This window comes from Pseudomonas sp. 9.2(2024) (assembly GCF_039695385.1).
GTDB classification, from domain to species: Bacteria; Pseudomonadota; Gammaproteobacteria; order Pseudomonadales; family Pseudomonadaceae; genus Aquipseudomonas; species Aquipseudomonas paraglycinae.
In genome coordinates this window covers 4883469-4997034 of sequence record NZ_CP155585.1, presented here as the reverse complement: position 1 = coordinate 4997034, position 113566 = coordinate 4883469, and the positions used below count along the sequence as shown (strand labels likewise).

The 113566-nt window shown below is 59.3% G+C and carries 101 protein-coding genes, 5 tRNA genes and 1 riboswitch (2 of these 107 only partly in view); of the genes, 67 read left to right on the top strand and 39 right to left on the bottom strand.

Annotated features, from left to right (window positions below; translation table 11 throughout):
• On the bottom strand, positions 1-219 hold the start of the coding sequence (locus ABFB52_RS22490; protein WP_102687280.1) for a LacI family DNA-binding transcriptional regulator. 813 nt of this gene lie to the left of the window's left edge; 219 of the gene's 1032 nt are visible here — the first part of the coding sequence; its start codon is at positions 217-219; its stop codon lies beyond the left edge, outside the window.
• Positions 220-435: 216 nt separating this feature from the next.
• On the opposite strand from ABFB52_RS22490, the gene ABFB52_RS22485 reads away from it, so the two are divergent.
• Together ABFB52_RS22485 and ABFB52_RS22480 are read left to right on the top strand one after the other, a co-directional pair.
• Positions 436-969: a gluconokinase gene (locus ABFB52_RS22485; protein WP_064598881.1), complete on the top strand. Its 534-nt coding sequence runs from the start codon at positions 436-438 to the stop codon at positions 967-969.
• Positions 970-1052: 83 nt separating this feature from the next.
• Complete coding sequence (locus ABFB52_RS22480) at positions 1053-2405, top strand: GntP family permease (RefSeq protein WP_064598879.1); 1353 nt, start codon at positions 1053-1055, stop codon at positions 2403-2405.
• A gap of 185 nt (positions 2406-2590) precedes the next feature.
• Here ABFB52_RS22480 and alaC read toward each other — a convergent pair whose 3' ends face one another.
• Positions 2591-3799 (bottom strand): alanine transaminase, encoded by a 1209-nt coding sequence (gene alaC, locus ABFB52_RS22475; RefSeq protein ID WP_085697117.1) that lies wholly within the window; start codon positions 3797-3799, stop codon positions 2591-2593.
• A gap of 139 nt (positions 3800-3938) precedes the next feature.
• Between alaC and ABFB52_RS22470 the strand changes: the two genes are divergently transcribed.
• The 3 genes from ABFB52_RS22470 to ABFB52_RS22460 all read left to right on the top strand — a co-directional run bounded on the left by ABFB52_RS22470 (position 3939) and on the right by ABFB52_RS22460 (position 5970).
• The gene (locus tag ABFB52_RS22470) at positions 3939-4601 is read left to right on the top strand and encodes a LysE family transporter (RefSeq protein WP_102687282.1); all 663 of its coding nucleotides are present in this window, start codon (positions 3939-3941) and stop codon (positions 4599-4601) included.
• Between the two features lie 68 nt (positions 4602-4669).
• Positions 4670-5164 carry a GyrI-like domain-containing protein gene (locus ABFB52_RS22465; protein ID WP_129974177.1) on the top strand — a complete coding sequence of 165 codons (495 nt, stop codon included), beginning with the start codon at positions 4670-4672 and terminating at the stop codon, positions 5162-5164.
• Between the two features lie 317 nt (positions 5165-5481).
• Positions 5482-5970: a GNAT family N-acetyltransferase gene (locus ABFB52_RS22460; RefSeq protein WP_007951113.1), complete on the top strand. Its 489-nt coding sequence runs from the start codon at positions 5482-5484 to the stop codon at positions 5968-5970.
• A gap of 162 nt (positions 5971-6132) precedes the next feature.
• Here the strand turns inward: ABFB52_RS22460 and ABFB52_RS22455 are convergent, their stop codons facing one another.
• Entirely contained in the window at positions 6133-6738 is a 606-nt protein-coding gene (locus tag ABFB52_RS22455) for a pyridoxamine 5'-phosphate oxidase family protein (RefSeq protein ID WP_129974176.1), read from the bottom strand.
• Between the two features lie 17 nt (positions 6739-6755).
• Complete coding sequence (locus ABFB52_RS22450; protein WP_129974175.1) at positions 6756-7241, bottom strand: GNAT family N-acetyltransferase; 486 nt, start codon at positions 7239-7241, stop codon at positions 6756-6758.
• A 142-nt stretch (positions 7242-7383) separates the two neighbouring features.
• Between ABFB52_RS22450 and ABFB52_RS22445 the strand changes: the two genes are divergently transcribed.
• The 3 genes from ABFB52_RS22445 to ABFB52_RS22435 are packed head-to-tail and all read left to right on the top strand — an operon-like array spanning position 7384 to position 9431.
• Complete coding sequence (locus ABFB52_RS22445) at positions 7384-7809, top strand: SgcJ/EcaC family oxidoreductase (protein ID WP_129974174.1); 426 nt, start codon at positions 7384-7386, stop codon at positions 7807-7809.
• 40 nt (positions 7810-7849) lie between these two features.
• Positions 7850-8194, top strand: a complete 345-nt coding sequence (locus ABFB52_RS22440) for a YciI family protein (RefSeq protein ID WP_007951101.1) — start codon at positions 7850-7852, stop codon at positions 8192-8194.
• Positions 8187-9431: an RNA polymerase sigma factor gene (locus tag ABFB52_RS22435; RefSeq protein ID WP_129974173.1), complete on the top strand. Its 1245-nt coding sequence runs from the start codon at positions 8187-8189 to the stop codon at positions 9429-9431. The genes ABFB52_RS22440 and ABFB52_RS22435 overlap by 8 nt, the downstream gene beginning before the upstream one ends.
• Before the next feature lie 195 nt (positions 9432-9626).
• Here ABFB52_RS22435 and ABFB52_RS22430 read toward each other — a convergent pair whose 3' ends face one another.
• On the bottom strand, positions 9627-10352 hold the full coding sequence (locus tag ABFB52_RS22430; protein ID WP_011335572.1) for an SDR family oxidoreductase: 726 nt from the start codon (positions 10350-10352) through the stop codon (positions 9627-9629).
• Positions 10353-10463: 111 nt separating this feature from the next.
• On the opposite strand from ABFB52_RS22430, the gene ABFB52_RS22425 reads away from it, so the two are divergent.
• Positions 10464-11300: a LysR family transcriptional regulator gene (locus ABFB52_RS22425; protein ID WP_129974172.1), complete on the top strand. Its 837-nt coding sequence runs from the start codon at positions 10464-10466 to the stop codon at positions 11298-11300.
• A 1-nt stretch (position 11301) separates the two neighbouring features.
• Here the strand turns inward: ABFB52_RS22425 and ABFB52_RS22420 are convergent, their stop codons facing one another.
• Positions 11302-12156, bottom strand: coding sequence for a LysR family transcriptional regulator (locus ABFB52_RS22420; protein WP_129974171.1), 855 nt, complete (start codon positions 12154-12156; stop codon positions 11302-11304).
• A gap of 88 nt (positions 12157-12244) precedes the next feature.
• Between ABFB52_RS22420 and ABFB52_RS22415 the strand changes: the two genes are divergently transcribed.
• Positions 12245-12682 carry a multidrug/biocide efflux PACE transporter gene (locus ABFB52_RS22415; protein WP_085745155.1) on the top strand — a complete coding sequence of 146 codons (438 nt, stop codon included), beginning with the start codon at positions 12245-12247 and terminating at the stop codon, positions 12680-12682.
• A 57-nt stretch (positions 12683-12739) separates the two neighbouring features.
• Here ABFB52_RS22415 and ABFB52_RS22410 read toward each other — a convergent pair whose 3' ends face one another.
• A complete protein-coding gene (locus tag ABFB52_RS22410; protein WP_102687288.1) occupies positions 12740-13495 on the bottom strand; it encodes an SDR family oxidoreductase in 756 nt (251 codons plus the stop codon).
• 120 nt (positions 13496-13615) lie between these two features.
• Here ABFB52_RS22410 and ABFB52_RS22405 point away from each other — a divergent pair, with 120 nt between their 5' ends.
• Positions 13616-14512 (top strand): LysR family transcriptional regulator, encoded by an 897-nt coding sequence (locus tag ABFB52_RS22405; RefSeq protein ID WP_007951094.1) that lies wholly within the window; start codon positions 13616-13618, stop codon positions 14510-14512.
• 53 nt (positions 14513-14565) lie between these two features.
• Here ABFB52_RS22405 and ABFB52_RS22400 read toward each other — a convergent pair whose 3' ends face one another.
• Complete coding sequence (locus tag ABFB52_RS22400) at positions 14566-16179, bottom strand: inorganic phosphate transporter (protein ID WP_102687290.1); 1614 nt, start codon at positions 16177-16179, stop codon at positions 14566-14568.
• Between the two features lie 239 nt (positions 16180-16418).
• Positions 16419-17441 carry a transporter gene (locus tag ABFB52_RS22395; RefSeq protein WP_085606510.1) on the bottom strand — a complete coding sequence of 341 codons (1023 nt, stop codon included), beginning with the start codon at positions 17439-17441 and terminating at the stop codon, positions 16419-16421.
• 270 nt (positions 17442-17711) lie between these two features.
• On the opposite strand from ABFB52_RS22395, the gene ABFB52_RS22390 reads away from it, so the two are divergent.
• Both ABFB52_RS22390 and ABFB52_RS22385 read left to right on the top strand, forming a co-directional pair.
• Positions 17712-19337 (top strand): methyl-accepting chemotaxis protein, encoded by a 1626-nt coding sequence (locus ABFB52_RS22390; protein WP_178082642.1) that lies wholly within the window; start codon positions 17712-17714, stop codon positions 19335-19337.
• A gap of 112 nt (positions 19338-19449) precedes the next feature.
• Positions 19450-19893, top strand: coding sequence for a hypothetical protein (locus ABFB52_RS22385; RefSeq protein ID WP_129974169.1), 444 nt, complete (start codon positions 19450-19452; stop codon positions 19891-19893).
• Positions 19894-20173: 280 nt separating this feature from the next.
• Here the strand turns inward: ABFB52_RS22385 and ABFB52_RS22380 are convergent, their stop codons facing one another.
• Positions 20174-20479 carry a PepSY domain-containing protein gene (locus tag ABFB52_RS22380; RefSeq protein ID WP_102687293.1) on the bottom strand — a complete coding sequence of 102 codons (306 nt, stop codon included), beginning with the start codon at positions 20477-20479 and terminating at the stop codon, positions 20174-20176.
• A gap of 138 nt (positions 20480-20617) precedes the next feature.
• On the bottom strand, positions 20618-21742 hold the full coding sequence (locus tag ABFB52_RS22375) for a glycerophosphodiester phosphodiesterase (RefSeq protein ID WP_129974257.1): 1125 nt from the start codon (positions 21740-21742) through the stop codon (positions 20618-20620).
• Positions 21743-21957: 215 nt separating this feature from the next.
• Between ABFB52_RS22375 and ABFB52_RS22370 the strand changes: the two genes are divergently transcribed.
• Complete coding sequence (locus ABFB52_RS22370; RefSeq protein ID WP_085745148.1) at positions 21958-22284, top strand: DUF2025 family protein; 327 nt, start codon at positions 21958-21960, stop codon at positions 22282-22284.
• 85 nt (positions 22285-22369) lie between these two features.
• On the opposite strand, the gene ABFB52_RS22365 is transcribed toward ABFB52_RS22370, so the two are convergent.
• Complete coding sequence (locus tag ABFB52_RS22365) at positions 22370-22684, bottom strand: antibiotic biosynthesis monooxygenase (protein WP_129974256.1); 315 nt, start codon at positions 22682-22684, stop codon at positions 22370-22372.
• Positions 22681-23388: a CTP synthase gene (locus ABFB52_RS22360; protein WP_129974255.1), complete on the bottom strand. Its 708-nt coding sequence runs from the start codon at positions 23386-23388 to the stop codon at positions 22681-22683. Before ABFB52_RS22360 ends, ABFB52_RS22365 begins: the two co-directional genes overlap by 4 nt.
• 42 nt (positions 23389-23430) lie before the next feature.
• On the opposite strand from ABFB52_RS22360, the gene ABFB52_RS22355 reads away from it, so the two are divergent.
• A complete protein-coding gene (locus ABFB52_RS22355; RefSeq protein WP_178082643.1) occupies positions 23431-24345 on the top strand; it encodes a LysR family transcriptional regulator in 915 nt (304 codons plus the stop codon).
• Positions 24346-24351: 6 nt separating this feature from the next.
• On the opposite strand, the gene ABFB52_RS22350 is transcribed toward ABFB52_RS22355, so the two are convergent.
• The 3 genes from ABFB52_RS22350 to ABFB52_RS22340 form a co-directional block, all read right to left on the bottom strand.
• Positions 24352-25671 carry a PAS domain-containing methyl-accepting chemotaxis protein gene (locus ABFB52_RS22350; RefSeq protein WP_085745424.1) on the bottom strand — a complete coding sequence of 440 codons (1320 nt, stop codon included), beginning with the start codon at positions 25669-25671 and terminating at the stop codon, positions 24352-24354.
• 174 nt (positions 25672-25845) lie between these two features.
• The gene (locus ABFB52_RS22345; RefSeq protein ID WP_129974258.1) at positions 25846-26898 is read right to left on the bottom strand and encodes a diguanylate cyclase; all 1053 of its coding nucleotides are present in this window, start codon (positions 26896-26898) and stop codon (positions 25846-25848) included.
• A 146-nt stretch (positions 26899-27044) separates the two neighbouring features.
• On the bottom strand, positions 27045-27653 hold the full coding sequence (locus tag ABFB52_RS22340; protein ID WP_085745144.1) for a TetR/AcrR family transcriptional regulator: 609 nt from the start codon (positions 27651-27653) through the stop codon (positions 27045-27047).
• Positions 27654-27866: 213 nt separating this feature from the next.
• Between ABFB52_RS22340 and ABFB52_RS22335 the strand changes: the two genes are divergently transcribed.
• On the top strand, positions 27867-28919 hold the full coding sequence (locus ABFB52_RS22335; protein ID WP_129974253.1) for an MBL fold metallo-hydrolase: 1053 nt from the start codon (positions 27867-27869) through the stop codon (positions 28917-28919).
• Between the two features lie 38 nt (positions 28920-28957).
• Here ABFB52_RS22335 and ABFB52_RS22330 read toward each other — a convergent pair whose 3' ends face one another.
• The gene (locus ABFB52_RS22330; protein WP_085745142.1) at positions 28958-29269 is read right to left on the bottom strand and encodes a hypothetical protein; all 312 of its coding nucleotides are present in this window, start codon (positions 29267-29269) and stop codon (positions 28958-28960) included.
• Between the two features lie 93 nt (positions 29270-29362).
• Entirely contained in the window at positions 29363-30130 is a 768-nt protein-coding gene (locus tag ABFB52_RS22325) for a helix-turn-helix transcriptional regulator (protein ID WP_129974252.1), read from the bottom strand.
• A 112-nt stretch (positions 30131-30242) separates the two neighbouring features.
• Between ABFB52_RS22325 and ABFB52_RS22320 the strand changes: the two genes are divergently transcribed.
• The 3 genes from ABFB52_RS22320 to ABFB52_RS22310 all read left to right on the top strand — a co-directional run bounded on the left by ABFB52_RS22320 (position 30243) and on the right by ABFB52_RS22310 (position 33110).
• A complete protein-coding gene (locus ABFB52_RS22320; RefSeq protein WP_129974251.1) occupies positions 30243-31058 on the top strand; it encodes a sulfite exporter TauE/SafE family protein in 816 nt (271 codons plus the stop codon).
• A 55-nt stretch (positions 31059-31113) separates the two neighbouring features.
• Positions 31114-31833 carry a hypothetical protein gene (locus ABFB52_RS22315; RefSeq protein WP_129974250.1) on the top strand — a complete coding sequence of 240 codons (720 nt, stop codon included), beginning with the start codon at positions 31114-31116 and terminating at the stop codon, positions 31831-31833.
• Between the two features lie 86 nt (positions 31834-31919).
• On the top strand, positions 31920-33110 hold the full coding sequence (locus ABFB52_RS22310; protein WP_129974249.1) for a hypothetical protein: 1191 nt from the start codon (positions 31920-31922) through the stop codon (positions 33108-33110).
• Between the two features lie 3 nt (positions 33111-33113).
• Here the strand turns inward: ABFB52_RS22310 and ABFB52_RS22305 are convergent, their stop codons facing one another.
• Both ABFB52_RS22305 and ABFB52_RS22300 read right to left on the bottom strand, forming a co-directional pair.
• Entirely contained in the window at positions 33114-34100 is a 987-nt protein-coding gene (locus ABFB52_RS22305; RefSeq protein ID WP_129974248.1) for a hypothetical protein, read from the bottom strand.
• A 171-nt stretch (positions 34101-34271) separates the two neighbouring features.
• Entirely contained in the window at positions 34272-34781 is a 510-nt protein-coding gene (locus ABFB52_RS22300; protein ID WP_129974041.1) for a Bro-N domain-containing protein, read from the bottom strand.
• 549 nt (positions 34782-35330) lie between these two features.
• Here ABFB52_RS22300 and ABFB52_RS22295 point away from each other — a divergent pair.
• The 3 genes from ABFB52_RS22295 to ABFB52_RS22285 are packed head-to-tail and all read left to right on the top strand — an operon-like array spanning position 35331 to position 38321.
• Complete coding sequence (locus tag ABFB52_RS22295; protein WP_129974040.1) at positions 35331-36797, top strand: DNA cytosine methyltransferase; 1467 nt, start codon at positions 35331-35333, stop codon at positions 36795-36797.
• Positions 36794-37894, top strand: coding sequence for a DUF3883 domain-containing protein (locus ABFB52_RS22290; RefSeq protein WP_129974039.1), 1101 nt, complete (start codon positions 36794-36796; stop codon positions 37892-37894). Before ABFB52_RS22295 ends, ABFB52_RS22290 begins: the two co-directional genes overlap by 4 nt.
• A gap of 10 nt (positions 37895-37904) precedes the next feature.
• On the top strand, positions 37905-38321 hold the full coding sequence (locus ABFB52_RS22285) for a very short patch repair endonuclease (RefSeq protein ID WP_129974038.1): 417 nt from the start codon (positions 37905-37907) through the stop codon (positions 38319-38321).
• A gap of 203 nt (positions 38322-38524) precedes the next feature.
• Here ABFB52_RS22285 and ABFB52_RS22280 read toward each other — a convergent pair whose 3' ends face one another.
• From ABFB52_RS22280 to ABFB52_RS22270, 3 genes are all read right to left on the bottom strand, one after another.
• Positions 38525-39988, bottom strand: a complete 1464-nt coding sequence (locus ABFB52_RS22280; RefSeq protein ID WP_129974037.1) for a DNA sulfur modification protein DndB — start codon at positions 39986-39988, stop codon at positions 38525-38527.
• A gap of 219 nt (positions 39989-40207) precedes the next feature.
• On the bottom strand, positions 40208-41458 hold the full coding sequence (locus ABFB52_RS22275; protein ID WP_007951068.1) for a ribonucleotide-diphosphate reductase subunit beta: 1251 nt from the start codon (positions 41456-41458) through the stop codon (positions 40208-40210).
• A gap of 555 nt (positions 41459-42013) precedes the next feature.
• On the bottom strand, positions 42014-42274 hold the full coding sequence (locus tag ABFB52_RS22270; protein ID WP_007912695.1) for a DUF2790 domain-containing protein: 261 nt from the start codon (positions 42272-42274) through the stop codon (positions 42014-42016).
• Positions 42275-42725: 451 nt separating this feature from the next.
• Between ABFB52_RS22270 and acs the strand changes: the two genes are divergently transcribed.
• The 7 genes from acs to argR all read left to right on the top strand — a co-directional run bounded on the left by acs (position 42726) and on the right by argR (position 50483).
• Positions 42726-44681 (top strand): acetate--CoA ligase, encoded by a 1956-nt coding sequence (gene acs / locus ABFB52_RS22265; RefSeq protein WP_007951065.1) that lies wholly within the window; start codon positions 42726-42728, stop codon positions 44679-44681.
• A gap of 558 nt (positions 44682-45239) precedes the next feature.
• A complete protein-coding gene (locus tag ABFB52_RS22260) occupies positions 45240-46013 on the top strand; it encodes an ABC transporter substrate-binding protein (RefSeq protein WP_064383630.1) in 774 nt (257 codons plus the stop codon).
• A 91-nt stretch (positions 46014-46104) separates the two neighbouring features.
• Positions 46105-46794 (top strand): ABC transporter permease, encoded by a 690-nt coding sequence (locus ABFB52_RS22255; protein ID WP_129974036.1) that lies wholly within the window; start codon positions 46105-46107, stop codon positions 46792-46794.
• Positions 46791-47489, top strand: a complete 699-nt coding sequence (locus ABFB52_RS22250) for an ABC transporter permease (protein WP_011335540.1) — start codon at positions 46791-46793, stop codon at positions 47487-47489. The genes ABFB52_RS22255 and ABFB52_RS22250 overlap by 4 nt, the downstream gene beginning before the upstream one ends.
• A 1-nt stretch (position 47490) precedes the next feature.
• The gene (locus ABFB52_RS22245) at positions 47491-48603 is read left to right on the top strand and encodes a succinylglutamate desuccinylase/aspartoacylase family protein (RefSeq protein ID WP_102688620.1); all 1113 of its coding nucleotides are present in this window, start codon (positions 47491-47493) and stop codon (positions 48601-48603) included.
• Between the two features lie 23 nt (positions 48604-48626).
• Positions 48627-49391 (top strand): ATP-binding cassette domain-containing protein, encoded by a 765-nt coding sequence (locus ABFB52_RS22240; protein WP_129974035.1) that lies wholly within the window; start codon positions 48627-48629, stop codon positions 49389-49391.
• A gap of 111 nt (positions 49392-49502) precedes the next feature.
• Complete coding sequence (argR, locus tag ABFB52_RS22235; protein WP_011335538.1) at positions 49503-50483, top strand: transcriptional regulator ArgR; 981 nt, start codon at positions 49503-49505, stop codon at positions 50481-50483.
• A gap of 48 nt (positions 50484-50531) precedes the next feature.
• Here argR and ABFB52_RS22230 read toward each other — a convergent pair whose 3' ends face one another.
• Complete coding sequence (locus tag ABFB52_RS22230) at positions 50532-58271, bottom strand: DUF6543 domain-containing protein (RefSeq protein WP_129974034.1); 7740 nt, start codon at positions 58269-58271, stop codon at positions 50532-50534.
• Positions 58272-58577: 306 nt separating this feature from the next.
• On the opposite strand from ABFB52_RS22230, the gene ABFB52_RS22225 reads away from it, so the two are divergent.
• The 7 genes from ABFB52_RS22225 (at position 58578) to astE (ending at position 66308) form a co-directional block, all read left to right on the top strand.
• On the top strand, positions 58578-59798 hold the full coding sequence (locus ABFB52_RS22225; protein WP_064598809.1) for an aspartate aminotransferase family protein: 1221 nt from the start codon (positions 58578-58580) through the stop codon (positions 59796-59798).
• Between the two features lie 131 nt (positions 59799-59929).
• On the top strand, positions 59930-60949 hold the full coding sequence (gene aruF / locus ABFB52_RS22220) for an arginine/ornithine succinyltransferase subunit alpha (protein WP_011335535.1): 1020 nt from the start codon (positions 59930-59932) through the stop codon (positions 60947-60949).
• A gap of 51 nt (positions 60950-61000) precedes the next feature.
• The gene (gene astA, locus ABFB52_RS22215; protein ID WP_064598805.1) at positions 61001-62026 is read left to right on the top strand and encodes an arginine N-succinyltransferase; all 1026 of its coding nucleotides are present in this window, start codon (positions 61001-61003) and stop codon (positions 62024-62026) included.
• Positions 62023-63492, top strand: a complete 1470-nt coding sequence (gene astD, locus ABFB52_RS22210; RefSeq protein WP_165369570.1) for a succinylglutamate-semialdehyde dehydrogenase — start codon at positions 62023-62025, stop codon at positions 63490-63492. The genes astA and astD overlap by 4 nt, the downstream gene beginning before the upstream one ends.
• Positions 63493-63585: 93 nt before the next feature.
• Positions 63586-64932 carry an N-succinylarginine dihydrolase gene (gene astB / locus ABFB52_RS22205; RefSeq protein WP_129974032.1) on the top strand — a complete coding sequence of 449 codons (1347 nt, stop codon included), beginning with the start codon at positions 63586-63588 and terminating at the stop codon, positions 64930-64932.
• Between the two features lie 62 nt (positions 64933-64994).
• Positions 64995-65285, top strand: a complete 291-nt coding sequence (locus ABFB52_RS22200; RefSeq protein ID WP_064598799.1) for a hypothetical protein — start codon at positions 64995-64997, stop codon at positions 65283-65285.
• Between the two features lie 12 nt (positions 65286-65297).
• Positions 65298-66308, top strand: coding sequence for a succinylglutamate desuccinylase (astE, locus tag ABFB52_RS22195; RefSeq protein WP_007951052.1), 1011 nt, complete (start codon positions 65298-65300; stop codon positions 66306-66308).
• Positions 66309-66353: 45 nt separating this feature from the next.
• On the opposite strand, the gene ABFB52_RS22190 is transcribed toward astE, so the two are convergent.
• A complete protein-coding gene (locus ABFB52_RS22190) occupies positions 66354-66863 on the bottom strand; it encodes a 6,7-dimethyl-8-ribityllumazine synthase (protein ID WP_011335530.1) in 510 nt (169 codons plus the stop codon).
• 102 nt (positions 66864-66965) lie between these two features.
• Positions 66966-67137: riboswitch (FMN riboswitch) on the bottom strand.
• Between the two features lie 198 nt (positions 67138-67335).
• Between ABFB52_RS22190 and ltaE the strand changes: the two genes are divergently transcribed.
• The 8 genes from ltaE to ABFB52_RS22150 all read left to right on the top strand — a co-directional run bounded on the left by ltaE (position 67336) and on the right by ABFB52_RS22150 (position 73453).
• Complete coding sequence (gene ltaE / locus ABFB52_RS22185; RefSeq protein ID WP_085745127.1) at positions 67336-68340, top strand: low-specificity L-threonine aldolase; 1005 nt, start codon at positions 67336-67338, stop codon at positions 68338-68340.
• A 146-nt stretch (positions 68341-68486) separates the two neighbouring features.
• The gene (gene alaS / locus ABFB52_RS22180) at positions 68487-71111 is read left to right on the top strand and encodes an alanine--tRNA ligase (RefSeq protein WP_129974031.1); all 2625 of its coding nucleotides are present in this window, start codon (positions 68487-68489) and stop codon (positions 71109-71111) included.
• Between the two features lie 90 nt (positions 71112-71201).
• Positions 71202-72443, top strand: coding sequence for an aspartate kinase (locus ABFB52_RS22175; protein ID WP_007951048.1), 1242 nt, complete (start codon positions 71202-71204; stop codon positions 72441-72443).
• A gap of 186 nt (positions 72444-72629) precedes the next feature.
• Positions 72630-72818: a carbon storage regulator CsrA gene (gene csrA, locus ABFB52_RS22170; RefSeq protein ID WP_002554426.1), complete on the top strand. Its 189-nt coding sequence runs from the start codon at positions 72630-72632 to the stop codon at positions 72816-72818.
• Positions 72819-72880: 62 nt separating this feature from the next.
• Positions 72881-72971: transfer RNA gene (locus ABFB52_RS22165), tRNA-Ser, on the top strand.
• Positions 72972-73078: 107 nt separating this feature from the next.
• Positions 73079-73155: transfer RNA gene (locus ABFB52_RS22160), tRNA-Arg, on the top strand.
• A gap of 72 nt (positions 73156-73227) precedes the next feature.
• Positions 73228-73304 (top strand) — tRNA-Arg (locus tag ABFB52_RS22155).
• Between the two features lie 72 nt (positions 73305-73376).
• Positions 73377-73453: transfer RNA gene (locus ABFB52_RS22150), tRNA-Arg, on the top strand.
• Between the two features lie 19 nt (positions 73454-73472).
• Here the strand turns inward: ABFB52_RS22150 and ABFB52_RS22145 are convergent.
• A complete protein-coding gene (locus tag ABFB52_RS22145) occupies positions 73473-73991 on the bottom strand; it encodes a cell envelope protein SmpA (RefSeq protein ID WP_085745125.1) in 519 nt (172 codons plus the stop codon).
• Between the two features lie 320 nt (positions 73992-74311).
• Between ABFB52_RS22145 and mgtE the strand changes: the two genes are divergently transcribed.
• On the top strand, positions 74312-75754 hold the full coding sequence (mgtE, locus tag ABFB52_RS22140; protein ID WP_007960287.1) for a magnesium transporter: 1443 nt from the start codon (positions 74312-74314) through the stop codon (positions 75752-75754).
• A 115-nt stretch (positions 75755-75869) separates the two neighbouring features.
• On the opposite strand, the gene ABFB52_RS22135 is transcribed toward mgtE, so the two are convergent.
• Positions 75870-76196, bottom strand: coding sequence for an Arc family DNA-binding protein (locus ABFB52_RS22135; protein ID WP_003178899.1), 327 nt, complete (start codon positions 76194-76196; stop codon positions 75870-75872).
• A gap of 389 nt (positions 76197-76585) precedes the next feature.
• On the opposite strand from ABFB52_RS22135, the gene phnN reads away from it, so the two are divergent.
• Positions 76586-77155: a phosphonate metabolism protein/1,5-bisphosphokinase (PRPP-forming) PhnN gene (phnN, locus tag ABFB52_RS22130; protein ID WP_129974105.1), complete on the top strand. Its 570-nt coding sequence runs from the start codon at positions 76586-76588 to the stop codon at positions 77153-77155.
• Here the strand turns inward: phnN and ABFB52_RS22125 are convergent.
• Both ABFB52_RS22125 and ABFB52_RS22120 read right to left on the bottom strand, forming a co-directional pair.
• Positions 77130-77309 (bottom strand): PA3371 family protein, encoded by a 180-nt coding sequence (locus ABFB52_RS22125; protein WP_085745123.1) that lies wholly within the window; start codon positions 77307-77309, stop codon positions 77130-77132. The two genes, phnN and ABFB52_RS22125, sit on opposite strands and share 26 nt — an antisense overlap.
• Positions 77310-77329: 20 nt before the next feature.
• A complete protein-coding gene (locus ABFB52_RS22120) occupies positions 77330-77557 on the bottom strand; it encodes a hypothetical protein (protein ID WP_129974104.1) in 228 nt (75 codons plus the stop codon).
• A 284-nt stretch (positions 77558-77841) separates the two neighbouring features.
• Between ABFB52_RS22120 and ABFB52_RS22115 the strand changes: the two genes are divergently transcribed.
• Positions 77842-77918: transfer RNA gene (locus ABFB52_RS22115), tRNA-Arg, on the top strand.
• Positions 77919-77974: 56 nt separating this feature from the next.
• Here the strand turns inward: ABFB52_RS22115 and ABFB52_RS22110 are convergent.
• The gene (locus ABFB52_RS22110) at positions 77975-79615 is read right to left on the bottom strand and encodes a methyl-accepting chemotaxis protein (protein WP_039772090.1); all 1641 of its coding nucleotides are present in this window, start codon (positions 79613-79615) and stop codon (positions 77975-77977) included.
• 367 nt (positions 79616-79982) lie between these two features.
• On the opposite strand from ABFB52_RS22110, the gene ABFB52_RS22105 reads away from it, so the two are divergent.
• The 3 genes from ABFB52_RS22105 to ABFB52_RS22095 are packed head-to-tail and all read left to right on the top strand — an operon-like array spanning position 79983 to position 83572.
• Positions 79983-81383, top strand: a complete 1401-nt coding sequence (locus ABFB52_RS22105) for a cytochrome c (protein ID WP_085745120.1) — start codon at positions 79983-79985, stop codon at positions 81381-81383.
• A 3-nt stretch (positions 81384-81386) separates the two neighbouring features.
• Positions 81387-81941 carry a sugar dehydrogenase complex small subunit gene (locus ABFB52_RS22100; protein ID WP_129974103.1) on the top strand — a complete coding sequence of 185 codons (555 nt, stop codon included), beginning with the start codon at positions 81387-81389 and terminating at the stop codon, positions 81939-81941.
• Positions 81938-83572, top strand: coding sequence for a GMC family oxidoreductase (locus tag ABFB52_RS22095; RefSeq protein WP_102688149.1), 1635 nt, complete (start codon positions 81938-81940; stop codon positions 83570-83572). Before ABFB52_RS22100 ends, ABFB52_RS22095 begins: the two co-directional genes overlap by 4 nt.
• 76 nt (positions 83573-83648) lie before the next feature.
• Here ABFB52_RS22095 and ABFB52_RS22090 read toward each other — a convergent pair whose 3' ends face one another.
• The gene (locus ABFB52_RS22090; RefSeq protein WP_129974102.1) at positions 83649-85019 is read right to left on the bottom strand and encodes a lysozyme inhibitor LprI family protein; all 1371 of its coding nucleotides are present in this window, start codon (positions 85017-85019) and stop codon (positions 83649-83651) included.
• Positions 85020-85234: 215 nt separating this feature from the next.
• On the opposite strand from ABFB52_RS22090, the gene ABFB52_RS22085 reads away from it, so the two are divergent.
• From ABFB52_RS22085 to ABFB52_RS22070, 4 genes are all read left to right on the top strand, one after another.
• The gene (locus ABFB52_RS22085; protein WP_129974101.1) at positions 85235-86839 is read left to right on the top strand and encodes a tetratricopeptide repeat-containing response regulator; all 1605 of its coding nucleotides are present in this window, start codon (positions 85235-85237) and stop codon (positions 86837-86839) included.
• The gene (locus tag ABFB52_RS22080) at positions 86836-87528 is read left to right on the top strand and encodes a HAMP domain-containing sensor histidine kinase (protein ID WP_085745115.1); all 693 of its coding nucleotides are present in this window, start codon (positions 86836-86838) and stop codon (positions 87526-87528) included. Before ABFB52_RS22085 ends, ABFB52_RS22080 begins: the two co-directional genes overlap by 4 nt.
• A 219-nt stretch (positions 87529-87747) precedes the next feature.
• A complete protein-coding gene (locus ABFB52_RS22075; RefSeq protein WP_172829545.1) occupies positions 87748-88989 on the top strand; it encodes a glutamine synthetase family protein in 1242 nt (413 codons plus the stop codon).
• Between the two features lie 68 nt (positions 88990-89057).
• Complete coding sequence (locus ABFB52_RS22070) at positions 89058-90434, top strand: MFS transporter (RefSeq protein WP_102717800.1); 1377 nt, start codon at positions 89058-89060, stop codon at positions 90432-90434.
• 59 nt (positions 90435-90493) lie between these two features.
• Here ABFB52_RS22070 and ABFB52_RS22065 read toward each other — a convergent pair whose 3' ends face one another.
• The 4 genes from ABFB52_RS22065 to flgA form a co-directional block, all read right to left on the bottom strand.
• Positions 90494-91228, bottom strand: coding sequence for a flagellar brake protein (locus tag ABFB52_RS22065; RefSeq protein WP_007960322.1), 735 nt, complete (start codon positions 91226-91228; stop codon positions 90494-90496).
• Positions 91229-91323: 95 nt separating this feature from the next.
• Positions 91324-91791, bottom strand: coding sequence for a flagellar protein FlgN (locus ABFB52_RS22060; RefSeq protein WP_007960323.1), 468 nt, complete (start codon positions 91789-91791; stop codon positions 91324-91326).
• A gap of 48 nt (positions 91792-91839) precedes the next feature.
• Entirely contained in the window at positions 91840-92166 is a 327-nt protein-coding gene (gene flgM / locus ABFB52_RS22055; RefSeq protein WP_007960324.1) for a flagellar biosynthesis anti-sigma factor FlgM, read from the bottom strand.
• A 218-nt stretch (positions 92167-92384) separates the two neighbouring features.
• The gene (gene flgA, locus ABFB52_RS22050) at positions 92385-93146 is read right to left on the bottom strand and encodes a flagellar basal body P-ring formation chaperone FlgA (protein WP_129974100.1); all 762 of its coding nucleotides are present in this window, start codon (positions 93144-93146) and stop codon (positions 92385-92387) included.
• 82 nt (positions 93147-93228) lie between these two features.
• On the opposite strand from flgA, the gene ABFB52_RS22045 reads away from it, so the two are divergent.
• From ABFB52_RS22045 to flgE, 6 genes are all read left to right on the top strand, one after another.
• Positions 93229-94161, top strand: a complete 933-nt coding sequence (locus tag ABFB52_RS22045; protein ID WP_007960326.1) for a chemotaxis protein CheV — start codon at positions 93229-93231, stop codon at positions 94159-94161.
• Positions 94162-94208: 47 nt separating this feature from the next.
• Complete coding sequence (cheR, locus tag ABFB52_RS22040; protein ID WP_007960327.1) at positions 94209-95036, top strand: protein-glutamate O-methyltransferase CheR; 828 nt, start codon at positions 94209-94211, stop codon at positions 95034-95036.
• Between the two features lie 241 nt (positions 95037-95277).
• Positions 95278-95685: a flagellar basal body rod protein FlgB gene (flgB, locus tag ABFB52_RS22035; RefSeq protein ID WP_007960328.1), complete on the top strand. Its 408-nt coding sequence runs from the start codon at positions 95278-95280 to the stop codon at positions 95683-95685.
• Between the two features lie 3 nt (positions 95686-95688).
• Positions 95689-96132 carry a flagellar basal body rod protein FlgC gene (gene flgC / locus ABFB52_RS22030; RefSeq protein ID WP_007960329.1) on the top strand — a complete coding sequence of 148 codons (444 nt, stop codon included), beginning with the start codon at positions 95689-95691 and terminating at the stop codon, positions 96130-96132.
• Between the two features lie 15 nt (positions 96133-96147).
• Complete coding sequence (flgD, locus tag ABFB52_RS22025) at positions 96148-96876, top strand: flagellar hook assembly protein FlgD (RefSeq protein ID WP_129974099.1); 729 nt, start codon at positions 96148-96150, stop codon at positions 96874-96876.
• A gap of 30 nt (positions 96877-96906) precedes the next feature.
• Entirely contained in the window at positions 96907-98220 is a 1314-nt protein-coding gene (flgE, locus tag ABFB52_RS22020) for a flagellar hook protein FlgE (RefSeq protein ID WP_085607420.1), read from the top strand.
• 728 nt (positions 98221-98948) lie between these two features.
• Here flgE and ABFB52_RS22015 read toward each other — a convergent pair.
• The gene (locus ABFB52_RS22015; protein ID WP_085745109.1) at positions 98949-101843 is read right to left on the bottom strand and encodes a ribonucleoside-diphosphate reductase subunit alpha; all 2895 of its coding nucleotides are present in this window, start codon (positions 101841-101843) and stop codon (positions 98949-98951) included.
• A 736-nt stretch (positions 101844-102579) separates the two neighbouring features.
• On the opposite strand from ABFB52_RS22015, the gene ABFB52_RS22010 reads away from it, so the two are divergent.
• Both ABFB52_RS22010 and ABFB52_RS22005 read left to right on the top strand, forming a co-directional pair.
• Positions 102580-103302: a response regulator gene (locus ABFB52_RS22010; protein WP_085745108.1), complete on the top strand. Its 723-nt coding sequence runs from the start codon at positions 102580-102582 to the stop codon at positions 103300-103302.
• On the top strand, positions 103299-104909 hold the full coding sequence (locus ABFB52_RS22005) for an ATP-binding protein (RefSeq protein WP_007957745.1): 1611 nt from the start codon (positions 103299-103301) through the stop codon (positions 104907-104909). Before ABFB52_RS22010 ends, ABFB52_RS22005 begins: the two co-directional genes overlap by 4 nt.
• A gap of 6 nt (positions 104910-104915) precedes the next feature.
• On the opposite strand, the gene ABFB52_RS22000 is transcribed toward ABFB52_RS22005, so the two are convergent.
• Positions 104916-105641 (bottom strand): 4'-phosphopantetheinyl transferase, encoded by a 726-nt coding sequence (locus tag ABFB52_RS22000; RefSeq protein ID WP_129974098.1) that lies wholly within the window; start codon positions 105639-105641, stop codon positions 104916-104918.
• Between the two features lie 182 nt (positions 105642-105823).
• The gene (locus tag ABFB52_RS21995) at positions 105824-106615 is read right to left on the bottom strand and encodes a dienelactone hydrolase family protein (RefSeq protein WP_102688145.1); all 792 of its coding nucleotides are present in this window, start codon (positions 106613-106615) and stop codon (positions 105824-105826) included.
• Positions 106616-106757: 142 nt separating this feature from the next.
• Between ABFB52_RS21995 and ABFB52_RS21990 the strand changes: the two genes are divergently transcribed.
• The 3 genes from ABFB52_RS21990 to ABFB52_RS21980 all read left to right on the top strand — a co-directional run bounded on the left by ABFB52_RS21990 (position 106758) and on the right by ABFB52_RS21980 (position 109485).
• Positions 106758-107360 (top strand): hypothetical protein, encoded by a 603-nt coding sequence (locus ABFB52_RS21990; RefSeq protein WP_129973962.1) that lies wholly within the window; start codon positions 106758-106760, stop codon positions 107358-107360.
• Between the two features lie 104 nt (positions 107361-107464).
• Positions 107465-108142 (top strand): response regulator transcription factor, encoded by a 678-nt coding sequence (locus ABFB52_RS21985; protein WP_085745105.1) that lies wholly within the window; start codon positions 107465-107467, stop codon positions 108140-108142.
• A complete protein-coding gene (locus ABFB52_RS21980; RefSeq protein ID WP_129973963.1) occupies positions 108139-109485 on the top strand; it encodes an ATP-binding protein in 1347 nt (448 codons plus the stop codon). Before ABFB52_RS21985 ends, ABFB52_RS21980 begins: the two co-directional genes overlap by 4 nt.
• A gap of 220 nt (positions 109486-109705) precedes the next feature.
• Here ABFB52_RS21980 and ABFB52_RS21975 read toward each other — a convergent pair whose 3' ends face one another.
• Complete coding sequence (locus ABFB52_RS21975; RefSeq protein ID WP_102688144.1) at positions 109706-110704, bottom strand: AraC family transcriptional regulator; 999 nt, start codon at positions 110702-110704, stop codon at positions 109706-109708.
• Between the two features lie 352 nt (positions 110705-111056).
• Here ABFB52_RS21975 and ABFB52_RS21970 point away from each other — a divergent pair, with 352 nt between their 5' ends.
• Entirely contained in the window at positions 111057-112391 is a 1335-nt protein-coding gene (locus tag ABFB52_RS21970) for a dicarboxylate/amino acid:cation symporter (RefSeq protein ID WP_064383574.1), read from the top strand.
• 145 nt (positions 112392-112536) lie between these two features.
• Positions 112537-113566: the 5' portion of a CaiB/BaiF CoA-transferase family protein gene (locus ABFB52_RS21965; protein ID WP_129973964.1), read on the top strand. 152 nt of this gene lie beyond the right edge of the window; only the first 1030 of its 1182 coding nucleotides appear in the window; the start codon lies at positions 112537-112539; the stop codon falls past the right edge of the window.

Sequence of the window (113566 nt, the reverse complement as noted above, 5' to 3'; positions counted from 1 at the left end):
GCTTTGCGCCGAGGCCAGGGCGCGGGCAGCGGGGTTGACCACGTAGTTGAGTTCCAGCGCGGCTTTCTGGACTTTTTCCACCAGTTCGGTGGCAACCGTGCTGACCCCACGCAGGGCGCGGGAGGCGGTAATCGGGCTGACGCCGGCCAGACGGGCGACTTCATTGAGGGTGGGACGGCCGGTGGTGCGGGTGTTTTTATCGTTTTTAGGGGTGGTCATCGGGCGGCTTGCCAAACAAAAATCAAGGCACTAAGGTAGCGCTGTCCTTATGCAGCTGCAAATGCGTAAGCGAGGTCCTGCCTGATCCTCGCTTTTTGGCGTACCGACAAAACCTGCTGCAACCCAAAAAAACGACAAGAAGGCGTCGGCAACTTCTGCCTGTGCACTAGAGTCATAGCTAGCAAAGGTAGCGCTGTCTGCGCGCTGAGGTGTTACATGAATCATCCCATCACCGCCCTGGTCATCATGGGCGTTGCCGGTTGCGGCAAGACGTGCGTCAGCGAGGCCCTGTGCCAATTGAGCGGCGCCACTGCCATTGAAGGCGATACTTTCCATCCGGCCGCGAACATCGAAAAGATGAGCGCGGGGATCCCCCTGAATGACGAAGACCGTGCCGGCTGGCTCGACAGCCTGTGCGATGAACTGCGTCGCGTCGATGCCCTGGGCGAACGCCCGGTGCTGACTTGCTCGGCCCTCAAACACAGTTATCGCGAAGTGCTGCGCAGCGCCTTGCCGGGCCTGGGTTTCGTGTTCCTCGAATTGACGCCTGAAGTCGCCGCCGAACGTGTGTCCCACCGTCCGGGCCACTTCATGCCGGCCACCTTGATCGAAAGCCAGTTCGCCACCCTCGAATCGCCCAAGGGCGAGCCGTTGACCCTGGCCCTGAATGCTTCGATCCACAGCGTTGAAGAGCTCGCATCGCAAGCCCACGTCTGGTGGCAGGCCCATGGCCTGAAACAGGCGGTATGAGTGTGATTGCGAAGATAGCGCTGTCCATGCGACTTCTGATTAACCCGCTTTAATAACAACAACAAACCAGGAGACACCCCCTCATGTTTGGCATGTCCCATGACGCCTACCTGCTGCTCGATGCAGTGGTTACGGTGATCGGACTCATCGTCCTGATCACCAAATTCAAGATTCACCCCTTCATTGCCCTGACCATCGCCGCCGCGTTCCTCGGCCTGACCTCCGGCATGCCGATCGGCACCATCATCAAGGCGTTCCAGGACGGCTTCGGTGGCGTGCTCGGTTTCGTCGGCATCATCCTCGCGCTGGGTACGATGCTCGGCAAGATGATGGCCGAATCCGGCGGTGCCGATCAGATCGCCCAGACCCTGATCCGCGCCTTCGGCAAGGACAAGGTCCAGTGGGCGATGATGTTCGCCGCCTTCCTGGTGGGCATTCCGCTGTTCTTCGAAATCGGCTTCGTGTTGCTGATTCCGCTGGTGTTCATCGTGGCTCGCCGCACCGGTGTGTCGATCATCAAGATCGGCATCCCGCTGCTCGCCGGCCTGTCCGCCGTGCACGGTCTGGTGCCGCCGCACCCGGGCCCGCTGCTGGCCATCGGCGTGTTCGGTGCCGACATCGGCAAGACCATTCTGTACGGTCTGATCGTCGCACTGCCGACTGCAATCATCGCCGGTCCGATCTTCGGTACGTTCATCGCCAAGCACATTCCGGGTCATCCGAACCAGGAACTGGTTGATCAACTGGCCCGTGAAAACGATTCGGCCAATCTGCCGAGCTTCAGCATCACCCTGGTCACCGTGCTGCTGCCGGTGTTCCTGATGCTGCTGAAAACCTTCGCCGACGTGGCGCTGCCGGACGGTCATTTCTTCCGCACCTGGATGGACATGATCGGTCACCCGATCTCGGCACTGTTGCTGGCATTGCTGCTGTCGCTGTACACCTTCGGCTACAAGCAGGGCATCGGTTCTCAGCAGATGCTCAAATGGCTCGACGCGAGCCTGGCGCCAACTGCCGCGATCATCCTGATCATCGGTGCCGGCGGCGGCTTCAAGCAGATGCTGGTGACCAGCGGTGTGGGCGACGTGATCGGCCACATGGCGGTCAGCGCGCAGATCTCGCCGATCCTGCTGGCGTGGCTGGTGGCAGCGGTGATCCGCATCGCGACCGGTTCGGCCACCGTGGCGACCATCACGGGAGCGGGCATTGTGGTGCCGGTGGTGGGGATGATTCCGGGCGTGAACCGTGAGTTGCTGGTGCTGGCCACCGGTGCTGGCTCGCTGATCCTGTCCCACGTCAACGATGCCGGTTTCTGGCTGGTGAAGCAGTACTTCAACATGACCGTGGCCGAAACCTTCAAGACCTGGACGGCGATGGAAACCATCCTGTCGGTGGTGGGGCTGGGCTTTATTCTGTTGTTGTCGCTGTTCGTTTAACCTCGAACGCCAGACACAAAAAAGCCGCAGCGATGCGGTTTTTTTGTGCCTGGATCGTTCCCACGCTCCGCGTGGGAATGCAGCCCGGGACGCTCTGCGTCCCAAAGCGGACGCAGAGCGTCCATTGAGGCATTCCCACGCAGAGCGTGGGAACGATCAGGTCAGGTCAGGAGGAGAGGAGGCAGTTACTTGGTGCCCAGACCATCCGCCCGGAACATCCCGCGAATCCCGCGTACTGCCTGGCGAATCCGGTCCTGGTTTTCGATCAGCGCAAAGCGCACGTGATCGTCGCCGTACTCACCAAAGCCGACACCCGGCGAGACGCAGACCTTGGCCTCGGCCAGCAGCTTCTTGGCGAATTCCAGCGAGCCGAGGTGCGCGTAGGCTTCGGGAATCTTCGCCCAGACGTACATCGAAGCTTTCGGGTTCTCGACCATCCAGCCCAGTTCATGCAGGCCTTTGACCAGTACGTTGCGGCGCTGGCGATATTGCTCGGCGATGTCGCGTACGCACTGCTGATCACCTTCCAGCGCAGCAATCGCGGCCACCTGCAGCGGGGTGAACGTGCCGTAGTCGTGGTAGCTCTTGATCCGCGCCAAAGCGCTGACCAGTTCCGGGTTGCCGACCATGAAGCCGATGCGCCAGCCCGCCATGTTGTAGCTCTTGGACAGGGTGAAGAACTCCACCGCGATGTCCTTGGCACCCGGCACCTGCATGATCGACGGGGCTTTCCAGCCGTCGTAGACGATGTCGGCGTAAGCCAGGTCGTGCACCACCAGCACGTCGTACTGTTTGGCGAGAGCAATCACCCGCTCGAAGAAATCGAGTTCCACGCACTGCGCGGTCGGGTTGGACGGGAAGCCGAGGATCATCATCTTCGGTTTCGGGATCGAGCCGCGAATCGCCCGTTCCAGCTCGGCGAAGAAGTCCACGCCCGGCACCAGCGGCACCGACCGCACCTGGGCGCCGGCAATCACGGCACCGTAGATGTGAATCGGGTAGCTCGGGTTAGGCACCAGTACCGTGTCGCCCTGATCCAGGGTCGCCAGCATCAAGTGCGCCAGGCCTTCCTTGGAACCGATGGTGACGATGGCTTCGCTTTCCGGGTCGATCTCGACCTCGTAGCGTTCCTTGTACCAGTTGGAAATCGCCCGACGCAGGCGCGGAATGCCCTTGGACGTGGAGTAACCGTGGGTGTCTTCGCGTTGTGCAACCTGCACCAGTTTTTCAACGATGTGCGGTGGCGTGGCGCCGTCGGGGTTGCCCATGCTCAAGTCGATGATGTCTTCGCCACGACGTCGGGCGGCCATCTTCAGCTCGGCGGTGATGTTGAAAACGTAAGGGGGGAGTCGATCTATGCGCGCAAAGCGGCGCGGCGAACCTTGTTCAGCCATTGTTGCCTCGGATAACGTAAGCGCCCGGAACCGTCCGAGCGACGCTGGTCACTGCGGTGACCTGTGGCGGACGATAAGGGCAGCGATGGCAGACTGTCCAGCGTGCACGACAACAATTTTTTCCCAAGGAAAACGGTTAATGGAATTCACCAGCGGCTTTTTGTTGAGCCTTTCGCTGTGCCTGGATATCGGCGTGGCCAACATCGCGATGATCACCCTGGCGATGCAGCGCGGCTATTTTCAGGGCTTCGCACTGGGTCTCGGCACCTGCGTCGGCGACCTGATCTACGCGGTGCTGGCGCTGGCCGGGATGACCGTTCTGCTGCAATACGAAACCGTGCGCTGGGTGCTGTGGATCGGCGGTTCAGCGCTGTTGATCTACTTCGCGGCGAAGATGATCTATTCGGCGATCCACCACGAGGCGCAACTGGCGGCGATCGCCGAGGTCGGCCAGAACTCCCATCGCAAGGAATTCTTCCGTGGGATTTTTCTCGCCATGTCGTCGCCGAGCGCGATCCTTTGGTTCGCGGCAGTGGGCGGCACGTTGATCGCCCGTTCCGGCGGCGGCGGTCCTTTGAGCTCGGCGCTGTTCCTCGGCGGCTTCCTGTGCGCCGGGCTGTTGTGGTCGGCAGGCCTGTGCTTCGCCGCGAGCCATGGCGGCAAGTTGCTCGGCGACAAACTGTTGCGCTATTCCTACATGGCATCTGCAGCGATCTTCTGCTATTTCGCGGTCTACGTGATCGTATCCGGTTATAACGAGTTCGTCGGTTCCGGCGCCGCCGAGGCCCTGCATACGCTGTAAATGTGCGAATCGGGTTTGGCTTCTATACTCCCAGCCGAACCCACTTTTTTCGTTCAAGGAGTCGAGTCATGGATGAGCAAAAACGCGTCGAAGTGGCTGAACCTCGCTTCGAACATGGACACTTCCTGCTGATTGCAGGATTTCGCGATCGCTTTACCAAAGAGACCGTTCAGGACATCCCTGCGCTGTGGGAAAAACTGATCCCGCACATCGGAAATATTCCGGGGCAGAAGGGCGAAGTGACCTACGGCGTCTGCAGCAATTTCGACGGCAACGGCGGTTTCGATTACATGGCCGGGGTCGAAATCCGCAAGCTGGATGACTTCCCGCAGGAAAAGTATCCGTGGATCGAAATCCTGCCACGTCAGTACGCGGTGTTCGAACACAAGGGTTCGCTGGATCAGCTGCCGCAGACCATTGATTACATCTACAACACTTGGCTGCCGGCGTCCGACTACAAGGGGCTCAACGCCCCGGAGTTGGAACGCTACAGCGCGGATTTCAACCCGAAGCTCAATACCGGCAAGCTGGAAATCTGCGTCCCGGTGGAAAAGAAAACCTGATCGGCAACCGGCAGCGCGAACCCGCTTCGCGCTGCCGGTCGAGTCTCACTTGCCCTTGATCCGTCGTGCCCGCAACAGGTCGATGCCCAGGGTAATGAAGCCGAAGAAGCTGATGCCCAACACCATCAACAAACCGATTTCCACGCTGCTCATAAACGGTTCCCTCCTCGGGTGATCAGAGACAGGCGTCAGAAATAGACCGTCCCGAATCCGAAGAAAAGCGCTTATACGCAGGCTTTACGCCCCCTGCGCGGATCGATATGAACACCTTATTCCTTTATCCTTGGCGGCCTTGTTTCCACTGATTTCGAGCCGCCATGAACACCGTCATCCGCCACGTCACCGCCGCCGACCTGGACCGCTGCTACGCCATCGAAACCCTCGCCTACGAGGGCGACGAAGCCGCGACCCGCGAGAAGATCGCCACGCGCATCGCCACCTGGCCGGACGGTTTCATCGTCGCCGAGGTGGACGGGCAGGTGGCCGGGTTCATCAACTCCGGTGCAGCGTTTGATGTGCAGATGTCGGACGAGGCATTCAAGGAACTGATCGGCCACGACCCGGCGGGGCCGAACGTGGTGATCATGTCGGTGGTGGTGCACCCGGACTATCAGGGCCTGGGTCTGGCCAAGCGTCTGCTGGGCGAGTTCATCGAACGCATGCGCGAGCAGGGCAAAGCGACGATTCACCTGATGTGCAAGGAACGGCACATCCCGCTGTACGCCGGATTCGGTTTTGCCTACATCAAACCGTCCGAATCCGACCACGGCGGGATGGCGTGGCACGAGATGATCCTGACGCTCTGAAGAAGAACCCCTGACCTGATCGTTCCCACGCTCTGCGTGGGAATGCAGCCTTCGACGCTCTGCGTCATGACGGTGCCAGGCGTTGCATCAGCGGTGCGGCAGGAACGCGGAGCGTCCCGGTATGCGTTCCCACGCAGAGCGTGGGAACGAGGGTGGGCGGTGTCAGTAGAGGGTGTCCCGCACCCGCGTCGGGGCCTCGCGATCATAAGCCTCGGCATCAAACTGCCCATCATTCAGCCGCTTGTGAAACGCGCCCGCCGTCGGCAGCGCCGAGCGCGGCAAGTGGGTTTCTGGATTCCACGCATCCGAACGCACGAACGCTTTCGAGCAATGAAAGAACGCTGCCTCAACCGTCACCAGCAACACCGTGCGCGCCGGTTTGCCGTTCACCGCGAAGCTTTCCAGCAACTCGGGATCAGCGCTGATGGTCGCCGTACCGTTGACCCGCAACGTCTCGCCGATCCCCGGAATGATGAACAGCAGCGACACCCGCGGATCGTGCAGCACGTTGCGCAAGGTATCGATGCGGTTGTTGCCGGGGCGATCCGGCAGGGCCAGGGTGCGCTCGTCGATGATCCGCACAAACCCCGGCGCGTCGCCGCGCGGAGAACCGTCGATGCCGTCGGCACCCACCGAGCTGACAATCACCAGCGGCGAGACCCGGACCATCGCCTGATAGTCCTCGTTGAGAAAGCCGATCTGCTTGCGCACCGCTCGTTCGTGGGGCAAACCGTAGATGGCTTCCAGCGCTTCGGTTGAATCGATCATCGTTGCTCCCTCGACGATTAGAAGAACAGCCCCATGCGCCGCTCGTAACCGATGCGGCCCTTGTACGCTTCGCCGCTGTCGACAAAGCCGTACTTGGCGTACAGCGCAATCGCGGCGTCATTGTCGGCGTCCACCGACAGTTCCAGCCCTTTGATCTCCGGCCAGGCCTGGCGCGCAACTTCCGGCAACGCCAGCAGGCAGGCCTTGCCATAACCCTTGCCCTGGGCGCGGTGATCGACCTGCAACGCATGCAGGGTGGCGCTGTGTTCATCGGCCCAGTCCGGCAGAACCGGCGGGCGCTTGAGCAGCAGGAACGCCACTGGCTCATCTTCTGCCAGCAGGGCAAAACCCTTCACGCCAGGACCGGGTTTCGACAGCAGCGTATGCAGGGCGCCGTGGATATCGCCGGAGAACTTGATCTGCTCGGCGTGGATTTCAATCGCTTCGACTTGCTGACGCTGCAAGGCGTTAAGGCTCTCGTACGGTACGAGTTTGGCTGACACGGGAATTTCCTTTTTCCTACAAAGATGAGCCTCGGATTCTAGCGATTTTGTCTTCTCCGGAATTTTTTTGTTTCAACTGTCGATCCGGCAAATCGCCGAACGACTAAGGGTGTCTTCACAACAAAAACCAGGGAGAAACCCCATGAGTACGCAAGCGCAGATTCAAAGCCTGATCGACACCTACCGCGAGGCGGTGATGACCAAGGACGCGGAAAAAGTCATGGCCCTGTACGCCGACGACATCGTCTCCTTCGATGCGATCAAGGCCCTGCAATTCAAGGGCAAACCGGCCTACCGCGCGCACTGGGTGGATTGCATGGAAATGTGCCCCGGCCCGCACATTTTCGAATTCCACGAAATCGCCATCGAGACCGCCGACAACATCGCTTTCGCCCACTGGGTCGCCAACTGCGGCGGGACCAATGAAAAGGGCGAAACCCAGAGTTGCTGGATGCGCGTCACCGCGTGCTACCGGCAGGTGGGCGGGGCGTGGAAGATCGCCCACGAACACTGGTCAGCACCGTTCGACCCGATGAGCGGCGCGACCCTGTTCGATGTGCAACCCTGATCTTCAGCCATAGTTGATCCGTCCGATTCAGGAGAACGCCATGAAGTATTTATGCCTGGTCTACAGCGATGAGCGCCTGCTGCATTCGTCGCCCGACAGCCCGGAAGATGCCGAGTGCTGGGCCTACGCCGAGTCGATCCAGGGCAGCGGCCGGATGGTCGCCGCCGAAGCGCTGGAGTCGGTGCAGACTGCCACCACGGTGCGCATGCGCAACGGCAAGCTGTCGATCACCGACGGCCCGTTCGCCGAGACCAAGGAGCAGTTGGCCGGTTTCTACCTGATCGACGCGCGGGATCTCAACGAAGCGATTCAGGTCGCCGGCAACATTCCGGCGGCCCGGGTCGGCAGCGTCGAAGTGCGTCCCGTGCGCCAGTTGAATGTCTGAGGTCCGGGCGCGGGTCGAGCAGGTCTATCGCGAAGACTCGCGACGGATCCTCGCGACCCTGATCCGCCTGCTCGGCGATTTCGACCTCGCCGAAGAAGCCCTGCACGAGGCGTTCTTCGTCGCGGTCGAGCGCTGGCAGCGCGACGGCGTGCCGGACAATCCGCGAACCTGGCTGGTGTCCACCGGGCGCTTCAAGGCGATCGACGTGCTGCGCCGCCGCGCACGGTTCAAGGCCTCGCAGCCGTTATTGCTGGCGCAACTGGAAGAACTGGAACAGTCCGAATGGGACGCCGAAGACGTGGAAGACGATCGCCTGCGCCTGATCTTCACCTGCTGCCACCCGGCGCTGGCGGCGGACGCGCAAGTACCGCTTACCCTGCGTGAAGTCTGCGACCTCACCACTGAAGAAATCGCCCGCGCATTTCTCTCGGCCCCGGCGGCGATTGCCCAGCGCATCGTGCGCGCTAAGGCGAAGATTCGTGACGCGAAAATTCCTTATCAAGTGCCGAGCCTGAGCGAATTGCCCGAGCGCCTCGACAGCGTGTTGCGGGTGATTTATCTGGTGTTCAACGAGGGTTATTCGGCGTCCGGCGGCGCTCAGGTGACCCGCGAAGACCTGACCCGCGAGGCGATCCGCCTCGGGCGGTTGTTGCTGGAGTTATTGCCGGATCCGGAAGTTATGGGCCTGCTGGCGTTGATGTTGTTGCATGAGTCGCGGAGGTCGGCGCGCTCTTCGCCGGATGGGGAATTGATTCTGCTGGATGATCAGGATCGCCGATTGTGGAATGCCGAGCTGATTGCCGAAGGCTGCGATCTGGTGGAAAAAGCGCTGACCACGGGGCGCTTCGGGCCGTACTGCCTGCAAGCGGCGATTGCGGCGGTGCACGCCGAGGCGCCCACGGCAGGGGAGACGGACTGGGCGCAGATCGTCGGGCTGTATGACGTGTTGCTGCGGGCGGTACCGTCGCCGGTGATCGAGTTGAACCGGGCGGTGGCGGTGGCCAAACGTGATGGGGCGCTGGCAGGGTTGACCCTGGTTGAAGGGATTCTGGACCGTGGAGAATTGCAGGATTACCACTTGGCGCATTCGGCGCGGGCGGAGTTTTGTCGGCAGCTTTGGCGGGTTGAGGAGGCTAGGGCGGCTTACCGGCGAGCCTTGGAATTGACTCGGCAAGAGCCGGAGCGGCGGTTTATCGAGGGGCGGCTTTCGGCTTTGGATCGCTTGCCCTCACCCTAGCCCTCTCCCGGAGGGGGAGGGGACCGATCCGGGGATATTGGAGATATGCGCCGACGTGAGAGATTTGCTGTGAATCCATAATCGACTCGATATTTCAAGTCGATGTATGACGTAAGACACCTCGGTCAGTCCCCTCTCCCTCCGGGAGAGGGTTAGGGTGAGGGCGCTTTTGATTTTGCCTTTCGCCTTTAGCTTTTAGGCCTGCTGCCGAGTCGCAGCCATCACAATCTCGCGAATACAAACCCCCTGCGGCTGCCCATACGCATAGGCAATCGCCGTCGCCACATCCTCGGCACTCAACACCGTGCCACCCATGTCCTGCTTCCACGCCTGATACCCGGTTTTGATCGCCTCATCCGTGGTGTGGCTCAGCAACTCGGTCTCGACCGCACCCGGCGCAATAGTGGTCACCCGCACGTTATGCGGCGACAACTCTTCACGCAGGTTTTCCGACAATCCATGCACCGCAAACTTGGTGCCGACATAGGCCACATGGTTCGGGAACGTCTTGCGTCCGGCCACCGAGCTGACGTTGATGATCGTGCCGTGCTTGCGCTCGATCATCCCGGCGACCACCGCGTGCACGCCATTGAGCAGGCCCTTCACGTTGACGTCGAGCATCTGGTCCCACTGCGCCGGGTCCTGCTTGCTCATCTCGCCCAGCAGCATCACCCCGGCGTTGTTGATCAGCGCATCGGCAGGGCCGAACTGCGCTTCCGCCTCGGCCACAGCGGCCAGCAACGCGGCGCGGTCGGTGATGTCGACGCGGCGGCTGAGGGTGTTCGGCAGGGCCAGTGCTTCGAGGCGTTCGATGCGCCGGGCCAGCAACAGCAGCGGATGGCCGGCAGCGCTCAAGCGGCGGGCGGTGGCTTCGCCGATGCCCGAGCTGGCGCCGGTGATGATGATCAATGGCTTGCTCATGGTTGAACTCCTGAGATAAGAAAAACAAATAACCAGATTCGTGACGCAGTATATTTAGTCCGCTGGAGGCTGAAAAATGCCTTATTCCTCTGTCTGCTATCGGAATCTCCTATGGATATCCGCCATCTCAAAGCCTTCCTCGCGGTGTTCGAGGAACGCAACATCACCGCTGCCGCGCAACGGCTGTTCATCAGTCAGCCCACGTTGTCGGTGACCATCAAACAGCTGGAAGAAGAACTCGGCGCGACGCTGTTCGTGCGTCAGCCCCGTGGTGTGGAAGTCAGCGATGAAGCACGCCTTCTCTATCCGCAGGCCCGCCGGATGGTGGCTGAATCCGAGGCGCTGAGCCGGATGTTTCGCGGCCGCGAAAACCGTGCGCCGCTGACCCTTGGCATCGAGGGCGATATCGCCGCCAGCCACATTGAAGCCTTCGTGCGGATGGCCCATCAGGCGTTGCCCAATCTGCTGCTGACACTGGAGGAGGGCTGTCATGGCGATGGTCGATTGGCGGTCGAGGAAATGTGCTGCGAGGACGAACTGTTCCTGCCGCTGTGGGAAGAGTCCTATGTGATGGCGCTGCCTCTCGATCATCCGATGGCAAACGCGCAAGCAGGGTGGGCGCCGATTGAGGACTGGATCACCTGCCCACAGCATCCTTCACATCAGCGGTTGATGGCGCTGTACGGACGCTCGCCGGAAGCGGTGGCGGGACATGCCGGTTCACTGCAACAGGCGTTGCACATGGTGGCGGCGGGTGTTGGTGTGGCGATGTTGCCGCAGTCGCTTGTCAGCAGGCATGAACGCATCGTCGTGCGGGCGCTGCACCTGCCGGCGCCGACCCGGCGGGTGGGATTGTGCTATGCAGCGCAAGCGCTGGAGTTGCCGACGATGCGCGGGTTGCACGAGTATTTTCAGGTGAACCGCCCGCTAGCCATCGAGGCGGCCTGAGCTATTCCAGCATCTTGCTCAGCAACCAGCTCCCCGCCGGCCCCGGCGGGTACAGCCGCGACCACAGCGCATCGACGAACACCGGTTTCGGCCAGCCGCGCACCTTCAGTTCCACCAGCAAATCATTGCCGAAACGCTCCACCAGCCAGCGTGGCAGCGGGGCCCAGCCAAAACCTTTCTCGGCCATTTCCAGCAGCATCAGGTAACTCGGTGCCGACCACACCCGGCCTTTGCCGCGACTGTCATAGGGATTGACGATGGTGGCCAGGCGCAGTTCGCGATGCTGCTCAAGGACCGTTTGATCGATGGATTCCTGAGTCGCCAACGGATGCCCACGACCCACAAACAAGGCGATTTCAGTGCGCTCGGCGACGGTCGCGGTTGCCAGGTCCGGCGGGTAGTTGTCCTGCATCTCGGCAAACGCCAGATGCGCCCGACCGCGCTGCACCAGTTCGACCAGGTCATCGCACTCGGCGATCAGGCATTCCAGTTCCAGATCCGGATAACGCTGCTCGAAACCCACCAATGCGGCTTCGAAACGGTCGGACTGATAAGTGTCGGAAATCGCCACCGTGAGTTTCGGCTCAACACCTTGGGCCAATTGCCGGGCAGTCATTTCCAGTCGGCTGGTGGCCGACAGAATCGCCTCGGCCCGTTGTAGCATCACGTGGCCGGCCGGGGTCAGCGTCGGCTTGCGGCTGCTGCGGTCGAACAGCACCAGGTCCAGATCGATCTCAAGACTGGCCACCGCCGCACTCACCGTCGACTGACTGCGCCCGAGTTTGCGCGCCGCCGCCGAAAACGAACCTTGAGTCGCCGCCTGGACAAACGCCAGCAACACTTCCTGAGATGCCATGAACTATCGCCTTGATCGATGGTTATTGGTTATGAAGTATCGGTTCGGTGCTGGATCATGGCAACCATCTTCACAGAGGACTTCGGCCATGACTGCCAACAAATCCATCACTGAGCGTATCTTCCAGGCCATCGGTTTCGAACTGCTGGCGATCCTGATCTGTACCCCGTTGCTGGCGTGGATCATGGGCAAACCGCTGGTCGAAATGGGCGCCGTCACCATCGCAATCGCGTTGCTGGCCCTGGGCTGGAACGTGGTGTTCAACGGCTTCTTCGACCGGATGCTCAAGCGCTGGAACATCGCTCACAATGCCTGGGTGCGAGTGGCGCACGCGCTGCTGTTCGAGGGCGGGTTGATCGTGATGGGCGTGCCGCTGATTGCCTGGTGGCTGTCGGTCAGTCTGTGGCAGGCGTTCCTGCTCGACATCGGCGTGCTGCTGTTCTTCCTGCCGTACACCTACATCTACCACTGGGGTTATGACGTGGTGCGCGAGCGGCTGGTGATGCGCAGCGTCTGCCAGAACTGAAAAAAAAATCGCAGCCTGTGAGGGCTGCGATTTTTTTGTCCTGGGTTTTTGCAGGGTTTAGAGAAACATCCCGCCCGACGCTTCAATCCGCTGACCGTTGATCCACTGCGCCCCCGGCGACAGCAACAGCGCCAGCGCACCGCCAATGTCATCCGGCTGCCCGGCACGGCCCAGCGCGGTGTTGCTGGCGACCATCGCATTCAACGCCGAATTGTCGCGCACCGCGCCGCCGCCGAAGTCGGTTTCGATGGCGCCCGGTGCCAGGATATTCACGGCGATCTGCCGCGCCCCCAGCTCCTTGGCCTGATAACGGGTCAGCACTTCCATCGCGCCTTTCATCGCCGCGTAAGCCGCGTAACCCGGCAGGGTGAAGCGGGCCAGACCGCTGGAGATGTTGATGATCCGCCCGCCATCGTTGATCAGCGGCAGCAGTTGCTGAGTGAGGAAGAACGGCCCTTTCAACTGCACGTTCATCAGCAGGTCGAACTGCTCCGGCGTGGTGTCGGCGAAGGAGGCATGCACGCCAATCCCGGCGTTGTTGATCAGGAAATCGAAGCGCGGACGTTCAAGTTGTTGCAGCGCCTGCTCGACCCGCACGGCGAAATCGGCAAAACCTTCGCTGCGCCCGACATCCAGTTGCAGCATCACGGCTTGGGCGCCGAGGGTTTCCAGTTCCTGCACCAGCGCCTGGGCTTCATCGGCGCGGCTGTTGTAGGTGCCGATAATGTCCACGCCTTGCGCGGCGAGGTGCAGGGCGGCGTTCTTGCCGAGGCCACGGCTGGCACCGGTGATCAATGCGATTTTGCGGTTCATGGGTCTTCCTCGATGGCAGTGACGGTTGATGGGGCACAGTTTATTTATCCGCCATGGGGTGATAAACAGACTGAAGCCGGAATCACTGGTCGGAATATCCGAACAATCAATGGGTGACCCATGAACAAACTGGAACTGCTGCGCACCTTCGTCCGGGTCAGCGAATTGTCGAGTTTCACGATGGCGGGGGAGAGTCTCGGGCTGCCGCGTTCGACGGTGTCCGAACAGGTGCAGGCGCTGGAAAGCCTGCTCGGCACGCGTCTGCTGCAACGCACCACGCGCAAGGTCCAGGCGACTCAGGACGGCCTTGCGCTGTACGAGCGAAGCAAGGATCTGCTGTCGCACATGGACGAAATCGAGAACCTGTTCCGCCAGGACGAAGCGTCGCTGACCGGGCGGATCCGGGTCGATATGCCGAACATTCTGTCGCGACGGCTGATCATGCCGAAGCTGCCGGAATTCATGGCGCGTCATCCGAATCTGGAGCTGGAAATCAGCAGCACCGATCGCCGGGTCGACCTGCTCGCCGAAGGTTTCGATTGCGTGGTGCGCATCGGCGCGCAGCCCGATCAGTCGGTGGTGGCGCGGCACCTGGGTGATTTCAGCATGATCAACTGCGCCAGCCCCGCGTATCTCGAACGCTACGGCGTGCCGCAAACGCTTGAGGATCTGGCGCAGCATCGGCTGGTGCACTACGTCGGTGTGCTGGGTTCGCGTTCGGAAGGATTTGTTTACGAGCAGGACGGGCAAGTGCATCGCGTACCGATGGCCGGCAGCGTGACGGTCAACAGCACCGATGCGTACGAGTCGGCGTGCCTTGGGGGATTCGGTCTGATCCAGGTGCCGCGAACCGGCATGAATACTTATCTGGACACTGGTGAGGTGGTGACGGTGCTGCCGCAATACACCGCGCCGGCGATGGGCATTTCACTGCTGTACGCGAGGCAGCGGCATCTACCGTTGCGGGTGCGGGTGTTCATGGATTGGCTGGGGGATTTGATTCGTTCGACGCTCTGATTTCTGCCGCAAATCCCTGTGGGAGTAAAGGCTCTCACAGGGATTCGGCTGGATCAGAAGATCTGGGTGAACAGCCAATACAAACTGCCCGACAGCAGAATCGCCGCCGGCAACGTCAGCACCCACGCCATCAGCAGATTGCGGATGGTCTTCATCTGCAAACCGCCACCGTTGGCGACCATGGTCCCGGCCACGCCCGAGGACAGCACATGAGTGGTCGACACCGGCAGGCCGAACATGTCGGCGGCGCCGATGGTCAGCATCGCTACCGTTTCCGCCGACGCGCCCTGGGCGTAGGTCAGGTGGGTTTTGCCGATCTTCTCGCCGACCGTGACCACGATCCGCTTCCAGCCGACCATGGTGCCCAGCCCCAAAGCAATCGCCACTGCGATCTTCACCCACAGCGGAATAAACCGCGTGGCGTTGTCGATCTGTTGCTTGAACAGTTGCAGCTTGCCGCTGGTGTCGGCGTCGAAGGTGCCGACCTTGTTCTTGTCCATCAGGCGAATGGTTTCGCTGGCCAGGTACATGTCGTTACGCACGTTGCCCATGGCCTCGGCCGGGACTTTCGCCAGCGAGCCGTAGCCTTTGACTTCTTCACCGATGTGTCCGGTCAGGGAGGCGAGGGCGGGGATCAGTTGCGGCGTGGCTTCCTTGCTGCGCACGTAGTCGGAGAGCACAGCGCGCGGATCGGCCGGTGCCGGCAGTGGCGCACTTTTCACCAGCGCTTGCTGGGTCACTTGGGCGACAGCGGCGAATTGCAGCGACTGTTCTTCCGGCATGGTGCGGTTCAGCGCATAAGCCATCGGCAGGGTGCCGACCAGAATCAACATGATCAGGCCCATGCCTTTCTGGCCGTCGTTGGAACCGTGAGCGAAGGACACGCCGGTGCAGGTCAGGATCAGCAGACCGCGAATCCACCACGGTGGCGGGGTGTTGCCTTCCGGCGCCTTGTACAGCGAACGGTTCTTCACGAACGCACGCAGCGCCAGCAGCAACAGCGCCGCACAACCGAAGCCCACCAGCGGCGACAGCAACAGCGCGTAACCGATCTTGGTCGCCTGCGCCCAGTCCACACCGCTGGTGCCGTCGCGGCCGTGCATCAGCGCATTCGCTACACCGACGCCGATGATCGAGCCGATCAGCGTGTGCGACGACGAGGCCGGCAGGCCCAGCCACCAGGTGCCGAGGTTCCACAGGATCGCCGCGATCAGCAGGGCGAAAATCATCGCGAAACCGGCGGACGAACCGACTTGCAGAATCAGCTCCACCGGCAGCAACGCAATGATGCCGAACGCCACCGCGCCGCTCGACAGCAGCACCCCGAGGAAGTTAAAGAAACCCGACCACACCACGGCCACATTAGGCGGCAGCGAGTGGGTGTAGATCACCGTGGCCACGGCGTTGGCGGTGTCGTGGAAACCGTTGACGAACTCGAAGCCCAGCGCAATCAACAACGCCACGCCGAGCAGCAGGAACGGCGTCCAGGTGGTGACCACCGTGCCGAGTTCGTGCATGTCGTGCATCAGGCTGTAGGCGGTGAACAGCATCCCCATCGCCAGTACCGCGAAAAACACTACGTAGGTGAACGGGCCGGTTTTCTTGTCGAGGGCCGGCCTGCCACTGGCAGCGGGGGCCGGGCTGGCGGTCAGGGAGGGAGTAGCCATGGGCGGACAATCCTGAGCGGGGGAAGGAGTGTCGCCCATGATCGTTGCTAAATATTACAGAGAGGCTGCGACAGATCAGTGTTTGGGGTTTTAGCTTCACCGCTGATCTGAAGGCGGTGATCGTTCCCACGCTCCGCGTGGGAATGCATAAGGTGACGCTCTGCGTCACAGGGACGCGGAGCGTCCCGGGCGGCATTCCCACGCGGAGCGTGGGAACGAGCGGCAGGGGCAGTCGGCTCTTAGTAATCCCGCCGCTTGCGAAACGCCCAGCGCCCGGCGATCACGGTGAACGTCGCCACCAGCGCCACCAGAATCCAGAACCCTTCGGGATCAGTGGCCAGCGGCACACCGCCAACGTTCATGCCGAAGAAACCGGCAATGATGTTGATCGGCAGCGCCAGCACCGTGACCACGGTCAGGGTGAACAGCGTGCGGTTGCTCTGTTCGTTGAGGTTGGCGGCAATCTCTTCCTGCAACAGCTTGATCCGCTCACCGAGGGCGGTCAGGTCGTTGATGATCAGCGCGAACTCCTCGGTGGACTTGCGCAACTCCTTCACGTCTTCCTTCTGCAACCAGGGCGGCGGCCGGTTGAGCAGGCGCAGCAGCGAACCCGGTTCCAGCGCCAGCAGCCGTTGCAGGCGCACCAGCACCCGCCGGTTGGCGCCGAGTTCGGCGCGGTTGGTCGACAGTCGCGAGGACAGCAATTCGTCCTCGACCTGATCGACGCTCATGCTGGTCTTGCGCACGATCTGGGTCAGCACTTCGCCCTGATCGCGCAGCAGGTGCACCAGCAGTTCCAGCGGCGAACGAAAGCACTCGCCGGACTTCACCGAAGAACGCAGCTTGTCCACCGAGTGCAGCGGTTGCAGGCGCGCACTGACGATCAGTTTGCTGCGCACGCAGACCCACAGCGTCGACACGTCTGATGACACCATGCTGCTGAGGTTGAACACCACATCGTTGACCACCGCCAGCAACGCCGAATCCACATGCTCGATGCGGGTCGAGCGCGAACCTTCGTGCAGCGCTTCGAAAAACTCTTCGGGCAATTGCAGATGGCTTTTCATCCAGCGCTCGCACGCGGCGTGCGCCAGGTTCAGGTGCAGCCAGAGAAATTCATCGCCCTCGCTGTCGTCTTGCAGACAGCGCAGGGCGGTCGCCGAATCCACCTCGCGCCCGCGTTCGCCGGGGCGAAAGCGAAAGCCGTAAAGCAGGCCGAACAGGTCAGGATCACGATGACTGATATCGAGGCTGTGGTTCATGAAGGCTCGCTGCGAGGAGGCGTCTGTCGCGGGATTTGCAGATTCACCTGAGCCGCATCATCGCAATGTCACATGACGTTTGTGTGACAGCAAAATGACGTCAAATCAACGCGTTACCGAGGGTCGGATTTTTCTCAAGAAGGGCGCTGGAACGCCGATCACGCATGAGTTAGGTTGCGCGCCTTCGCCATGAGCCAAGGTCCGCCGACACGGATGTCCGGCAACAATTCACGTCTTACCGGGCGTGCCTCATCCCTGTCCTGAGTACCTGTGATGCTGCAAAAATCCCTGAGAGCGCAAATTCTCGCCCTGCTGAGCGGCAGCCTGCTGGCGATGCTGTTGATCGCGCTGGCCTGCTTTCATTTCCTGTCCAACGGCGTGCAGAACTACAGCCAATTGATCGCAGGTCCGTTGCACACCTCGCAACTGATCGATGAAGCCAACCTGCAATTCAAGGTGCAGGTCCAGGAGTGGAAAAACGTTCTGCTGCGCGGTAAGCAACCGGCGGATCTGGCCAAATACTGGGGCCAGTTCGAAGACCGTCAGCGCGATGTGCAGGGCATCCTCGGTGAGCTGGCCAACCAGAAAGGCCTCGAGCCTGCGCTGAAAACCCGCATTGATCGCCTGCGCGAAGAACACCGTCTGCTTGGTGCTGCGTACCAGAAGGGCCGTGATGCCTACGTCGCCGCCGGTGCCGATCCGACTGCGGGGGACGCCGCCGTCAAAGGCGTCGACCGTGCCGCCAGCGACCAGATGAGCGAGCTGGTCGCCGAGCTGCGCAAGCAGGGCACCGAGCAATCGGCGCAGATCAGCGCCAGTGCTGACCGCACTGTGTGGCTGGGGCTGTTGGTGATGCTCGCGTCAGGCTTGCTGATCGGTCTGCTCAGCCTGTGGCTGGTCAACCGCAACCTGGTCGAGCCGATCCGCAAACTCATCGACTACGTCACCCAGTTGAGCAAGGGGCGTCTGGTCGAGCGTGTGTCCAGCGACCGTCAGGACGAGCTGGGTAACCTGGCCGCAGCGGCCAACACGTTGCGCGATTTCCTCGCCGAAACCTTCAATCATCTGCAACGCAGCGCCAAGGATCTGGACAGCGCCAGCGGCGAGTTGAACGCCATCGCCACCGTGATGGCCGGCGGCACCAACGAGCAGTTCAACCGCACCGATCAGGTGGCCACGGCGATGAACGAAATGTCCGCCACCGCCCAGGAAGTCGCCCGTCACGCGGCCGACGCGGCGCGTGCGGCCGACGATGCCGACCAGTCCGCGCAGCAGGGCGAGAAGGTCATGCAGAGCACCATTCACAGCATCACCCAGATGCGCGGCGAAATCGCCAACACCGCCACCGTGATCCGTCGTCTGGAAGCTGACAGCGGTCGCATCGGCAAGGTGCTGGAAGTGATTCGCGGGATCGCCGAGCAGACCAACCTGCTGGCGCTCAACGCCGCCATCGAAGCGGCCCGTGCCGGTGAAGCGGGGCGTGGTTTTGCGGTGGTCGCCGATGAGGTGCGCAACCTCGCGCAGCGTACGGCGGAGTCGATCATTGAGATCAACCAGATCATCCACAGCGTGCAGACCGGTGCGGTGGACGCGGCCCAGGCCATCGACAGCGGCCAGACCCGCAGCGATGAAAGCGTCGAGCAAGTGACCCAGGCCGGCGCCATGCTCGAGCGCATCACCCACGCGGTGGAAGCGATTCGCGACATGAACCGCCAGATCGCCACCGCCGCCGAGGAACAGACCTCGGTCGCCGAAGACATCTCGCGCAACCTGACCGAGATCACCTCGATCGCCAGCACCAACCTCGACAACGTGCAGCGCACCGAAAGCGCCAGCCAGAACCTGCACGGCCTGTCCGGCCAACTGAACGACGTCACCGCTCGCCTGAGCGTCTGACCGGCCAGTGACTGTGTACCGGTTCGGTTACCGAGTCGGTACACAGTCGATCTCAATTCGTGCAGACCGCCGCCGATGCCCGGTTATCTATAACCGGCATTGGAGATTTCCCATGGTCAGCATCACGTCTGTTTCGATCAATCAGACCGTTACCACGTCCACCAGCAAAACCTCGATTGCCGATACGGGCGACGACACTTCGACCACCGCGGCGGCCAGCACCGGCGTGAAAGCCGACACCAGCAAAGTGGCCGCGGGCGGCGGTGCGGCGCCGGCGGGGGACAGCAGTTCCAGCAGCGATGAATCGGACACCGTGAAAGAACTGCGCAAGCAGATTGCCGAGCTGCAGAAGCAATTGCAGGAAGAACAACAGGCGCTGCAAGCGGCTCAGGCGAAGCAGGAAAGCCAGGATGCCAAGGCGGCGGATGTTGCGGCGGCGCAGTCGCAGATCGCGACGACATCGGCTTCGTTGCAGACGGCGACGGCGGCGTTGTTGGCGGCTTTGCAGGATTCGGATTCAAGTACGTCGGGTTCGCTGGTCAGTACCTCCGCGTGAAGCCTTTTCCCCTCACCCTAGCCCTCTCCCCGAGGGAGAGGGGACTGACGGAGTTGAATGTTCGAGTTACGCCGACCTGAAAATCTTGTGTCGAACTCAGGTTTAGAAACCCATGGAGATCGGTTCCCTTTCCCCCTCGCCCCCTTGGGGGCGGTCCGACGTTTCGGGAGGGCTGGGGTGAGGGGGTAGGGGCTGACTGACGAAACATGGTTTCAGCCAGACACCAGACACAAAAAAGCCGCACAACCCAAAAGTCATGCGGCTTTGTTTTATCAACCAATCAAGTGTCTTGCTTGTCGCTCAGCACCTTGCCAGTCGTTGCATCGAAGTCCACATCAAACTCCTTGCCATCAGCAGTACGCAACTCAACTTCATACTCATAACCATTGAAGTGGTTATCCAGATCCGTGTCGGTAATGGTCGCACCCGGATGCAGTTTCAGCGCTTCTGCGTTCATCGATTCCAGCGACTTGATCTTGCCGGACTTGACCAGTTCAGGGATCTGGTCAACGCGAACGTCAGCCTGGGCCAGGCCAGCGGTGAGGGTCAGGGCGGCAGCGGTAAACAGGGCAGTCAGGGTTTTCATCGGTTATTCCTTTGGGTGATTCGTTTAAGTGAGTTCAGGTTAATCGCCGCAACTTAACTCACCCTTAAAACGCAGCGAGCAGGCCGGACTCCCCGAGGGAGCGAGCCTGCTCGCGATACTGACGCCCTGATTTACAAATCAGAAACCGTTGTTCTTCAACACCTGATCCACACTGGCGGCCGGGCGTTTGTAGAACTTCAGCAGTTCGCTGGCGCGGTTGGTGAAGATGCCGTCGACACCAGAAGTCATGACTTTCTCGAAGTCCACCGGCTCATCCACGGTGTAGACGTGCACCAGCAGGCCCTTGTCGTGTGTGTACTTGTTCATCCATGGCTGCACCAGATCCGAATAGCTCTGATCGCCGCCGTGGGTCAGCTTCGCCGAAGGGCCGGTGCCGATCGCACCCTGGGCCTTGGCGTAGTCGATCCACTGCTTGAATTCGGCTTCGGATTTCGGCTCCTGCTTGCCGTAGAACGCGTTCTTGTCCTTCTCGCCGGATTCGGCAAAGGTCACTTTGGATTTCGGCTCGATGCTGCCTTCGCCGACCCACAGCAACAGGATCTTCGGCACCTGCGGCATTTCCTTTTGAAGCATTTCCAGGCTGCTCTTCTCGAAGGTTTGCAGGATCACCTTGCCGTTGCTTTCGCCGACGCTGGCGGCGTTTTTAGCCGGTTTGGCGCCGGCCGGAACCAGCCAGCCGCGGGCCTGGAGTTTTTCCTTCAGGTCATGCTCGATCCCCGGGAACAGCTTCGGCTCCTTGGTTTCGATGTACAGGCCGGGTTTGTGCTTTGGGTTGGCCTGGGCGATGTCGATGATTTCGTCGAGGGTCAGAATCTTCAGGCCGACGTAGGACGGGCGCGCGCGATCCGGGTACTTGGCGTTGTACCAACTGCCGGCGTCGAGGGTTTTCAGTTCGGCCATGGTGAAGGCATTGGCCGGGCTGTCCTTGCGTTCCGGGAACTTGGTGGCGACGTCGGTGGTGCGCTGCAGATTGTCGTCGTGCAGGGCGAACAGCACGCCGTCCTTGCTGCGCTGCAGGTCCATTTCCAGGTAATCGGCCCCCAGGTCGCGCGCCAGTTTGTAGGAGGCGGCGGTGGATTCCGGGGCATCGAAGGACGCGCCACGGTGGGCGATCACCGCCGGGTGCGGAATGCCCTCGGAGGCAGCGAGCGCAACCGGGTTTGGCTGGCTGGCGGCGTGGGCCTGGCCGAGGCCGAGTATCAGGCTCAGCAGCAGTGCGCTTTTGGTGAAGGTGGCGGGCATGTCGAGGTCCTTTCGCAGGTATTTTCGAAGATGTCCCTTTTAGCAACTCAAACGAAAACGTGCTATCGCAAGACCGACATAAACGTACTGAAAGCGAAAATTTGCGCACTTTTGTGCGTTCGTTTGCAGTACGCTTGGCCACGGCAACCGCCCCGGCAGAGGGCGCGCCTCAATGCCCTGCGTGTAAACCTTCGATCACTCTTGTGAGGTTTACCATGCGCATCACATCGCAACTCATCTGCCAGGCCGCCGACGACCTCAAGGGCTTCGTCGGCCTCAACCGCAAGACCGGACAGTACATCGTGCGCTTCAGTGAGGACTCGTTCGGCATGGACGTGGCCGATGACGGCATCATTCCGTGCAGCGAATTCGTCTGGGCACCGACCACCGAACAGACCATGACCCTCAAGCGCGAACTGATCCAGTTGCTGCTGGACCAGAATATTGATGACCGGATCAACATCACCGAGCCGTTGCGGGTTTACATGAGTAAACGCGAAGTGCCGGAGATTGAGGCGGTGCGTTGTCTGGTGAAGGGCTGAGGTTCTGCAGCGACTGTTCCGGCCTCTTCGTCGGAACGCCGCCCGGGGCAAGCCCGCGAAAGGGCCAGTGAGTACACCTCAATACTCACTGGCCGAACCGATACTCCCGCTCCACCCGACACACCCGCGTCTGAAACGCCGAATACCACTCAGCCCGCCCGCGCGCCTGAATCACCCGATGCTCCGGATGCTCGCGCCAGGCGAGAATCGCCGCCTCACTCTCCCAGTACGAAACCGTAATCCCCACTCCGTCCGCGCCCCGGATCGAATCGATGCCGCGAAAACCCGGTTGCTCCGCCACCAGTTGCATCATGCGCTCGGAGGCCTCGGCATAGCCGTTGTCGCCCTCGGTGCGGGTCGAAGTGAAGATCACGGCGAAACACTCAGTGTCCGGTTTCATCGACATTGCTCCGAGCAGGCTTCAACAAATGCCCGCACCAGTGGTGGCAATTGCCCCTTGAGCGCTGCGCGTTCCGGCTGGAACAGCGTGGCGACAAAGAACACATGGTTTTGCAGTTCGATGGCGCGCAGATCGCCTGCCGAATCGTGACCAACAGCGTGTAATTCATGGGTCAGCAACTCCCGTTCGAACTGCGGATTCACACCGTAGCGGCAGCGATAGCCTTCACGAATCTCCGACGTTTCGTACGCGCTGGCAATCAACGAACCGGGCACCAGATGAATGCTGTCCACCGCTTCCACCAGCGAGCAGGTCAGCGGTGTGAGCACTGCGCGGCTCGAGTCAGGCGAGGTTTCGCCATGTTCGGCGTCGGCCCAGCCCAGCACGTGGCGGGAAAACTCCAGCACCGCATGCTGAAAACCGCCGCAGGTGCCGAGGAAAGGGCGCTGCTGCTCGCGGGCAAAGCGGATGGCTCGCAGGGCACCGTCTTCGCTTTTGTAGGGGCTGGCCGGGACACACCAGAAGCCGTCGAATTGTTCCAGCGGCGTCTCGGGCAGGATTCGGTCGGTGGCCAACCATTCGAATTCGACCGGATGGCGAAGGTGTTCCGCCGCCAGTCCGAGGGCAACCGGGATGGCCTGGTGGGCGGTGACTTGCGGATCGAAATCACCGATCAGGGCGATGCGCAGGGCTCTGGATTCCATGAGTACTCGCTGTGCTTGTTGAGGAATGAACCTCACTATAGATTGGCGTTCACGCACTCTAAATTGGCGTTTGCCCAAGTGATCAATGCAGCCACGCAATATCAACTCGACTTCCCGGATCTGGCCCTGATCCTCGCTTTAGTACGCGGCGGCTCTCTGGCCCGGGCCGCGCAGCTGTTGAGGGTTGATGTGTCGACGGTGTTTCGCGCCGTGCGCCGACTGGAAGCGTCACTCGGTCAGCAACTGTTCGAAAAAAGCCGCGCCGGTTACCTGCCCACCAGCCTCGCGCAAACCCTGGCCGAGCAGGCCGAACGCGCCGAGCAGGCACTCGAAGCTGCGCGTATTGGTGTGGAGCAGGGCGGCGAAGTAGTCAGCGGCACGGTGCGCCTGACCTGTACCGACTCGGTGTTGCAAGGTCTGCTGCTGCCGGCGCTGGCGCAGTTCATGCCGAACTACCCGGCGCTGACCATCGAGCTGAGCACTTCCAACGATTTCGCCAACCTCAGCCGCCGCGATGCCGACATCGCCCTGCGCCTGACACGTACACCGCCGGAGCATCTGGTCGGACGGGAGCTGGCGAAGATTTCCTACCGGGTCTGTGCCAGCCAGCGTTATCTACAAAATGTTGAAGCGGCCGATCTGGCGGCGCTGACCTGGATCGCCCCGGACGACTTTCTGCCCGATCACCCGACCGTCGCCTGGCGCCGCCAGCAGTTGCCTGGCGTGACGCCGGGCTATCGCTGCAACAGCATGCTGTCGGTGACGGAGCTGGTGCGCGCCGGGCTTGGCGTGGCGGCGTTGCCGGACTTTCTGATAAACGAAGGGCTGCAGGCCCTGAGCGAACCCTTGCACGGTTACGACACCGCGCTGTGGCTGCTGACCCGCCCGGACTGCCGCGCGTTGCGCTCGGTGGTCTCGCTGTTCGACGAACTGGGGCGGGCGCTGCGATTGCCGTGATCGTGTTTAACCCGGCGCCCGGTCATTGGCGAACATGCTCACAGCTTCCACTGCTTCACTGGCGCCGTCGCGGATCTGCAAAATCACCGTGCCGGCCTGATCCGCCAACTCAACACCTTGCGCTGCTCGCCCTCGGGTGCCATCCATGCTTTTGATAGCTTGACGGGTTTCCGACTGGATCAGACCGATCATGTTGGAAATTTCCGCTGTCGACCCGCTGGTGCGCGCTGCCAGTTGCCGCACTTCATCGGCCACCACGGCGAAGCCGCGACCTTGCTCACCCGCTCGGGCGGCTTCGATGGCGGCGTTCAGGGCCAGCAGATTGGTCTGATCGGCAATCGCGCGGATGGTGTTGACGATGGCGGTGATTTGCTCGGAGCGTTCGCCGAGCTGCGCGATCAAGGTTGAAGACTCGGCGATGTCGTCGGCAATTTCGCGCATTTCACTGGCCGCTTGCTGAATCACTTGCGTACCTTGCTCGGCGACTTTTCGGGTGGCCACCGAGATGTGATAGGCGGCGCTGGCACTGCGCGCATCCTGCTCGTGCTGCTCGACCCGAGCGGTCACGTCCGACGCGAACTTCACCACTTTGCACAAGCGGCCGGCAGCGTCATAGACCGGGTTGTAGTTGGCTTCAAGCCACACGGTCTGCCCGCGTTTGTCGACGCGCTCGAATTGGCCCTGAAACAGTTCGCCCTGATTCAACCGGCGCCAGAAATCCTGGTAGGCGCTGCTGTTGACCAGTTGTGCGGGGCAGAACAAACGGTGATGTTTGCCTTTGAGTTCGGCGAGGGTGTAACCCATGCGCGTCAGAAAATTCTGATTGGCGGTGAGGATATTGCCGTCGAGATCGAATTCGATCACCGCCATGGCGCGGTCGATCGCCTGCAATTTCGCATTGGCTTCGCTTTCCTGCTGCACTTTGGCAGTGACATCCATGGCGTACTTGACCACTTTCACCACGCGGCCCGAGTCATCCTTGATCGGGTTATAGCTGGCCTCGAGCCAGATCGGACGGCCCTGGCTGTCGATGCGTTCAAAGGTGCCGGACTGGAACTCGCCGCTTTTCAAGCGCGACCACAACTCGGTGTACTGATTGCCACGGGCAAACTCTGGCGAGCAGAAGTGGCGATGGGCCTGGCCGATCACCTGTTCGCGGGTGTAACCCATGGTTTTCAGGAAGTTGTCGTTGGCGCGCAGAACCACACCGTCGACGTCGAATTCGATCACTGCCATGGAGCGGTTGATCGCCTCCAGCAGGCCGGCTTGTTGGTTGATGGTGTTTTGGAGATCGACGAGGGCAGTCTTGTGGCGGTTGAAAATCATGTTCATGGCACTCTGGAAATAGGACTGAAGGTGGGGTCCCTGTTTCCGCGTCAGCCAGCCAGATATATCAATGGCTGGAAGCAGTGTGCCAGCATCCCGGCTGGCGGATTAACTTATACAAAACTTTATAAACTTGTACAAGAAATCGATTTTTCTCAATTTTGTACAAGTTTTTCAGGCGGGTGTTCGGCTCAACGCTACGCTGATTGTGTTACGTCCCATGTGCTTGGCCGTGTACAACGCCTTGTCGGACTCTTCGAACCACTCAAGGGCATCGGCGTAAGAGGTTTGATAGCGAGCAAGCCCGATACTCAGGCTGACCCGCAGCTCGGAAACGTCGGGATGACGGTATCGATCCAGTGCCTGACGCAGTTGCTCCATCAGCGCTTCAGCCTTGCTCAGGGGCAGGTTGGGCAGGATCACGCAGAATTCATCGCCACCGTAACGCCCGGCCAGCTTGCTTTCGTCGAGTACGAATTTCAGCTCGTGACTCAATTGCCGCAGCACCGCATCGCCGACGATGTGTCCGTAACTGTCGTTGATCGACTTGAAATGATCGATGTCGATCAACGCCAGAATGGCTTGGGAATTGTGCTGCCGGCACTGCTGGAACTTGAGATGCAGCAAGTCTTTCCAGGCGCCGTGGTTGAGCAGGCCGGTCAGGCTGTCGGTGCGGCTCAGGGCGCTCAAGCTGCGTTTGTGCTCGGCGAGTTTGATCGCCAACCGGTAACAGACCATGCCCAGCGCCAGCGGATAAAGCGTCAGCATCGGCAGGCAGGCCCAGACCTGAGTCTGCGTGGCCGTCAGGGTGAAATGGACGCCGAACAATGACCAGCCCAGCAGCACGCCGATCACCTGGGCGAGGGCGCCGAGCCAGAACAGGCGCACGCCACCGGCGGCCACGTTGTTCATGGTCATCATCGACAGGATGGTGACGGTAGTCAGCGGATTGAATTGAAAACACGCGGTCCAGAAACCGCCGCACACCGAGTCATAGAGCAGGTTGCGGCGTTCGGCGCGATAGGGGAAAGCCGAGCGGGTCGAACATTGATAGGCCACGTGCGGCCAGAGAAAACCATTGAACAGCAACAGCGCCCAGAGCCAGCCCGGCATGTTCAACGGATACAGCGCGGCGCCGACACTGAAGAAACCGATGCCCAGTCCGATGGCCCTTGGCAAGTAAATGCGTCTGGCGAATGACAAGCCTTTGCCGCGTTGGTTTTCCATGGTGTTCTGCGCCAGATTCATTCTGAAACACTTTGCAGTGTAATTCTTCAGACTGACCGTTCATCGGCCAATGACAGACATTGTCATTTATTCCAGCGGGAAAATTCAGTGTCCTTGTGAGCCATTTACCGTGGCGCAGGCCCAATCTAGAGCTGATAGCAAGCCAGGAACATGTCCAGTGCAGAGTCGACCACGGCATTTTGCGCTGTGCTGTCGAGCGAGGGCTGGCCCATGGAGATCTGCGGCCAGAAGGCAAAAGTCTTCAGCAATCCCTGCACCTGATGCGCGGCGAACTCCGGATCGACCGGTTTCAATCGACCGTCCGCCTGGGCGGCGCGAATCCACACCGTCACGCTTTCCTCACGTTCGCCCATACGCGCCACCATGTTCTGCGCGCGCTCCGGCGAATGGATCGCGGCCGCGATGGCGACACGGGCCAGATTCATGAAATTGTCGTCCGCCATCATTTGCAGTTTGGCCAACAGCATTTGGCGCAACTGCTCACGCAAAGGCAGATCGGGCTGATATGACACGGCTTGCTCGGTGCTGATCCGTGCCCACAACTGGTTGAGAATTTCGGCGAACAGCTCTTCCTTGCTCGGAAAATGGTTATACACCGTGCGCTTCGACACCCCGGCAGTGGCCGCAATCTTGTCCATGCTGGTGACTTCGAAACCGTTGGCCCGGAACTCGGAAATGGCCGCGAGGATGATGGCTTCGCGTTTGCGGTCGGTGAGGCGCGTTGGAGCTGTCATAAATTCGATTCGGCAGAAAAAGGGTGAAATTACACTCGGCAGTTTACTTGTCATCCGGTTTGTTGCAACCTAGAAACTACACCGCTCAGTGTAATGCTGGGTTAATCGGTGCAACCTAAAAACAGATGTCCGGCTGATGCGTGCGTGCTTTGGCCATTATCGTCCCACCGTGGAAAGCCGTGAATTGCGCGGTGTTTCCGGAGTCATTCAGTCATGGCCAAATCCATTGCTTCTGCGGGCAGTCAATCACCTGAACCTTCGCGTCAGGCCGAAGGTGTATTCCGCAACCACGCGCCGGTGCAGCGTGAAGGCTTGCGCAAAATGCTGCGGATCATGTGGAACATGATCTTCCACAAACCGCGCAACACCCGGCCGGCGGCGGCCATTCCAGTGCAGCCACTGACCCGCGCCGACCTGATCGCGGCGCCGAACCACAGCGTCTATCGCCTCGGTCACTCGACCTTGCTGCTCAAACTGCAGGACAAGTTCTGGATCACCGACCCGGTGTTCGCCGAGCGTGCGTCGCCGGTGCAATGGGCCGGGCCGAAACGCTTCCATCAGCCGCCGATCAGCATCGACGAATTGCCGCCGATCGAAGCCGTGATCCTGTCGCACAACCACTACGACCACCTGGACTACGAAGCGGTGTTGAAACTGGCGGACAAGGTCAACGTGTTCCTGACTCCGCTGGGCGTCGGTGACACCCTGGTCAAATGGGGCATCGATGCTAGCAAGATCCGCCAGTTCGACTGGTGGCAGGGCACAGAAGTCGCCGGCATCCGCTTCATCGCCACACCGTCGCAGCACTTTTCCGGGCGCGGCCTGTTCGATGGCAACCAGACCCTGTGGGCTTCGTGGGTCATCATCGACGGCGACAAACGCATCTTCTTCAGCGGCGACAGCGGCTACTTCGATGGCTTCAAACGCATCGGCGAACAGTACGGCCCGTTCGACCTGACCCTGATGGAGACTGGCGCCTACAACGTCGAATGGCCCCACGTGCACATGCAACCTGAGGAAACCCTGCAGGCCCACATCGATCTCAAGGGGCGCTGGCTGTTCCCGATCCACAACGGCACGTTCGACCTGGCGATGCATGCGTGGCATGAACCGTTCGACCGCATTCTTGCGCTGGCTTGGGAACGCAGTGTTTCCATCACCACGCCGCAAATGGGCGAGGCATTCAACCTGGCACAGCCGCAACGGGGGAATGCGTGGTGGTTGGCGGTTGAAGGGGAGAGTGAGGCGGTGGTGCAAGGAGCCTGACTCACCGGTGCAGGTTCGCCTCGATGAGGCGAACCGAATCACTCCGCCATCGCATAATCCCCACGCACTGATTCAGCTGTCGAACCATTGCTTGTCGAACGCCCCGGCGCAAACCCCGGAAAGAACACCAACCCCTGCGCCTCAAACCGATAGGTCAACGCCAGCCGCGCCGAATCCGCCACTTCCTGCTGCGCTTCGAACCGCTGAATGTCCTCTACTGAAACCTTGGCCTCCCGCGACAACTGTTCAATGCTCCAGCCCAACATCCCTCGGGCCTGGGCGCAATGGGTCGGGGTGAACTGGAAAAGGGCGATACGTTCGAGGATGAGGTTCATCGCTGAAGAGGCCATGGTGTGCTCCGGGCTCGAGAGTGCTGATGGAAAATGTACTGTGTTTTTGTACAGTTGTTTTCGGCCGGGATCAAACGCATTTTTTGATTTCCCCTAGTTCGCCGCCTCTAACCAGACGGACGGTGCCTGACCGAGGATGCGACGGAACATCGTCGAGAACGCCGCCGGGCTGTCATAGCCGAAATCCAAGGCAATCCGCGTCACCGCTTCACCCGCCGCCAGGCGTGCCAGCGCCAATACCACGCAGGCGCGCTGGCGCCATTGACTGAAACTCAGGCCGGTCTGCTGACGAAACAGTCTGTTGAAGGTGCGTAAGCTTACGTGCAGCTGATCGGCCCATTGCTGGGGTGATTGGTGGGTATTCGGCTGATGCAGAAAGGTCTGACACAGTTCGAGCAGTCGTCCGTCAGACGGCAGAGGGATATGCAACGGAAGTGGTGCACTGCGCAGCAATTCATGCAACAACAAGTCGACCAGCACGCCATCACGCCCGGTCAGGTCATAGGTCAGCGGCAGCTCCACGGCTTCCATCAGCAAGTGCCGCATCAGCGGCGACACACTGATCACCTGACAACACTCGCCCAGATCCACCGCCCCCGGCTCGATATACAAGCTGCGCGTGCTGACCCCCAGCATCAACACCTCATGCGCCACCCCCGGCGGAATCCACACCGCCCGCTGCGGCGGCACCACCCAGTTGCCGTCGTGCGTGCTGACCTGCATCACCCCGGTCGCGCCGTACAACAATTGCGCCCGCCGATGCGTATGACGTGGCAACAGATAGCCGTGGGAATAATCCGTACCGATCGCCACCACCGGGCGCGGCGTGTCGTCCAGCAGATTGATCGAAACATTGCGCATTGAGCGGCACCCAGCAGTTGGCGTAAACGCAAACATTATTGGCCTGGTTGCTGAGGCAGGCCAAGCGCCGCCGCTCTATCGTCGACCGCTCCCAAACAACGGACGATGCGCCATGTTCTACCTCCTGCTGACACTTTTCGGCTGCCTGACCGGCGTCACCGCCGTGCTCTTCGGCTTCGGCGGCGGCTTCGTCGTCGTGCCGCTGCTGTATCGCATGCTCACCGCCAGTCACGGCGCTGACGACCCGATCAGCCAATCCGCCATGCACATCGCCGTCGCCACCTCGACCTGCGTCATGATCGTCAACGCCCTGGTCGCCACCGATAAACACCGCCGCGCTGGCAACCTCATCCGTGATTACCTGTGGCCCTTGGGCGGGTTCATCGGATTGGGTGCGGTCGTCGGTGCAATCGCAGCTGTGTGGGTCAGCGGAGAAGTCATTCGTTATGCCTTTATCGCTTACCTCGGCGTGACGATTGTCGATTGCCTGCTGCGACGCGGATTTCTTACGCAGTCCGAGGGAACCATCCCACGTCGCTTGGGAACACTGGAAACGTCCGGCGGTGGTGTAAGCATCGGCGCCATCGCGACCTTTCTCGGTGTAGGAGGAAGCGTCATGACCGTGCCGTTGTTACGGCGTTGCGGGTTGAGCATGTCGCAGGCGACTTCGATGGCCAATCCGTTGAGCGTGCCAGTGGCGCTGGCGGGAACGCTGACGTACATGCTGTTGGCGGGGTTCAGCGAGACAAAACTCGGGCCATGGTTTATCGGGTATGTGGATCTGCTGGCGTTTGCGGTGCTGACGCTGGGCTCGATGCTGGGGATTCGACTGGCCACACGATGGATCGGGCGGATACCGGATCGGGTGCATGCTTGGGTTTATATTGGATTGTTGGTTATTGTGATGTTGGGAATGTCGGTGAAGTAGTCGTGAGTCGACAGTCCCCTGTTTGATACTCCCGATTATTTATTAGAGATCAAGAATGCTGATCTTCAATTGCACCGAAGCCGCCAGCAAGTTCTTCAGTCGTGTCCACCAGGGCAAAAAGATCACCCCGGTGGATTTCGCCCCGCCGTCATCAACCATCGAAGATGATGAGATGGACAGTGCTGTCGAACAGTGGCTGGTGCATGCGATCACCGTGCAACGAAAGCATGTGCTGTTCGCCATGCACATCAAGACTCGCTATTGCATGGTTTTCGCCGACATGAAAAAGGCGGATCTGAATGCATTTGTGGGGCAATTCGCTGATCGCTGGTTCAACGGTGTCATGCTTCATGCAACCCATCACGGGCTCTCCGAGTGGATTGATATTGAACCGTTGATTGAGCGATTCCAGTGGATGTGTCGACCGCAGCAGTTCTATCGCCGCAGCCATCGCAGCGCACAGAAACACATCGATGAAATTGCCTGGGTCTTCCGGGACAAGGCCGCAGGGGCCGGTTGTTTACCGCCTGATGAAGTCGCAGCCATGGTGTTCGACGCGCAGATGAACGACACCCCGAGAAACAGCAAGGGCGCCAAGGGTTACTACTACCCGGATGAGGAGATGACCGTTCATTGGCTTCGTCGTTATTGCGCTCTGGATGAGGACGAAGTTCAAGCGGCAAAGACGCGCCGCATGCAAGTGTATCGGGAGATAGCAGCAGTCGAGCGCGAAGCCTGGCTGGAAGAGTACAACCGACAAAACTCGATTACTTAAGCCACCCCCGCCATAATCCGCCCCGCATTCACCAGCGCCGGCACTCACGTCCCGGCGCGACGTCCGACTCACTCAGGGATCGATCCATGCTCAAGGGACTGTTGCGCCTGGCGCCATATGCTGCCGCGTTGTTTTCACTGCTTTCCACCGCTCAGGCTGACGACGGCAGGCGTGTGTTCACCGGCACGCTGGGCAAGACGCCGATTGTGGTCGAGCTCAATACCCAGCAGCAGGACGAAGTGACCGGCCGTTACTTCTACGAGAAGTATCACCGTGATCTGCCCCTCAGTGGCTCGTTGCAGGACAGTACGCTGACGCTGGTCGAGGGCAACAATCGCTACGGCGACGACAAGCCGCTGCCAACTTTGAAACTTGAAGAAACTGCCACTGGCTGGCAGGGCGAGTGGCAAAGTCCGAAGGGCAAGAAACTTTCAGTGCGACTTTCCGAGGCCAGGCTTCCAGCGCCGACAACTTCTACGCTGCCCTTCATCGCCGCGCTGCCATACGGCGAGCCGTATGAGTATCTGCGACTACAAGGACTCAAGCTCAAACCGCTGAAGAAGCAAGACTTTATGGGCTACACCCTGCAATGGTGGACAGAGCCGGAGTCGAAGATTTCGCTGTTCAGCGTAGAGTCCGGTCTGCCAAAAGATGATCTGCAACGGGTTAACCAGCAGTTGCTTGGACGGTTGTGGAATGAGGTCATCCGCTATCACGGTTGCCAACTGCAGGGCGGGGAATACGTCGAGTTCATGCAGGACGCAGAACCCAAGATGATTTCGCCAGCCGTGGTCAGCCTGAACATCTCGACCAGTTATTACTGTGGTGGCGCGCATCCGGACTTCGGTGATTCACCGCTCAACATTGATGTAAGCACCGGCCATCCTCTGTCGCTCGAGGATGTGTTGTGGGTAGGTGAGGGCAAGCCACTATTGCATGCCGAACGAGACAGTCTGGGTGACAAACCCTTGAGCCAAGCCGAAAGTGACGCGCGTTATCAGTATGAAAACAAAGAGCTGGTGCCTTGGTTGATCAAACAATTCACCGCTCTATACCCCGCAGAAATGAAGAAACCGACGCAAGATGATGATTGCGATTTCACGGAAGAAAGCGTTTGGGGTTCTTCGCCGTGGTACTTCACCGCAAAAGGTTTGTACCTGGGCGCCTACTTCGCCCGCGTTCAACGCTCTTGCGATAGACCAGACTGGTCGGTGCTGCCGTACTCAATCGTCAAACAACACCCCGGCGCCGTCCAACTGCAACTACCCCAGAACTAACCATCACGCCAGACCCGGCGCTTCACGAATAATGAAGTGATCCAGGTTCTCGATATTGGCATTGAAGACCTCGAAAGGCTTTTCGGGGTTCTTCTTGCCCGGCACCTGCTTCAACTCCGGCGTCACACCATAGAAGAAGCAGAACAACTCCTTGTCGCTATCAATGGCGTGCTTGATCTCTTCCAGAAACGCCTTGCGCTTGCGGTAGTTGTCGATCAACTTCTTGTTGAGATAAACACTAACCGGATAAGGCTTCTTCTTGCTGTCATCCGGCTTCTTGAACCAGACCTTGTCCTCGAAATCGATCCGGAAGCTGGCGCTGTGAAAGTCCTCGATCTTCTTGATCCGACCCCAATAAATCAGCCCCTTGTTGTCCATCAAGTACTCGATCTTCTTGAAGAACGAACTGTACGGCGCCGTATGCTCGCCAATCTTCAACGGCATGCGCTTGAGCAAATCCTTGTCCGCGAAGTTCGACACAAAACACTCCACGGGGTGAGCGAAAACACTGGTCTTGTCCGGCGCCGTCTCACGACTCGGCGATTCTTTTGAGGGATTAGTCGCCACCCGCACCGGATCATCCCGCAACACATCCGCTCCCCCCGTAGGCGCGGCAGGCTTGCGCACATACTCACGGCGCGTCAGCAACAACTCCGACGGGAAATGCTCCTCACGCCCGTCATCCATTTCCCCATCCGCCGCCTCAACCCCCGACGCCGACGTCTTCAAACTCACATACGGACAACCCGCCACATGCTGCGTACCGGGCAGATTCTTGAAGTGCGGCGTACGCACGTAATTCACGTTCTTGGCGTTGAACGTGCCCAACTCGTTGGAAGCATCGAACGCCGAACGACAGGCGTCGTTGGGGCACTGGAAGTGTTCCTTCGCGGAATCGAACGCCACCGTCTCATCGAAATTGAGATCGCGAACGTCATAGATCGACAGTTTGTCGTCGAGGCTGAGGCAGTAGGCGAGGTCGAATTTCATGGTGGGGCTCGGGTCCTTGAGTGGGGGAGGGGTATTAATAGCGGGTGGTGGGGTGGGTTGCACTGATTGTTTTCAGAATGATGCAGAACCAGTCTGCTGACGATTGTCCTCCCAAGAACTCCGGGCCATAAAAAACCGCTGCTTGAAAACTCAAGCAGCGGTTTTTTGATGTCAGTAAGTACGCAGCATTCGTGAAGCTTTACGCCACCAGGATTTCTCACGATTGAACGGATCCTCCGCCAGCAAACACGGCATGTCCCGCAACCGAATCCACGGCTCATCCTGCCAGTGCAACGTGCTCAACGACATCTTGGGCCAGCTCAAAACACTCAGTATCGGACGCTCGACCGAGCGCGTCGGACGGGCATCTCGCAGCGCAGGCACAACCTGATGCGTCACCCATTCACGAAGCTGCCGATACTCGGGACAGTAGTGATAGATCAGCAGCGCATACACACCTGACTCGCTCACCATCAGATGTTCTCCGGGCTCGCCGTAGGTCTCCACGCACATCATCTGCCGCTGATCGGCATCGAGTTTGCGTAGCTGTCGCTCATCCAGATATTTGCCCATCAGACGCCCCAGTTCATGGACGCAGAACCAGGCTTGGTTCTCCACAAGAAGGGCATGCAGGTGGGTTTTGTTACGGACAAATCGAGTTGGAAGAAGAGGTTCAGACATGACGTGCCTCCCGAGTCGGGAGCACGGGAATCGAATGGCGGGTACAGCGATTCGCCTTCATCGTGAAGGCTGAGTAGTCAGGCATTTCCATTTACCTCTGGCTGCTTTCTTAGGGCATTCGTTAAGGGTGTCGGGAGCTAAGAAACCCACCAGAGACGGGCCGGACATATTCCCCTTTCGGGTCTTGTATTCGCCCACTCCCGACATAACGGGATTTTTCGCAGGCGTAGAGAAACCGCAGACGAAAAAAAGCCGCATGACTGTCGGGTGCGGAGGACCGCTCTGGTTGTGGCGTTTCTTAGGCGCCGAATCTAAAGACTATTTCGTTGAGGAAATGTGGTCAAGCTATGGCGTTTTGCCCTGAGATAATGAGGTGATGGGAGACATTTGGTAGGGGGGAGCGGTAGCTCATTGCCATTGAGCTGAGGACAAGGCGTTTGCGCATTAAACAAATCGCATTCTTCGGCTAATCGACCTCCATATGATGCTGCTACAGGAATCTACCTCCTATATACTCAAGCGTTTTGAATCAGGCTGTTCAAGATCGTTATGAGAGAGATCCATAGAGAAAAAATTGCACGTATACAAAATGGTGGCACTCCCAAGGTTCTGGACCTATTTGCGGGTTGCGGCGGGATATCTCTCGGTTTTGACCGCGCTGGTTTCAAGAACGCAGCCGCTATTGAATTTGATGCTCATGCAGCTCGTTCACATGCTATCAATTTTCACAAGGGGCTTTCTCCCGAACTTTTTGAGAAACATGCACAGGCACACGATATAACGCTCATCGAACCATCTAGTTTTATGCGTGACATGGGGTTTGAGGGAGATGCGGACAGAGCTATTGATGTCATCGTTGGTGGGCCCCCTTGCCAAGCTTTCGCGCGAGTCGGTCGTGCAAAGCTTAGGGAAGTAGCAGAACATCCGCAGGCCTTTAAACAGGACCCTCGCGGGAATCTATATTTGCGTTATTTGCATTTTGTACGAGAGTTGAAACCAGTTGCAATTTTAATGGAAAATGTGCCCGATGTGTTAAATTATGGGGGGCATAATATTGCAGAGGAAGTCTGCGAGACGCTGGATGATCTTGGATATGATTGCGGATATACGCTTTTGAATGCGGTGTATTTCGGTGTGCCCGAAATGCGCGAAAGAATGTTTTTGATAGCCTATTCTAAAGAGCTGAAGAAGCGTGTAAGTTTTCCTGCTCCGACTAACTGGATTAGTTTGCCAAAAGGATACGATAATAGTCGGAAAGTTGCTTTGAAGACTATAAGCTCTGATCTCCTTGGAGAGGAGAAATACTTCATTCATCCGCCTGTCGCAGTAAAATCAGATTGCGAGCCAGCGGTGACTGCAGAAGAGGCACTTAGGGATCTACCGAGAATTACTAAGCATCTGGAGCAAGAAGTAAAAAAAGGTGCGCGTAGTCCAAATGAAGAATCAAATTATCCAGATGATGTAAATATATCTAGATATGGGGAGCTGATGCGTGACTGGCCGAATTTTGAAAGTCATGGCGTAGTGTATGGCCATGTGACCCGCTCGCTACCTCGAGACTATCAGATTTTTGCGCGCATGAATCCAGGAGATCAATATCCTGAGGCATATGGTCATGCTGTGGAGTTATTTAAGGAAGAACTGGTAAAAAGAAAAACAATGGGCGAAGAGTTGATCGAAGGCTCGTCAGAGTACGATGCGCTTTTTAAAAGCATCGTTCCTCCATATGATCCAAATAAATTTCCAAATAAGTGGAGAAAAATGGAGGCGGTGCAGCCGGCAAGAACTTTGATGGCTCACTTGGGTAAAGATGGTTATTCACATATACACTATGATAGTACTCAAGCTAGAACAATTTCTGTTAGAGAGGCTGCGAGGCTTCAGTCATTTCCAGATGGGTTTAAGTTTTCTGGAAGTATGAACCCAGCTTTTAAACAAATTGGCAATGCCGTCCCTCCTCTGCTTTCTTATGCTTTGGCGAAAGAAATTATGAGAAACCTTAAGGAGAAGGTATGAGCAAGTTTGCGATAAAGCGTCTTTCTAGGTCTGATTTGACGTTTTTTACTTGGCATTTCAAAATGCTAAACGCAGGTAATCAGAAGTCAATAAACTTAAATGCTGCTGTGTTTGTTAGCGAGCTTTTTCCAGAATTACCTAACGTTGCAGCAAAAAAAGGAAAGGCTTCCTTCTTAGTGGATGTCAGTATTTACGGACCTGGAGCGGCTCCACGACATTCCTTAGCAAGAAAAATTGTGAAGGGCGAGGGGTATAAAAACTGGCGTCTCAATGGTGAGTTTGTTGAGAATCCTTTAGATATGCCTGATCGTTACAATGTTCTACGAGAAGGAGATTTCGCAATACTTATCTTTAATGACGGTATGGCGCCGGAGGAACTGAAATTAATCCTTGTTGGTGCTATGTCGTCGGAAGATGTGAAGTTGCATGCGAGTATTTCTGAATTTATGAACGGTCGTTCAATGTCTGCAGTCGCACCTGCAGATCTAGAGCGGATTGTTATTGAATCCGATGTTGATGATTTACATGCTGCTAAGTTAATGGATGTAGAGGGTGCATTTGAGGATGCCTCCCAAGGTGGGCTGTACGGAGTTCAGCAGCTACAAAAGTGGAGTGGTAAAAGAACAATTTCGAAGGAGGATTTAAGGCGTGCTAGAGAGAATGCCGATATTGTTGGGACCCTCGGTGAGGAATTTGTTGATGCCTTTCTTCAGGATCAAAAAAATAGAGGAGCTATCGATAGCTATCAATGGTCTTCTAGCGCGAATGCTATTGAGGCTTTTGATTTTGTAATTGGTGCGTGTGATTATTTGGATGTTAAATCTACTAGTGGTGGGTTTTCTCAGAAAATACACATTTCGATAAATGAGCTCCTGCATATGAGGGAGTTGCCAAGCTACAAGATTTATAGGGTTTACTCTATGGATAAGCAAAGTGCTAAATTAAGGATCTCAAATGATATGCATGATTTTGCTGTCGCTTTGCTTCAGCAGATCGAGCCATTAGCTTTTGGTGCGCGTGTGGACACTATTTCCGTTTCGCCAGATTCGCTAGTTTTTGGTGAGGAAATTAGTCTTGAGCTTAAGTTTCCAAGCTAGCGAGAGTTGAATGGATACTTTAACTCCTGCGCAGCGTTCTGATTGTATGAGGAAAATAAAAAGTCATAATACAAGGCCGGAATTGATAGTCCGTTCCATCTGTCATCAATTGGGATATCGATTTCGGTTGGGCAGAAAGGATCTACCAGGTACGCCTGATTTAGTTTTTCCTCGGCTAAAGTTATGCATTTTTGTTCATGGCTGCTTCTGGCACAGGCATAGCGGTTGTAGATATTCCTATACTCCAAAGACAAATGTTGATTTTTGGATTGAGAAATTTCTGAAGAATGTGCGTAGAGATAAACTAGCTTCGGATGCTCTAGAGTCTGCAGGTTGGAAAGTTGAAGTGGTTTGGGAGTGTGAGGTTAGAGATCTCGAATCTTTGAAGCCAAGATTGGCTGGCGTACTAAAGTCACAGGATCTTTGATCGCGTTTTTTCTAATATGAAACTAGTTGTTGTGGTTTGTTTTGATGTTGGTTGTTGAGCAGTGGGTTTTTAGATTTTTTATTAAAGGTGTAGCGCTCCTTCAATGGCTGAGGGAGCGTTACTAGCAATGAAGTGAGTACTATTTAAGGTTTTAACTTTTTGGTTTGTGGTTGTGCTGGTTTATATGATGGTGCAATTTCTCATTACCTCCGGCTCGGCAGTCCGGCAGCCCAGCGGATCATGTCTGCGAGAATCGGAAAAATGTCATTGTGCTTTGAGCCGAATCGCATAAAGCCGCCGCTTTGTATTGAGCCAATGTCTCTATTTACGCCTTGTGTCTCTTCTGGCAAGTATTCAGCTAGAGATGTCAGCCCACTGTGTGAGCGTTGTTCATCGTTTAGTGAGTAGAAACTCCACATTGGATTTTGATGTGAAAAATCAATGCTTGGTATTTTTTCAAGTAATTGCGCGAACTGTTCATCTGCATCATCCGGGCGCCGATTACTAAAATTCAAATCATAGGTGAGCTTAGCAAGGGCCTTCAGAACGACAGATTGGGCCGCTACCGTTTTCTCTTTGGCTCGGTTATTTCCGAATTCAGGGATTTCGACAATTCGACTCCATAGATGCAAGACAATATCCTCGCGCGGTTCAATAACTGCTGGCGTTGCTCCAGCCACATTGCCCTTGTTTAAAAAAGCAATTGCATTGACCGCTACGACGTCCTTCAGGACAAGGGCTCCAGTATCTTCGGTCCAATCTTTTGCTTCGATCTCTGTAACGGTTATTCCAAGCTCACCCGCTAATGTGTGCTTTATAAAGTGAGTGATAGGATTTGATCCGTCGAACTGGAATGCCAAGGAAGCATCTACTTTTTTACCCAGCCGGTTTAGGTCGTGGAACAGTTGCCGTTCCTGGTCTATATCAAGCCCTAAATGTACCTCGACTGTAAGTGTTGCGTAGGAGCGAGCGGCCTCATAGGCTTCATTCCAGACCAGCATTTCTTCCTCTGATACTTGCTTGCCTTTCTCAGCAAACAATACTGCACCTTTACCTGGATATTTACCTGTTTGTCGTACTTGTTCCAGAAATGTCATCACCAGATCGGCTGCGTGGCGGCGGTGCTGTCCATCAACTACCCACAGAATATGGCGTTCAGAAAGGAAAACTTTGAAAGCAGCCGTCTCTCCTGTATTGGTTTCGAGACGGAAACCACGAATGCCGCCAGCTCCATTACCACCGGGTGGTACGTTTCGGATATTGCATACTAAAGGTTGTAGCGAAAAGTAAGGCTGCTCCCCGAGCATGCGGAGAATTGTGTCGAAGGTTTCTGGCACAGGTTTGCCGGAGGCAATTCGGCGAATCTTAGCGGCTGATACCAACCCCTTAACCATATAAACCGACAGTTTTTTAGCATGATTTTCGTCAAGTGCTCGCTGTGCGACCGGGCCAGCTTCACGATTGTTTGCTACAGCTGAGATATCGGCGAATTTCCGGAAAGGGACGGACATAGTAAAGACGCGATGTCCCAGATTGTGCCCGATGAAGACGTTAAAAGGAGTTTCGTTTATATCTCCAGCGTCTGCCAAAATATCCAGACTGTCTAAGCTTTGAGGTGTGTTCTCGTTCACGATGGGAGTAGGTAGCTCGCCGACTTTTGGATACATTTCTCTATTCCTTAGTTGTTGGAAAGTTTTAAAAATATCCCTGGGGTGTTTTTATTATGCATGGGGAATATTTTTTTGCAACAAAAAAATCACCCTGGAGTATTTTTTTGCAAAAAAAAGCCCGGCAGTCATTTACTGCCGGGCTTTTATTCTGGGTATCTCACATCGTTGGAGCTTGGCCTCCCGCTACTCGGATCTGATCGAGAGCTTGATAACGTATCAATCCCAGCTCAACGCACCACCAGTCTGATATTCGATCACACGAGTCTCAAAGAAATTCTTCTCTTTCTTCAAGTCCATGATCTCGCTCATCCAAGGGAACGGGTTAGTGGTCCCTGGGTACTCTTCCTTCAAACCGATCTGCGACAGACGACGGTTAGCGATGAACTTCAGGTAGTCCTCCATCATCGCCGCGTTCATGCCCAGTACGCCGCGAGGCATGGTGTCGCGGGCGTATTCGATTTCCAGCTGGGTGCCTTGCAGGATCATTTGCGAGGCTTCTTCCTTCATTTCGGCATCCCACAGGTGTGGGTTTTCGATTTTGATCTGGTTGATCACGTCGATGCCGAAGTTCAGGTGCATGGATTCGTCGCGCAGGATGTACTGGAACTGCTCGGCGACGCCGGTCATTTTGTTGCGGCGGCCCATGGAGAGGATCTGGGTGAAGCCGCAGTAGAAGAAGATGCCTTCCAGAACGCAGTAGTAGGCGATCAGGTTGCGCAGCAGCTCTTTGTCGGTTTCGACGGTGCCGGTGTTGAATTCCGGGTCGGAGATGGCGCGGGTGTATTTCAGGCCCCAGGCGGCTTTTTTCGCGACCGACGGGATCTCGTGGTACATGTTGAAGATCTCGCCTTCATCCATGCCCAGCGATTCGATGCAGTACTGGTAGGCGTGGGTGTGGATCGCCTCTTCGAAGGCCTGGCGCAGGATGTACTGGCGGCATTCCGGGTTGGTGATCAGGCGGTACACGGCCAGGGCCAGGTTGTTGGCCACCAGGGAGTCAGCGGTGGAGAAGAAGCCGAGGTTGCGCATCACGATGCGGCGCTCGTCGTCGGTCAGGCCTTCCGGGTTTTTCCAGAGGGCGATGTCGGCGGTCATGTTGACTTCTTGCGGCATCCAGTGGTTTGCGCAGCCGTCCAGGTATTTCTGCCAGGCCCAGTCGTACTTGAATGGCACGAGCTGGTTGAGGTCGGCGCGGCAGTTGATCATGCGCTTTTCGTCAACGGCGACACGGGCGGCGGAGCCTTCGAGTTCGGCGAGGCCTTCGGCGACGTCGAGGGAATCCAGTGCAGCCTTGGCGCGGGCCACGGCGGCCGAGTCTTCGGCGGTCACGGCGCGGGCTTCGAGGGCGGCGGCACCGCCGGCGCTGTCGAGGCGGTCCATGTTGGCTTCGCTAGCGTGGCCGGCGTTGGCGCCTTTCACTGCTGCTACTTCACTGTCTTCTTTGTCGAATTCGTCCCAGCTCAGCATGACGTGTCGTCTCCTGCGTGAGGGCCTGTGCCCGTGTGAAAACTGATTGGTTGGTTTTTCACACGGCCGTACAGGCCGCGTTGGATGTCGTTTTTTGCAGCGGTGCTACGCAGGCAATAAACAGAAAATTTTTACGGGTTTCCGAGAGCCTCTGACGGGCGCAGGTCAGCGTTGTCGCTGCTGCGGGGCTTCAGAATGGCTTTGATCCCTGTAAGGGAATATTGCTGACCCGATTAGGGCGGCATTATAGGGAAAAAAACACGGGCGTGGGGGAGGGCGAAACAGCGCAGGGCGGTCGATCGCGCGGGTGATTTCGATTGGAGCGAGGGTTTACAGGGCTTTCGCCGGGATTGGCCCCGGAGAAAATTTTTTCATTAATTTTTTGGCGTGTGATTGATTGCTCAAAAAACGAGCAAAAAACAGCGTTTTTCACTATATCTTGTGTTTTGCAACCCTTTTGCGCCGCTTCAAACACAACTGAGCCCGACCGAAGCCGGGCTGGAATCGACTCTCGATGTTGCGCTGAGTGATCCGATTCGGTGCAGTCTCAACGCATCAATTGGTGCAGCCGTTACCCATGATGCTGTAACGCAGGATGTGACGCTGACCCTTGGAGTCGTCGTATTCCATTTTCGCCGGAACAACTTCGCAGACATTTGGAACTTCGCTCATCGATACAACTTTGGCGATGTCCAGGTGAGTGGAGTAAGTGTATTCCTCGATAACCGGTTGTTGCTGTGCGACATCAGTCGGAACCTCGTCTGCCATGGCGGTTGCGCACAGACTGCTGAGGGCCAGAACCAATAAAGCTTTCATTTGAATTTACCTTCTTGAGGTCGAGTGGGGTCACGCAACCTTTTTGGGGTTGCGTGTGGAACTTCATCGTTTTGCTTTGTTACTTCAGAACTGGATTAACGGCCTTCGTGGGGGCTGTAACCTTGTTAATCGCTTTGCCTTGTCGGCGAGGTGAATTTTAGGGAGGCGGGGCAGGGGTAAACAGACCCGGTTTTGATAAACACCTTTGGCAGATTTGGTAACAATCCTTGGAGATGGTGTTACCAGCGCTGCGGCTTTCCCGGGAAAACGAGGCTTCTGAATCGCTGGCAGGCCAGCTCCCAGAAGGGTTGCGGGGTTTGCTTCGGAGGTGGTTCGGGCATTTCTGGATGTTTTGTAGGGGCTTGTTACTACCATCGTCGAATGGTTCTATACGGGCGCCCCGGCTACAACAGGGTCATACAAAAACAACTATTACACCGAGGTAGGAAAGATGAGTGCGGCTTCCCTGTATCCCGTTCGTCCCGAGGTTCTGGCCAATACGCTGACCGACGAGGCGACCTACAAAGCCATGTACCAACAGTCGGTCGTCAACCCTGACGGCTTCTGGCGCGAACAAGCCAAGCGCCTCGACTGGATCAAGCCTTTCACCACGGTGAAACAGACTTCGTTCGACGATCACCATGTCGACATCAAGTGGTTTGCCGACGGCACCCTGAACGTTTCCTACAACTGCCTCGACCGTCATCTGGCCGAGCGCGGCGATCAGGTCGCCATCATCTGGGAAGGCGACGATCCTTCCGAAAGCCGCAACATCACCTACCGCGAACTGCACGAACAAGTGTGCAAACTCGCCAACGCCCTGCGTGGCCAGGACGTGCACCGCGGCGACGTGGTGACCATTTATATGCCGATGATCCCCGAAGCCGTGGTCGCCATGCTGGCCTGCACCCGGATCGGCGCGATTCACTCGGTGGTGTTCGGCGGTTTCTCGCCGGAAGCCCTGGCCGGTCGCATCATCGACTGCCGCTCGAAAGTGGTGATCACCGCTGACGAAGGCATCCGTGCCGGCAAGAAGATTTCCCTCAAGGCCAACGTCGATGACGCCCTGACCAACCCGGAAACCAGCAGCATCCAGAAAGTCATCGTGTGCAAGCGCACTGGCGGCGACATCAAGTGGAACCAGCATCGCGACATCTGGTACGAAGACCTGATGAAAGTGGCGGGCACCGTCTGCGCGCCGAAAGAGATGGGCGCCGAAGAAGCGCTGTTCATCCTTTATACCTCCGGCTCTACCGGCAAGCCGAAGGGCGTGCAGCACACCACAGGCGGCTATCTGTTGTACGCGGCGATGACTCACGAGCGCGTGTTCGACTACCGTCCGGGCGAAATCTACTGGTGCACCGCTGACGTGGGCTGGGTCACCGGTCACTCCTACATCGTCTACGGCCCGCTGGCCAACGGCGCGACCACGCTGCTGTTCGAAGGCGTGCCGAACTATCCGGACATCACCCGGGTGGCGAAGATCGTCGACAAGCACAAGGTCAATATTCTCTACACCGCGCCGACCGCGATCCGCGCGATGATGGCCTCGGGCACCGCCGCTGTTGAAGGCGCGGACGGCAGCAGCCTGCGTCTGCTCGGTTCGGTGGGTGAGCCGATCAACCCGGAAGCCTGGGACTGGTACTACAAGAATGTCGGCAAGTCCCGTTGCCCGATCGTCGACACCTGGTGGCAGACCGAAACCGGCGGCAACATGATGAGCCCGCTGCCGGGCGCCCATGCGCTCAAACCAGGTTCGGCCGCACGTCCGTTCTTCGGTGTGGTGCCGGCGCTGGTGGACAACCTCGGCAACATCATCGAGGGCGAGGCTGAAGGCAATCTGGTGATTCTCGATTCGTGGCCGGGTCAGGCGCGCACCTTGTACGGCGATCACGACCGTTTCGTCGACACCTACTTCAAGACCTTCCGTGGCATGTACTTCACCGGTGACGGCGCACGTCGCGATGCCGACGGTTACTACTGGATCACCGGTCGCGTGGACGACGTGCTCAACGTGTCCGGCCACCGCATGGGCACTGCCGAGATCGAAAGCGCGATGGTCGCTCACCCGAAAGTCGCCGAAGCGGCGGTGGTTGGTGTGCCGCACGACATCAAGGGGCAGGGCATTTATGTCTACGTCACCCTGAAAAATGGTGAAGAGCCGAGCGAGCAACTGCGCCTGGAACTGAAAAACTGGGTGCGCAAGGAGATCGGGCCGATCGCTTCGCCGGACGTGATCCAGTGGGCGCCGGGGCTGCCGAAGACCCGTTCGGGCAAGATCATGCGTCGCATCCTGCGCAAGATCGCGACAGCCGAATACGAAGGCCTGGGTGACATCTCTACCCTGGCGGATCCGGGTGTGGTGCAGCATCTGATCGATACGCACAAGACCATGAACGTCGCCTAAGCGGCGGGTCTGAAGGCTGAAAAGCCCCGTCCGGCATCTCGCCGGGCGGGGCTTTTTGTTTTCCAATAATTATCGGATTCATCCGTCAGGCATTTCCCACTGTTACCCGTTCACCTTCAAGTAACCGAATGTGTAACCGCCCGCTCCGCAACGGGGCATCCGGAAACGCATTGCCCTGTTTAAGGGCCTCAAGACACCCGGTGAAAAATAAGACATAACCCCGCGCTTGCCGGATTAGAAGGGTTTGCGAATAATAGGCCCGCAATTTGCAGCATAGATCGGTTCACTGTCTTTCGCTCTTGCATGAAATTGCAGGGCTGTCAATGTGCTCAAGCGGGTTTCTCGGTGCATCTGTAATTAGTTGTCGCATTGAAGAAATATCGGCTTCGGGCCTGTCGTTAGAATGCCGATCACTCGCTCGTCGTGGCTTGCGTTGAAGCCTTCGCGGTTTTGACTGGAAATGTCCCACGCACGCAGCAACCGATTTCGTTACACCCATTCGCATATTGGGCTGTCGCTCACTCTGCCGTTTTTGCCCTTTACCGATGGAGTCCCAAGATGAAGAAACTTGTGCTGCTTGGCGCCCTGGCACTGTCCGTGCTGTCCCTGCCGACATTCGCCGATGAAAAGCCTCTGAAAATCGGTATCGAAGCGGCTTACCCTCCATTCGCCTCCAAAGCGCCGGACGGCAGCATCGTCGGTTTCGACTACGACATCGGCAACGCGCTGTGCGAAGAAATGAAGGTCAAGTGCCAGTGGGTCGAGCAAGAGTTCGACGGTCTGATCCCGGCACTGAAAGTGCGCAAGATCGACGCGATCCTGTCGTCCATGTCGATCACTGAAGACCGCAAGAAGTCCGTGGACTTCACCAACAAGTACTACAACACCCCGGCCCGCCTCGTGATGAAGGAAGGCACTCAGGTCAGCGAAGGTCTGGCTGAGCTGAAGGGCAAGAACATCGGCGTACAACGTGGTTCGATCCACGAGCGCTTTGCCCGCGAAGTCCTGGCCCCGCTGGGTGCCGAGATCAAGCCGTACGGCTCGCAGAACGAAATCTACCTCGACGTGGCCGCCGGCCGCCTCGACGGCACCGTGGCGGACGCTACGCTGTTGAATGACGGCTTCCTGAAAACCGACGCCGGCAAAGGCTTCGCGTTCGTGGGCCCGGCGTTCACCGACGTCAAATACTTCGGCGACGGCGTAGGCATCGCGGTACGCAAGGGCGACGCCCTGAAAGACAAGATCAACACCGCCATCGCGGCCATCCGCGAGAACGGCAAGTACAAGGCAATCCAGGACAAGTACTTCGACTTCGACATTTACGGCAAGTAAAGACGTCGCTCGACCCGTCCGAAATGGCGCAAGCAACAGGATCTCTGCGGTTTGCGCCATTTTTTCATCCCAACTTTCGAGGACCTGAATCATGTTGAAAGGCTACGGGGCTGTCATCCTCGATGGCGCTTGGCTGACGCTTCAGCTCGCCTTGTCGTCCATGGGCCTGGCCATCGTTCTCGGGCTGATCGGCGTCGCGTTGCGCCTGTCGCCGGTGCGCTGGCTGGCGTGGCTGGGCGATCTGTATTCCACGGTGATTCGCGGGATTCCCGACCTGGTGCTGATCCTGCTGATCTTCTACGGCGGTCAGGACCTGCTCAACCGCGTCGCACCGATGCTCGGCTATGACGACTACATCGACCTGAACCCGCTGGCCGCCGGTATCGGCACCCTCGGTTTCATCTTTGGTGCTTACCTGTCGGAAACCTTCCGCGGCGCGTTCATGGCAATCCCCAAAGGTCAGGCCGAAGCCGGCATGGCGTACGGCATGAGCAGCTTCCAGGTGTTCTTCCGGGTGCTGGTGCCGCAGATGATTCGTCTGGCGATTCCGGGCTTCACCAACAACTGGCTGGTGTTGACCAAGGCCACCGCGCTGATTTCCGTGGTCGGTCTGCAAGACATGATGTTCAAGGCCAAGCAGGCGGCCGACGCCACTCGCGAGCCTTTCACCTTCTTCCTCGCAGTGGCGGCGATGTACCTGGTGATCACCAGTGTCTCGTTGCTGGCGCTGCGTCACCTTGAGAAGCGCTACTCGGTAGGCGTAAGGGCGGCTGATCTATGATCTTCGACTACAACGTCATTTGGGAGGCCCTGCCGCTGTACTTCGGCGGTCTGGTCACCACCCTCAAGTTGCTCGCGCTGTCGCTGTTCTTCGGTCTGCTCGCGGCCCTGCCGCTGGGCCTGATGCGCGTATCCAAGAACGCTGTGGTCAATGGCGCAGCCTGGCTCTACACCTACGTGATTCGCGGCACGCCGATGCTGGTTCAACTGTTCCTGATCTACTACGGTCTGGCCCAGTTCGAAGCGGTGCGTGAAAGCTTCTTGTGGCCGTGGCTGTCCAGCGCAACGTTCTGTGCGTGCCTGGCGTTCGCGATCAACACCAGCGCCTACACCGCTGAAATCATCGCCGGCAGCCTGAAGGCCACGCCGAACGGCGAGATCGAAGCGGCCAAGGCCATGGGTATGTCGCGCGTCAAGATGTACAAGCGCATCCTGCTGCCATCGGCCCTGCGCCGGGCGCTGCCGCAGTACAGCAACGAAGTGATCATGATGCTGCAGACCACCAGTCTGGCGTCCATCGTGACCCTGATCGACATCACCGGCGCGGCCCGTACCGTCAACGCGCAGTTCTATCTGCCGTTCGAGGCGTACATCACCGCCGGCGTGTTCTACCTGTGCCTGACCTTCATTCTGGTGCGCCTGTTCAAGCTGGCCGAGCGTCGCTGGCTGAGCTATCTGGCCCCGAGGAAGCACTGATATGGAACGCATCGACCACGTTCTGCCGTGGAGCCACCTGGGCAGCGAGCGCCGGATTTCGGTATTTCGCTTCGGGAGCGGCGAGCGCAAGGCCTACATCCAGGCCAGCCTCCACGCTGACGAACTGCCCGGCATGCGCACCGCCTGGGAACTGAAAAAACGCCTCGGCGAACTCGAAGCCAAGGGCCTGCTCAACGGCGTCATCGAACTGGTGCCGGTGGCCAACCCGCTGGGTCTTGGCCAGTTGCTGCAAGGCAACCATCAGGGCCGTTTCGAGGCCGGCAGCGGCAAGAATTTCAACCGTGATTTCGTCGAGCTCAGCGCCCCCGTGGCCGCCAGGCTGGAAGGACAACTCGGTGATGATCCGCGCGCCAACATCCGTTTGATCCGTCAGGCGATGGCCGATCATCTGGCCGAATTGCCTGAGGCGAGTAGCCAGTTGCAAGGCATGCAGCGCATCCTGCTGCAACACGCCGCCACCGCCGATGTGGTGCTGGATCTGCATTGCGACTGTGAAGCCGCGCTGCACATGTACGCCTTGCCCCAGCACTGGCCGCAGTGGCGTTCGCTCGCCGCGCACCTGGATGTGAAGGTCGGTTTGCTGGCTGAAGATTCCGGTGGCAGCTCCTTCGATGAAGCCTGTTCGCTGCCGTGGCTGCGTCTGTCGCGCCTGTTCCCGGACGCGCAGATTCCACTGGCGTGCCTGGCGACCACCGTTGAACTCGGCGGTCAGGCTGACACCACGCCGGCGCAGGCCGAAGCCTGGGCTGAAGGCATTCTGGCGTTCCTCGCCGAGCAGGGCCTGATCCGTGGCGAGTGGCCGAGCGCGGCACACGAGCCGTGCGAAGGCATGCCGTTCGAAGGCACTGAATTGCTCCTGCCGCCGCATCCTGGCGTGGTGAGTTTTCTGCGCAAGCCCGGCGAGTGGGTTGAAGCCGGTGACAAGATTTTCGAAGTGATCGATCCGCTGTCGGATCGGGTCAGCACGGTGTGTGCTGGTACGTCCGGGGTGCTGTTTGCCATTGAGCGGCTGCGTTACGCCCAACCCGGTTTCTGGCTGGCCAAAGTGGCGGGGCGCGATGCGCTGCGCGACGGCCCTTTGCTCAACGACTGACTGTTTTTGTGAGAACCGACCGCATGTACAAACTTGAAGTCCAAGACCTGCATAAACGCTATGGCAGTCACGAAGTGCTCAAGGGCGTTTCCCTGAAAGCGGCCGCCGGCGATGTGATCAGCATCATCGGCTCCAGTGGCTCCGGCAAAAGTACTTTCCTGCGCTGCATCAACCTGCTCGAGCAGCCGCACGCGGGCAAGATCCTGCTCAACAACGAAGAGCTGAAACTGGTAGCGAACAAGGACGGCGCGCTGAAAGCCGCTGATCCGAAACAGTTGCAACACATGCGTTCGCGCCTGTCGATGGTGTTCCAGCACTTCAACCTGTGGTCGCACATGACCGCGCTGGAAAACATCATGGAAGCGCCGGTTCACGTGCTGGGCGTGTCCAAGGCCGAAGCCCGCGAGAAAGCCGAGCACTACCTGAACAAGGTGGGTGTGGCCCATCGTAAGGACGCGTTCCCGGGGCACATGTCCGGTGGCGAACAGCAGCGCGTGGCAATCGCCCGTGCGCTGGCGATGGAACCGGAAGTGATGCTGTTCGACGAACCGACTTCCGCCCTCGACCCGGAACTGGTCGGCGACGTGCTGAAAGTCATGCAGGCCCTCGCTCAGGAAGGCCGGACCATGGTGGTGGTGACCCACGAAATGGGCTTCGCCCGTGAAGTGTCGAATCAGTTGGTGTTCCTGCACAAAGGCGTCGTCGAAGAAAGCGGCAACCCGCGTGAAGTGCTGGTCAATCCGCAATCGGAACGTTTGCAACAATTCCTCTCGGGCAGCCTCAAGTAATCGCTCCCGTTATGCACCAGATTAGGTCATGCTGCGCAGCGCGCCAGATGGTCTAATTTGGTTGCAGCCGATTTCGGTTTTTCCCTCTGTTTACGTTTCGGATCGCCCGCCATGACTGCCCATCGAATTGGTTTCCTGATTTGGCCCAGCACTAAAGCTCTGACTTTGGCGCTGGCAGAGGAGGCCTTGCGTGTTGCCCAGCGTGTGCATCCGGACGTGGTTTACGAGTTGTCCTTCCTGCAGGCCGAAGCACCGGCCGAGGGTGAATGGCAACTGCCCGGCGAACCCTGGGCCGGCAAACTCGAAAACTTCCAGAAACTGTTCCTGCTCGCCGATGAGCCACCGACCACGTTGGCGCCGGCGCTTAGCAGCGCGCTCAAGCAACTGGTGCGTGCCGGTTGTGTAATCGGCGGTCTGTCGGCCGGTGTGTACCCGCTGGCGCAACTCGGTCTGCTCGACGGTTACCGCGCCGCCGTGCACTGGCGCTGGCAGGACGATTTCGCCGAACGCTTCCCGAAAGTCATCGCCACCAGTCATCTGTTCGACTGGGATCGTGATCGCCTGACGGCGTGCGGCGGCATGTCGGTGCTCGATCTGTTGCTGGCGGTGCTGGCCCGCGATCATGGTGCGGAACTGGCCGGTGCGGTCTCTGAAGAACTGGTGGTCGAGCGCATCCGCGAAGGCGGCGAGCGTCAGCGCATTCCATTGCAGAACCGCCTCGGCTCCAGCCATCCGAAGCTCACTCAGGCGGTGCTGCTGATGGAAGCCAACATCGAAGAGCCGCTGACCACCGACGAAATCGCCCAGCATGTGTGCGTGTCCCGTCGCCAGCTGGAGCGGATCTTCAAGCAATACCTCAACCGCGTGCCGAGCCAGTACTACCTCGAGCTGCGCCTGAACAAGGCCCGGCAGATGTTGATGCAAACCAGCAAGTCGATCATCCAGATCGGCCTGTCGTGCGGTTTTTCCTCGGGACCGCATTTCTCCAGCGCCTATCGCAACTTCTTCGGCGCCACGCCGCGGGAAGACCGCAACCAGCGGCGCAGCAGCAGTCCGTTCGAACTGTCGTCGGTGCCGCCAGAGCGCGGTTGATCCCTCACCAATTACGCCATGGCATTGGCTGCCATGGCGCTGTATCGGTCAGTCCTCGATTTCCAGATCAGGCCTCATTTCAGCCGGGCGCGGTGCATCGTCGATGCCGGCGACGTTCAGGTTGTTGCCAGTCTCCTGATAGTAGGCCCGGATTCTTGCTTTGCTCTCGGTCGACAACGGGTTATCGCGCAAGTCGTAGCGGTCGCCGACTGCCGCGGGCACATCCATGATTTCTTCCGGCACGTCTGTGATCGCATTGCCGGACAGATCAATCTCGTTCCAGTGCAGGTTTTCCAGTACGCCTCGCGGTATTTCGGTAATTCCGGTATCGCTCAGGTCGAGGTCGGTCAGGCCATACAGGTTGCTGACGTCCGGCGTCAGCCCCAGCGGGTTGTCGCGCAGGTTGAGTACCTCGAGTTTGTCCATGCTCGCCAGTGCTGCTGCCGATTCGGGTGTCAGCCTGATTTTGCAGTCCGGCAGGCTCAGGGCGGTCAACTGATTCATGGTGAAAATATCCTCGGGAATATCGCCGAGATCGCATTCGCGAATGGCCAGGCTGTCCAGGCCGGGAAAAGCTTCAAGGAAGCGTCCGAGCCTTGATGAGTGGCTTTCACCCACCAGGAACAGGTCCGGCACGTAGGGCAATGGGGCGCCGAGTGTCGGCAACTCGCCGATGAAACTCACAGTGTGGCTGAACCCGAAACTGTCGAGACTCGAGTCCTCCATCGGGATCTGGCGCCAGCAGGTCAGCAGTGCTTCGGCGAACTGCGTACGCAGTTGTTCCTGACGTAGTCGCTCGGTTACGGGCAGCGGTTGGCCGTCAGGCGCACTCACAGGGATGTCGCTGCTCCAATGAGCGAGGCTGCGGGTGAGATCGCTCAGCGCCATTTCCCTTCTTGCTACTTCCTGACGGCCATCAGCCAACGTGCCGCTCAGGCGATAGAGGAAGGTGCTGGCCTGATCATCGTCCAGCGCCGGATAAAGCGTTTGCACCCGAGCCCGATCTGCCTCTTCGGCAAGCACGCCCAGATCACCTCCGGTGCGCCGGAAGTAATCCTTGACCCGCTCTCGCGTCGCCGGGCTCAGAGGGTTGTTGCCAAAGTCGTAACCGTTACCGATTTCCGCCGGAAGGTTGAAAACTTCGTCAGGAATTTCGTTGAGCCGGTTGTTGTTGAGGATGACGATTTCTAGTTGCGGATGGTTGATCATTCCGTCGGGAATTTCGCTGATCGCGGTGCCGGCCAGATCGAGAAAATCCAGCGCCGGCAAGGAGCGGATGTCTGGCGCCAGTCCCAGAGGGTTGTTGTACAAGTCGAGTTTTTTCAATCGTGTCAGCGAAGCAAGGGTGAAACGGCCCTCGACATCCAGCGTCACCGCGCAATTGCTCAGTACCAGATTTTCCAGGGCTGGCATACGCCGGAACGAATCCGGTATTTGCTGCAATCCAAGATCGCGCAGCTCCAGTGTTTCCAGCCCTGAAAAGGCGTCGAAGAAGCCATCTCCGGCGCGCAATTGGGCGTTGCCGGTGATCGACAATGTGGTGACGTGGCTGAAGTCGGCGCTCAGAGAGGGCAGCTCGCCGATGAAAGGGAGATTGAGGATCAGCCTGTCTGATCGCATCTCCGGTTGTGCGGTCGAGCGTGCGCGCCAGAACGCTTGCAGGTCACGGCGATATTGATCGCGGCCGGTGCGTTCAACGATTTTGTCCTCATCTGTGAGTGGCGTACCGGTGGACGGATGTTGCTCGGGAACCTCACTGACCCAACGGTTCAGGGTTGTATCGAGTTGCTGCCATTGCGTTTCCCACTGAGCGATTTGAAGTCGACCCTGAGCGACGGTTCCCGGCAACAAGTACAACATTCGATTGGCTTGTTCGGCGTCGAGGCTCGGAAACAAAAGGCGCACACGGTCGATGTCCGCCGTCGGCATCGATACCCCGAAGTCTTGCCGGTTGTGCTGGTAGCGGGTCTTGATCCGCTCGCGAGTGGCGGGTGAAAACGGGTTTTCGCCAAGCATGAATTGGTTGGGTGAAAGCGCAGGGCGATCGAGCAGGCTGTCGGGAAGCTCGCTGATCCGGTTGTGTTCGAAGTTGGCCATGATCAGGGTCGGGTGCTCGACCAGGCCTTCCGGCAGATGAGAGATCCCGGTGTCGATCAGGCGCACGTGAGTCAGCGCCGGCAAGGTCTTCAACTCTGGTGCAGCGCCCAGCGGGTTGTGGCTCAGATTGAGGAACTGTAGACGGCTCATGGACGACAGGCGGGCCTGAGTCGGCGGCGTCAGGGTCAGCTCGCAGTACTCCAGCACCAGGCGCTCCAGCAACGGCATGCGTTCGCAAGCTTCGGGCAATTGCTCCAGTTTGAACTCGTGCAGTTCCAGATGACGCAGGCCGGTGAAAGGCCAAAGAAAAGCATCGATGCCGCTCAGGGCCGGATTGCCGTCAAGGGTCAGCTCGGCGATGTGGCTGAAGTCAGCCGACAGCACGGGCAAATCGCCAATGAACGGCAGCTCTGCGATCAGCACATTGCCCCTTTGCGTGGCTTTTTCGGCAAACCGGAAGCGCCACAGTTCTTCGATTCGTTGGGCAAACAGCTTTCTGTTGGTCTGCATCACGAACACCTGCCGGGGATTGAGCACCTGCCCCGTGTCCGGATGAATACTCGGTCCTGCCGCTGCCCACCGTGCAAGGTCGGCATCCAGTTGGCGGATTTCTGCCTGCCAGTGCCGCAGCTGGCTTCGGCCATGTTCAATCGAGCCCGGCAAGCTGTAGAACACATCGCTGGCGTCTTGCGCGTCGAGGTCGGGAAACAGCTGCTGGGTGGTTTCTATATCTGCAAGGTCGGCGAGTACGGCGAAATCCTGCCCGGTCTCGCGGTTGTATTGTTTGATCCGCTCGCGAGTGCTGGCGCTCAGTGGATTGTTCGAGAGGTCGTAGCCGTCACCGGCCTGAGCCGATAATTCAAACAGGCTCTCGGGTAATTCGGTGATCTGGTTTTCACTGAGGATCGCCGTCTTGAGCGTCGGATGGTCGATCAGGCCAGGCGGGACTTCCAGCAGGCCCGTGCGTGAAAGGTCGAGGTAGGTCAGCGAGTTCAGGGTTTGCAGATCGGGCACCAGATTCAGCGGATTGCCCGGTAACTCCAGTGATTCGAGTCTGGGCATTGCGGCCAGCGCTGTCAGTGATTCGGCGGTCAGGCTCACGCCACAGCTATCCAGCACCAGGACTTCCAGCGTCGACAGGTTTTTGAGCGTCTCGCTCAGTTGATCCAGTTGGCCGTTGCGAAAGAACAGCCGTTTGAGCCGGGAGAAACTTCGCAGAAACGCCGCGTCACCGCGCAAGCCTTTATTCCCGTTGATGGTCAGCGCAGTGATGTGATTGAAGTCCGCGCTCAGTATCGGAAGGTCACCAATGAATTTGGCCTCGGCCGTAAAAACATCGGCCCTGGCGTGCGGATGGATTTTCGAGCGGTGACGCCACAGGCGCAGCAGATTGCCGGCAAACGTCTCGCGTGCATCCTGTTCGGTGAAGCGTTCGTTGGCTTCCAGCATCGCACCGCTGATCGGGTCGCGGTCGGGAATGTCTCGGGCCCAAAGATTCAGATCGGCACTCAGCGTGGCCAGCTCGGTTTCCCACGCCGTCAGTTGCAAGCGGCCCTGAACCAGTGAGCCGGGCAGGCGATAAATCAGGCCGCTGGCCTGGCCCTCGTCGATATCTGGAAACAGGGCCGTGGTGCGGGTGATATCGGCCTGTTCGGCACGTACGCCAAAATTGACGCCGGTGCGGGTGAAACAGGTTTTTACCCGCTCGCGTGTGGCGGCAGTGAGTGGATTACCGGAAAAGTCGTATCCGGCAGCCGCAGCAGGCGAGAGTTCGAACAACGCTTCAGGCAGTGTGGTGATCCGGTTATCGGTCAGCCAGGCGCTCCTGATTTGCGGGTGATCGATCAAGCCGGGCGGGACTTCGGCAATCCCGGTGCGGGACAGGTTGAGGTAGGTCAGCGATGGCAGGAAGGTTAAATCGAAGCTGCTGCCGAGTGGGTTGTCCTTGAGATCCAGTTCAACCAGTTCATTGAGTGAAGTGAGCAGCGTCTGGTTTTCCGGGGTCAGGATGATTCCACATTTGCGCAGCCTTAATCGGCGCAGCGCGGACAGGGTCGAGAGGTTTTGCGGCAGGGTGTGCAAGTCGAAGTTCTGCAGGTCGAGTCGGGATAGAAGAGGGAAGCGTTCAATAAATGTTTCGATGCCTGCCGATGCTCCGCTGCCGCTCAGTTCCAGGCTGTTTACATGGCTGAAGTCTGCCGCCAGCACCGGCAGATCGCCCAGCAAGGGTTCGATAAAACGCATGCGATAGCCAAAGCGTTCCGGAGTCTCGCGGCGCCAGCAGCTGAGCAGGGTTCGGGCGAAAAGCTGTCGATCACGAGCGGCGGCAGCTCGTCGGGCGATAGACAGTTCCTGGCCGGTGGCGGGATCGATCCGTACGTCTCTCAGGCGCCATAGATCAAGGTCGTTTTCCAGGCGGGCGTATTCAAGGCGCAGTCGTGACAGCTCGGCGATCGGATTCTCCAGATGGTTTTGCAGGCGTTGCACCATGGCCTGCAGGCCTTCTTGGGTGATCCCGGGAAAAACATCGCGCACCCGCATGTCCAGGGTCGGCGGAGAACCATCGGGTGACAGATTGCGTGAGTAACCGTCAGTGCCCAGCAGGCGCAAAGTGTCGACGTCGGTGGCGGGAGAGGATTCGACCGCCAGTGTGAGTCGCAGACTGTCGCGTGGCAGAGGATTGTCGCGAATGAGCTGGCGGAGCTTTTGTCCTTCGCCGATTTGCAGATTCAACGCCTGACGTCGGTCGTCGGGCAGGGCTTGCAGCACGCTGGTGTAGAAATCCGTCGGGCCGTGCAATTCCAGTCCGGCCTGATCAAACGGCTGCCACGTGCCATCGGCTCGGCGTACCAGGATTTTTTCGATAGGGGCGCCCATGGGACCGGTGGTGTCGAGCCGCTTTCCCGCGAACGATTGGTCACGCACTTCAAGGCTGACGGTGTCCGACCAGCCTGGCAGCAGCGGCAGGCTGTGCAGCGCCAAAGTCTCGAAATCCTGGTTATGCACCGAATCGATTTCCAGTCCTTCATAAGCCCGGGTGATGCGTAGCTCGTGCAATGCGGTTTCAGAGAGCTGTTGCTGACGCTCCGGAAGCACGTCTTCACTCAGCTGCGTCAGTTCGGTGCCGGTGGCGGTGTGAATGAGTTCTTCGGTGATCCTGACAGGCAGGTTCGGTACGTGCCGCGCCACCTGTTTCACCAGCGGTGTAGCGCGATGCTGGCTTGACTCATAGCGTTGTTCGAACAGGGCAGGGCGCTGTTGCCTGGCAATCTGCGCGAGTCGGCTGCGAAGTTGACGGACGCGTACATCCAGGGCGATTTTTTGCCCGAACTCTTCATTGAGCAGGGTGCTGATTTCGGGTTCATCGAGAGCCCGCAGCAATGTCTTGAGCAGGTCGTTGTCGATCAGACGATTAACGTGAACGTCCGTTAGCGGGAGCTGCACATCATCGGAGGATTGCCAGAGCGTCGCTCCCTCGGCGTCGATCAGGCGCAGCCTTCTGGTTTTCGGCCACAAGCCTTGTTCGTTCAGCAATTGCAGCTGGATCAGCGGATCTGCCTCGCGATAAACCGTTGGTTCGTCGCTGGTGATCTGCTCGATGAACACCTGCAAGTCCCGATCGATCCGGAAACGCTCAATGGTGTCGGCGAGCAGTGGCGGAACACGCTCCTGATTCATGTGCATTTTGCGCAAACCGTCTTCGGTGTAGCCGCTGATTTTCAGAATGCGTTCGCGCTGCGCCGGGGTAAATGACTCCACGCTGTGGCCGATTCGCTGCAACGCCGTGGCGGTGTCCCATCGCAGCGGATTTTCCAGCTCGGTGTGAAAAGCCCCTTCGCCGTTATGCCGCACGACAGGTTCGTAGGTGTCGGTGCGTGAGGGGTGTTCGATGCGCAGTTGACCGGGTATCTCGTGATCGTTGACCGCGTAGTGCGTCTGATCCAGCGGTAGCAGTTTTTTGCCCTGATGCCAGTGCAGACCCTGGGCGTCGGGCAGGGAGCCTGCCGCTGGCAGGGTGTCACGGGCGTAGCTGCTCAGATCCGGCTTCCAGTACAGGGTTTTGCCGTTGCGCAGTTTCACGGGTTGAAACCGATCCATGAATGCCACCACTTCGGGCGGCAGTACCTTGGGCAGTTCGGCCATGGCGACACTGGTGCCAATCCCGAAAGCACCCAGTTGAATCAGTGATTCCAGTGCAGCGAAGTAGTGCGCACAGGCTTCGGTGGTTTGGCCTTCGGCCAAATCGACATAGAACGTGAAAAGCTCGTCGAGCAGCTGATAGGTGATGTACGCCATCATCATTTCACCCAGAAACGGCACGAACGGCAGAACGACGAACGCGGCGATTTCCAGGATCGACGTTGCGACACTGACAAACGAATCCCAGCGCCTCCAGCGTGCATTGCGATCGACCATGGCAGTGGGAACAGCGATCACTGCGGCATCGTTGAGGATTTTGTTGAGCTTGCGCTGATAAAGATGTTCCCAGAGTTCACCGGCGATGGGGGTGGCCGAGAATTGCAGGTCGGGCCTTTCGATAAGGGTGTCGCGCCACGGCGGCATTTGGCTGCCGGCTTGTGGTGGGTGCCATTCCACTTTGCTCAGACGTTGCTTGAGCTGGCCGAAAAATTGTCCACGCTGTTCGTGAGCGACGAAGCGGCTGAAGAATCGCTGGTACTCCGTATCGCGCAGCTGTCGGATCAGTTCGTGTGCGAGGTCGCCCGTGGAGAGGTACTCCTTGATCGGATGATCGGGGTCGTCCGGTATGTAAGCCACCACTGCAACGGCGGTTTTCGCGCTTTCAAGGTCAGGTGCAAACACCAGGATTCCGGTCAGTGCGACCGACATCATCGTCAAATCGTGGCACAGCATGGGCTGACCGTTCATCAAAACCACGGATGTCCCGTCCAGCAGACTTTCAATCGAATGCAGATTCGCTTCTCCGATTTCGCCATTCATCCGCGCCAGCTTCAGTGCGGCGCGCAGTGCGGTTTTCTGCGCGGTATTGACCTTATGCCGCAGCACCGAAGCTGCCACCGGGTTGGCGAGCGCGAGACTTTCCTCCAGGTAGGTTTTGTATCGAGCACCGATATCCAGTTCCCGGCACAGTCGGCTGAAGGCTGGAATGCCGGGTTCTGCATTAAGTGGCGCCAGTGTCTCGAATTGTCCGGTCCCGGTCGGGCGGGTGATGAACGAGGAGCCGCTGGCGTAGGCCCCGGGTTCTGTTTCGCCCGCCTCGAAGTTATGCAATGCCGCGTCCAGCAGCGACACCGTCCACATCCGGGTGCCGGTGGTAATGCCTGCGGCCTTCACCGGGATGTACAACTGCAGAAAGGTTTCCTTGACGTTCAGCTCGAGGTCGAAACGCGTTTTCAGCGCCTCGGTCAGGATGGGCTCGGCGAAGGTGCTGGCGTTCTGTATCCGTTCGAGCATTTGATCGACGGCGTTCTGCGCGCTCATGTGCCGGGTGATGGCGTTTCTGAGCGCCTGGTGTTGCGAGGCAGGCGCTGATTTGATCGGATCCGGGAGGGCGCGACGGTTGTTCTTCAGGGCGGTGCGTCTGGCGGACGATGCCTTGCCCAACCAATCGGGGATCGCTTTCACCAGCGGTTCATAGTGGGAAGCGGGGTTTTGCGCGATCGCACCGGGCGTGGGCGAACTGGCGGGCGATTGCCCGGTGGTGGATGGCATCGTTGGCGTCCTTGAGCGTCGAAAAAGAGCTCAAGCAGAGCAAAATGCATCTTGTGTCAGGTGGTACATATGTATGACAGGCCATCCCGTCGCAATTGATATGCTCGCAGGCCTGCTGAAATGGCTGGCGGCAGTTTAAACTGCGCCTTTGCGACGCTATATGTCGCATTGCCGTAAACCCGGGAAAAACCGGGGTTTGCGCTATAAGAAGTTGTCGCTTGGCGACAAGGCCGGGCACAAAACTGTCCTTACAATCCCCCCATCGCTCGCCAGTTTCAGGCGGGTGGCCCTCATCAGGAGACTCCGATGTCCGTTGAGCACGCTGCGGTACAACGCGCCGATTTCGACCAGGTTATGGTTCCCAACTACGCGCCTGCCGCTTTCATCCCGGTGCGTGGCGCCGGTTCCCGCGTCTGGGATCAGGCCGGCCGCGAGCTGATCGACTTCGCCGGCGGCATCGCCGTCAACGTATTGGGCCATGCGCACCCGGCGCTGGTCGGTGCCTTGACCGAGCAAGCGAACAAGCTGTGGCACGTGTCCAACGTGTTCACCAACGAGCCGGCCCTGCGCCTGGCGCACAAGCTGATCGACGCCACCTTTGCCGAGCGCGTGTTCTTCTGCAACTCCGGCGCCGAAGCCAACGAGGCCGCCTTCAAGCTGGCCCGTCGTGTCGCGTTCGACCGTTTCGGCACCGAGAAATACGAAATCATCGCCGCGCTCAACAGCTTCCACGGCCGTACTCTGTTCACCGTGAACGTCGGTGGCCAGTCGAAGTACTCCGACGGTTTCGGCCCGAAAATCACCGGCATCACTCACGTGCCGTACAACGATCTGGCGGCGCTGAAAGCCGCTGTTTCGGACAAGACCTGCGCGGTCGTTCTGGAGCCGATCCAGGGCGAAGGCGGCGTGCTGCCGGCCGAGCTGGCTTACCTGCAAGGTGCCCGTGAACTGTGCGACGCGAACAACGCGCTGCTGGTGTTCGACGAAGTGCAGACCGGCATGGGCCGTACCGGCAACCTGTTCGCCTACCAGCATTTCGGTGTGGTTCCGGACATCCTGACCAGCGCCAAGAGCCTGGGCGGCGGTTTCCCGATCGCCGCGATGCTGACCACCGAAGCGCTGGCCAAACATCTGGTTGTCGGCACTCACGGCACCACTTACGGCGGCAACCCGCTGGCGTGCGCCGTGGCCGAAGCGGTGATCGACGTGATCAACACCCCTGAGGTGCTGAACGGCGTCAACGCCAAGCACGACAAGTTCAAGACCCGCCTGCAACAGATCGGCGAGAAGTACGGCCTGTTCACCCAGGTGCGCGGTCTCGGTCTGCTGATCGGTTGCGTGCTGAGCGATGCCTGGAAAGGCAAGGCCAAGGACATCTTCAACGCCGCTGAACAAGAAGGCCTGATGATTCTGCAGGCGGGTCCGGACGTAATCCGTTTCGCCCCGAGCCTGGTGGTGGAAGACGCAGACATCGACGCCGGTCTGGATCGCTTCGAACGTGCTGCGGCGAAACTGACCCAAGCCTGATTCATGCAAGACCGCCCGGCGTCTGTCGTGATCGACAGGCGCCGGGACCATTTTCCTGTGCCGGGCCTGCCCGGCATTTTTTTCCCGAGTCGGCGCTTTCGCCGACCTGAAGTAGAGAAAGGAGTGACACCATGCTGGTGATGCGCCCCGCGCAAATGGCTGATCTGGGCGAGGTACAGCGTCTGGCTGCGGACAGCCCGATTGGTGTCACTTCCTTGCCGGATGACGTTGAACGCCTGAGCGACAAGATCGCTGCGAGCGAAGCTTCGTTTGCCGCCGAAGTGAGCTTCAACGGCGAAGAGAGTTACTTCTTCGTCCTCGAAGACACCGCCACCGGCAAACTGGTGGGCTGCTCGGCAATCGTTGCTTCGGCCGGTTATTCCGAGCCGTTCTACAGCTTTCGCAACGAGACCTTCGTGCACGCTTCCCGCGAGCTGAAGATCCACAACAAGATCCACGTGCTTTCGCAGTGCCACGACCTGACCGGCAACAGCTTGCTGACCAGTTTCTACGTGCAGCGCGAGCTGGTGGGTTCACCGTGGTCTGAGCTCAACTCCCGTGGTCGTCTGCTGTTCGTCGCCAGCCATCCTGAGCGGTTCGCCGATTCGGTGGTGACCGAGATCGTCGGTTACAGCGACGAGAACGGCGACTCGCCATTCTGGGACGCCATCGGTCGCAACTTCTTCGACCTGAACTACGCCGAGGCCGAGCGTCTGTGTGGCCTGAAAAGCCGGACGTTCCTCGCCGAGCTGATGCCGCATTACCCGATCTACGTGCCGCTGCTGCCGGACTCCGCTCAGGAAGCGATGGGCCAGGTACACCCGCGTGCGCAGATCACCTTCGACATCCTGATGCGCGAAGGCTTCGAGACCGATCACTACATTGACATCTTCGACGGTGGCCCGACCCTGCATGCGCGTGTCTCGGGGATCCGTTCGATCGCCCAGAGCCGCGTGGTGCCGGTGAAACTCGGCGAGCCGGTCAAAGGTGCCGGGCGCCAGTATCTGGTGGCCAACGCCCAGTTGCAGGATTACCGCGCGGTATTGCTGGAGCTGGATTACGCGCCGGGCAAGCCGGTGACTCTGGATCTGGAAGCGGCCGAAGCCCTGGGCGTCGGTGAAGGTGCCAGCGTGCGCCTGGTGGCGGTTTAACGCCTTAGCGAGTTTCACGGGTGGCCACGGCGGCCCGTTTGAGGAGATAGCATGATTGTTCGTCCCGTACGCAGCAGCGATTTGTCCGCTCTGATCGACCTGGCCCGCAGCACCGGCACCGGCCTGACCACCTTGCCGGCCAACGAAGAGCGCCTGACCCACCGGGTCGGCTGGGCCGAGAAGACCTTTCGCGGTGAAGCCGGCCGTGGCGACGCGGACTACCTGTTCGTGCTCGAAGACGACAACGGTCGCGTGGTGGGGATTTCCGCCATCGCCGGCGCCGTCGGTCTGCGCGAGCCTTGGTACAACTTCCGTGTCGGCCTGACCGTCAGCGCCTCGCAGGAACTGAACATCTATCGCGAGATCCCGACGCTGTTCCTGGCCAACGACCTGACCGGCAACTCCGAGCTGTGCTCGCTGTTCCTGCACGCTGACTACCGCACCGGCCTCAACGGCCGCATGCTGTCCAAGGCGCGGATGCTGTTCATCGCCGAATTCCCGCAACTGTTCGGCAACAAGATCATCGCCGAGATGCGCGGCGTGTCGGATGACGCTGGCCGTTCGCCGTTCTGGGAAAGCCTGGGCCGTCACTTCTTCAAGATGGAATTCAGCCAGGCCGATTACCTGACCGGTGTCGGCAACAAGGCGTTCATTGCCGAACTGATGCCGAAATTCCCGCTGTACACCTGCTTCCTGTCGCCGGACGCGCGCAACGTCATCGGCCAGGTGCACCCGGACACCGAGCCGGCGCTGGCGATGCTCAAGAGCGAAGGTTTCAGTTATCAGGGTTACGTCGACATCTTCGATGCCGGCCCGGCCATCGAGTGCGAGACCAGCAAGATCCGCGCGGTGCGTGACAGCGAAGCGCTGGTGCTGGCCATCGGCACGCCGGGCGACGACGCCACGCCGTTCATCATCCATAACCGCAAACGCGAAGACTGCCGCATCACGGCGGCGCCGGCCCGTCTGGCCGCCGGCACGCTGGTGGTCGATCCGCTGACCGCCAAACGTCTTCAACTCAACGCTGGCGATCAGGTTCGCGCCGTGGCGTTGTCCGCTGCCCGGGAGTCGAAATAATGAATTCGCTATACATCGCAGGTGAGTGGCTGGCCGGTCAGGGCGAGGCCTTTCAATCGCTGAACCCGGTAACCCAGCAAGTGCTGTGGTCGGGGGAGGGCGCTACCGCCGCTCAGGTCGAGTCGGCCGTGCAGGCTGCGCGTCAGGCGTTCCCGGGCTGGGCCCGGCGTACCCTGGAAGATCGCATCAGCGTGCTCGAAGCGTTCGCCACTGCACTGAAAAATCACGCCGACGAACTGGCCCGCACCATCGGTGAGGAAACCGGCAAACCGCTGTGGGAAGCCGCGACCGAAGTCACCAGCATGGTCAACAAGATTGCGATCTCGGTGCAGAGCTACCGCGAACGTACCGGCGAGAAGAGCGGCCCGCTGGGCGACGCCACCGCCGTGTTGCGCCACAAGCCCCACGGCGTGGTCGCGGTGTTCGGCCCTTACAACTTCCCTGGCCATTTGCCGAACGGCCACATCGTGCCGGCGCTGCTGGCCGGTAACAGCGTGCTGTTCAAGCCAAGCGAGCTGACCCCGAAAGTCGCCGAGCTGACGGTCAAGTGCTGGATCGAAGCCGGTCTGCCGGCCGGCGTGCTGAACCTGCTGCAAGGCGCCCGCGAAACCGGGATCGCTCTGGCGGCGAACCCGGGCATCGACGGTCTGTTCTTCACCGGTTCAAGCCGTACTGGCAATCACCTGCACCAGCAGTTCGCCGGTCGCCCGGACAAGATCCTCGCGCTGGAAATGGGTGGTAACAACCCGCTGGTGGTCGATCAGGTCGCCGACCTCGACGCCGCGGTGTACACGATCATTCAGTCGGCGTTCATTTCTGCCGGTCAGCGTTGCACCTGCGCCCGTCGTCTGCTGGTGCCGGAAGGCGCGTGGGGCGACAGCCTGCTCAAGCGTCTGGTGGAAGTCAGCTCGACCATAGAGGTCGGCGCGTTCGATCAGCAGCCGGCACCGTTCATGGGCTCGGTGGTTTCCCTTGGTGCGGCGAAAGCGTTGATGGATGCCCAGGCGCATCTGCTGGCCAATGGCGCGGTGTCGTTGCTGGCGATGACGCAGCCGCAGGCCCAGTCGGCGCTGCTGACCCCAGGCATCGTGGATGTGACGGCGGTTGCCGATCGCTCCGACGAAGAACTGTTCGGCCCGTTGCTGCAAGTGATCCGCTACGCCGATTTCGCGGCGGCGATTGCCGAAGCCAACGACACAGCATTTGGTCTGGCCGCAGGTCTGCTGTCGGATTCCGAAGAGCGCTACCAGCAGTTCTGGCTGGAAAGCCGTGCCGGGATCGTCAACTGGAACAAGCAGCTGACCGGTGCTGCGAGCAGCGCACCGTTCGGCGGTGTCGGCGCCTCGGGCAACCACCGCGCCAGTGCCTACTACGCGGCGGATTACTGCGCGTACCCGGTGGCCTCGCTGGAAACTCCAAGTCTGATGTTGCCGGCGGCCCTGACGCCTGGCGTGAAGATGGCGTGATGCTAATCGCCAGCCTGCTGGCGATGGCCGCGCCGCGGTCTCAAAGAATAGTTACTGAAGCCTATAACAACAGATTCTCGTGGAGCCTCGCTGATGAAATCCTATGAAGTCAATTTTGACGGTCTAGTGGGGCCGACCCATAACTACGGTGGTCTGTCCTACGGCAACGTTGCGTCCCAGAGCAACAGCCAGCAGTCTTCGAACCCGAAGGAAGCGGCGCTGCAAGGCCTGGCGAAAATGAAAGCGCTGATGGAAATGGGCTTTCAGCAGGGCGTTCTCGCACCGCAAGAGCGTCCGGATGTGGCTGCCTTGCGCCGTCTGGGTTTCAGCGGCACCGACGCTCAGGTGATCGAGCGTGCCGCCAAAGAAGCGATGCCGCTGCTGGTCGCCAGTTGCTCGGCGTCGAGCATGTGGGTGGCCAACGCCGCCACGGTCAGCCCGAGTGCCGACACCGCTGACGGTCGCGTGCACTTCACCGCCGCCAACCTGAACTGCAAATACCACCGCAGCATTGAGCACCCGACCACCAGTCGCGTGCTGGGCGCGATGTTCGCCAATCAGCAGCACTTCGCGCACCACGCCGCATTGCCGGCGGTGGCGCAGTTCGGTGACGAAGGCGCAGCCAACCACACGCGTTTCTGCCGTGAGTACGGCGAGGCCGGTGTCGAGTTCTTCGTGTTCGGTCGCAGTGCGTTCGACACCCGCTACCCGGCGCCGCAGAAATACCCGGCGCGTCAGACCCTCGAAGCGTCGCAAGCGGTCGCTCGTTTGCACGGTCTGCGTGACGACGGCGTGGTCTACGCGCAACAGAATCCTGCGGTGATCGATCAGGGCGTGTTCCACAACGACGTGATCGCGGTGGGCAACGGCGAGGTGCTGTTCTATCACGAGGACGCGTTCCTCGACACCGATCAGATGCTGGCTGAGCTGCAAGCCAAACTGGCCAAGGTCGGCGGCAAGTTCCAGTCGGTCTGTGTGCCGCGTTCGGCGGTCACCGTGGACGACGCCGTGCGTTCCTACCTTTTCAACAGCCAGCTGCTGTCGCGTCCTGACGGTTCGATGCTGCTGATCGTGCCGGAAGAGTGCCGTGGCAACGAGCGCGTGTGGAATTACCTGCAAGGCCTGACCAGCTCCGGCGGCCTGATCCGCGAAGTAAAAGTCTTCGATCTCAAGCAAAGCATGCAGAACGGCGGTGGCCCGGCGTGCCTGCGACTGCGCGTCGCGCTCAACGAAACCGAGCTGGCGGCCGTCAACCCAGGGGTTATCATGACCGCCCCGTTGTACGGTTCGTTGACCGAATGGGTTGAAAAGCACTATCGCGACCGCCTGACCGAAAGTGATCTGGCGGATCCGCAATTGCTGCTTGAATGCCGGACGGCACTGGATGAACTGACGCAAATCCTTAAACTGGGCGCGGTTTATCCATTCCAGATCAATTGATGGCCGGCGCGCCGCCTGAGCGTGGCGCGCGGCTTGTCTCCCCAACAGAGCGTAAAAAAGACATGAGCGATTCCCTGCGGCTGATCCTTGAAGACACCGACGGCAAGCAACTGGAAACTTCCTGCACCCGCGTCGCGGTCATGTGGCAAGGCAAAGAGCTGTGGATCCAGCAGGACGGCCGCGGCCAACTGTTGATCGGCGTGGACGTCGAAGAGGGCGACGAAGAGTACGCCAACCTGCTGTTGCGCCCATTGGCGACTAATCTGGTAAGTCTGCAACTGGAGATGGAACCGGCTGACCTCGGCGACGATGACGGTCACGTGCACGGCCCGGATTGCAATCACGACCACTAAGGAAACCGCTCTATGCTCGCCCTCGGCAAACTGCTTGAACTGACCCTCGCCGGCCGCGAACCGGCGGAGAAGACTCAACTGACTGTCGAAGGCGTGCGCATGCGCTGGTTGAGCGAGGGGGCGCTGGAAGTCCGGCCACCCGAAGCGCGCGACAATGGCCTGGATCTGCTGCTGTCGGCAGGTATCCACGGCAATGAAACGGCACCGATCGAATTGCTCGACCGGTTGCTGCATGACATCGCCCGCGGCGATCTGAAGCCGCGCGCACGCATTCTGTTCCTGTTCGGCAACCCGGAAGCGATTCGCAAGGGCGAACGTTTCGTCGAGCAGGACGTCAATCGGCTGTTCAACGGCCGTCACGAACAAAGCAGCGGTTCCGAAGCCCTGCGCGCCTGCGAGCTGGAACGTCTGGCGGCAAGCTTCTTCAGCCTTCCTGACCGTCAGCGCCTGCACTACGACCTGCACACCGCAATTCGCGGTTCGAAAATCGAGCAGTTCGCCTTGTATCCGTGGAAGGAAGGTCGCCAGCATTCCCGTCTTGAGCTGGCCCGCCTGCGCGCGGCCGGCATGGAGGCGGTGCTGTTGCAGAACAAGCCGTCGATCGTGTTCAGCTCCTACACCTACGACAAGCTGGGGGCCGAGTCCTTCACGCTGGAGCTGGGCAAGGCGCGGCCGTTCGGGCAGAACGCCGGGGTCAATGTGTCACTGCTGGAAACCCGCCTGAAGCAGATCATCGAAGGCACTGAGCCGGAAATGGCAGAGCAGGGCCTGGACGGTCTGCAACTGTTCAGCGTGGCACGGGAAATCATCAAGCACAGCGATGCGTTCCGCCTGAACCTGCCGGCGGACATCGAAAACTTTTCGGAACTGGATGTGGGTTATGTGCTGGCCGAAGACCTGGCCAATACCCGCTGGATCATCGAAGAGCAGGGCGCGCGGATCATCTTCCCCAACCCCAAGGTCAAGAACGGCCTGCGGGCGGGCATTCTGATCGTGCCGACCACTGACGAAAATCTTGCCTGAAACTGAATCTCCCCCGCGCAGCGCGCGGGGGAGATCGTTATTGCATCAGACCGCTACAGCACGCGGCTCGGTGCGGCGCAACGCACGCACTTTCTGCAACGTATCGGCGCAGGTCTTCGCCGCTTCCTGACCCTTGTGCACGAAATGCTCGAAGAAAAACTTCTGGTGTTCTTCGCCGGCATGGAAGTGGTGCGGGGTCAGCGATACCGAGAACACCGGCACTTCGGTTTCCAACTGAACCTGCATCAGGCCGCTGACCACGGACTGGGCGACGAATTCGTGCCGGTAAATTCCGCCGTCCACCACCAGGGCGGCCGCGACGATACCGGCATAACGACCGGTCTTGGCCAACAGCTTGGCGTGCAGAGGCATTTCAAAGGCGCCGCCGACTTCGAAGAAATCGATGTCCGATTCCTGATAACCCTGAGCGATCATTTCGGCGAGGAAGCCTTTACGGCTCTGGTCGACGATTTCCTTGTGCCAGCAGGCCTGGATGAACGCGACGCGCTCGCCGTGGGTGTGTTTGCTTTTGCTGTCGATAGCGGTGGGTTGCATGTTCTGACTCCTGTTTGTGTGAAAAACAGGGCGTTATGAATCGAAAGGGATTCAAGGGTACGCACGCTCGCGCGAACACGGCGGACGGCCCTTTGGCGTCAATCCCGTTCTCTCTTCATCCGGACTATGACCGTCGGCCCCGGAATCACACCGGGTCTGCTGACCTTGCCGCCGCTCACGGTTTTTGCCGTGCCTGACACCAAGCGCTCGCGGGCTATGCGCATTGCGCGCAATTACCGCCGGTGGGGAATTGCACCCCGCCCTGAGAACGTTTCGCCGCCCTTTATCGGGCGGCGCAGCGTTTTTAACACAGATTGCCGGGCTGTGCATTGCGCCTTTGTGATGATTGCCATCGGATTTTTCGAAGCACAGGAAACGACTTTTCCTTGCGCGAGGGTTGATTAATCCGCGCCGTGCCCGCAGTAATTCACCTTCGTAAAGAGATTTCCCCTGCTGACTTGAGGCCAGGTTCATGAGCGTTATCGATCTTCGCAGCGACACCGTCACTCAACCGACCCCCGCCATGCTCGATGCGATGACCCGCGCCGACACCGGCGATGACGTGTATGGCGAAGATCCGACGGTCAATCGTCTGGAAGCCGAACTGGCAAAACGGCTGGGTTTCGCCGCCGCGCTGTTCGTCCCGACCGGCACCATGAGCAACCTGCTGGGCCTGATGGCACACTGCGAGCGCGGTGACGAATACATCGTCGGTCAGCAGGCGCACACCTATAAGTACGAGGGCGGCGGCGCAGCGGTACTCGGTTCGATTCAACCACAGCCGCTGGAAGTGCAGGCCGACGGCTCGCTGGACCTGGATCAGGTGGCCGCGGCGATCAAGCCCGACGATTTCCACTTCGCCCGTACGCGCCTGCTGGCGCTGGAAAACACCATGCAGGGCAAAGTGTTGCCGCTGGACTATCTGGCCCGGGCCCGCCAGTTCACTCGGGACAACGGCCTGCAACTGCATCTGGACGGCGCGCGGCTGTACAACGCGGCGGTCAAGCTCGGGGTCGATGCTCGGGAAATCACCCAATATTTCGATTCGGTCTCGGTGTGCCTGTCCAAAGGCCTCGGCGCGCCTGTGGGGTCGGTGCTGTGCGGTTCGTCGGCGTTGATTGCAAAGGCCCGGCGCCTGCGCAAAATGGTCGGTGGCGGCATGCGTCAGGCTGGATTGCTGGCGGCGGCCGGGCTGTACGCGCTGGATCACAACGTCGAGCGTCTGGCGGATGACCATGCCAACGCCCAGTATCTGGCTGAAGGCCTGCGCGAGGCCGGTTTCAGCGTCGAGCCGGTGCAGACCAACATGGTTTACGTGCAGATGGGCGACCGTGCCGAGGCGATCAAGGCTTTCGCTGCCGAGCGCGGGATCAAATTGAGCGCTGCCGCCCGCCTGCGGATGGTCACGCACATGGACGTCAATCGCTCGCAAATCGAGCAAGTGATCGCGACATTCGTCGAGTTTTCGCGCAAGTGACAGCGTTAGCCACCCAATTGACCGTTTCTATCGTATAAACACGCTGTACCCCGCGCGCAGGGCCGATATAATGCGGCCCTTTGCCGTCGTTTCGTCTGTTGACGTTTCGTACAGGCCTTTGGCCGCAGCCTCCGTGGAAGAACCTAATGAAAAGCGCAGAAATCCGTGAAGCCTTCCTTCGCTTCTTCGAAGAGCAAGGCCACACCCGTGTAGCCTCCAGCTCTTTGATTCCGGGCAACGACCCAACCCTGCTGTTCACCAACGCGGGGATGAACCAGTTCAAGGACTGCTTCCTGGGCCAGGAAAAGCGCGCGTACACCCGCGCCGTCTCCAGCCAGAAATGCGTGCGCGCCGGCGGCAAGCACAACGACCTGGAAAACGTCGGTTACACCGCCCGTCACCACACCTTCTTCGAAATGCTGGGTAACTTCAGCTTCGGCGACTACTTCAAGCGTGATGCCATCACCTACGCCTGGAACTTCCTGACCTCCGAGAAGTGGCTGAACCTGCCGAAGGAAAAACTGTGGGTCACCGTCTACGCCAGCGATGACGAGGCCTACGACATCTGGACCAAGGAAGTCGGTGTGCCGGCCGAGCGCATGGTGCGCATCGGCGACAACAAGGGCGCGCCATACGCCTCCGACAACTTCTGGACCATGGGCGATACCGGCCCGTGCGGTCCTTGCACCGAGATTTTCTACGATCACGGCGCCGACATCTGGGGCGGCCCACCGGGCTCGCCAGAAGAAGACGGCGACCGTTACATCGAAATCTGGAACAACGTATTCATGCAGTTCAACCGCACCGCCGATGGCGTGTTGCACCCGCTGCCAGCCCCGTCGGTGGACACCGGCATGGGTCTTGAGCGGATCAGTGCCGTGCTGCAGCACGTTCACTCGAACTATGAAATCGACCTGTTCCAGAGCCTGCTGGCCGCATCGGCCAAGGCCATCGGCTGCACCAACGACGCTCAGGCGTCGCTGAAAGTCGTGGCTGACCACATTCGTTCCTGCGGCTTCCTGATTGCCGACGGCGTGTTGCCGTCCAACGAAGGTCGCGGTTACGTACTGCGCCGGATCATCCGTCGCGCTTGCCGTCACGGCAACAAGCTGGGCGCCAAGGGCAGCTTCTTCTATCAGATCGTTGCCGCACTCGTGGCCGAGATGGGCGAAGCGTTCCCGGAGCTGAAATCCCAGCAGGCGCACATCGAGCGCGTACTGAAAGCCGAAGAAGAGCAGTTCGCCAAGACCCTGGAGCAGGGCCTGAAAATCCTCGAGCAGGATCTGGCCGAGCTCAAAGGCGACGTGGTTCCAGGCGACGTGGTGTTCAAACTCTACGACACCTACGGTTTCCCGATGGACCTGACCGCGGACATCGCCCGCGAGCGCAGCCTGACCATCGACGAAGCCGGTTTCGAGCGTGAAATGGAAGCCCAGCGCGTCCGTGCACGTTCCGCCAGCTCGTTCGGTCTGGACTACAACAGCCTGGTCAAGGTTGACGTCGATACCGAGTTCACCGGTTATCACGCCACCAGCGGTTCGGCGAAAGTCGTTGCTCTCTATAAAGATGGCCAGTCCGTGGACGTCTTGAGTGAAGGGCAGGAAGGCGTTGTGGTGCTGAACCAGACCCCGTTCTACGCCGAATCCGGTGGCCAGGTCGGCGATTGCGGTTACCTGCAGGCCGGCAACAGCCGTTTCGACGTGCGCGACACCACCAAGACCGGCGGCGCGTTCCTGCACCACGGCGTACTGGCGTCGGGCAGCCTGATCGTTGGCGCACCGGTGGAAACCCACGTCGAAGCTGACGTGCGTCACGCCACTTCGCTGAACCACTCGGCCACTCACCTGCTGCACGCTGCGTTGCGCAAAGTGCTGGGCGACCACGTTCAACAGAAAGGTTCTTTGGTCGACAGTCAGCGCCTGCGTTTCGACTTCAGCCACTTCGAAGCGATCAAGCCTGAGCAGATCAAGGCGCTGGAAGACATCGTCAACGCCGAGATTCGCAAGAACTCCGCCGTTGAAACCGAAGAAACCGACATCGAAACCGCCAAGCAGAAGGGCGCGATGGCGCTGTTTGGCGAGAAGTACGGCGACAACGTGCGCGTGCTGAGCATGGGCGGTGATTTCTCCGTCGAACTGTGCGGCGGTATCCACGCCAACCGTACCGGCGACATCGGCCTGCTGAAAATCATCAGCGAAGGCGGTGTGGCATCGGGTGTGCGTCGTATTGAAGCGGTCACCGGCGCTGCGGCGCTGGCTTACTTGAACGCTGCTGAAGAACAACTCAAGGAAGCGGCCAGCCTGGTCAAGGGCAGCCGCGACAACCTGATCGACAAGCTGTCGGCTGTGCTGGAGCGCAACCGTGCGCTTGAGAAGCAGCTCGAGCAGTTGCAGGCCAAGGCCGCTGCTGCCGCTGGCGACGATCTGTCGGCTTCGGCCGTGGACGTCAAGGGCGTGAAAGTGCTGGCCGTGCGTCTGGATGGTCAGGACGGCAAGGCGCTGCTGGCGCTGGTCGATCAGCTGAAAAACAAACTCGGCCGCGCAGTGATCCTGCTCGGCAGTGTCCATGAGGAAAAGGTCGTACTGGTTGCAGGCGTAACCAAGGACCTGACTGGCCAACTCAAAGCCGGTGATTTGATGAAACAGGCTGCTGCGGCAGTGGGCGGGAAGGGCGGTGGTCGTCCGGACATGGCGCAGGGCGGCGGTGTCGACGCCGGCGCACTGGATGGCGCACTGGCGCTGACCGTTCCATTCGTCGAGCAGGGTTTATAAGACGGCCCGTCGGGCCCGCAGTCTAGTGGCGGGCCCGACGGCTGTTTGAGTGATTATTGGGCGCCCTTCATGGGCAGAGGCGGCTTTGAAATGGCTTTGATCGTACAGAAATTTGGAGGCACCTCGGTCGGCACTGTCGAGAGAATCGAGCAGGTCGCCGACAAGGTTAAGAAATTCCGCGATGCCGGCGATGACCTGGTGGTTGTGCTGTCTGCAATGAGCGGCGAAACCAACCGTCTGATCGATCTGGCCAAGCAAATCAGTGGCGAAGATCAACCGGTTCCGCGTGAACTGGACGTGATCGTTTCCACCGGTGAGCAGGTGACGATCGCCCTGTTGGCCATGGCGCTGATCAAGCGCGGTGTGCCGGCGGTGTCGTACACCGGCAACCAGGTGCGGATCCTGACGGACAGTGCGCACAATAAAGCGCGTATCTTGCAGATTGATGACCAGAAGATTCGCGGTGACCTGAAAGCCGGCCGCGTGGTTGTGGTCGCCGGTTTCCAGGGCGTCGACGAGCACGGCAACATCACGACCCTGGGGCGTGGCGGTTCCGACACCACCGGTGTGGCGCTGGCCGCTGCACTGAAGGCTGACGAATGCCAGATCTACACCGACGTTGATGGGGTCTACACCACTGACCCGCGCGTGGTATCGGTTGCTCAGCGTCTGGACAAGATCACCTTCGAAGAGATGCTGGAAATGGCCAGCCTCGGTTCCAAGGTGCTGCAGATCCGCGCGGTGGAGTTCGCCGGCAAGTACAACGTTCCGCTGCGCGTACTGCACAGCTTCAAGGAGGGTCCGGGCACCCTCATTACTATTGATGAAGAGGAAACCATGGAACAGCCGATCATTTCCGGCATCGCTTTCAACCGCGATGAAGCCAAGCTGACCATCCGTGGCGTGCCAGACACCCCGGGCGTGGCGTTCAAGATTCTCGGCCCGATCAGTGCCGCGAACATCGAAGTCGACATGATCGTGCAGAACGTCGCGCACGATAACACCACCGACTTCACCTTCACCGTGCACCGCAACGACTACCAGTCTGCGCAAACCGTGCTGGAAAACACCGCTCGCGAGATCGGTGCCCGTGAAGTGGTTGGCGACACCAAGATTGCCAAGGTCTCGATCGTCGGCGTCGGCATGCGTTCCCACGCAGGCGTGGCCAGCCGCATGTTTGAATCCCTGGCAAAAGAAAGCATCAACATCCAGATGATCTCGACCTCGGAAATCAAGGTTTCCGTAGTGATCGAAGAGAAGTACCTGGAACTGGCCGTGCGCGCCCTGCACACGGCTTTCGAACTCGACGCTCCGGCCCGTCAGGGCGAGTGATGCGTTGTCTGAAGGGCGCGGTCTGACCGCGCCCTTTATTTTTTGAATGGCGTGGGCCCTGAACTGTTCTTTTGCTCGCGCTGGTCAATACTCAGGCATGTAGGGCTACGATCGCTCCGGTTGTAGGTCGGGTGCCTTTTTTTTGCAGACTGTTGTCCCTGAAATGATTCGCGTGAGGAGAAAGGTATGCTGATTCTGACTCGTCGGTGCGCAGAAAGCCTGATTATCGGTGATGGCGAAATCACCGTGACCGTGCTCGGCGTTAAAGGAAATCAAGTGCGTATCGGCGTCAACGCCCCGAAAGAGGTGGCCGTGCACCGTGAAGAAATCTATCTGCGTATAAAGAAAGAGAAGGACGAAGAACCAAGCCATTAATTTTTATCGATTTTTATGTTTGCAAACGGGGAAGAAGGTGGTTAATATACGCCCCGTGTTGCGGAGAGCTGGCCGAGTGGCCGAAGGCGCTCCCCTGCTAAGGGAGTACACCTCAAAAGGGTGTCGGGGGTTCGAATCCCCCGTTCTCCGCCATTATTTGCTTAGTACGTTGTAATCTGGCTTTTTCTGTAAGTTATTGAAATTTATAGAAAAAGTGGTTGGAATAGAGATTAGACGGGCTATAATGCGGCGCAACAAATGCACTCGTAGCTCAGCTGGATAGAGTACTCGGCTACGAACCGAGCGGTCACAGGTTCGAATCCTGTCGAGTGCACCATTTAAGAGTCAATTGCAGCGATGCAGATGACTCGGTTTCAACCAGTTGTGATCTGGTCTAAAAACACAAAATGCACTCGTAGCTCAGCTGGATAGAGTACTCGGCTACGAACCGAGCGGTCACAGGTTCGAATCCTGTCGAGTGCACCATTTAAGAGTCAATTGCAGCAATGCGGATGACTTGGTTACAGCCAGTTGTGGTCTGGTCTAAAAACACAAATTGCACTCGTAGCTCAGCTGGATAGAGTACTCGGCTACGAACCGAGCGGTCACAGGTTCGAATCCTGTCGAGTGCACCATATACCGAAAAGCCCGCGTTTAACGCGGGCTTTTTGCTGTCCGGGATTTGGCTTTTCCCGTCACGCATCCTTTCTCATCAAAATCGATTTGAGCACTGCGGCCTCGCTTGAGGTCGTAACGATAACTCGTTGCCGAATTTCGGATGCTCACCTTGTCGGGTTTGCCCAAGGCGCTTTCAACATCCTGTTGGCTCATGCCGGCGATGATTCGTTGATTGATGATCGCCTCGCGTTTCTGTCGCGCGTCGATCAGATCTCCACATTTGTCTTGGGTGCGCCCGACGACGGCCATTTCTCGCTTTCTGATATTCATACCGGATATTTCTTCGTGCCGGGCTTCGGGTATCAGGGTGACTGTGGAGCCAGGCGAGTAGGGGCGAACTTCCTGCAATGAAAGGTGCTCATCGTTCGCGCAGCTCAGCGTGGTGAACGTGACGTGACCATCTGAAGCTTCGCAACGATGAAGTGTCGTTGCGCTCCCGATGGCGGGCAGGCAGAGCAGGGTGGTCAGCATGAATCGGGATGTTTTCGATGGCATTCGGCGTCCTCCATGACGATTGTTCTCAAGCGTAGCCGGCAGTTTTTTCACCGCCGGTGTGTTTTCTTTTCAGGATGCGTCGTCGCAGTGTGAAGGATCAGGACAGTGCTCAGCTTTGTCTCGCAAGCGCTTGTTTCAGCCACTATTTTTTAACGTTTAAAACCGTCAGGCGGTGTATCATTGCGCCCGTCAGCCCCGCCGGGGCTTATGGAAAACCTCCATGGACTTACCCAGTAGTTATTCAGTAACCCGTTTCACCAATCATGAATTGACTGATTGATCCTTCCGGCGTGCCCCGCTGCTGGGAGTGGAGTTCGCCTATGTCCGAAATCGAAGTAAAGAAAACACAGGAAAGCCTGCAGGATCGCCTGGCTCAGGTCGTCGAGCTGCTGCAGCGCCAGCGGGTCGTCGAAGACCTGACTCATCGCCAGGAAGGCCCGCATCATGACCGGGTCGAGAACCTGGTCCACCGGCAAAACCTCGTCGAATTGCAACGCAAGCTCGACGATCTGCACTCCGCCGACGTCGCCTACATTCTTGAAGCCCTGCCGCTGGACGATCGTCTGACGCTCTGGCAACTGGTCAAGGCCGATCGCGACGGCGACATTCTTCTCGAAGTATCCGATTCCGTCCGTGAAACCCTGATCGCCGACATGGACGATCATGAGCTCCTGGCTGCGGCCAAGGACATGGATGCCGACGAACTTGCTGACCTGGCCTCCGAGCTGCCGCGAGACGTCGTCCATGAGCTGATGGAGACTCTGGACCAGCAGCAACGCGAGCGTGTGCGTTCGGCCCTCTCCTACGACGAGGAGCAGGTCGGCGCGCTGATGGACTTCGAGATGGTGACCATCCGTGAGGATGTCAGTCTCGAAGTGGTTCTGCGTTACCTGCGTCGCCTCAAAGAATTGCCGGGCCATACCGACAAACTGTTCGTGGTCGACTACGACGGCGTGCTCAAGGGCGTGCTGCCGATCAAGCGTTTGCTGGTGAATGACCCGGAGAAACAGGTTTCCGAGGTCATGGCCAGTGACCCGGTGAGTTTTCACCCGGACGAGGACGCCTATGACGCCGCTCAGGCGTTCGAACGTTACGACTTGATCTCGGCCCCCGTGGTCGACAAGAACGGCAAGCTGATCGGCCGTCTGACCATCGACGAGATGGTCGACCTGATTCGTGAGGAGAGCGAAAGCGAAGTCCTCAACATGGCGGGTCTGCGTGAAGAGGAAGATATTTTCGCCTCCGTCTGGAAGTCCCTGCGCAACCGTTGGGCGTGGCTGGCGATCAACCTGATCACCGCATTCGTCGCATCGCGGGTGATCGGCCTGTTCGAAGGTTCGATCGAGAAGCTGGTGGCCCTGGCGGCGCTGATGCCGATCGTGGCGGGCATTGGCGGCAACTCCGGCAACCAGACGATTACCATGATCGTTCGCGCCATGGCGCTCGATCAGGTCAGCACCGGCAACACCTCGCGCCTGATGCGCAAAGAGTTGGCCGTGGCGTTGATTAACGGCCTGGTCTGGGGCGGTGTGATCGGTGTGGTCGCTTACTTGCTCTACGGCAGCTGGTCGTTGGGCGTGGTGATGACGGCTGCCATGACGTTGAACCTGTTGCTGGCAGCATTGATGGGGGTGTTGATCCCGATGACGCTGGCCAAGATGGGTCGCGATCCGGCGATGGGCGCCAGTGTGATGATCACGGCCATGACCGACAGTGGCGGATTCTTCATCTTCCTGGGGCTGGCGACGATTTTCCTGCTCTGACCGACTGCATAAAAAACAGCCCGCCAATTGGCGGGCTTTTTTTCGCCTGTAAGTAGCCCGAATCGCAGGCAAAAAAAAGCCAGCATTCATGCTGGCTTGAGATGTTCGGTTTGACTCAGGATGCGTCTGCGGCCATTTCGGCGTCGTGGGCGATCAGAGAAACCAGCGCGTTCTGCTGGCGATGGGAGAGTTGGCGGAAGCGTTGCAGCAACTCGCGTTCGTGCAGCGACAGCTCCGGGCTGTCCAGGCGCATGCTCAGCTCTTCGCCCAGTGCACCTTCCTGAATAAGACTCTGCTCAAGGCGCGCAATGATCTCGGAGTTCATGCTGCGATGATGATTGCGAGCCACCTCGGCAATGCGTTCACGCATTCCGTCTGGCAGACGTACGACGAACTTGTCAGCCGTACGGCTGGAATAAATTGCCTGTTTCAATGGGCGCATATATTTAACCGGTTAGTTCAGGGGAGCGGTTCTCGGGATTGGCCGCAGGATGAGTGGTAGGACAAGCATCCGCGCCAAATGGTTCAACCTGAATTGTTAAGAGGCGCGCATCATGCCTCAAAATTGCCAGATCATTGGCGTCAATTCTGTGACAAATATTGATCCGGGTAAAGGCGTAATGCCAGCACCAATTATCAGAAATGCGGACTGGTTTGAAAAGAAAGCATCGGCCCGTATCGCTGACCGCGTCCTGAAACATGTCGACTGATGCCCGAAGGCGTCAGAACGTGCATGCTATGCGGGTTGAATCGTTGTTCCTTACCTTGTACAGGATAGTGGCAAATGGCCGATTTACTAGGGGCAAATGCCCGCCGGAGGGCGTTTTCAGGATGGATGGCAGGCTGATTTACCTCATGGGACCTTCCGGCTCCGGCAAGGACAGTCTGATCGAGGCTGCGCGTGAACCTTTACGGGCGTTGGACTGCGAAATCATCAGGCGCGTGATCACCCGTTCGGCCGAATCCATGGGCGAGGATGCGATCGGCGTGACGCCCCAGGAGTTCCAGCAACGTCAGCGTGCAGGCAAGTTCACGCTGTGGTGGGAGGCCAACGGCCTTTCCTACGGGATTCCTGCGGAGATGGATCAGTGGTTGAAAAACGGTAAGCACGTCCTAGTGAACGGCTCTCGGGCGAACCTTCGGCAAGCGCTGGAACACTACCCGACGCTAGTGCCGGTGTTGCTCACGGTTCGGGATGATGTCCTGCGTGAGCGCCTGCACCGGCGTGGCCGGGAGACGCTTGAGCAGATCGATGCGAGGCTGGCCCGTAACACGCTGTTCAAGGACAGGCGTTCAACCGACAGCCCTGTGCACCTGATCGACAACTCGGGCGACCTGGCCGATGCCGTCAATCATTTGCTGGAGCTGGTCAGGTTCAGCGCAATACCGGATCAAACTTGATCTTGCGCCCGGCCACCAGCGCCAATACGAACAGCGCCGAAAAGACGCCGCAACCGATCAGGGGCAGGGATATTTCGGTTTGCTCGAACAGCGAAAAATGCCCGAGGCCACTCAATAAGGCGAGGATCAGAAATCCTGCAGCTGACTTGGACATGCTGTACTCCTGAGGATATTTCAAAAAACCAGACGTTCAGTCGAATGCGCCGGCAACGCCTGTTCAGATTCGCTGACCGCTTGCGGGGCGAAGCTCTGATCGCTCAACACCGCCCATTGCGGCGCCTTGTGCACTTGCAGGTAATGCGGCATGCGCCCGGCCACTTTCTCGTCGTCCTCGGGGACGAAGTGAAAGCCCACCAGGACGGCCAGTGCGATTGCGTTTGCGAACACGAGGGCGCTGTTCATGAGACGAGTCTCCGATTGTTCTTGTATAAGAATCGGTAAAGCAGCCGTCGTGCCAATAGTCTAACCGCTGTTAAATCCTTTAAAAACAAGCATTTAGCAGGGTTTTTCGAAGTGCACGCATTGCATTCTGCAATGATGGCTTTTTGCGGTGATGCAAATTGCACGGTAAAACGTCCGGCACCCTTGCAAGGCGCCTGCCTACACTTAAAAAGCCCTGCGGACGACATGACAAATCAGGGCCCGGCCGTTAACATGCACGCCGTCTGTCGCACCGACAGATTTGTGTCCCAGTAGCTCAATTGGATAGAGCATCCCCCTCCTAAGGGGAAGGTTGGCAGTTCGAACCTGCCCTGGGACACCATCTATTGAAAAAGCCCCGCGCAGAGTGATCTGGCGGGGCTTTTTGTTTTCAGGAATTTATAAGCGAAAGCGACTGACCAGAGTGTTGAACGACGCCGCCAAGTTGGACAGTTCCTGGGTCGAGGCGCTGGTCTGATGTGCGCCTGCCGCTGTCTGGGTGGAAAGATCCTGAATGTTGACCAGATTTCGGTCCACTTCACGAGCAACGTGTGCCTGTTCTTCCGAGGCTGTGGCGATGACGAGGTTGCGATCATTGATCTGCGAGATGCCGTCGGCAATCAGCTCCAATGCCTGGCCGGTCGCTTGCGCCAGTGACTGGGTTTCGCTGACCAGCGCCTGGCTTTTCCCCATGGCGCCGACGGCTTCGTCTGCACTGTTGCGAACGTCGTTGATCATGCCTTCGATTTCCCCCGTCGAAGCCTGGGTTCTTGCCGCCAGGGCTCGTACCTCGTCGGCGACCACGGCAAAACCTCGACCTTGCTCACCCGCGCGTGCAGCCTCGATGGCGGCGTTAAGCGCCAGCAGATTGGTTTGCTCGGCAATCCCCCGGATGACATCCAGAACCTTGCCGATGTCCCGTACTTTCTCTGCCAGGTCCTTGACCATGGTGGTGGAGGTGGCGATTTCCGTGGTTGCATGGTTGATCGCGGCAACGGCGTTTCGCGCTTGATCGCGTCCATTGCTGGCTTCCCGGCTGGTGGTCTGGGAGGCCTCGGAGGTGGATACCGCATTGCGCGCAACTTCCTCCACGGCGGAGGTCATTTCCGTGACAGCCGTCGCTGCCTGCTGGATCTCGTCGTTCTGACGAATCAGTCCGCGGCTTCCATTGTCAGTGACGGCGGTGAGTTCTTCGGCAGCGGAAGCCAGTTGATCTGCCGCGCTGGCGATCTGCTGAATAGTGCTTTTCAGACTGCCCTGCATCTCGGCCAGGGCCGTGAGCAACTGACCGGCCTCGTCGCGGCCGGTGCTGACGATGTTTTGAGTCAAGTCGCCCCCAGCGATGCTTCGGGCGCTTTCAACGGCTTTGGAGATGGGGCGGCTGATCAGTCGGCTGATGAACAGGCCAAGCAAAATCGCCGCGACAAAGGCCAGCACGATGCCGATGTACAGCGAGGTCTTGGCGGAGGACTCCGTCAGAACCGATCGCTTCGCGGCTTCGCTGACCTGCATGTCGTTGGAGTTGGTCATGATGGTCAATTCGTCCATGACGACGCGGTAGTTTTTCTGCAGATCGCCGAGCAGCAGTTCGCGGCCATTTTCCAGGTCGCCTGCCTTCATCAGGGTCAGATACCTTTGCACGATCGCCTGGTAAACGGGCCAGGCCTTCTCCATCCGGTCACCGGCTGCACGTTCGTCGTCGGCAAGCTCGGTTTTCCGGTATTCGGCAAAGGCTTTTTCGCTCGCCAACTGGTTGGCGCTCATCGAGGCGAGGAATTCGTCTTTGGTGCTCTGTGGCAGGTTGGCGGCAGTGGCGACGTAAAGCCGATACATGTCACGGGTCTGTCCGACAGCCTTGATTTTGGTCTGCGCGATGTTGGCGACGGCGACGAGGTTGTTGCCGAACACCGATCTGAGGCTTGTCGAGAGTTCGGTCACTCCCCGGCTTCCCAGCAGGCCTACCCCCAGGGTGATGAAGGCGCACGCCGCGAAGGCCGTGATCAATTTCGTGGAAAGTCTTGCGTCATTCAACCAACTCATAAGGGGCATCCTGCTGACATGTGGGGGCGGGTCAATATCGAGCGCAGCTCGTAAGCAAATGGCTAGTCGTCGTACATCTTTCGGCTGCGGAGTCCACAACTGTAGGGTTACCAGTTGTTTCTTATTTAAATATATTCTGCATTAAACACCCTTGTAACCAGCGTTTTAGAGCATTCAGCACATACATACAAAAGATGGCACTTGGCCTTTTCTATTTATTGCAAAGTGTTACATTGTATGGAATATTCCAATAAATACGTACGACATCGTACCTCTTCGTCCTTGTCGCTCAAGATGACGAGGACGCTGTGTTCGTGATTTCCAGAACCGTGAAAAAAAAAGAACGAAGCAGCCTAGGGTAGGACTCATGTCGCGTCGCATTGATAAAGGGAAACGCAGGGGGTACGCCTCTGCCGGATTGGTTACGCTGCTGATCGCCATAGCTGGCGCCGCGTACGGCGAGGCGCTCGACAGCACCGCGTCGGTGGGCAAGCGTCTAGCGGTAGCCGCTGACTGTGTGGCTTGTCATACGGCGCCAGGCGGCAGGGCTTTTGCGGGCGGCTATCCGCTCGGTTCACCGATGGGCACGATCTACTCGACCAACATCACGCCTTCGAAAACGGCGGGTATCGGCAATTACACGTCAGAGCAATTCGCCCGTGCGGTGCGTGACGGGGTGGCGGCCGATGGCACTCGGCTTTACCCGGCGATGCCCTACACCTCCTATTCGAAGATGACCGACAGCGACATTGCTGCGCTCTACGACTACTTCATGCATGAAGTGGCGCCGGTCGATACGCTGAACCAGAAAACCGCTCTGGATTTCCCGTTCAATATCCGCGCGTCGATGATTGGCTGGAACGCGCTGTTCCACAGCAAAACACGCTTCACGCCGGATCCGGCCAAGTCCGCCGAGGTCAATCGCGGCGACTATCTGGTCAACGGCCTGGCTCACTGCGATACCTGCCACACACCGCGCAATGTCCTGATGGCGGCCGACAGCGCAAAACCGTTGGCCGGCGGATCACTGGGCAGTTGGTATGCCCCCAATATCACTTCCGACAAAGTCAGCGGCATCGGTGCCTGGTCGAGCGACGAGATCGTGGCCTATCTGCGTACCGGTCACGTCGAGGGCAAGGCCCAGGCGGCGGGGCCGATGGCCGAGGCGGTGGAGAACAGTCTGCAGCATTTGAGCGATGTGGATCTCAAAGCCATTGCGGCCTATCTGCTGCAGACGGCGCCGATCAACAGTGGGGAAACCAAAGCCCGCCACGAGTACGGTCAGGCCTCGGTCGATGAATTGACGCTGCGCGGAGGCAAACCGGGGGACAACCCGGGCTGGCAGATATTCAGTGGCACTTGCGCCAACTGCCATCAGCCGAACGGTCAGGGCACGCGGGAATACCCATCACTGTTTCATAACACTGCCACCAGTCGCAGCGACAACCTGATCGCGGCCATCGTGTACGGCGTGCATCGTGAAGTCGACGGTGTGGCCATCGACATGCCGGGTTTCGGCCCTGACGCGCTGTTCACCGACCGCCTGAACGACCAGCAGATTGCCGACGTCAGCAACTACGTGCTGTCGCGCTACGGCAATGCCGACACGATTGTCACCGCCGCCGATGTGGCGCAGGTACGGGACGGTGGTCCCAAGGCACCGCTGGCAGTAATGGCGAAGTTTACGACCCCGGTCATCATTCTCGTGTGCGTGTTGATGGGCCTGGGCGCATGGGCCTTGATTGCACGTCGGCGCAAGGAGGCCTGAGCAATGGACACTTCAATGACGCACAAACACGAAAAAACTCAAACCGAAAGCTCGACTGGGCTCACTCGCCGCAATCTGTTGCGTGGTTCCGTGACGCTGGGCCTGGCCGCGATGATCGGCAGTGCGCTGCCCTGGCAGTCGGTGCTGGCAGCGCAGGTATCGGGCGACGATTTCATTGCGCTGTCGCAGTTTCTGGTCAGCCGTGCGGTCAATCCGGTTCTGGCCGATCGTTATTACGCTGCGCTGGACAAGCGCGCGCCGAATTTCTCGACCAACGTGATTGCCTTGAAGCAATTGATCGGCGCGCAGAGGTACCGGCATGTCGATGAATACCTGGCGCAACCGAATCCGGATCCATCGCTGCGGGCTACGGCCACCAGCATCATTTCCGCCTGGTATCTGGGCATCGTCGGTGAGCCGGCGGATGCGGAGCTGATCAGCTATTCCCTCGCCATGATGTATCAGCCCACTCACGGCATTCTCATCATTCCAACCTACGGTGGCGGCCCGGATTCATGGGGTCCCAAACCAGCAGTCATTCAGGACTCGACAGTATGAGCAGCGATCAATTCGATGCCGATGTGGTGATCATCGGCTCCGGTGTCATGGGCGGCCTGATCGCCACGGGCCTGGCCAAAGCGAACAAGTCGGTGATCGTGCTCGAGGCCGGTCCTCGGGTGAATCGCCGTGATGTGGTGGAAACATTCCGCAATGCCCCGGTAAAACTCTCGCTGGCCAATGCCAAGCTGCAGGGCGCCGGGTCGCCCTATCCGAGCCTGCCTCACGCGCCGTCGACCTACGGCGACTATTTGCAGCAGGTAGGGCCAGTGAAATACAACACTTCTTACTTGCGTGTGGTGGGCGGCACCACCTGGCACTTCGGTTCCTCGCTGTGGCGCATGCTGCCCAACGATTTTCGTCTCAAGTCGTTGTATGGCCGTGGTCGTGACTGGCCGATCAGTTATGACGAGCTGGAACCGTATTACGCTCGGGCTGAAATCGAACTGGGCGTTTCCGGTGTCGACGGCCAGGACGAAAGCGGGCAGGGCGGGGACGCCTATCCGCCGCGCTCGATTCCCTATCCGATGGAGGGCCTGAAGCCGAGCTACATGTTCAAGCGCCTCTCCGAATTGCTCAGCAAGGGCGGGTATAACCCGATCCTCGAGCCGAACGGCCGGGCAACCCGCCCCTATGGCAAACGGCCTCCCTGTGCCGGCAACAACAACTGCAACCCGGTATGCCCGATTGCAGCCAAGTACGACGGTTCGATGCATATCGATGAGGCCGAGCGCCATGGCGCCAAGGTGCTGGACAACTCTGTCGTCTACAAGATCGAGGCGGGCGACGACGGCAAGATCACCGCGATCTGGTACATGCGCCCCGACAAGACCAAACACAAACTGACCGCCCGGGCCTTTGTACTGGCGGCATACGGTATCGAGTCGCCGAAGCTGCTGTTGATGTCGACCTCGGAAAAGTACCCGAACGGGATTGCCAACTCCTCGGATCAGGTCGGGCGCAACCTGATGGATCACACCGGCATCAGCATGAACGTCATGACCAAGGAAGACATGTGGCCGGGCGAAGGGCCGACGCAATTGCTGGTCTATCTGAACAGTCGCGATGGCGCGTTTCGCAACGATTACCCGAGCTACAAGATCAAGGTGCGCAACACCGTGCCGACGTCGCAAATCACCTCGAACCTGATCGCCAAAGGCGTGCTGGGCTCGAAGCTCGATGAGCAGATCCGCCTGCAATCGGCGCGCTCCCTGAACTGGGCCGTCGATTTCGAAACCTTGCCGCTGCCGGAAAACCGGGTCACCCCGAGCAAGACCAAGTTCGACGCCATCGGTCTGCCGGTTCCCGAGATCTACTACAGCGTCCCCGACTACTGGCACGCCGGTAAAGAGAAGGCGCTGGAAGACTTCAAGCAGTTTGCGAAATTGCTCGACGCCGACATCCTCAGCACCGACACGGGCTTCCAGAACCGTCAGCACATCATGGGCACCACCATCATGGGCGATGATCCGAAAGACTCGGTGGTAGATCGCGATTGCCGCAGTCACGACCATTCCAACCTGTTCATCGCAGGCACGAGCGTCATGCCATCGTCCTCCTGCGTGAACCCGACGCTGACAGGTGCGGCATTGAGTATTCGGATTGCCGATGTGTTGGTGGCGGAGGTCTGAGAAGCGCCCTGAAGTGAAAAGCCCCACGCAGAGAAATCTGGGTGGGGCTTTTTTGTCTTTCGAAAGGCGCGAGGCTTTAGAAATTATCAGCTCCGCCTTCGGTTTTGCCGACTGACGTGCTGACCTGCGTGATGTGCCGGCGCCCGTTCACTGAATAACTGCGCTGCGGATCTTCGGACTCGGGTTTGCGCATCAACAGTAACGCAGGCAGACCGCTTTTTTCGTCGTAGGTACCGAACCAGTTGATCAGTCGTGCGACATAACAATCATCACCAATGACTACGGGGAAATCGGCGACAGGTTCGATCGCGTAGTAACTCGCGCCATAGCCGTAGTACTCCTCAGTGTCCTTGGCGGATGGAGGGATGGGGCAGAGTGGTGTTTTCTGCTGTCCCGTCATCCCCGCATGTGCGCCCAGACCGGTCACAGCTTTGGCGAGCACTTTCTGCAGGGACGGTTCCAGTTCGTAGGCTTTGTCGCTGTCCTCGATGTACTGAGTGTGTGGAACGGTCAGTTGGTAGTCATAGCGAACGCTGATCGTCGGCACCTGCCGGTTGATCTGCAGGGGATTGAGCAGGTAGACCTGATCTTCGCCGTAGCTGCCGTTCTGGTAGGCGAAATAGATTTTTCCGCGAGCACCGATCAGGTACACGGCCTGATTGGCACCGCGGTCATTGGTATAGAAAAGGACGCTGTCGTTACTGTTCTGAGGGGCAATCTCAGCCGTTCTCCTGATAAATCTGCTGTCGCCCCGACGCCAGGTTTCCGTGTAATGAAACATCCCGGTGCCGCCGGAGTAGGTTTCCACGATGAGGTCACGCTGGCCGTCACCATCCAGATCCATCAGGGTGTAAGAGGTTTGGCCGGACTCTGCGGTTCCCTTGATGTCGGATGCTTGCAGTGCTTTCCACTCGTCTTGCGTGACATCTTTGGGGATGGTCGTGGGGAAGAGCGGTTGCTCATCGTCATCCAGCTCGGCTGAAAACGAGCTGCCGACGTAGCCAAGGGTCAGAGAATTCAGCGCCCGCTCCAGCGCAAACTCCGGATTCTCCTTGCTCATCTCCCGAACCCGCTGCTGCAGATCCTCGATGACCTGTTTATCAATGTCGTCCGGTTTGTAGGCGACAGCCTCGATCCACTGCGCGTGCAAGACCTGCAAACGATCCTGATAACGCTGGCTCAGACAACTGGCCTCCTCGCCACATCGATCACGCTCCTGCAGCCACTGACGCTGAGCCTTTTTCACTTCGGCCTGCGCCGGTTCAGCCTTCATCAACTTTCGGTAAGCCGCCCCCATCTGCGCATCCAGCTCATGCAACGGCTTGTCCGCGCAAATCGCCTTCTCCACAGCACTCGCCGCCTTTGTGCAGTCCATTCCGCTCGCCAGTGCCTGCTGCAAAAACAGCAGCGCACAGGCCGACACGATGTAGCGTCCCTTGATGTACACGATGAATCCTTTGCCGTTGGAAGGTGAGAACCGCCGCGCAGGGTAATCCTTGCGCAACGAATCTTGAACCCTCGCTTCAAGAGAACCCCTGATCCGGCCGATAACCCATTCGGTGACTTCAGAGTCGCGCGAAATCGCTTGATAGCATTTGGCCGGCAGCTATCATCTGCGCGCCTGGAAATGGTCCATCCTCTTCAATTGCCTGGAAATCCTCGATGCTGTCGTATCACCAAAAGAGTTTTCTGATCGTCGATGATTTCTCGGATTTCCGCAGTTCCGTGCGTTCGATGTTGCGCGAGTTGGGTGTCAAGGATGTGGACACCGCCGACACGGGTGAGCAGGCGCTGAAAATGTGCGCGCAGAAGTCCTACGATTTCATCCTTCAGGACTTCCACCTCGGTGACGGCAAGAAGAACGGTCAGCAGGTGCTGGAAGACCTGATGATGGAAAAGCTGATCAGCCACGAAGCGGTGTTCGTGATGGTCACGGCCGAAACCAGTCAGGCGATGGTGCTCAGTGCCCTGGAGCACGAGCCGGACGCGTACCTGACCAAGCCGTTCAACCGCTCCGGCCTGGCTCAGCGGCTGGAGCGTCTGGAGCAGCGCAAGACCCTGCTCAAACCGATTCTGCAAGCCCTCGACCGTGGTAAACCGGTCGAGGTGTTCAACGCCTGCATCGCCCTGTGCAAACAGGACATCCGCTATTCGCCGCTGTGCCTGCGCTATCGCGCCGATGCGTTGCGCGACATGAACCAGAACGAAGCGCTCGAGCGTCTTTACGACAGCATCATCGCTGATCGGCCGTTGCCATGGGCGTTTGCCGGGTTGGGCAAGTTGCTGTTCAAGCGCGGGCAGGTCAGTCAGGCCAAAGGCGTTTATGAAAAAGCCCTGAAGGTCTTCCCGATGATGCCGGCGCTGTATGACGGCATGGCTGACGTGCTGGTCGCCGAAGGCGATACCAAAGGCGCGCAGCAAGTGCTGGAGGAGGCGATTCGCCTGTCGCCGCTGGCCGTGCGCCGTCAGGCGTTGCTGGGCAAGCTGGCGATGGCCAACGAAGATTTCGACACCGCTTCCCGGGCTTACCGCCAGGCGGTGAATCAGGGCGCGCAATCGCGCTTCAAGGATCCGGAAAGTAATCTCGGCCTGGCCCACGCGCTGATCAGCAAAGGCAGCGAACGCGGGCTCGACACCCGCACGCGTCTGGAGATCAACACCACACTGAGTGCGGTGGCGAAAGAAAACCCGACCGACCCGGGCCTGCAGATTCGCGCGCGTCTGATGAAGGCCACGAGCCTGTTGCTCAACGATGCCGAGACCGCCGAGAAGCTCACCGAGCAAGCGTTGATGCGCCTCGACGGCATGGAGCAGTTCATGAGCCCCGAGGCGGCGTTGCTGGTCGCCAAGCAGTTGCAGATGCTCGGTCAGGCCGAGGCGGGCACTTCGATGCTCAAGAGCTGTGCGGAAATCTACGGCGATGACCCGACGGTGATGAAAGACATCGCCAAGCTCACCGACGACCCGACTATTCTCAGCTCCAGCAACGCGGCCGCCGACCTCAACCGTCAGGGCGTGCGCGTGTACAAGACCGGCAACCTGGTGGAGGCCCGCGAGGTGTTCCGCAAGGCGCTGAAGATGCAACCGAAGAACATCAGTATCGCGCTGAACATGGCCCAGTCGTTGCTGCACGGCACCGACACCAATGTGCCGTCGGCGGAGCTGGAAGAATGTCGGGCCTGCCTGAAACTGGTGGGCATGATGCCCGATACCGACGCGCGTTATCCGCGTTATCAGAAGCTGAAAAGCAAGGCGTTTGGCGAATGAACCAAGACGAGCAGGCACTGGATTTTTCCACGGTGATCGCCTCCACCGTGCACGACATGAAGAACTCTCTGGCGATGCTGATGCAGGCTCACAGCCAATGGCTGGCGCGTCTGCCCGAGACGCAGCGCCAAGGGGCGGAGCAGGGCGTGATCGACTTCGAGTTCGCCCACCTCAACGGCATGCTGGTGCAGTTGCTCGGGCTGTACAAGCTTGGGGTGAATCAGATGCCGTTGCAGCCGGCCTATCACGAGCTGGACGATTTCATCGAAGCGCAACTGGCGGCGCATCAGGAAGTGTTCGCCAGTCGTGGAATCATCGCCACTTACGAAGTCGATCCGCTCAGTCCGCTGGGTTTCTTTGATCGCGAACTGATCGCCTCTGTGCTGGGCAACTGCATCAACAATGCGATCCGTTACGCCCGTGAATCGCTGCTGATCACCGTCAGCGACGAAGCCGGGCAACTGGTGCTGAGCATCAATGACGACGGCGACGGTTACCCGGCCGAAATGCTCGAGCGTCAGTCCGATTACGTGCAGGGCATCAATCACAGCAGTGGCAGCACCGGCCTCGGTCTGTACTTCGCCGGGCGCATTGCCGCGCTGCATCAGCGCAACGGTGTTGGCGGCCGGACCGAGATTCGTAATGGCGGCCCGCTGGGCGGCGGCGTGTTCAGTATTTACCTGCCCTGAATCACGGATTCATTGACCGGAATTCTTTTTGTTGGCTGCTGCTTGATATTCCGAACAGCCGAAGCCTATTTTGTCCGGGTCGCCGTTCGCGGCTCGCACAATAACAAGGATTGCGTCATGACAACCGATGGCCAGCGTTCACTCGCGCAGCGATTGACGGGCATTGATGAGATTGAATGTGTCACGCCGGATTTGAACGGTGTGCCACGTGGCAAGGTAATGACCGCCGAGGGCTTCCTCGAAGGGCGGCGTTTGCAGTTGGCCCGGGGGGTGCTGCTGCAATGCATCATGGGCGGTTATCCCGCCGCGAAATTCTATGGCAGCGATGACGGCGATCTGGCGCTGGTGGCCGATCCTGCGCAGATCCATCCGTTGCCATGGAGCGAAGAGCCACGGGCCTTTGCAATCTGTGATGCCGACGAGTTGACCGGCGAAAGCTCCAACCTGTCGACCCGTGGTCAGCTCAAGAAAGTCATTGCCCGCTACGCAGCTCTCGGTCTGGCGCCGGTGGTAGCGACCGAACTCGAATTCTTTGTGTTCGCCCCGAACACCGACCCGACCCAGCCGTTCCAGCCGCCAGTCGGTCTCGACGGTCGTCGCGAGGACGGTCACTCGGCGTTCAGCGTCAGCTCCAATAACGGTCTGCGGCCGTTCTTCAGTGAAGTCTATAAATGCATGGCGGCCCTCGGTCTGCCGCGCGATACCTTCATGCACGAAATGGGCGTCAGCCAGTTCGAGATCAACCTGCTGCACGGTGATCCGCTGTTGCTGGCCGACCAGACCTTCCTGTTCAAACACCTGCTCAAGGAAGTCGCGCTCAAACACGGTTTGACCGTGGTGTGCATGGCCAAGCCGCTGGCGCACACGCCGGGCAGCTCGATGCACATTCACCAGAGCATCGTCGAAATCGGCAGCGGCAAGAATGTGTTCAGCGATGCGGACGGTCAGCCGACTGCGATGTTCCGCCACTTCATCGGCGGGCAGCAGGCGGGCATGGCTGATTTCACCGCGCTGTTTGCGCCGAACGTCAATTCCTACCAGCGCCTGTGCCATCCGTTTGCATCGCCGAACAATGCCTGCTGGTCCCACGACAACCGCGCTGCCGGACTGCGTATTCCGGCCAGTTCGCCGGTCGCGCGTCGGGTCGAGAACCGTTTGCCGGGGGCCGATGCCAACCCGTACCTGGCCATCGCCGCGAGCCTGGCCGCCGGCTTGTACGGCATCGAGCATGAACTCGAACCAAGCGAAGCGATTCAGGGCGAGTTCGAAGTGCCGGACAATCTTTCGCTGCCGTGTACCTTGCACGCGGCGCTCGAACGTCTGAAACGCAGCCAGCTTGCAAAGGAACTGTTCGGCACGGAGTTCATCGAAGGCTACATCGCTTCGAAGACCATGGAGTTGACCAGTTTCTTTGATGAAATCACTCCCTGGGAACGCCGTGTTCTAGCAGCCCAGGCCTGACGACATGTCGCCGTCGGGCTATCGTTTGATAGCCCGATACTTACCGCAAGGAGCCGCTCGGAACGCCGATGCGCCAAATCTGGAAATCCTTTCGAGCGCTGTATTTCGCCTCGCTGATGATGTTGATCGGCTCGGGCCTTCTTTCTACTTATCTGGCTTTGCGTCTGGCTGCCGACCATGTCGACGGGTTGTGGGTCGGTGCGTTGATGGCGGCCAACTATTTCGGTCTGGTGCTGGGCGGCAAGATCGGTCACCGCCTGATTGCCCGGGTCGGGCATATCCGTGCCTACTCGGCGTGTGCCGGGATCGTCGGTGCGGCGGTGCTCGGTCATGGCCTGGTGGACTGGCTGCCGGCCTGGCTGGTGCTGCGGACCATCGTCGGCCTCGGCATGATGTGCCAATACATGGTCATCGAGAGCTGGCTGAACGAGCAGGCTGACGCCAATCAGCGCGGTCTGGTGTTCAGCGGCTACATGATCGCGTCGTACCTGGGGCTGGTGCTCGGTCAGCTGATTCTGGTCATGCACCCGGGCCTTGGCCTGGAACTGCTGATGCTGGTCGCGCTGTGCTTCGCCCTGTGTCTGGTGCCGGTGGCACTGACCCGGCGGATTCACCCGGCACCGCTGCACCCGGCGCCGATGGAGCCGCGCTTTTTTATCAAGCGCGTACCGCAATCGCTGAGCACGGTGCTCGGGGCGGGGCTGATCATCGGTTCGTTCTACGGTCTGGCGCCGCTGTATGCCTCGCAGCAGGGGCTGTCCACCGAGCAGGTCGGTCTGTTCATGGGTAGCTGCATTTTTGCCGGGTTGGTGGTGCAGTGGCCGCTGGGCTGGTTGTCCGACCGCTATGACCGGGCGCTGCTGATTCGTTGCTTTGCGTTGTTCCTCGCGATTGCCGCGTTGCCGCTGGCGATCCTGCCGCAGGTGCCGCTGGAGGTTCTGTTCGTGGTCGGCTTCCTCTGCTCGCTGGTGCAGTTTTGCCTGTACCCGTTGGCGGTGGCGTTCTCCAACGACCACGTCGAAGGCGAGCGCCGGGTGTCGCTGACGGCGATGCTGCTGGTGACTTACGGCGTAGGCGCCAGTATCGGGCCGCTGGCGGCCGGGGTGCTGATGAAGCTGTTCGGGCCGCAGAGCCTGTATGCGTTCTTCACCTTTTTCGCGTTGGTGCTGGTGTGGCGGATCCGACCTAAAGCCGTGACCAATCTGCACCAGGTGGACGATGCACCGCTGCATCACGTGGCGATGCCGGACAGCATGTCCAGTTCGCCGCTGGTAGCAGCGCTTGACCCGCGGGTTGACGAGCAGGTGGTGCAGGAGCAGATGCAGAATACGGTCGCTCCGGAGCCTGAACCTGAACCTGAACCAGAACCTGAACCAGAATCTGCCGCGCCCACCGACTCGACAGTCGAAGACGAGGGGCCGGACATCACTCCCGCCAAGCCGTGATCCGGGCATAAAAAAACGGGCAGTCACCGCAGTGACTGCCCGTTTTTCATGCCTGCCGATCAGAGATCGTCTTTATCGAACCGACGCGCTTCGCGCTGCAGTTGATAAACGAAACGCTCGACGTTCCGGGCCGCCGGGCCGCTGATGTTGTGAAAGCGCAGGCCGGCGAAGGTGATGTTGAGCTTTTCTTCGAAGTGCAGGTAACGCAGCTCGACCGATACCGGTTGGTTGCCGAACAGCGGTGCGGCGATCAGGCGATCATAGACCTGGCCCAATTGCAGGCGGTCGGTGATATCGCCTTCAAAGCGCAGCTTGCAACCCGTGGCCGAGATGTCCAGCAATTTGCCATCCAGCGGTGCCTTGAGCTTTTCGCCGCCGAGCACGACGCTGACCAGGTCGGTCAGTTTCAGTGCGGCGCGAAAGGCGTTGCGGCGCTGGTGATAAACCACTTCGGTGGGAAGGTCGCCGGTGTAGAAGCGGTCGCCGTCGGAGTCTTTGATGCTCAGCGTCCCTGTGCATTCCCAGGCAATGCGCACGCCATCATGAAAACCCTCAACCTTGAACGGTTCGCCTGCTTCCAGAAAACGTTCGCCGTCGCGCGGGATCATCTCATCAAGCTTGATCGAACCGTTTTCGCGATCGACTTCAATCAGGTAGCTCTGGAAGCGCTGGCTGCGCTCGTGGAACGTAATGATCAGCGGATCGTGGCTCTCTTGCAGCTGGCGCAGATTGCTGGAGATCTCCAGGGGCGTGGTGAGCACCTTTGGGGGCTGCGGAGCGTCATCGTTGGACACGTTAAATCAATCTCCAGACAAAATTTGACTACGACTGGCCAGTATTTTGCCAGCATGTTTCGCACGTTGATAGGGCGCAAGCATAGAAGAAAGCATCACGCCTGGCTGAGCGCGCGTGGTTTCTGCAGTTTGGAGAAGGTGCCGCTGGCATCGTAGAGCGCGGGAGGCTCGCCGCCGGTGAGGATTTTCAGCTGATTGGCCGTAGCGGCCTGCTGCATGATGATCGACTGGCCGTTCTTGACGTTGGCGGCCTGGCACTGGGCAATCAGGTCGGTCAGGACATCGCTCTGGCTCAGCAACTGATCGCCGATGCTCGACTGGCTGGCCAGTTGTTCCAGGCCTGCGCGGTCGAGCGACAGATTGAGACTGGCGAGGATTTCGCTGCGCTTGCGGCCATGCTGTTCGAGCAGAATGATCAATGCCTGTTTGCGCGCCAGAATTTCTTCCAGCAGAGGCATGTCGCGACCGTGCAAGGCGAGGGACTCGGTTTGCAGTAACTCCAGCAATTGTTGAGCTGGAGCAAAGTCGTCGGTGATCAGTTGCAATAAATTAGTGTCGTGCATGGCTGGCCTTGGGTTTTAAGCGTCCAAAAGCCTGGCGCTGACCGAGGCCTAGCGCTGGGCTTCGAAATTAAGCAGTTTGCTGGCTACACGGTTGCTGTCGACCTTGTAGCTGCCATCGGCAATCGCTGCTTTCAACTCGGCCACGCGGGCTTTATCGACGGCAGGCTGATCGCGCAGCTTGTCAGTGACCTTCTGCAACTGTTGAGCCTCATTGCTGAGGTGTACCGATTCCCCGCTTTTTGCGGTACTGGCCTGTTCGGCCGGGGTATTCAGCGGCGCGGAGGTGCCGGTTTCGGCGGTTTCCTTGGCGTTGCTGGTACGTGTACTGCCCGTAAGTGACGAGGAGCTGTTCAAACGGCTGAAATCGATGACCATGTTAAAAACCTCTGGGAATTTGGACGCTTGCCATGTTCTCGGCCATCCCCTGGAAAACTTTAGGCTCATTTAGCAATGAGCTTGCATGCGCCGTTGCAGATCCTGCTGCGGCACAGTTTAGGGAACAGCTCTGGTCAGCGCCAGTTTTCTGCTTGGGTACTCAGGGGCTTTTCAAATATCCGTTCATACAGCCGCTCACATCACCGCTACATGGCCGTTCACATGGCAACTTCCACCTGGCCCGGCGCGATAACCTGCGCCTTGATAACCCGTTGGGAATTGAGGTTTTTCACCCGAATCTGTTCTTTCAGGCCGCCGTTCGACAGGGCTTCGCCCGGCATGCGGACGGCGAGGGTGCCGCTGCGGGCGGTGATCACCACTTGATCGCCCTTGCGAACCACTTCCGCCTGTTCCAGATGCACCAGGGTGATGACTTGATCGGCTACCGTTGGTCGGGTCAATTTCTGGCCGATGGCTTCATCCACCGACGTCAGGAAACCCTGATTGATCGTGCTGACGTCGCGCTCGCGCAAGGTCACGTCTTGAGGCTCGATGATGCCGGCGCGTTTGAGTGGCCGCGTGGTGGTGACAATCTCGCGAAACAGGCGGACTTGAGCGGGCACGAACACCGTCCAGGGGGAGCTGCCTTCGCAGCGGACCTTGACCGTGACACGGCCCAGAGGGCGTGCCGGACTCTCCAGTGTCGCTGTCAATTCCTTGTCGCACATAGGCATGCGCATGCGGGGATCGAGCTGGTTGACCTCGATTTCATAACGGCCTTCCGTTTGACTGGTAGCCAGATAGTCTTCTACGGTGAATTCAAGAAAGCCCTGAGTGACGCCGATAAGCATGTCAGGCAAGGTAACCGCATCAGCACCGGCAGGGCTGCCAGCGAAAAAAAGGCAAACGGCGGACATCGCGCAAAGCCTTCTGCGGAGGGGAGATGTCAGGCGTCGGAAAAATGTCGTTTGAGCGTTCATACGAGTTAAAAAGCAAGCGCCGTGCCGTTTAGCAATGAATGTGCGTCGCAACAACACTTGGCGTTGGTGTAGGAGTCTGGGCATGGCTGGTGTAATGGATTCGGTGAACCAGCGCACGCAACTGGTGGGGCAGAATCGCCTGGAGCTGTTGTTGTTCCGTCTCGACGGCCAGCAGCTCTACGGGATCAACGTGTTCAAGGTTCGGGAAGTGCTGCAATGCCCGCAACTGACGCTGATGCCCAAGTCCAGTCCTGTCGTGTGCGGGGTGGCGAATATCCGGGGGGCGACCATTCCGATCCTAGATCTGGCGATGGCGACCGGCTCCGGTGCTTTGAAAGACAAGAACAGTCCGTTCGTGATCATCACGGAATACAACACCAAGACCCAGGGTTTCCTGGTGCGCTCGGTGGAACGAATCGTGAACATGAACTGGGAAGAGATTCATCCGCCGCCCAAAGGCACCGGACGCGATCACTACCTGACCGCTGTGACTCGGGTCGACAATCAGTTAGTCGAAATCATCGACGTCGAAAAGGTGTTGGCGGAAGTCGCGCCGACCCCGGAAGCGATTTCGGTCGGCGTGGTGGATGTCGAGACCCAGAGCAAGGCGTTGTCGCTGCGGGTGCTGACGGTCGATGACTCGTCGGTGGCGCGCAAGCAGGTGACGCGTTGCCTGCAGACGGTCGGTGTCGAAGTGGTGGCGTTGAACGACGGCAAGCAGGCGCTGGATTACCTGCGCAAGCTGGTCGACGAGGGCAAGAAGCCGGAAGAAGAGTTCCTGATGATGATCTCCGACATCGAAATGCCGGAGATGGACGGGTACACCCTGACGGCCGAGATCCGCAGCGACCCTCGCATGCAAAAGCTTCATATCATCCTGCATACTTCGTTGTCGGGTGTGTTCAATCAGGCGATGGTCAAGAAAGTCGGTGCCGATGACTTCCTGGCCAAATTCCGTCCTGATGACCTGGCATCCCGGGTAGTCGACCGGATCAAAGCAGCAGATATCAGCTAAGGGCCTTTTGCCCCTGGCGTTCAACACGATTTAAGAGGCGGCATCATTTGTCTACGGGTAATTTGGATTTCGAACAGTTCCGGGTCTTCCTGGAAAAAGCCTGTGGCATTTTGCTCGGTGAAAACAAGCAGTACCTGGTGTCGAGCCGTCTCAACAAACTGATGGAGCAGCAAGGCATCAAGTCCCTGGGTGAGCTGGTTCAGCGCATCCAGACCCAGCCGCGCAGCGGTTTGCGCGAGCAGGTGGTCGATGCCATGACGACCAACGAAACCCTGTGGTTTCGCGACACCTATCCGTTTGAAGTCTTGAAGAACAAGGTGCTGCCCGAAGCGATCAAGGCCGCTCCCAACCAGCGTCTGCGGATCTGGTCGGCGGCCTGCTCGTCGGGTCAGGAACCCTATTCGCTGTCGATGTCGATCGACGAGTTCGAGCGGACCAACATCGGCCAGTTGAAGATGGGTGTGCAGATCGTTGCCACCGATCTGTCCGGCAGCATGCTGACCAACTGCAAGACCGGCGAGTACGACAGCCTGGCAATCGGTCGCGGTCTGTCCGCCGATCGTCTGCAGCGCTACTTCGACCCGAAAGGGCCGGGGCGCTGGGTGATCAAGGCACCGATCAAGAACCGGGTGGAGTTCCGCTCGTTCAACCTGCTCGACAGCTACGCAAGCCTGGGCAAGTTCGACATCGTGTTCTGCCGCAACGTGCTGATCTACTTCTCCGCCGAGGTGAAGAAGGACATCCTGTTGCGCATCCACAGCACGCTGAAGCCGGGCGGTTATCTGTTCCTTGGCGCTTCCGAGGCGCTGAACGGTCTGCCGGATCATTACCAGATGGTTCAGTGCAGCCCGGGGATCATCTACCAGGCGAAGTGATCAAGACCGGCAACACCAGAAACGGGAGTCCTCAGGGGCTCCCGTTTTTTTATGCCTGAAGGTTTTGCCGGTGGCAGGTGGCGGCAGAAAAGCGGCATCCGGCGGAAACCGGTTGCCGCTTTTCTGGCATTGCCGCGTTGCCGGTTCCGCGCAAAGCCCCGTAATCCGGGGCTTTCTGAAACTGGCACGCCGCTTGCTATAACCCTGTTACGAAAAATCCGGTCACCTGAAGGTTCCCGACATGAGCATCAGCTTCGATAAAGCGCTCGGCATTCACGAAAAGGCTCTGGGCTTCCGCGCCCAGCGTGCCGAAGTGCTGGCCAACAACATCGCCAACGCCGATACCCCGAACTACAAGGCGCGGGATCTGGAGTTCTCCAAAGTGCTCGAAGCACAGAGCCAGAAGAACGCCAACGGCACCATCGCCCTGAACATGACCAACAGCCGTCACATCGAAGCTGAAGGGCTGGGCAATGGCGACGAGTCGCTGATGTATCGCACGCCGATGCAGCCGTCGATCGACCAGAACACCGTGGACGCCCAGCTGGAACAGTCGAACTACGCGGAAAACGCGGTCGGCTTCCAGGCCAGCTTCACCCTGCTCAACAGCAAATTCAAAGGGCTGGTATCAGCCCTGCGCGGAGAGTAATCCATGTCCCTGTCCAGCGTTTTCAACATTGCCGGCAGCGGCATGAGCGCCCAGACCACCCGCCTCAACACCGTGGCTTCGAACATCGCCAACGCCGAGACCGTCTCGTCGAGCATCGATCAGACCTACCGTGCCCGTCACCCGGTATTCGCCACCATGTTCCAGGGCGGCCAGAGCGGCGGCAGCAATTCGCTGTTCCAGAACCAGGATGCTGCGGGCCAGGGCGTGCAGGTCATGGGCGTGGTCGAAGACCAGAGCAACCTCGAAGCGCGCTACGAGCCGAACCATCCGGCAGCCGACGCCAAGGGCTACGTCTACTACCCGAACGTCAACGTGGTGGAAGAAATGGCTGACATGATTTCCGCGAGCCGGTCGTTCCAGACCAACGCCGAAATGATGAACACCGCCAAGACCATGATGCAGAAGGTACTGACCCTCGGTCAGTAATAAGGGGCGACTGCCATGAGTGTTACCGATACCACCAGCAGCCTGACGATGAACGACATACTGGCCAACTCTTCGAAGAAGACCAGTAGCACGACCACCGGCGGCATCGCTTCGGCCACCAACAGCTCGACCGGCGGCCAGGCCCTGGGCAAGGACGCGTTCCTGCAACTGCTGGTAACCCAGCTGAAGAACCAGAACCCGCTCGACCCGCAGGACAACAGCGCATTCGTTGCCCAGCTGGCGCAGTTCAGCAGCCTTGAGGGGATCACCACCCTCAACAGCACCGTCAGTTCGCTGGCCGGCAACTACAACTCGTCGCAAGCCCTGCAGGCTTCGTCGCTGGTCGGTCGCAACGTGATCGTGCAGACCAGCTCGGTACAGCTCGACGATCCGAGCAAAGGCATGACCGGTTCGGTCACCGTTCCGTCGTCGATTGCCGGCGGCACCGTCTCCATCACCGACAGCAGCGGCACCGTTGTTCGCACCATCGACCTGGGCAGCCGCGCAGCCGGCAATGCGAGCTTCACCTGGGACGGCAAGGACAAGGACGGCAACCTGGTGAAAACCGGTACCTACACCGTCAAGGCGAACGCCTCGATCAACGGCACCGCGACCGACCTGGCGACCTACCTGCCAGCCACGGTCACCAGCGTGACGATCAGCCAGACCGGTGGCGAGCTGATGCTCAACCTGTCCGGCAAGGGCACTGTTGCCCTGTCCAAAGTACAAACCATTGGTATATAGAGCCGACTAACCGGCACAAAGGAGTGGAATATGTCTTTCAATATCGGCCTTAGCGGTCTCTATGCAGCCAACAAGCAACTGGACGTGACCGGCAACAACATCGCCAACGTCGCGACCGCCGGTTTCAAATCGTCCCGTGCAGAATTCGAAGACGTCTACTCGGCGACTCGCCTGGGTAGCGGCAGCAAGGTCATCGGTAATGGTGTGCGCCTGGCCAACGTTTCCCAGCAGTTCACCCAGGGCGACATCAACAACACCGGCAACGTGCTGGACATGGGCATCAACGGTTCGGGCTTCTTCACCCTGAGCAACAACGGCTCGATCTCCTACACCCGTGCCGGTACGTTCAAGGTCGACAAGGACGGCTTCATCACCAACACCGACTACACCTCGCGTCTGCAAGGCTATGGTGTGGACTCCAACGGCAAGGTCATCAACGGCGTGTTGACCGACCTGAAGATCGACACCTCGAACCTGGCGCCGAAGTCCACCTCGCTGGTGACCTCGACCATCAACCTGAACTCGACCGCTCCGGTGATCGACGACACAGTGGCGGCCGGCAAGTTCGACCCTAGCAAGACCGAGACCTACACCAAGTCGTTCAGCACCCCGATCTATGACAGCCAGGGTAACTCCCACGTCATGGACCAATACATGGTGAAAACCGGTGCCAACACCTGGAAGGTCTACACCCTGGTAGACGGTCGTAACCCGGATGCTACCGGCAGCGATCCGAAAGTCACCGCACCTGTCGCTTCGACCATGACCTTCGACTCCACCGGTCAACTGACTCAGGTCAGCACGCCGCCTGCCGTGATCAGCAGCGACCTGAAACTCACTGGCTGGGTACCGGGTACTGTCACCAACGGCGTGTGGAAGGCCAACGGTGCTTCGGCGAACCCGGCTGGCATCACCATTTCGATGGCCAAGACCACTCAGTTCAACGCTGACACCGCGCGTTCGATTCCGACTCAGGATGGTTACGCGACTGGCCAGATCACCAACCTGACCATCGACGGTACCGGTACGCTGTTTGCCAACTTCAGCAATAACCAGAGCAAGGCCATCGGCCAGGTTGCGCTGGCGAGCTTCACCAACGAGCAGGGTCTTCAGCCGATTGGTGGTACCAGCTGGAAAGAGACTTACGCTTCGGGTATTCCGGGCTACGATGCGCCGGAGACCGGTACGCTGGGTTCGGTTGTTTCGAACTCGCTGGAGGAGTCGAACGTTAACCTGACCAATGAGCTGGTTGATCTGATCAAGGGTCAGAGTAACTATCAGGCGAACGCCAAGACCATTTCGACTCAGAGCACTATCATGCAGACCATTATTCAGATGACCTGATTTCTGGGTTTGGTTTTGTATGGGAGCCCCTCTTTTTGAGGGGCTTTTTTTTGGCTGCGGTTTGGGGTGTTTATCCGTTTCTGCGGGTGTTGCCGCTGGCGGTTTCGCCCTTACGGCGAGTCCCTTTTGCAAACGCCAAAAAGGAACCAAAAGGCTGGGCCCCGGCGTTCGGCACCTCGCTTTGGCTCGGTGTTCCTTCGTTACGGGATTCATCCGGGGGCATCGCCTACGGTTTGCTTCGCTACACCTCCTCTCGATGCATGCGGCTGCGCCGCACGGTCGCTGCGCTCCCACCCCCGGATAAATCCCTCCACTCAGCCTTCCGATGGGGCCGGCACGTCAAAAGCCTTACTCGAGCTAACGCTCATCGTATTGAGTGGTGGAAGCAGGGATGTTTGCTTTAGTTCAACTCGGTCTTTCACGTCGGCGTATCTCTCCCAAACAACTCGGTCAGTCCCCTCTCCCTCGGGAGAGGGTTAGGGTGAGGGGGCTTTGGAGAGGAAATGCGGGAGTTGAGTTGGATGCGTTTCAAAACCCAAGTTCACCTCGGTATTTCACGTCGGCGTATCTCTCCCAAACACCTCGGTCAGTCCCCTCTCCCTCCGGGAGAGGGCTAGGGTGAGGGCGGCTTTTGGTTTTTTCGCGGACAAAAGAAAACCCCCGACAAACCAGAAGTCTGTCGGGGGTTTCTCGGATCAGGCGTTTCGCAACGCCCGATTCAGCTCAGCTTATTGGCAAGCTTCGCAATCCGGCTCGTCGATGGCGCAAGCCTTCGGTACTGGAGCCGGGCCGGCAGGGGCTGCCAGGACCGAGTCGTCGCCGTGGTTGCCGCCGCTGGATACAGCGTTCAGCTTGCCGGTGTTGATGGTCGACTTCTCGGTGCTGGTCGCGGCCAGGGCACGGAGGTAGTAGGTGGTTTTCAGACCACGGTACCAGGCCATGCGGTAGGTCACGTCCAGTTTCTTGCCCGATGCGCCGGCGATGTACAGGTTCAGCGACTGGGCCTGGTCGATCCACTTCTGACGACGGCTGGCGGCGTCAACGATCCACTTGGTGTCCACTTCGAATGCGGTCGCGTAGAGCTCTTTGAGTTCTTGCGGGATGCGCTCGATCTGCTGAACCGAACCGTCGTAGTACTTCAGGTCGTTGATCATGACCGAGTCCCACAGACCGCGAGCCTTCAGGTCGCGAACCAGGTACGGGTTGATCACGGTGAATTCGCCCGACAGGTTCGATTTCACATACAGGTTCTGGTAAGTCGGTTCGATCGACTGCGATACGCCGGTGATGTTGGCGATGGTCGCGGTCGGTGCGATGGCCATGATGTTCGAGTTGCGGATGCCTTTCTGTACACGGGCGCGAACCGGTGCCCAGTCCAGGGACTCGGTCAGGTCGACGTCGATGTACTTCTGGCCGCGTGCTTCGATCAGGATCTGTTGCGAATCCAGCGGCAGTACGCCTTTGGACCACAGCGAACCCTGGAACGTCTCGTACGAGCCGCGCTCGTCGGCCAGGTCGCAGGAAGCCTGGATCGCGTAGTAGCTGACCGCTTCCATCGACTTGTCGGCGAACTCGACGGCAGCGTCGGAACCGTAAGGGATGTGCTGCAGGTACAGCGCGTCCTGGAAGCCCATGATGCCCAGGCCGACCGGACGGTGACGGAAGTTGGAGTTCTTCGCCTGCGGTACCGAGTAGTAGTTGATGTCGATCACGTTGTCGAGCATGCGCACGGCGACGTCGATGGTGCGCTTGAGCTTGGCGGTGTCCAGCTTGCCGTCGACGATGTGGTTCGGCAGGTTGATCGAGCCCAGGTTGCAGACCGCGATCTCGTCCTTGTTGGTGTTCAAGGTGATCTCGGTGCACAGGTTCGAGCTGTGAACAACGCCGACGTGCTGCTGCGGGCTACGCAGGTTGCACGGGTCTTTGAAAGTCAGCCATGGGTGGCCGGTTTCGAACAGCATCGACAGCATCTTGCGCCACAGGTCTTTGGCCTGGATGGTCTTGAACAGCTTGACCTTGCCCGGGTACTCGGTCAGGGCTTCGTAGTACTCGTAGCGCTCTTCGAAGGCCTTGCCGGTCAGGTCGTGCAGATCCGGTACTTCGGACGGCGAGAACAGGGTCCATTTGCCGTCATCGAAGACGCGCTTCATGAACAGGTCAGGGATCCAGTTGGCGGTGTTCATGTCGTGGGTACGACGACGGTCATCACCGGTGTTCTTGCGCAGCTCGATGAACTCTTCGATGTCCATGTGCCAGGTTTCCAGGTAGGCACAGACAGCGCCTTTGCGCTTGCCACCCTGGTTAACGGCGACGGCGGTGTCGTTCACTACTTTCAGGAACGGAACCACGCCTTGCGACTTGCCGTTGGTGCCCTTGATGTACGAACCCAGTGCACGCACCGGCGTCCAGTCGTTGCCCAGACCGCCGGCGAATTTCGACAGCATGGCGTTGTCGTGGATCGCGTGGTAGATGCCCGACAGGTCATCCGGCACGGTGGTCAGGTAGCAGCTCGACAGCTGTGGACGCAGGGTACCGGCGTTGAACAGGGTCGGGGTCGAAGCCATGTAGTCGAACGAGGACAGCAGGTTGTAGAACTCGATCGCACGGTCTTCTTTCTGCTTCTCTTCGATCGCCAGCCCCATGGCCACGCGCATGAAGAAGATCTGCGGCAGTTCGAAACGCACGCCATCCTTGTGGATGAAGTAACGGTCGTACAGGGTCTGCAGGCCCAGGTAGGTGAATTGCTGGTCGCGCTCGTGGTTGATCGCCTTGCCCAGTTTTTCCAGGTCGAAGGAGGCCAGAACAGGGTTCAGCAGTTCGAACTCGATACCTTTGGCGACGTAGGCCGGCAGTGCCTTGGCGTACAGGTCGGCCATCTCGTGGTGAGTGGCGCTCTCGGCCACGCCCAGGAAGCCCAGGCCTTCGGCACGCAGGGTGTCCATCAGCAGGCGGGCGGTCACGAACGAGTAGTTCGGCTCGCGCTCGACCAGGGTACGCGCGGTCATCACCAGAGCGGTGTTGACGTCGTTCAGGGCCACGCCGTCGTACAGGTTCTTCAGGGTTTCGCGCTGGATCAGGTCGCCGTCGACTTCAGCCAGACCTTCGCAGGCTTCGGTGACGATGGTGTTCAGGCGACCCATGTCCAGTGGCGCGAGAGTGCCGTCGGCGCGGGTGATGCGGATCGACGGGTGCGCCTGTACCGGTGCTTCGGCGGTGGTGCGAACGGCGCGTTCCTTGGAACGGGCATCACGGTAGATCACGTAGTCGCGAGCCACTTTCTGCTCGCCGGCACGCATCAGGGCCAGTTCGACCTGGTCCTGGATTTCTTCGATGTGGATGGTGCCGCCCGACGGCATGCGACGCTTGAAGGTCGCGGTAACCTGTTCGGTCAGGCGGGCAACGGTGTCGTGGATTCGCGACGAAGCGGCAGCGGTGCCGCCCTCAACTGCGAGAAACGCTTTGGTGATAGCGACGGTGATCTTGTCATCGGTGTAAGGAACGACAGTGCCATTACGCTTGATCACGCGCAGTTGGCCAGGCGCGGTGGCAGCCAGATCCGAATTCGAATCGGCGGCCTGCGGCAAGGTGCCCTGCGGGTTCTCGCGAGTTGTGTCGGTTTGCATGGGGGGTGATCTCCACATTCTCTATGTTTGTTTGGGCACCATCATGGTGCTCACCGTTCTGGTCCGAAGCACTACAACCGACGGGTGTCGGGCATAACAACTTCGGACCAGTAGGAAAAAGGCTAATGACGCCGCATCCTTGCCGAAGTTTTCGGCCGCGAGCCAAGGCTCGAGCCGGATTACTTCCAGGGTGGCAGTAACGACTGCAACACCCGTACCGTTCCGGTCGTTGCCAACCTGAAAAACGGTGCCATCCGCAAGTGCGGTTTGGGCTTTGAAAAACTTGCTTGGTTCAACCGGAAACTGGCAATAAAGCACTTGAGTTTCAGGTCCGAAATGTGGTTGGGCTCTTGAATGGAAAACCCTATATGTAGGGTCTGTCCTCGCGCCGTGCTACAAGATAATGCGTTTCGAGGGGGCTTGCAACGTACGAGCTGTGGATAAACCTGTGCGTAAATTGTGTAAGAAACCAGGAATTCCCGTGTAGGCCGCTAACCTGCTGAGCTAGACCGTTTGTCACTGTTTTTCAGTCGGGAAAAACGCTTCAGCGGATTTTTAAGGGCGCGAACCCTATCACAAAAATCCGCCTTGTCCGAACGCATTTACCGACTTGTGTTCTGGCTGTACGCCGTTTATACAATCGGGCCATGCGCACGCATTCTTATCCTCCTTAAAGATGACAAAAAGACGGGAGGATCCTTCCTTTATAAGCAGCATCGGCAAGCAGAGGTCACCCGTGGAGCAAGAAGCCTGGCAGGTATTGATAGTCGAGGACGACCAGCGTCTGGCCGAACTGACCCGTGAATACCTGCAAGCCAACGGATTGCGCGTGGAGATCGAAGGCAACGGTGCGCTGGCGGCGGCGCGGATCATCAAGGAACAGCCGGACCTGGTGATCCTCGACCTGATGCTCCCCGGCGAAGACGGCCTGAGCATCTGCCGCAAGGTGCGCGACCGTTACGACGGGCCGATCCTGATGCTCACTGCGCGCACCGATGACGCCGACCAGATCCTCGGGCTCGACTTGGGTGCCGACGACTACGTCTGCAAACCGGTGCGCCCGCGACTGTTGCTGGCGCGTATCCAGGCGCTGCTGCGACGCAGTGACACACCGGAGGCGCCAGCGGGCAATCCGCGTCGTCTGCAGTTCGGTCCGCTGGTGGTGGACAACGCCTTGCGCGAAGCCTGGCTCAGTGACAGCGGCATCGAGCTGACCAGCGCCGAATTCGATCTGCTCTGGCTGCTGGTATCCAACGCCGGGCGGATCCTGTCCCGGGAAGAAATCTTCACCGCACTGCGCGGCATTGGCTACGACGGCCAGGACCGCTCGATCGATGTACGCATCTCGCGCATCCGCCCGAAAATCGGCGACGACCCCGATCACCCGCGCCTGATCAAGACCGTGCGCAGCAAAGGTTATCTGTTCGTGCCGGAAGCCTGCGTAGAACTGCCGCTGTGAATTCGATCTTCCTGCGCATCTATGGCGGCATGTGCGCGGCGCTGATTCTGGTGGCGGTGCTCGGCGTGCTGGCGCTGCACCTGCTCAACCAGGTGCGCAGCGAGCAATACCGCGAGCGTCTGGCCCACGGCACGTTTTCGCTGATGGCCGACAACCTGCAACCGATGAATGAAACCGAGCGCCATCGCGCCTTGCTGGTGTGGGAGCGGCTGCTCGGGATTCCGCTGGCGCTGAAGACCTTTGCCCAGACCGATCTCGATCTGACCCAGCGCACCCGGGTGCAGCGCGGCCAGGCGCTGGTCGAACAGACCGGCCCGCACGCGGCCAAGGTCTATCGGCTGGTCAGTGACAAGGATCAACTGGTGCTGGTGGGCGAGGTGCAGCAGATCAGCGAGCAACTGGCCCGGGCGACCATCTACCTGTTGGCCGATGAGCTGGTGCGGGTGCCCGTGGGCGAACAGCCCAAACGACTGGCGCAGTTGAAAGAAGACAAAGGCTTCGGCTTCGATTTGCGGCTGGTCACCGTCAGCGATGCCGACATGGACGAAGACCAGAGTCGTCGAGTGTCCGAAGGCGATACGGTGATGGCGCTGGGCAAGGGCGGCGATTCGATCCGGGTGTTCGCCGGCATGGTCGGCACGCCGTGGGTGCTGGAAATCGGGCCGCTGTATCAGATGAATCCGTACCCGCCGGAATGGCTGGTTTTGATCGCCGCTCTCGGCCTGACCCTGATCGGCCTGATCGTCTATTTATTGGTGCGTCAGCTCGAACGGCGTTTGCGCGGGCTCGAAGCTGCCGCCACGCGCATCGCCAAAGGCAGTCTGGAAACTCGCGTTCCGGCCCGGGGTGCCGACTCGGTGGGCAAGCTGGCGGCGGCGTTCAACGGCATGGCCGAGCACTTGCAGCAGTTGCTGGCCATCCAGCGTGAACTGGTGCGCGCGGTGTCCCACGAATTGCGCACGCCGGTGGCGCGCCTGCGTTTCGGCCTGGAGATGATCGGCTCGGCCACCACCCCGCAGGCGCTGGAGAAATACCGCGAGGGTATGGACCACGACATCGAGGACCTCGACAAGCTGGTCGACGAAATGCTCACGTACGCCCGGCTGGAGCAGGGCTCGCCGGCGCTGACCTTCCAGCGCATCGACCTGGATGCACTGGTCAATCAGGTGATCGAAGAGCTGGCGCCTCTGCGCGCCGAAGTCACGGTACAGCGCGGTTTGTGCCTGTCGGCGGCGGATTGCGATGACGCCTGGGTCGAGGCCGAGCCGCGTTACCTGCACCGTGCCTTGCAGAATCTGGTGAGCAACGCCATGCGCCATGCGCGTTCGAAGGTCACGGTCAGTTATCAGGTCGGGCAGATGCGCTGTCGGGTGGATGTCGAGGACGACGGCCCCGGTGTGCCGGAAACCGCCTGGGAGAAAATCTTCACGCCGTTCCTGCGCCTGGACGACAGCCGCACCCGGGCGTCCGGTGGACACGGACTGGGCCTGTCGATCGTGCGGCGGATCATCCACTGGCACGACGGTCGGGCGCTGATCGGCAAGAGCAAGAGTCTGGGCGGAGCGTGCTTCAGCCTGAGCTGGCCGAGGAATCAGGAGCGGCGCTGAAACCGCTTACGCCTGGATGCTGACCAGACTGAGCAACTGCCCGTCCTGCACGCCGAATTGCGCATCGAGCTCCGTGCCGTTGCGCCATTCGCTGGAGAGATCCGTCAGCAACCGCAGCCGCACCTGACCCTGTTCATTCCACTCCAGAACCTCGGCGTGTTCGAAGTAGAAGCGCTGCTGCACGATCGGGTACAGCGCCTTGAACAGGCTTTCTTTCACCGAAAAGGTCAGGGTCACCCAGAGTGCGATCTGATCCCGGGAACCGGCGGCCATGCGCTGCAATTCCGGCGGGGTCAGGATCTCTCCGGCCAGTCGTTCGGCGCGTTCGGCGTTGAGCAGGTTTTCCAGGTCCATGCCCAGTCCGCGCCAGTGCTGTTTGTTGGCGACAATCGCCGCCGCACGGCCGGTGCTGTGGGTGATCGAGCCGCAGATGTGTGCCGGCCAAATCGGCGCGCGGTCCTCGCCGATCGCCGGAACAGTGCTCGAGCCTTCCAGCTGCTGCAACGCCGCCCGTGCACAAATCCGCCCGGCAAGGAATTCCGCCTGCCGCTTCGCCACCGAACGCTGAATGCTCGGCGGCGACTCGATGGCGCTGCGGCGGAAGTCATCACCGAGCAATTGCGACGGATCGAAATGGGTGCTCAGCAGCACAGTGTCGGGCAACGCCGTCGGCAGCGGCCAATGGGCATCGAGCGGGGTGCAGCAGGCGGGGAGGAAAGGGCTGGGAGTCATGTCGGCATTTTGCCGGGTTGTCCTCGGGCTGGATAGTGCCGACATGATCGTTCCCACGTCGAGGCGTCGAACCGTCCGCGTGGGAATGCATACAGTGACGCTCCGCGTCACACAGCGAAGGGACGCGGAGCGTCCCGGGCTGCATTCCCACGCAGAGCGTGGGAACGATCAGCAACAGGGGTTCAGCCAAAGATTTTCTTGAAGAACGCCTGCATGTCCGCCCAGGATTTTTCATCGGCGGCCTTGTTGTAGCCGATATCCGGGCCACCGTGATCGCCGTGGCTCAGGCGATCCGCGTCGGGATTGCTGAACCCGTGCTTGGCACCGTCGAGGCTGACGAATTGATAGTCGGCGCCGGCCTTGTCCATTTCCGACTTGAATGCCGCGACGTTGTCCGGGGTGACCATGCTGTCCAGCGCGCCGTGCTCGACAAGGACTTTCGCCTTCACGCTACCCGGCGTAGCCGGAGTCTTGGTGGCCAGCGCACCGTGGAAGCTCACCACGCCGGCCAGCGGCACGCCCTGACGCGCGGCATTCAGCACCACGCCACCGCCGAAGCAGTAACCGATGGCGGCGATTTTATCCTTGTCGGTCTGTGGCTGTTTCTTCAACAGATCCAGCCCGGCCTGAAAGCGCTTGCTGGCCGCATCGGCGTTTTGCGTGGCGGCCTGCATGAACGCCATTGCGTCTTTCGGGTGCTCGGTGTTCTTGCCTTCACCGTACATGTCGATGGCCAGCGCGCTGTAGCCGAGCCCGGCGAGATCCCGGGCGCGGCGCTTGGCGTAGTCGTTCAGGCCCCACCACTCATGCACCACCACCACGCCGGGGCGCGGGCCCTTTATTGCATCGTCGTAGGCGTAGTAACCGATCAGCTTGGTGCCGTCAGCACTCTGATAGGGGATTTCCTCGGTCTTGATCGCAGCCTGGCTGAGGCCGCTGAAGACAAGGAGGGCGAGGGTTAGAAGCAGGCGCATGATCGGGTCTCCTGACAATAAAGGGTCAAAACAGCCTAGTTCATTTCATTCAGGCCAGGTTCAGAGAGCGTTCAGGGGCGGTACAGGGGAGGGTCAGTAACCTTGCGCCATACCCAAACAGCACTGTGAAAGAGGAAACTCCATGACTCGTTTAAATAAACTGCTGCTGGCTTTTACCGTAATGAGCGCCAGTATCGCGGCCCACGCCGACACCACCAACTTCGCCGGCCTGACCTTTGGCCAGACCAGCGACAAGATCAAAAAATCCAACGCCCTGAACGACAACCTCGGCCATCCGGATGCCACCGCGGCCATCGACGGCAACAACACCTACGGCCTGCGCCTGGGTCAGCAAAACAGCCAGGGTCGCTACTACGCCACCTACGACAACGTGTCCGGCTCGCACAATGGCATTAAACTGCGCCAGGAAAACCTGCTGGGCAGCTACGATCTGTTTTACCCGGTGGGTAGCAGCACCAAGCTGTTCGGCGGTGCCACGGCCGGTCTGACCAAGTTGACCCAGGATTCGCCGAGCTACAGCCGTGACAGCGACATCGGTTACGCCGTCGGCGGCCAGTTCGGTGTGTTGCAGCAAGTCTCGCAGAACACCTCGGTCGAACTCGGTTACCGTTACCTGCGCAGCAACGCCAGCACTGAGATGAAAGAGAGCGGCGGCAGCAAGCAAGGCTCGCTGGATTTGACCAGCAGCGCCCAGACTTACCTGTCGGCCAACTACGCTTTCTAAGCGATTGGCGTCAGGCCCGCGCCGGGTCGTCCTTCGAGGGGCGACCCGGCGCAGCCATGTGAGGCGAAAGCCTTTGGAGTTGTCGATTTACCCGGGAGAGCGTCATGAAACTGTTGGTCGTCGAAGATGAAGCGCTGTTGCGCCATCACCTGCAAACCCGCCTGACGGAGAGCGGTCACGTGGTCGAGTCCGTGGCCAATGCCGAAGAGGCGTTGTACCAGACCGGGCAATTCAACTTTGACCTGGCGGTGATCGACCTTGGACTGCCGGGCATGAGTGGCCTCGACCTGATCCGCCAGCTGCGCTCGGGCGCCAAGACGTTTCCGATCCTGATCCTCACCGCGCGCGGCAACTGGCAGGACAAGGTCGAAGGTCTGGCAGCCGGGGCTGACGATTATCTGGTCAAGCCGTTCCAGTTCGAAGAACTCGAAGCGCGGCTCAATGCGTTGCTGCGCCGCTCCAGCGGTTTCACTCAGTCGACCATCGTCGCCGGCCCGCTGTTGCTGGACCTCAATCGCAAGCAGGCGACCCTCGACGAGCAACCGCTGGCGCTGACCGCCTACGAGTACCGGATCCTCGAATACCTCATGCGCCATCACCAGCAGGTGGTGCCCAAGGATCGGTTGATGGAGCAGTTGTACCCGGATGACGACGAGCGCGATCCAAACGTGATCGAAGTGCTGGTCGGCCGTTTGCGCCGCAAGCTCGAAGGCCCGGCCGGGTTCAAGCCGATCGACACCGTGCGCGGCCTCGGTTACCTGTTCAATGAGCGCTGCACTTGATCCGTTCCCTTCGCGTCCGGCTGATGCTTGCCGCCACGACCCTGGCGGTGTTGTTCATGCTCGCGTTGCTCCCGGCGATGCAGGGCGCGTTCAGCCTGGCGCTGCAGGACTCGATCGAACAGCGGCTGGCGTCCGATGTCACCACGCTGATCTCCGCCGCACGGGTTGAAAACAACCGCTTGATGATGCCGGCACAATTGCCCGACGAGCGCTTCAACCTCACGGACAATCGCCTGCTCGGCTACATCTATGACCGCGAAGGGCATCTGGTCTGGCGTTCGAAGGGCACCCAGGAAGAGAAGATCAACTACACGCCGCGCTACGACGGCCTCGGCAACGAGTTCGCGCGGATCCGCGAAGCCAACGGGCAGGAATTCTTCGTCTATGACGTCGAAGTCAAACTGCTCGGCGGCAAGAGCGCGGCCTTCAGTATCGTGGCCCTGCAACCGGTGCGCGAATACGAAACCACCCTCGAAGGCCTGCGGGAAAATCTCTACCTCGGTTTTGGTGCGGCGCTGCTGGTGCTGCTCGCATTGCTGTGGATCGGCCTGACCTGGGGCCTGAAAGCCCTGCGCCGGCTTAGTCAGGAGCTCGACGAAATCGAAGGCGGAACCCTCGAAAGCCTCAGCGAACAACATCCGCGCGAACTGCTGCGCCTGACCGGTTCCCTCAACCGCCTGCTGCACAGCGAACGCCAGCAGCGCAGCCGTTACCGCGACTCCCTCGACGATCTGGCCCACAGCCTGAAAACCCCGCTGGCGGTGTTGCAAGGCGTCAGCGAAGACATGGCCCAGCGCCCCGAAGACCGCGATCAGGCGTGGGTGCTGCAAACCCAGATCGAACGCATGAGCCAGCAGATCGGCTACCAGTTGCAACGCGCCAGCCTGCGCAAAAGCGGTCTGGTACGCCATCAGGTGCGCCTGCGCCCGGTGCTGCAAAGCCTGTGCGACACGCTGGACAAGGTCTACCGCGACAAACACGTGCGCGTCGCCTTCAATCTGCCGGAGCACTGTTACGTGCCGATCGAGCAGGGCGCCTTGCTGGAAATGATGGGCAACCTGCTGGAAAACGCCTATCGCCTGTGCCTGGGCGAAGTGCGCATCAGCGTGCGTGAAAGCCTGGACGGAATCGAACTGTGCATCGAAGACGACGGCCCCGGCGTACCACCGGATCAGCGCGCACGGATTCTCGAACGCGGCGAACGCCTGGACCGCCAGCACCCGGGGCAGGGGATCGGGCTGGCGGTGGTCAAGGACATCATCGAGAGCTACAGCGCCAAGCTGACCCTGGGCGATTCGCCGATGGGCGGGGCGGCGTTCAGGATTCATTTTCCTGCGGTGTGAAAACGATCGGCCCTCACCCTAACCCTCTCCCAGAGGGAGAGGGAACTGATCGAAGTGTCTCTAGAAAATGATCGACCTGAGCGATTTGCATCGAATATGGATTCAACAGCAAGCTTCCAGGTCGGCGTATTTATTGAGCATCCCCCAATCAGTCCCCTCTCCCTCTGGGCGGTCCGACGTTTCGGGAGGGTTAGGGTGAGGGGGCTTTTGATCTTTGGCCTCACTGCTCCTGCGCCCGATAAGCCCCCGGCGTCAGCCCCGTCCACTTCTTGAACGCCCGATGAAACGCCGACGGCTCGGAAAACCCGAGCTGTTCGGCGATCTGTTGCAACGACAGATCGGCCCGCCCCAGGTGATAAATTGCGATGTCCCGGCGCAACTGATCCTTCAATTCCTGAAAACTGGTGCCTTCCTCGCGCAGATGCCGGCGCAAGGTTTGCGGGCTGATGTGCAGGTGCGCGGCAACTGCTTCGAGGTCCGGCCAGCGTGCGCTGTCATGGCTAAGCAAACGGCGCAGCCGGCTGCTCAGGCTGTTGCCGTCGTCCGGGCGGGACAGCAGGTCGGCGGGGGAGCGTTCGAGGAAATGCTTGAGGGTGCGTTCATCCTGCAACAGCGGCATGTGCAGATAACGGCTGTGAAACACCAGGCTGCTTTGCGTTGCCGAAAATTCCAGCGGGCAGGAAAACAGCAGATCGTATTCCGCCCCGTGCGCCGGTTTCGGGTAGCTGAAGCTCGCCTGTTCCAGACGAATCCGCTGGCCGATCAGCCAGCTGCCGAGGCGATGCCAGATCACCAGCAGGCTCTCGCTGAGAAAGTGATCCGGGTCCCACAATTGCGCATCGTCGAGGCTCAGGCGTACCCATTCGTCTTCGGGAGTCAGGGTCAGGCGCGGGGCTTCGGGGAATAGGCTATAAAACAATAAGCCGCGTTGCAGAGCCTTCTCCAGGCTGCGGCAATGGATGATGGCGTGGCACATCATGGCGAAGCTGCCGGGTTTGCTCGGCGCGTTGCCAAAACCCAGGTATTCGTCGTCCAGGGCCAGCCACAGGTTCTGGATCAGTTGGGTGAATTGTTCCGGGGCGATCCGCGCGCGCGGCTCGTCGAGCAGTTCGGGGCTGATGCCCAGTTGCTGCAGCAGGTCCGAATAGTCGTAACCCGAGCGCCGCGCGCCACCGAGGGCGGCGCGGGCAAAGTGACTGGCGATGGTGCGTTCGCGCATGAGCGGCAGATCCTTCCTCTGGCGACCGATGGTAGCGGCTGCCTTTGATCGGTAACAAGGCGGATTTCCGCCAAATTGTAGGACGAGGTCGGGCGAGTTGGCGGAAATCCGCCACACTTGAGTAACCGAACGGTGACACAGAAAAAGCCGGATCCCTGATATCAAAAGGCTTGCAGCGATTTGCACCAAAGTGGCACGACGTTTGCGATAAGAGCGACAGAAGCGTGCGCCGAGCCGGTCCGGAAAAGCGCCGTTCGACACAACAAATCCCTCCAGTGCAGGAGGGTTCGCAATTCAGGTTTCGCGTTCAACAGATGGATGTTGCCACGCGGGACTCTTGAGGAACTTTGCAATGACGACTCGTCAGCCACTGTACAAATCCCTGTATTTCCAGGTGATCGTCGCAATCTGTATCGGTATTGCGCTCGGCCACTACTACCCGCAGTTCGGCGTGGCCGTAAAGCCGCTGGGTGACGGGTTCATCAAACTGATCAAAATGATCATCGCCCCGATCATCTTCTGCACCGTGGTCAGCGGCATCGCCGGCATGCAGAACATGAAATCGGTCGGCAAGACCGGCGGTTACGCACTCCTGTACTTCGAAATCGTTTCGACCATCGCCCTGCTGGTCGGCCTGATCGTGGTCAACATCGTGCAACCGGGCAACGGCATGCACATCGACGTCAGCACCCTCGACGCCTCGAAAGTCGCGACCTATGTTGCTCAAGGCGCAGACCAGAGCGTTGTCGGCTTCCTGCTCAACGTGATCCCGACCACCATCGTCGGCGCGTTCGCCACCGGTGACATTCTGCAAGTGCTGATGTTCTCGGTGATCTTCGGTTTCGCCCTGCATCGCCTGGGTGCCTACGGCAAGCCGATCCTGGACTTCATCGATCGCTTCGCCCACGTGATGTTCAACATCATCAACATGATCATGAAGCTCGCGCCAATCGGTGCCTTCGGTGCGATGGCGTTCACCATCGGTGCCTACGGCGTCGGCTCGCTGGTGCAGCTGGGTCAACTGATGATCTGCTTCTACATCACCTGCCTGGCGTTCATCCTGATCGTGCTCGGCGGTATCGCCCGCATGCACGGCTTCAGCGTGCTGAAGATGATCCGCTACATCCGTGAAGAGCTGCTGATCGTGCTGGGTACTTCCTCTTCGGAATCGGTACTGCCACGCATGCTGATCAAGATGGAGCGTCTGGGCGCGAAGAAATCGGTGGTAGGTCTGGTGATCCCGACCGGCTACTCGTTCAACCTCGACGGCACCGCGATCTACCTGACCATGGCGGCCGTGTTCATCGCTCAGGCGACCGACACCCACATGGACATCACTCACCAGATCACTCTGCTGGTAGTGTTGCTGCTGTCCTCCAAAGGCGCAGCCGGTGTGACCGGTTCGGGCTTCATCGTACTGGCGGCCACCCTGTCGGCCGTAGGTCACCTGCCGGTGGCCGGTCTGGCGCTGATCCTGGGTATCGACCGCTTCATGTCCGAAGCCCGCGCCCTGACCAACCTGGTCGGCAACGCCGTAGCGACCATCGTCGTGGCCAAGTGGGTCAAGGAGCTGGACACCGATGTGCTGCAATCCGAGCTGGCCTCGGGCGGTCGTGGTATCTCCGACGAGCGTGAGGAAGATGACCTGGGCGTGGCCGAAGGCCCGACCCCGAGCAATGTGAAGTAAGCATCGCTTGAATGGAAAAACCCGCTTCGGCGGGTTTTTTCTTGCCTGCTGTTTGAGCGCAACGGTCAGCGCAACTGATGGATCCGGTAATTGCCCCATCGCCGATGGCTGCCTAGGCTGCATGCATCGTTGATGGAGATTGCCCATGCCTGCACCGCTGGCCTCACTGAAGATTCTGGATTTCTCGACCCTGCTGCCGGGGCCGTTTGCCTCGCTGCTGCTGGCGGATATGGGCGCCGAAGTGCTGCGCATCGAATCGCCGACCCGCCTCGACCTGGTGCGGGTCTTGCCGCCCCATGATCACGGCGTCTCGGCCAGTCACGCGTATCTCAACCGCAACAAGCGCAGCCTGGCGCTGGACCTCAAGCAGCCCGAAGCGCTGGAGCTGGTCAAGCAGTTGCTGGCGGATTACGACATCGTGCTGGAGCAGTTTCGCCCCGGAGTGATGGAGCGGCTCGGACTGGGTTACGAGGCGCTGAAGGCGATCAATCCGAAGCTGATTTATGTGTCGATCACCGGTTACGGCCAGACCGGGCCGTACAAGGATCGCGCCGGCCACGACATCAACTATTTGGCGCTGGCCGGGCTCTCCAGCTACACCGGCCGCGCCGACAGCGGGCCGTTGCCGCTGGGCATGCAGGTGGCGGATGTCGCCGGCGGCTCGCTGCACGGGGTGATCGGCTTGTTGGCGGCGGTGATTTCCCGCCAGCAGACCGGGCAGGGCACCCATCTGGATGTGAGCATGACCGATTGCGCGTTCAGCCTGAACGCCATGGCCGGTGCCGGGTATCTGGCCTGCGGCGAGGAGCCGGGCTGGGAGGATCAGATGCTCAATGGCGGCAGCTTCTACGATTACTACCGCTCCCGCGACGGGCGCTGGATGTCGGTGGGCAGTCTGGAACCGGCCTTCATGCAGCAACTGTGTGCGGCGCTGGGCCGGCCGGAACTGGCGGCGCAGGGCTTGTCGCCCAAACCCGAGCAGCAGCGGGCGCTCAAGGACGCCTTGAAGGTCGAGTTCGAGAAGCATGACTTTGCCGAACTGTGCGAGCTGTTCGCCGGGATCGATGCCTGCGTCGAGCCGGTGTTGAACCTGGGCGAGGCGGTGCAGCATCCGCAATTGCAGGCGCGGGAACTGGTGACCCAGGTGCCCCGTGGCGATGGTTCGATGCAGGCGC

Bases quoted from the DNA above. Each gene is read 5' to 3' on its own strand.
- ABFB52_RS21990 (WP_129973962.1), top strand. From the start codon at position 106,758: ATGACTCGTTTAAATAAACTGCTGCTGGCTTTTACCGTAATGAGCGCC.
- ABFB52_RS22325 (WP_129974252.1), bottom strand. From the start codon at position 30,130: ATGCGCAATGTTTCGATCAATCTGCTGGACGACACGCCGCGCCCGGTG.
- ABFB52_RS22250 (WP_011335540.1), top strand. From the start codon at position 46,791: ATGATCTTCGACTACAACGTCATTTGGGAGGCCCTGCCGCTGTACTTC.
- astA (WP_064598805.1), top strand. From the start codon at position 61,001: ATGATTGTTCGTCCCGTACGCAGCAGCGATTTGTCCGCTCTGATCGAC.
- ABFB52_RS22100 (WP_129974103.1), top strand. From the start codon at position 81,387: ATGGACACTTCAATGACGCACAAACACGAAAAAACTCAAACCGAAAGC.
- ABFB52_RS22190 (WP_011335530.1), bottom strand. From the start codon at position 66,863: ATGCAACCCACCGCTATCGACAGCAAAAGCAAACACACCCACGGCGAG.
- ABFB52_RS22135 (WP_003178899.1), bottom strand. From the start codon at position 76,196: ATGCGCCCATTGAAACAGGCAATTTATTCCAGCCGTACGGCTGACAAG.
- ABFB52_RS22310 (WP_129974249.1), top strand. From the start codon at position 31,920: ATGCTCAAGGGACTGTTGCGCCTGGCGCCATATGCTGCCGCGTTGTTT.
- ABFB52_RS22105 (WP_085745120.1), top strand. From the start codon at position 79,983: ATGTCGCGTCGCATTGATAAAGGGAAACGCAGGGGGTACGCCTCTGCC.
- ABFB52_RS22460 (WP_007951113.1), top strand. From the start codon at position 5,482: ATGAACACCGTCATCCGCCACGTCACCGCCGCCGACCTGGACCGCTGC.
- ABFB52_RS22345 (WP_129974258.1), bottom strand. From the start codon at position 26,898: ATGGAAAACCAACGCGGCAAAGGCTTGTCATTCGCCAGACGCATTTAC.
- acs (WP_007951065.1), top strand. From the start codon at position 42,726: ATGAGTGCGGCTTCCCTGTATCCCGTTCGTCCCGAGGTTCTGGCCAAT.
- ABFB52_RS22285 (WP_129974038.1), top strand. From the start codon at position 37,905: ATGGATACTTTAACTCCTGCGCAGCGTTCTGATTGTATGAGGAAAATA.
- ABFB52_RS22080 (WP_085745115.1), top strand. From the start codon at position 86,836: ATGAACCAAGACGAGCAGGCACTGGATTTTTCCACGGTGATCGCCTCC.
- ABFB52_RS22365 (WP_129974256.1), bottom strand. From the start codon at position 22,684: ATGAAACCGGACACTGAGTGTTTCGCCGTGATCTTCACTTCGACCCGC.
- ABFB52_RS22240 (WP_129974035.1), top strand. From the start codon at position 48,627: ATGTACAAACTTGAAGTCCAAGACCTGCATAAACGCTATGGCAGTCAC.
- ABFB52_RS21970 (WP_064383574.1), top strand. From the start codon at position 111,057: ATGACGACTCGTCAGCCACTGTACAAATCCCTGTATTTCCAGGTGATC.
- ABFB52_RS22125 (WP_085745123.1), bottom strand. From the start codon at position 77,309: ATGTCCAAGTCAGCTGCAGGATTTCTGATCCTCGCCTTATTGAGTGGC.
- ABFB52_RS22335 (WP_129974253.1), top strand. From the start codon at position 27,867: ATGGCCAAATCCATTGCTTCTGCGGGCAGTCAATCACCTGAACCTTCG.
- ABFB52_RS22330 (WP_085745142.1), bottom strand. From the start codon at position 29,269: ATGGCCTCTTCAGCGATGAACCTCATCCTCGAACGTATCGCCCTTTTC.
- ABFB52_RS21975 (WP_102688144.1), bottom strand. From the start codon at position 110,704: ATGCGCGAACGCACCATCGCCAGTCACTTTGCCCGCGCCGCCCTCGGT.
- ABFB52_RS22145 (WP_085745125.1), bottom strand. From the start codon at position 73,991: ATGCCATCGAAAACATCCCGATTCATGCTGACCACCCTGCTCTGCCTG.
- alaC (WP_085697117.1), bottom strand. From the start codon at position 3,799: ATGGCTGAACAAGGTTCGCCGCGCCGCTTTGCGCGCATAGATCGACTC.
- ABFB52_RS21985 (WP_085745105.1), top strand. From the start codon at position 107,465: ATGAAACTGTTGGTCGTCGAAGATGAAGCGCTGTTGCGCCATCACCTG.
- ABFB52_RS22070 (WP_102717800.1), top strand. From the start codon at position 89,058: ATGCGCCAAATCTGGAAATCCTTTCGAGCGCTGTATTTCGCCTCGCTG.
- ABFB52_RS22255 (WP_129974036.1), top strand. From the start codon at position 46,105: ATGTTGAAAGGCTACGGGGCTGTCATCCTCGATGGCGCTTGGCTGACG.
- ABFB52_RS22245 (WP_102688620.1), top strand. From the start codon at position 47,491: ATGGAACGCATCGACCACGTTCTGCCGTGGAGCCACCTGGGCAGCGAG.
- ABFB52_RS22425 (WP_129974172.1), top strand. From the start codon at position 10,464: ATGGATATCCGCCATCTCAAAGCCTTCCTCGCGGTGTTCGAGGAACGC.
- ABFB52_RS22470 (WP_102687282.1), top strand. From the start codon at position 3,939: ATGGAATTCACCAGCGGCTTTTTGTTGAGCCTTTCGCTGTGCCTGGAT.
- phnN (WP_129974105.1), top strand. From the start codon at position 76,586: ATGGATGGCAGGCTGATTTACCTCATGGGACCTTCCGGCTCCGGCAAG.
- flgB (WP_007960328.1), top strand. From the start codon at position 95,278: ATGAGCATCAGCTTCGATAAAGCGCTCGGCATTCACGAAAAGGCTCTG.
- ABFB52_RS22225 (WP_064598809.1), top strand. From the start codon at position 58,578: ATGTCCGTTGAGCACGCTGCGGTACAACGCGCCGATTTCGACCAGGTT.
- aruF (WP_011335535.1), top strand. From the start codon at position 59,930: ATGCTGGTGATGCGCCCCGCGCAAATGGCTGATCTGGGCGAGGTACAG.
- ABFB52_RS22300 (WP_129974041.1), bottom strand. From the start codon at position 34,781: ATGTCTGAACCTCTTCTTCCAACTCGATTTGTCCGTAACAAAACCCAC.
- flgA (WP_129974100.1), bottom strand. From the start codon at position 93,146: ATGAACGCTCAAACGACATTTTTCCGACGCCTGACATCTCCCCTCCGC.
- ABFB52_RS22075 (WP_172829545.1), top strand. From the start codon at position 87,748: ATGACCGCCGAGGGCTTCCTCGAAGGGCGGCGTTTGCAGTTGGCCCGG.
- ABFB52_RS22380 (WP_102687293.1), bottom strand. From the start codon at position 20,479: ATGAAAACCCTGACTGCCCTGTTTACCGCTGCCGCCCTGACCCTCACC.
- ABFB52_RS22445 (WP_129974174.1), top strand. From the start codon at position 7,384: ATGAGTACGCAAGCGCAGATTCAAAGCCTGATCGACACCTACCGCGAG.
- ABFB52_RS22015 (WP_085745109.1), bottom strand. From the start codon at position 101,843: ATGCAAACCGACACAACTCGCGAGAACCCGCAGGGCACCTTGCCGCAG.
- ABFB52_RS21995 (WP_102688145.1), bottom strand. From the start codon at position 106,615: ATGCGCCTGCTTCTAACCCTCGCCCTCCTTGTCTTCAGCGGCCTCAGC.
- ABFB52_RS22315 (WP_129974250.1), top strand. From the start codon at position 31,114: ATGCTGATCTTCAATTGCACCGAAGCCGCCAGCAAGTTCTTCAGTCGT.
- ABFB52_RS22305 (WP_129974248.1), bottom strand. From the start codon at position 34,100: ATGAAATTCGACCTCGCCTACTGCCTCAGCCTCGACGACAAACTGTCG.
- ABFB52_RS22275 (WP_007951068.1), bottom strand. From the start codon at position 41,458: ATGCTGAGCTGGGACGAATTCGACAAAGAAGACAGTGAAGTAGCAGCA.
- ABFB52_RS22400 (WP_102687290.1), bottom strand. From the start codon at position 16,179: ATGGCTACTCCCTCCCTGACCGCCAGCCCGGCCCCCGCTGCCAGTGGC.
- astE (WP_007951052.1), top strand. From the start codon at position 65,298: ATGCTCGCCCTCGGCAAACTGCTTGAACTGACCCTCGCCGGCCGCGAA.
- ABFB52_RS22480 (WP_064598879.1), top strand. From the start codon at position 1,053: ATGTTTGGCATGTCCCATGACGCCTACCTGCTGCTCGATGCAGTGGTT.
- ABFB52_RS22060 (WP_007960323.1), bottom strand. From the start codon at position 91,791: ATGCACGACACTAATTTATTGCAACTGATCACCGACGACTTTGCTCCA.
- flgM (WP_007960324.1), bottom strand. From the start codon at position 92,166: ATGGTCATCGATTTCAGCCGTTTGAACAGCTCCTCGTCACTTACGGGC.
- csrA (WP_002554426.1), top strand. From the start codon at position 72,630: ATGCTGATTCTGACTCGTCGGTGCGCAGAAAGCCTGATTATCGGTGAT.
- flgE (WP_085607420.1), top strand. From the start codon at position 96,907: ATGTCTTTCAATATCGGCCTTAGCGGTCTCTATGCAGCCAACAAGCAA.
- flgD (WP_129974099.1), top strand. From the start codon at position 96,148: ATGAGTGTTACCGATACCACCAGCAGCCTGACGATGAACGACATACTG.
- ABFB52_RS22120 (WP_129974104.1), bottom strand. From the start codon at position 77,557: ATGAACAGCGCCCTCGTGTTCGCAAACGCAATCGCACTGGCCGTCCTG.
- ABFB52_RS22085 (WP_129974101.1), top strand. From the start codon at position 85,235: ATGCTGTCGTATCACCAAAAGAGTTTTCTGATCGTCGATGATTTCTCG.
- ABFB52_RS22260 (WP_064383630.1), top strand. From the start codon at position 45,240: ATGAAGAAACTTGTGCTGCTTGGCGCCCTGGCACTGTCCGTGCTGTCC.
- ABFB52_RS22440 (WP_007951101.1), top strand. From the start codon at position 7,850: ATGAAGTATTTATGCCTGGTCTACAGCGATGAGCGCCTGCTGCATTCG.
- ABFB52_RS22435 (WP_129974173.1), top strand. From the start codon at position 8,187: ATGTCTGAGGTCCGGGCGCGGGTCGAGCAGGTCTATCGCGAAGACTCG.
- ABFB52_RS22320 (WP_129974251.1), top strand. From the start codon at position 30,243: ATGTTCTACCTCCTGCTGACACTTTTCGGCTGCCTGACCGGCGTCACC.
- ABFB52_RS22375 (WP_129974257.1), bottom strand. From the start codon at position 21,742: ATGCCCGCCACCTTCACCAAAAGCGCACTGCTGCTGAGCCTGATACTC.
- ABFB52_RS22410 (WP_102687288.1), bottom strand. From the start codon at position 13,495: ATGAACCGCAAAATCGCATTGATCACCGGTGCCAGCCGTGGCCTCGGC.
- ABFB52_RS22395 (WP_085606510.1), bottom strand. From the start codon at position 17,441: ATGAACCACAGCCTCGATATCAGTCATCGTGATCCTGACCTGTTCGGC.
- mgtE (WP_007960287.1), top strand. From the start codon at position 74,312: ATGTCCGAAATCGAAGTAAAGAAAACACAGGAAAGCCTGCAGGATCGC.
- ABFB52_RS22465 (WP_129974177.1), top strand. From the start codon at position 4,670: ATGGATGAGCAAAAACGCGTCGAAGTGGCTGAACCTCGCTTCGAACAT.
- ltaE (WP_085745127.1), top strand. From the start codon at position 67,336: ATGAGCGTTATCGATCTTCGCAGCGACACCGTCACTCAACCGACCCCC.
- ABFB52_RS22270 (WP_007912695.1), bottom strand. From the start codon at position 42,274: ATGAAAGCTTTATTGGTTCTGGCCCTCAGCAGTCTGTGCGCAACCGCC.
- ABFB52_RS22095 (WP_102688149.1), top strand. From the start codon at position 81,938: ATGAGCAGCGATCAATTCGATGCCGATGTGGTGATCATCGGCTCCGGT.
- ABFB52_RS22175 (WP_007951048.1), top strand. From the start codon at position 71,202: ATGGCTTTGATCGTACAGAAATTTGGAGGCACCTCGGTCGGCACTGTC.
- ABFB52_RS22485 (WP_064598881.1), top strand. From the start codon at position 436: ATGAATCATCCCATCACCGCCCTGGTCATCATGGGCGTTGCCGGTTGC.
- astB (WP_129974032.1), top strand. From the start codon at position 63,586: ATGAAATCCTATGAAGTCAATTTTGACGGTCTAGTGGGGCCGACCCAT.
- ABFB52_RS22370 (WP_085745148.1), top strand. From the start codon at position 21,958: ATGCGCATCACATCGCAACTCATCTGCCAGGCCGCCGACGACCTCAAG.
- argR (WP_011335538.1), top strand. From the start codon at position 49,503: ATGACTGCCCATCGAATTGGTTTCCTGATTTGGCCCAGCACTAAAGCT.
- ABFB52_RS22415 (WP_085745155.1), top strand. From the start codon at position 12,245: ATGACTGCCAACAAATCCATCACTGAGCGTATCTTCCAGGCCATCGGT.
- ABFB52_RS22455 (WP_129974176.1), bottom strand. From the start codon at position 6,738: ATGATCGATTCAACCGAAGCGCTGGAAGCCATCTACGGTTTGCCCCAC.
- ABFB52_RS22405 (WP_007951094.1), top strand. From the start codon at position 13,616: ATGAACAAACTGGAACTGCTGCGCACCTTCGTCCGGGTCAGCGAATTG.
- ABFB52_RS22280 (WP_129974037.1), bottom strand. From the start codon at position 39,988: ATGTATCCAAAAGTCGGCGAGCTACCTACTCCCATCGTGAACGAGAAC.
- flgC (WP_007960329.1), top strand. From the start codon at position 95,689: ATGTCCCTGTCCAGCGTTTTCAACATTGCCGGCAGCGGCATGAGCGCC.
- ABFB52_RS22290 (WP_129974039.1), top strand. From the start codon at position 36,794: ATGAGCAAGTTTGCGATAAAGCGTCTTTCTAGGTCTGATTTGACGTTT.
- ABFB52_RS22350 (WP_085745424.1), bottom strand. From the start codon at position 25,671: ATGATTTTCAACCGCCACAAGACTGCCCTCGTCGATCTCCAAAACACC.
- alaS (WP_129974031.1), top strand. From the start codon at position 68,487: ATGAAAAGCGCAGAAATCCGTGAAGCCTTCCTTCGCTTCTTCGAAGAG.
- ABFB52_RS22045 (WP_007960326.1), top strand. From the start codon at position 93,229: ATGGCTGGTGTAATGGATTCGGTGAACCAGCGCACGCAACTGGTGGGG.
- ABFB52_RS22110 (WP_039772090.1), bottom strand. From the start codon at position 79,615: ATGAGTTGGTTGAATGACGCAAGACTTTCCACGAAATTGATCACGGCC.
- ABFB52_RS22430 (WP_011335572.1), bottom strand. From the start codon at position 10,352: ATGAGCAAGCCATTGATCATCATCACCGGCGCCAGCTCGGGCATCGGC.
- ABFB52_RS22360 (WP_129974255.1), bottom strand. From the start codon at position 23,388: ATGGAATCCAGAGCCCTGCGCATCGCCCTGATCGGTGATTTCGATCCG.
- ABFB52_RS22420 (WP_129974171.1), bottom strand. From the start codon at position 12,156: ATGGCATCTCAGGAAGTGTTGCTGGCGTTTGTCCAGGCGGCGACTCAA.
- ABFB52_RS22295 (WP_129974040.1), top strand. From the start codon at position 35,331: ATGAGAGAGATCCATAGAGAAAAAATTGCACGTATACAAAATGGTGGC.
- ABFB52_RS22385 (WP_129974169.1), top strand. From the start codon at position 19,450: ATGGTCAGCATCACGTCTGTTTCGATCAATCAGACCGTTACCACGTCC.
- ABFB52_RS22200 (WP_064598799.1), top strand. From the start codon at position 64,995: ATGAGCGATTCCCTGCGGCTGATCCTTGAAGACACCGACGGCAAGCAA.
- ABFB52_RS22230 (WP_129974034.1), bottom strand. From the start codon at position 58,271: ATGCCATCCACCACCGGGCAATCGCCCGCCAGTTCGCCCACGCCCGGT.
- ABFB52_RS22000 (WP_129974098.1), bottom strand. From the start codon at position 105,641: ATGACTCCCAGCCCTTTCCTCCCCGCCTGCTGCACCCCGCTCGATGCC.
- ABFB52_RS22340 (WP_085745144.1), bottom strand. From the start codon at position 27,653: ATGACAGCTCCAACGCGCCTCACCGACCGCAAACGCGAAGCCATCATC.